Source organism: Alteromonas sp. KUL17 (genome assembly GCF_006538305.1).
GTDB classification, from domain to species: Bacteria; Pseudomonadota; Gammaproteobacteria; order Enterobacterales; family Alteromonadaceae; genus Alteromonas; species Alteromonas macleodii.
Genome location: NZ_BJKJ01000011.1, coordinates 1 through 115,343 on the forward strand (window position 1 = coordinate 1; position 115,343 = coordinate 115,343).

At 44.5% G+C, this 115,343-nt stretch carries 93 protein-coding genes, 1 tRNA gene, 1 pseudogene and 1 riboswitch (1 of these 96 running past the window's edge); of the genes and pseudogenes, 40 read left to right on the top strand and 55 right to left on the bottom strand.

Annotated features, from left to right (window positions below; genetic code table 11):
- Positions 1-42: 42 nt before the first annotated feature.
- From KUL49_RS11200 to KUL49_RS11210, 3 genes are all read right to left on the bottom strand, one after another.
- The gene (locus tag KUL49_RS11200) at positions 43-1,782 is read right to left on the bottom strand and encodes an AMP-binding protein (protein ID WP_131137317.1); all 1,740 of its coding nucleotides are present in this window, start codon (positions 1,780-1,782) and stop codon (positions 43-45) included.
- Between the two features lie 368 nt (positions 1,783-2,150).
- Positions 2,151-2,729, bottom strand: coding sequence for a hypothetical protein (locus tag KUL49_RS11205; protein ID WP_131137318.1), 579 nt, complete (start codon positions 2,727-2,729; stop codon positions 2,151-2,153).
- A 302-nt stretch (positions 2,730-3,031) separates the two neighbouring features.
- The gene (locus KUL49_RS11210) at positions 3,032-5,401 is read right to left on the bottom strand and encodes a DNA polymerase II (protein WP_181412771.1); all 2,370 of its coding nucleotides are present in this window, start codon (positions 5,399-5,401) and stop codon (positions 3,032-3,034) included.
- A gap of 301 nt (positions 5,402-5,702) precedes the next feature.
- Between KUL49_RS11210 and KUL49_RS11215 the strand changes: the two genes are divergently transcribed.
- Entirely contained in the window at positions 5,703-6,734 is a 1,032-nt protein-coding gene (locus KUL49_RS11215; protein ID WP_131137391.1) for an MBL fold metallo-hydrolase, read from the top strand.
- A 69-nt stretch (positions 6,735-6,803) separates the two neighbouring features.
- Here KUL49_RS11215 and KUL49_RS11220 read toward each other — a convergent pair whose 3' ends face one another.
- The 6 genes from KUL49_RS11220 to KUL49_RS11245 form a co-directional block, all read right to left on the bottom strand.
- Positions 6,804-8,132, bottom strand: a complete 1,329-nt coding sequence (locus KUL49_RS11220) for a sensor histidine kinase (RefSeq protein WP_131137319.1) — start codon at positions 8,130-8,132, stop codon at positions 6,804-6,806.
- Positions 8,132-8,716: a chemotaxis protein CheX gene (locus KUL49_RS11225; protein WP_014949492.1), complete on the bottom strand. Its 585-nt coding sequence runs from the start codon at positions 8,714-8,716 to the stop codon at positions 8,132-8,134. The genes KUL49_RS11220 and KUL49_RS11225 overlap by 1 nt, the downstream gene beginning before the upstream one ends.
- Positions 8,713-9,078, bottom strand: coding sequence for a response regulator (locus tag KUL49_RS11230; RefSeq protein ID WP_014949491.1), 366 nt, complete (start codon positions 9,076-9,078; stop codon positions 8,713-8,715). Before KUL49_RS11230 ends, KUL49_RS11225 begins: the two co-directional genes overlap by 4 nt.
- A 267-nt stretch (positions 9,079-9,345) precedes the next feature.
- A complete protein-coding gene (locus KUL49_RS11235) occupies positions 9,346-10,521 on the bottom strand; it encodes a histidinol-phosphate transaminase (protein WP_014949490.1) in 1,176 nt (391 codons plus the stop codon).
- A 19-nt stretch (positions 10,522-10,540) separates the two neighbouring features.
- Positions 10,541-11,362 carry a sulfite exporter TauE/SafE family protein gene (locus KUL49_RS11240; RefSeq protein ID WP_014949489.1) on the bottom strand — a complete coding sequence of 274 codons (822 nt, stop codon included), beginning with the start codon at positions 11,360-11,362 and terminating at the stop codon, positions 10,541-10,543.
- Between the two features lie 116 nt (positions 11,363-11,478).
- Positions 11,479-14,127 carry a TonB-dependent siderophore receptor gene (locus KUL49_RS11245; RefSeq protein ID WP_131137320.1) on the bottom strand — a complete coding sequence of 883 codons (2,649 nt, stop codon included), beginning with the start codon at positions 14,125-14,127 and terminating at the stop codon, positions 11,479-11,481.
- A 400-nt stretch (positions 14,128-14,527) separates the two neighbouring features.
- Between KUL49_RS11245 and KUL49_RS11250 the strand changes: the two genes are divergently transcribed.
- Entirely contained in the window at positions 14,528-15,508 is a 981-nt protein-coding gene (locus tag KUL49_RS11250; RefSeq protein WP_014977398.1) for a LysR family transcriptional regulator, read from the top strand.
- A gap of 80 nt (positions 15,509-15,588) precedes the next feature.
- Here the strand turns inward: KUL49_RS11250 and KUL49_RS11255 are convergent, their stop codons facing one another.
- Both KUL49_RS11255 and KUL49_RS11260 read right to left on the bottom strand, forming a co-directional pair.
- Positions 15,589-16,299 (bottom strand): endonuclease/exonuclease/phosphatase family protein, encoded by a 711-nt coding sequence (locus tag KUL49_RS11255; protein ID WP_165477901.1) that lies wholly within the window; start codon positions 16,297-16,299, stop codon positions 15,589-15,591.
- Positions 16,287-18,503 carry a VTT domain-containing protein gene (locus KUL49_RS11260; RefSeq protein ID WP_131137321.1) on the bottom strand — a complete coding sequence of 739 codons (2,217 nt, stop codon included), beginning with the start codon at positions 18,501-18,503 and terminating at the stop codon, positions 16,287-16,289. Before KUL49_RS11260 ends, KUL49_RS11255 begins: the two co-directional genes overlap by 13 nt.
- Before the next feature lie 253 nt (positions 18,504-18,756).
- Here KUL49_RS11260 and KUL49_RS11265 point away from each other — a divergent pair, with 253 nt between their 5' ends.
- Positions 18,757-20,499, top strand: coding sequence for a PAS domain S-box protein (locus KUL49_RS11265; protein WP_110288092.1), 1,743 nt, complete (start codon positions 18,757-18,759; stop codon positions 20,497-20,499).
- Between the two features lie 84 nt (positions 20,500-20,583).
- On the opposite strand, the gene KUL49_RS11270 is transcribed toward KUL49_RS11265, so the two are convergent.
- On the bottom strand, positions 20,584-21,180 hold the full coding sequence (locus KUL49_RS11270; RefSeq protein ID WP_014949483.1) for a porin family protein: 597 nt from the start codon (positions 21,178-21,180) through the stop codon (positions 20,584-20,586).
- Positions 21,181-21,694: 514 nt separating this feature from the next.
- Here KUL49_RS11270 and katG point away from each other — a divergent pair.
- Together katG and KUL49_RS11280 are read left to right on the top strand one after the other, a co-directional pair.
- Positions 21,695-23,995, top strand: a complete 2,301-nt coding sequence (gene katG, locus KUL49_RS11275; protein WP_131137322.1) for a catalase/peroxidase HPI — start codon at positions 21,695-21,697, stop codon at positions 23,993-23,995.
- A gap of 212 nt (positions 23,996-24,207) precedes the next feature.
- The gene (locus KUL49_RS11280) at positions 24,208-24,693 is read left to right on the top strand and encodes a hypothetical protein (RefSeq protein ID WP_131137323.1); all 486 of its coding nucleotides are present in this window, start codon (positions 24,208-24,210) and stop codon (positions 24,691-24,693) included.
- Between the two features lie 48 nt (positions 24,694-24,741).
- Here the strand turns inward: KUL49_RS11280 and KUL49_RS11285 are convergent, their stop codons facing one another.
- The gene (locus tag KUL49_RS11285; protein ID WP_131137324.1) at positions 24,742-26,067 is read right to left on the bottom strand and encodes a mechanosensitive ion channel family protein; all 1,326 of its coding nucleotides are present in this window, start codon (positions 26,065-26,067) and stop codon (positions 24,742-24,744) included.
- A gap of 720 nt (positions 26,068-26,787) precedes the next feature.
- Here KUL49_RS11285 and KUL49_RS11290 point away from each other — a divergent pair.
- Positions 26,788-28,239 carry a DEAD/DEAH box helicase gene (locus KUL49_RS11290; protein WP_131137325.1) on the top strand — a complete coding sequence of 484 codons (1,452 nt, stop codon included), beginning with the start codon at positions 26,788-26,790 and terminating at the stop codon, positions 28,237-28,239.
- A 180-nt stretch (positions 28,240-28,419) separates the two neighbouring features.
- On the opposite strand, the gene KUL49_RS11295 is transcribed toward KUL49_RS11290, so the two are convergent.
- The 4 genes from KUL49_RS11295 to KUL49_RS11305 all read right to left on the bottom strand — a co-directional run bounded on the left by KUL49_RS11295 (position 28,420) and on the right by KUL49_RS11305 (position 31,542).
- Positions 28,420-29,238 carry a thioredoxin family protein gene (locus KUL49_RS11295; RefSeq protein WP_131137326.1) on the bottom strand — a complete coding sequence of 273 codons (819 nt, stop codon included), beginning with the start codon at positions 29,236-29,238 and terminating at the stop codon, positions 28,420-28,422.
- 83 nt (positions 29,239-29,321) lie between these two features.
- Positions 29,322-29,960, bottom strand: a complete 639-nt coding sequence (locus KUL49_RS21145; RefSeq protein ID WP_242633807.1) for a sensor histidine kinase — start codon at positions 29,958-29,960, stop codon at positions 29,322-29,324.
- Positions 29,921-30,886, bottom strand: a complete 966-nt coding sequence (locus tag KUL49_RS21150) for an MASE1 domain-containing protein (RefSeq protein ID WP_242633808.1) — start codon at positions 30,884-30,886, stop codon at positions 29,921-29,923. The genes KUL49_RS21145 and KUL49_RS21150 overlap by 40 nt, the downstream gene beginning before the upstream one ends.
- Entirely contained in the window at positions 30,886-31,542 is a 657-nt protein-coding gene (locus tag KUL49_RS11305; protein ID WP_014977387.1) for a response regulator transcription factor, read from the bottom strand. The genes KUL49_RS21150 and KUL49_RS11305 overlap by 1 nt, the downstream gene beginning before the upstream one ends.
- A 275-nt stretch (positions 31,543-31,817) precedes the next feature.
- On the opposite strand from KUL49_RS11305, the gene dld reads away from it, so the two are divergent.
- Positions 31,818-33,551: a D-lactate dehydrogenase gene (gene dld, locus KUL49_RS11310; RefSeq protein WP_131137327.1), complete on the top strand. Its 1,734-nt coding sequence runs from the start codon at positions 31,818-31,820 to the stop codon at positions 33,549-33,551.
- 122 nt (positions 33,552-33,673) lie between these two features.
- Here the strand turns inward: dld and lldD are convergent, their stop codons facing one another.
- Entirely contained in the window at positions 33,674-34,807 is a 1,134-nt protein-coding gene (gene lldD / locus KUL49_RS11315; RefSeq protein WP_131137328.1) for an FMN-dependent L-lactate dehydrogenase LldD, read from the bottom strand.
- 103 nt (positions 34,808-34,910) lie between these two features.
- Between lldD and KUL49_RS11320 the strand changes: the two genes are divergently transcribed.
- Positions 34,911-35,810 (top strand): LysR family transcriptional regulator, encoded by a 900-nt coding sequence (locus KUL49_RS11320; RefSeq protein ID WP_131137329.1) that lies wholly within the window; start codon positions 34,911-34,913, stop codon positions 35,808-35,810.
- A 215-nt stretch (positions 35,811-36,025) separates the two neighbouring features.
- Entirely contained in the window at positions 36,026-38,056 is a 2,031-nt protein-coding gene (locus tag KUL49_RS11325) for a BCCT family transporter (protein WP_131137330.1), read from the top strand.
- 74 nt (positions 38,057-38,130) lie between these two features.
- Here KUL49_RS11325 and KUL49_RS11330 read toward each other — a convergent pair whose 3' ends face one another.
- The 4 genes from KUL49_RS11330 to KUL49_RS11345 all read right to left on the bottom strand — a co-directional run bounded on the left by KUL49_RS11330 (position 38,131) and on the right by KUL49_RS11345 (position 42,608).
- Positions 38,131-38,895, bottom strand: a complete 765-nt coding sequence (locus KUL49_RS11330) for a zinc-dependent metalloprotease family protein (protein WP_014950692.1) — start codon at positions 38,893-38,895, stop codon at positions 38,131-38,133.
- 70 nt (positions 38,896-38,965) lie between these two features.
- A complete protein-coding gene (locus tag KUL49_RS11335; protein ID WP_131137331.1) occupies positions 38,966-39,688 on the bottom strand; it encodes a hypothetical protein in 723 nt (240 codons plus the stop codon).
- Positions 39,689-40,218: 530 nt separating this feature from the next.
- Positions 40,219-41,094: a 3-hydroxyisobutyrate dehydrogenase gene (mmsB, locus tag KUL49_RS11340; protein WP_242633809.1), complete on the bottom strand. Its 876-nt coding sequence runs from the start codon at positions 41,092-41,094 to the stop codon at positions 40,219-40,221.
- Positions 41,095-41,108: 14 nt separating this feature from the next.
- Positions 41,109-42,608: a CoA-acylating methylmalonate-semialdehyde dehydrogenase gene (locus tag KUL49_RS11345; RefSeq protein WP_131137333.1), complete on the bottom strand. Its 1,500-nt coding sequence runs from the start codon at positions 42,606-42,608 to the stop codon at positions 41,109-41,111.
- Between the two features lie 98 nt (positions 42,609-42,706).
- Between KUL49_RS11345 and KUL49_RS11350 the strand changes: the two genes are divergently transcribed.
- Positions 42,707-43,591, top strand: a complete 885-nt coding sequence (locus KUL49_RS11350) for a LysR family transcriptional regulator (protein WP_014950688.1) — start codon at positions 42,707-42,709, stop codon at positions 43,589-43,591.
- A 266-nt stretch (positions 43,592-43,857) separates the two neighbouring features.
- Entirely contained in the window at positions 43,858-45,174 is a 1,317-nt protein-coding gene (locus KUL49_RS11355; protein WP_014950687.1) for a PAS domain-containing methyl-accepting chemotaxis protein, read from the top strand.
- A 105-nt stretch (positions 45,175-45,279) separates the two neighbouring features.
- On the opposite strand, the gene KUL49_RS11360 is transcribed toward KUL49_RS11355, so the two are convergent.
- On the bottom strand, positions 45,280-46,212 hold the full coding sequence (locus KUL49_RS11360) for an AEC family transporter (RefSeq protein ID WP_131137334.1): 933 nt from the start codon (positions 46,210-46,212) through the stop codon (positions 45,280-45,282).
- Positions 46,213-46,396: 184 nt separating this feature from the next.
- Here KUL49_RS11360 and KUL49_RS11365 point away from each other — a divergent pair, with 184 nt between their 5' ends.
- From KUL49_RS11365 to KUL49_RS11375, 3 genes are all read left to right on the top strand, one after another.
- Entirely contained in the window at positions 46,397-48,145 is a 1,749-nt protein-coding gene (locus KUL49_RS11365; RefSeq protein ID WP_131137335.1) for a diguanylate cyclase, read from the top strand.
- Between the two features lie 105 nt (positions 48,146-48,250).
- On the top strand, positions 48,251-49,369 hold the full coding sequence (locus tag KUL49_RS11370; RefSeq protein WP_131137336.1) for an adenosylhomocysteinase: 1,119 nt from the start codon (positions 48,251-48,253) through the stop codon (positions 49,367-49,369).
- A gap of 185 nt (positions 49,370-49,554) precedes the next feature.
- On the top strand, positions 49,555-50,760 hold the full coding sequence (locus KUL49_RS11375) for a Xaa-Pro peptidase family protein (RefSeq protein ID WP_131137337.1): 1,206 nt from the start codon (positions 49,555-49,557) through the stop codon (positions 50,758-50,760).
- Positions 50,761-50,786: 26 nt separating this feature from the next.
- Here the strand turns inward: KUL49_RS11375 and KUL49_RS11380 are convergent, their stop codons facing one another.
- Both KUL49_RS11380 and KUL49_RS11385 read right to left on the bottom strand, forming a co-directional pair.
- Positions 50,787-52,490 carry a YdiU family protein gene (locus tag KUL49_RS11380; RefSeq protein WP_131137338.1) on the bottom strand — a complete coding sequence of 568 codons (1,704 nt, stop codon included), beginning with the start codon at positions 52,488-52,490 and terminating at the stop codon, positions 50,787-50,789.
- A gap of 113 nt (positions 52,491-52,603) precedes the next feature.
- Positions 52,604-53,161 (bottom strand): DUF1439 domain-containing protein, encoded by a 558-nt coding sequence (locus tag KUL49_RS11385; RefSeq protein ID WP_131137339.1) that lies wholly within the window; start codon positions 53,159-53,161, stop codon positions 52,604-52,606.
- A 351-nt stretch (positions 53,162-53,512) separates the two neighbouring features.
- Positions 53,513-53,639, top strand: a riboswitch (yybP-ykoY riboswitch).
- A 53-nt stretch (positions 53,640-53,692) separates the two neighbouring features.
- Here KUL49_RS11385 and KUL49_RS11390 point away from each other — a divergent pair.
- From KUL49_RS11390 to KUL49_RS21160, 3 genes are all read left to right on the top strand, one after another.
- Positions 53,693-54,250 (top strand): manganese efflux pump MntP family protein, encoded by a 558-nt coding sequence (locus KUL49_RS11390; RefSeq protein ID WP_131137340.1) that lies wholly within the window; start codon positions 53,693-53,695, stop codon positions 54,248-54,250.
- 359 nt (positions 54,251-54,609) lie between these two features.
- Positions 54,610-56,454 (top strand): YCF48-related protein, encoded by a 1,845-nt coding sequence (locus tag KUL49_RS21155; protein WP_242633810.1) that lies wholly within the window; start codon positions 54,610-54,612, stop codon positions 56,452-56,454.
- Positions 56,455-56,606: 152 nt separating this feature from the next.
- Entirely contained in the window at positions 56,607-57,764 is a 1,158-nt protein-coding gene (locus KUL49_RS21160; RefSeq protein WP_242633811.1) for a hypothetical protein, read from the top strand.
- A 72-nt stretch (positions 57,765-57,836) separates the two neighbouring features.
- Here KUL49_RS21160 and KUL49_RS11400 read toward each other — a convergent pair whose 3' ends face one another.
- Genes KUL49_RS11400 through KUL49_RS11410 form a run of 3 tightly spaced genes read right to left on the bottom strand, consistent with a single transcriptional unit; the run spans position 57,837 to position 60,625 of the window.
- Positions 57,837-58,853, bottom strand: a complete 1,017-nt coding sequence (locus KUL49_RS11400; protein ID WP_131137341.1) for an ester cyclase — start codon at positions 58,851-58,853, stop codon at positions 57,837-57,839.
- A gap of 11 nt (positions 58,854-58,864) precedes the next feature.
- Positions 58,865-59,869, bottom strand: coding sequence for a cupin domain-containing protein (locus KUL49_RS11405; RefSeq protein ID WP_131137342.1), 1,005 nt, complete (start codon positions 59,867-59,869; stop codon positions 58,865-58,867).
- A gap of 15 nt (positions 59,870-59,884) precedes the next feature.
- Complete coding sequence (locus KUL49_RS11410; protein WP_131137343.1) at positions 59,885-60,625, bottom strand: SDR family NAD(P)-dependent oxidoreductase; 741 nt, start codon at positions 60,623-60,625, stop codon at positions 59,885-59,887.
- Between the two features lie 120 nt (positions 60,626-60,745).
- Between KUL49_RS11410 and hisD the strand changes: the two genes are divergently transcribed.
- The 8 genes from hisD to KUL49_RS11450 all read left to right on the top strand — a co-directional run bounded on the left by hisD (position 60,746) and on the right by KUL49_RS11450 (position 66,224).
- The gene (hisD, locus tag KUL49_RS11415; protein WP_131137344.1) at positions 60,746-62,023 is read left to right on the top strand and encodes a histidinol dehydrogenase; all 1,278 of its coding nucleotides are present in this window, start codon (positions 60,746-60,748) and stop codon (positions 62,021-62,023) included.
- Positions 62,024-63,046, top strand: a complete 1,023-nt coding sequence (locus KUL49_RS11420) for a LacI family DNA-binding transcriptional regulator (RefSeq protein ID WP_131137345.1) — start codon at positions 62,024-62,026, stop codon at positions 63,044-63,046.
- Positions 63,039-63,746, top strand: a complete 708-nt coding sequence (locus KUL49_RS11425) for an alpha/beta fold hydrolase (protein WP_131137346.1) — start codon at positions 63,039-63,041, stop codon at positions 63,744-63,746. Before KUL49_RS11420 ends, KUL49_RS11425 begins: the two co-directional genes overlap by 8 nt.
- Complete coding sequence (locus KUL49_RS11430) at positions 63,739-64,485, top strand: HpcH/HpaI aldolase/citrate lyase family protein (protein ID WP_131137347.1); 747 nt, start codon at positions 63,739-63,741, stop codon at positions 64,483-64,485. The genes KUL49_RS11425 and KUL49_RS11430 overlap by 8 nt, the downstream gene beginning before the upstream one ends.
- Before the next feature lie 161 nt (positions 64,486-64,646).
- Complete coding sequence (locus KUL49_RS11435; protein ID WP_131137348.1) at positions 64,647-64,871, top strand: DUF4177 domain-containing protein; 225 nt, start codon at positions 64,647-64,649, stop codon at positions 64,869-64,871.
- On the top strand, positions 64,864-65,088 hold the full coding sequence (gene yidD, locus KUL49_RS11440; protein WP_131137349.1) for a membrane protein insertion efficiency factor YidD: 225 nt from the start codon (positions 64,864-64,866) through the stop codon (positions 65,086-65,088). The genes KUL49_RS11435 and yidD overlap by 8 nt, the downstream gene beginning before the upstream one ends.
- Positions 65,089-65,092: 4 nt before the next feature.
- On the top strand, positions 65,093-65,488 hold the full coding sequence (locus KUL49_RS11445; RefSeq protein WP_131137350.1) for a TM2 domain-containing protein: 396 nt from the start codon (positions 65,093-65,095) through the stop codon (positions 65,486-65,488).
- Positions 65,442-66,224, top strand: a complete 783-nt coding sequence (locus KUL49_RS11450; RefSeq protein ID WP_131137351.1) for a M48 family metallopeptidase — start codon at positions 65,442-65,444, stop codon at positions 66,222-66,224. The genes KUL49_RS11445 and KUL49_RS11450 overlap by 47 nt, the downstream gene beginning before the upstream one ends.
- 323 nt (positions 66,225-66,547) lie before the next feature.
- Here KUL49_RS11450 and KUL49_RS11455 read toward each other — a convergent pair whose 3' ends face one another.
- Complete coding sequence (locus KUL49_RS11455) at positions 66,548-67,150, bottom strand: glutathione S-transferase family protein (protein WP_131137352.1); 603 nt, start codon at positions 67,148-67,150, stop codon at positions 66,548-66,550.
- 133 nt (positions 67,151-67,283) lie between these two features.
- On the opposite strand from KUL49_RS11455, the gene KUL49_RS11460 reads away from it, so the two are divergent.
- The 3 genes from KUL49_RS11460 (at position 67,284) to nadS (ending at position 68,968) form a co-directional block, all read left to right on the top strand.
- Positions 67,284-68,018: a YafY family protein gene (locus tag KUL49_RS11460; RefSeq protein ID WP_131137353.1), complete on the top strand. Its 735-nt coding sequence runs from the start codon at positions 67,284-67,286 to the stop codon at positions 68,016-68,018.
- 345 nt (positions 68,019-68,363) lie between these two features.
- Complete coding sequence (locus tag KUL49_RS11465; RefSeq protein WP_131137354.1) at positions 68,364-68,681, top strand: type II toxin-antitoxin system RelE/ParE family toxin; 318 nt, start codon at positions 68,364-68,366, stop codon at positions 68,679-68,681.
- The gene (gene nadS, locus KUL49_RS11470) at positions 68,678-68,968 is read left to right on the top strand and encodes a NadS family protein (protein ID WP_131137355.1); all 291 of its coding nucleotides are present in this window, start codon (positions 68,678-68,680) and stop codon (positions 68,966-68,968) included. Before KUL49_RS11465 ends, nadS begins: the two co-directional genes overlap by 4 nt.
- Positions 68,969-69,210: 242 nt before the next feature.
- Here nadS and KUL49_RS11475 read toward each other — a convergent pair whose 3' ends face one another.
- Genes KUL49_RS11475 through KUL49_RS11485 form a run of 3 tightly spaced genes read right to left on the bottom strand, consistent with a single transcriptional unit; the run spans position 69,211 to position 72,826 of the window.
- The gene (locus KUL49_RS11475) at positions 69,211-70,089 is read right to left on the bottom strand and encodes a nuclear transport factor 2 family protein (RefSeq protein ID WP_131137356.1); all 879 of its coding nucleotides are present in this window, start codon (positions 70,087-70,089) and stop codon (positions 69,211-69,213) included.
- A gap of 2 nt (positions 70,090-70,091) precedes the next feature.
- Positions 70,092-71,180, bottom strand: coding sequence for a nuclear transport factor 2 family protein (locus tag KUL49_RS11480; protein ID WP_131137357.1), 1,089 nt, complete (start codon positions 71,178-71,180; stop codon positions 70,092-70,094).
- Between the two features lie 32 nt (positions 71,181-71,212).
- Complete coding sequence (locus KUL49_RS11485; RefSeq protein WP_014950641.1) at positions 71,213-72,826, bottom strand: sodium:solute symporter; 1,614 nt, start codon at positions 72,824-72,826, stop codon at positions 71,213-71,215.
- A gap of 132 nt (positions 72,827-72,958) precedes the next feature.
- Between KUL49_RS11485 and KUL49_RS11490 the strand changes: the two genes are divergently transcribed.
- From KUL49_RS11490 to KUL49_RS11500, 3 genes are all read left to right on the top strand, one after another.
- Positions 72,959-73,957 (top strand): ester cyclase, encoded by a 999-nt coding sequence (locus tag KUL49_RS11490; RefSeq protein ID WP_131137358.1) that lies wholly within the window; start codon positions 72,959-72,961, stop codon positions 73,955-73,957.
- A gap of 546 nt (positions 73,958-74,503) precedes the next feature.
- Entirely contained in the window at positions 74,504-76,912 is a 2,409-nt protein-coding gene (locus KUL49_RS11495; RefSeq protein ID WP_014950639.1) for a TonB-dependent receptor, read from the top strand.
- A gap of 183 nt (positions 76,913-77,095) precedes the next feature.
- The gene (locus KUL49_RS11500; RefSeq protein ID WP_131137359.1) at positions 77,096-77,623 is read left to right on the top strand and encodes an ester cyclase; all 528 of its coding nucleotides are present in this window, start codon (positions 77,096-77,098) and stop codon (positions 77,621-77,623) included.
- Positions 77,624-77,679: 56 nt separating this feature from the next.
- Here the strand turns inward: KUL49_RS11500 and KUL49_RS11505 are convergent, their stop codons facing one another.
- Complete coding sequence (locus KUL49_RS11505) at positions 77,680-79,803, bottom strand: TonB-dependent siderophore receptor (RefSeq protein ID WP_131137360.1); 2,124 nt, start codon at positions 79,801-79,803, stop codon at positions 77,680-77,682.
- 303 nt (positions 79,804-80,106) lie between these two features.
- Here KUL49_RS11505 and KUL49_RS11510 point away from each other — a divergent pair, with 303 nt between their 5' ends.
- On the top strand, positions 80,107-81,993 hold the full coding sequence (locus KUL49_RS11510; protein WP_131137361.1) for a TonB-dependent siderophore receptor: 1,887 nt from the start codon (positions 80,107-80,109) through the stop codon (positions 81,991-81,993).
- Positions 81,994-82,003: 10 nt separating this feature from the next.
- Positions 82,004-82,447 carry a DUF6314 family protein gene (locus tag KUL49_RS11515; RefSeq protein WP_131137362.1) on the top strand — a complete coding sequence of 148 codons (444 nt, stop codon included), beginning with the start codon at positions 82,004-82,006 and terminating at the stop codon, positions 82,445-82,447.
- Positions 82,448-82,465: 18 nt separating this feature from the next.
- Here the strand turns inward: KUL49_RS11515 and KUL49_RS11520 are convergent, their stop codons facing one another.
- The 3 genes and pseudogenes from KUL49_RS11520 to KUL49_RS11530 form a co-directional block, all read right to left on the bottom strand.
- Entirely contained in the window at positions 82,466-83,329 is an 864-nt protein-coding gene (locus KUL49_RS11520) for a DMT family transporter (protein ID WP_131137363.1), read from the bottom strand.
- 71 nt (positions 83,330-83,400) lie between these two features.
- Positions 83,401-83,709 (bottom strand): annotated as a pseudogene (locus tag KUL49_RS11525) (aquaporin); the annotation flags it as partial.
- A gap of 93 nt (positions 83,710-83,802) precedes the next feature.
- On the bottom strand, positions 83,803-83,994 hold the full coding sequence (locus tag KUL49_RS11530) for a hypothetical protein (protein WP_131137364.1): 192 nt from the start codon (positions 83,992-83,994) through the stop codon (positions 83,803-83,805).
- Between the two features lie 279 nt (positions 83,995-84,273).
- On the opposite strand from KUL49_RS11530, the gene KUL49_RS11535 reads away from it, so the two are divergent.
- Together KUL49_RS11535 and KUL49_RS11540 are read left to right on the top strand one after the other, a co-directional pair.
- Positions 84,274-84,690: a Dabb family protein gene (locus tag KUL49_RS11535; protein WP_110288128.1), complete on the top strand. Its 417-nt coding sequence runs from the start codon at positions 84,274-84,276 to the stop codon at positions 84,688-84,690.
- A 159-nt stretch (positions 84,691-84,849) separates the two neighbouring features.
- A complete protein-coding gene (locus KUL49_RS11540; protein WP_131137365.1) occupies positions 84,850-85,182 on the top strand; it encodes a DUF1904 family protein in 333 nt (110 codons plus the stop codon).
- A 24-nt stretch (positions 85,183-85,206) separates the two neighbouring features.
- On the opposite strand, the gene KUL49_RS11545 is transcribed toward KUL49_RS11540, so the two are convergent.
- Positions 85,207-86,367, bottom strand: coding sequence for an AI-2E family transporter (locus KUL49_RS11545; protein ID WP_131137366.1), 1,161 nt, complete (start codon positions 86,365-86,367; stop codon positions 85,207-85,209).
- Positions 86,368-86,558: 191 nt separating this feature from the next.
- Between KUL49_RS11545 and KUL49_RS11550 the strand changes: the two genes are divergently transcribed.
- Positions 86,559-89,390, top strand: coding sequence for a PAS domain S-box protein (locus KUL49_RS11550; protein WP_131137367.1), 2,832 nt, complete (start codon positions 86,559-86,561; stop codon positions 89,388-89,390).
- Between the two features lie 236 nt (positions 89,391-89,626).
- A complete protein-coding gene (locus KUL49_RS11555) occupies positions 89,627-90,715 on the top strand; it encodes a Gfo/Idh/MocA family protein (RefSeq protein WP_131137368.1) in 1,089 nt (362 codons plus the stop codon).
- Between the two features lie 84 nt (positions 90,716-90,799).
- Here the strand turns inward: KUL49_RS11555 and KUL49_RS11560 are convergent, their stop codons facing one another.
- The 8 genes from KUL49_RS11560 to KUL49_RS11595 all read right to left on the bottom strand — a co-directional run bounded on the left by KUL49_RS11560 (position 90,800) and on the right by KUL49_RS11595 (position 100,636).
- On the bottom strand, positions 90,800-91,873 hold the full coding sequence (locus KUL49_RS11560) for an ADP-ribosylglycohydrolase family protein (RefSeq protein ID WP_131137369.1): 1,074 nt from the start codon (positions 91,871-91,873) through the stop codon (positions 90,800-90,802).
- 89 nt (positions 91,874-91,962) lie between these two features.
- Positions 91,963-92,751, bottom strand: coding sequence for a lipase (locus KUL49_RS11565; RefSeq protein WP_131137370.1), 789 nt, complete (start codon positions 92,749-92,751; stop codon positions 91,963-91,965).
- Between the two features lie 221 nt (positions 92,752-92,972).
- Positions 92,973-95,078, bottom strand: coding sequence for an ATP-dependent helicase (locus tag KUL49_RS11570; protein WP_131137371.1), 2,106 nt, complete (start codon positions 95,076-95,078; stop codon positions 92,973-92,975).
- A gap of 208 nt (positions 95,079-95,286) precedes the next feature.
- Positions 95,287-96,351, bottom strand: a complete 1,065-nt coding sequence (locus KUL49_RS11575; RefSeq protein WP_219995808.1) for a PD-(D/E)XK nuclease family protein — start codon at positions 96,349-96,351, stop codon at positions 95,287-95,289.
- A gap of 753 nt (positions 96,352-97,104) precedes the next feature.
- Positions 97,105-98,937: a DUF4105 domain-containing protein gene (locus tag KUL49_RS11580; RefSeq protein ID WP_242633812.1), complete on the bottom strand. Its 1,833-nt coding sequence runs from the start codon at positions 98,935-98,937 to the stop codon at positions 97,105-97,107.
- A 3-nt stretch (positions 98,938-98,940) separates the two neighbouring features.
- Positions 98,941-99,297 carry a hypothetical protein gene (locus KUL49_RS11585; RefSeq protein ID WP_039223413.1) on the bottom strand — a complete coding sequence of 119 codons (357 nt, stop codon included), beginning with the start codon at positions 99,295-99,297 and terminating at the stop codon, positions 98,941-98,943.
- A gap of 190 nt (positions 99,298-99,487) precedes the next feature.
- Entirely contained in the window at positions 99,488-100,030 is a 543-nt protein-coding gene (locus KUL49_RS11590; protein WP_131137373.1) for a redoxin domain-containing protein, read from the bottom strand.
- Between the two features lie 9 nt (positions 100,031-100,039).
- Positions 100,040-100,636 carry an NAD(P)H-dependent oxidoreductase gene (locus KUL49_RS11595; RefSeq protein WP_110288142.1) on the bottom strand — a complete coding sequence of 199 codons (597 nt, stop codon included), beginning with the start codon at positions 100,634-100,636 and terminating at the stop codon, positions 100,040-100,042.
- Positions 100,637-101,085: 449 nt separating this feature from the next.
- Here KUL49_RS11595 and KUL49_RS11600 point away from each other — a divergent pair, with 449 nt between their 5' ends.
- Positions 101,086-103,578: an AAA family ATPase gene (locus KUL49_RS11600; RefSeq protein ID WP_131137374.1), complete on the top strand. Its 2,493-nt coding sequence runs from the start codon at positions 101,086-101,088 to the stop codon at positions 103,576-103,578.
- Positions 103,565-104,845: an McrC family protein gene (locus KUL49_RS11605; protein ID WP_131137375.1), complete on the top strand. Its 1,281-nt coding sequence runs from the start codon at positions 103,565-103,567 to the stop codon at positions 104,843-104,845. The genes KUL49_RS11600 and KUL49_RS11605 overlap by 14 nt, the downstream gene beginning before the upstream one ends.
- 190 nt (positions 104,846-105,035) lie before the next feature.
- On the opposite strand, the gene KUL49_RS11610 is transcribed toward KUL49_RS11605, so the two are convergent.
- From KUL49_RS11610 to KUL49_RS11645, 8 genes are all read right to left on the bottom strand, one after another.
- Positions 105,036-105,122: transfer RNA gene (locus KUL49_RS11610), tRNA-Leu, on the bottom strand.
- 160 nt (positions 105,123-105,282) lie between these two features.
- On the bottom strand, positions 105,283-106,380 hold the full coding sequence (locus tag KUL49_RS11615; RefSeq protein ID WP_131137376.1) for a HupE/UreJ family protein: 1,098 nt from the start codon (positions 106,378-106,380) through the stop codon (positions 105,283-105,285).
- 28 nt (positions 106,381-106,408) lie between these two features.
- Positions 106,409-107,479, bottom strand: coding sequence for a hypothetical protein (locus KUL49_RS11620; RefSeq protein ID WP_131137377.1), 1,071 nt, complete (start codon positions 107,477-107,479; stop codon positions 106,409-106,411).
- 62 nt (positions 107,480-107,541) lie between these two features.
- Entirely contained in the window at positions 107,542-108,120 is a 579-nt protein-coding gene (locus tag KUL49_RS11625; RefSeq protein ID WP_069944845.1) for an Ig-like domain-containing protein, read from the bottom strand.
- Positions 108,121-108,131: 11 nt separating this feature from the next.
- Complete coding sequence (locus KUL49_RS11630; RefSeq protein WP_131137378.1) at positions 108,132-109,724, bottom strand: DUF4331 domain-containing protein; 1,593 nt, start codon at positions 109,722-109,724, stop codon at positions 108,132-108,134.
- A gap of 152 nt (positions 109,725-109,876) precedes the next feature.
- Positions 109,877-110,614 carry an anti-sigma factor domain-containing protein gene (locus KUL49_RS11635; protein WP_131137379.1) on the bottom strand — a complete coding sequence of 246 codons (738 nt, stop codon included), beginning with the start codon at positions 110,612-110,614 and terminating at the stop codon, positions 109,877-109,879.
- Positions 110,611-111,144, bottom strand: a complete 534-nt coding sequence (locus KUL49_RS11640; protein ID WP_131137380.1) for a sigma-70 family RNA polymerase sigma factor — start codon at positions 111,142-111,144, stop codon at positions 110,611-110,613. The genes KUL49_RS11635 and KUL49_RS11640 overlap by 4 nt, the downstream gene beginning before the upstream one ends.
- A 152-nt stretch (positions 111,145-111,296) precedes the next feature.
- Positions 111,297-113,372 carry a TonB-dependent receptor gene (locus KUL49_RS11645; RefSeq protein WP_131137394.1) on the bottom strand — a complete coding sequence of 692 codons (2,076 nt, stop codon included), beginning with the start codon at positions 113,370-113,372 and terminating at the stop codon, positions 111,297-111,299.
- A gap of 175 nt (positions 113,373-113,547) precedes the next feature.
- On the opposite strand from KUL49_RS11645, the gene KUL49_RS11650 reads away from it, so the two are divergent.
- The gene (locus KUL49_RS11650; protein WP_131137381.1) at positions 113,548-114,132 is read left to right on the top strand and encodes an RDD family protein; all 585 of its coding nucleotides are present in this window, start codon (positions 113,548-113,550) and stop codon (positions 114,130-114,132) included.
- Positions 114,133-114,235: 103 nt separating this feature from the next.
- Here the strand turns inward: KUL49_RS11650 and lptG are convergent, their stop codons facing one another.
- On the bottom strand, positions 114,236-115,297 hold the full coding sequence (lptG, locus tag KUL49_RS11655; protein ID WP_014977294.1) for an LPS export ABC transporter permease LptG: 1,062 nt from the start codon (positions 115,295-115,297) through the stop codon (positions 114,236-114,238).
- On the bottom strand, positions 115,298-115,343 hold the end of the coding sequence (gene lptF, locus KUL49_RS11660; protein WP_014950603.1) for an LPS export ABC transporter permease LptF. It continues 1,055 nt past the right edge of the window; only the last 46 of its 1,101 coding nucleotides appear in the window; its start codon lies beyond the right edge, outside the window — the gene reads right to left on this strand; the stop codon is at positions 115,298-115,300. It abuts the gene before it with no gap.

The following is a 115,343-nucleotide window of genomic DNA, read 5'->3' on the forward strand; positions in this document are numbered from 1 at the left end:
TTACGGCGGGTTTTTTGCGTTTGGAAAACAGAAATAATGGGGTTATGCTTCGGTTTGTAGGGCTTGCTTCTTCAGTGTTTCTATCATGTATTCGCGCATTTTAAACTTCTGAAGCTTCCCTGTTACCGTCATGGGGTACTCTTTAACTACGCTGATGTATTTGGGTACTTTAAAGTAGGCTAGTTTGGATTTAAGGTAGTCGCGTATCTGATCTTCGTCTATATGTCGATTTTCCTTTGCCTTAATCCATAGGCATACTTGCTCGCCATATTTGTTGTCAGGAATACCAAAGACAGCGGCGTCTGACACATCCGCATGCTGATATAAGACTTCTTCAATTTCTCTTGGATAAATGTTTTCGCCACCGCGAATAATCATGTCCTTTATCCTACCAACTATTGTGACATAGCCTTTTTCGTCCATTTCTCCGAGATCACCAGAATGGAGCCAACCTTCATCGTCTATGGTGGCTTTCGTCTTAACCTCATCACCCCAATAACCTTTCATAACACAGTAGCCTCTTGCACAAATCTCACCCGGTTCGCCAATAGGCACCGTATTGCCTTGGGGATCTATGATCTTCACTTCTGTATGGGGCATAGCGCGTCCTACGGTTTTGACCTGCTTTTCAAATGGCGAGTCAATGTCAGTAATATGATTGATAGGGCTACACTCTGTCTGACCATAACCTATGACGACTTCTGTCATATGAAATTCACTATGAACCTTTCGCATGAGCTCTTCTGGACAGGTACTACCTGCCATGACACCTGTCCTTAGTGTTGATAGATCAAAAGCTTTGAAGTTGGATAGTTCGAGTTCGGCAATAAACATGGTTGGTACGCCATGTAATCCCGTGCACTTTTCTTCTTCTACTGTACGGAGTGTTGTCTCAGGGTCGAATGACTCCCCGGGGAATACTGCGCATGCACCTGATGCTAAGCAAACTAAGTTGCCCAATACCATTCCAAAGCAGTGGTAAAGCGGAACGGGAATACAAAGTTTGTCTTTGTGTGTGAACCTCATTGCTTGTGATACTAATAGCCCATTATTTAGAATGTTTCGGTGCGTTAACGTTGCGCCTTTCGGATTTCCCGTCGTGCCAGAGGTAAACTGAATATTGATGTTATCATCCGCGCTAAGGTTCGATTCAACGGCCTCCAACTGAGATTTAAGCGCTTCCGTTGGTTCTATTTGTAATGCAGAAAAAGCCTGTAATCCTTCTACAGGCTTATCGCCAATAGTGTATACATATTTAAGTGAAGGCAACTTAGCAAGCGTTAGAGGACGCTTTGGTGTGTTCTTATCTTGGCTGTCGATTTCTGGCGCAAGCTCTTTCAACATGGCGACGTAATTTGACTGCTTGAATGACTGCGCCATGACTAAGTATTTTACGGCAACGTTATTAATGGCAAACGCTAATTCATCAGGACGATAAGCAGGGTTCAGGCATACCATGATCGCCCCGATTCGCGCAGTGGCCATCTGTACGATCGACCATTCGATATTGTTCGGAGACCATATACCCACACGGTCGCCAGGTTCTACACCGTTTGCAAGTAAGCCGCAAGCAACACGTTCTACTTCATACCAATACTGCTGATAGGTCCAGCTAACGTCTTGATGTTTTACAATAATCGCTGGGTTATCGCCATAATTGTCGACAACATTTTTGAAATACTGACCGATAGTGAGCGACGTCAGCTCAGCGTCATCAGAGCCAGTAAACTCACTTTTCTGAAGAGGGAGTAGTGAGTTCGGTGTAAATTTTGATTCCATCATATCTTGCCTCCATGCGCGTACGCATCTGATTTATATATAAATAATAGAGTTGGCTGTTTCGGCTTTTGGTTCCAAATAACCAATGGCAACAATTGCAGTAAATGCTGAATACGCAACGAATAAAACAAATAATTCAATCTTTATTAACAATATTGTTGCAAACGGGTTTTGTCGACAAGATGTTAGTCGTATATGGGGTTATTCAACGATGAATTTGTGTAACTCGTCGTACACGCTGAAAGGAGAACAATAACCAAAAGTGACAACGTATTTGATGTCTAAAGAAAATTTTCTCGACTTTAATGAAACAAAAAAGCCTCCGACGAAGGAGGCTTCCTAAAAATTTTTACTTTACGAGAGGTGAGCGTCTATTCAGACTCAATACCTTCGAAGTAGGCACGATATTCCATACGGGTAACGTAAGAATCGCCATTTTCGTCCATCATCTCAAAGTCACCTTCGACATGTGCAACCTTTAACTCCTCGGCTGTTAGCTTACCGTCGCTGTCTACATCGATTTCAGTAAACTTATTGTCTGCTGTGGCTGACATTTCAGTACGAAGCTCCTTATTCTTCTCTGATATCATTTCACCGTCTGCTTTAGAGAATAATTCAGGGTTGCCCTTTTCCGAGAGTAGAGCGTCATTGGTGCCTTCAGTTTTCGCCTGAGTAATGATGTCGTCGCTAAACATTGATGGTTTTTCATCAACAAACTTGTTGAATTCAACACGGCTAATCATGCTGTCACCATCGGTATCCATTTTTGCGAGAAGCTTACTGTCAATAACGCCAGAAGACTCTGAACCGACGATATAGCCGTTTCCATCCTTGTCCATTGCGTTAAATCCCATCGAGATCTTCTCTTCGTGGTGGCCTGCTACTGCTGAAGCAGATAGTGTTGCAGCAATAACAGCACTGGTAATCATACTTAGTTTTGTGATCTTCATAATCAAATTCCTTCTGGCTTTTACAGTGAACTCGGGCGTTCAATTGCCCTAACCACTAGGTCCACAGACCTCAACATAGGTGCAGATTGGAAGAAAGTTTCAATCTGACACCGCTAATGACTTACGTAATTCAATATTCATTGAATGTGCCAAATGCATAACTAACTGATTTAGTGAGGTAATAAAAATATAAGGCGAGGATTGCAATGCTATTGCTATGTTAAATTGTCGCAGTGTTTGCAAGATCTTCATACGTCAAACTTAAGCTGATCTCAGATATAGATAGAACCCCATTAATGAGATTAAAACAGTGAGAGTTGATCGTTCGCTATTGTCTCAAAATTCAGGCCGATAAGAGGCAAGATGCTATCGGCAATGGGCTGGATTTGCTTTTCAATATAGTGGTCATATTGAAGAGGAGCCGTTGCGGTCTCTACGGTTTGAGGGCCCTGTACTGTAATGACATAGGCAATGGTCGTATTAAACTGATAGCGAAGAGGCAATCCTTGTTCTTTATACTGCTCATCCGCTAAGCGCGCTGCTTTTACGTGGGGAGGCAGCGACTTTGAATACGACGATAAAGGCTTTCGAAGGCGCTTTTTATAGACCAAAGCGTGGTCCATTTCACCGGATTTTATCGCTGCTATCGTGCTATTTATGTAGTCTTCAACAGGCTGTCCAGTAAACACTTTTTTGTACAGCTCGTACTGGAAGGTTTTAGCTAGTACCGTCCAATCAGAGCGGACATTTTCTAAGCCTTTAAAGACAAGTTCACCGCCCTTCATTCCTGCGTAACGTTTTTTGCTGCCTTCGGAAGAGCCTCGGATCGTCGGCATAAAAAACGTAGAAAAGTGAGACTCAAACTCAATTTCTAAGTGGCATTCAATGTCGAACTCACTTTTTAGTAACTCAGTCCACTTTCGATTAATAATGCTAGCGAGCTCAAGTCCAGTTTCTGAGGGCGTACCCAGTGCATCATTCCCTTCTACATGAACAAATGTTGAGTCGGTATCGCCGTAAATAACCGTATAGCCCAGTTCTTCAATCCAACCCGCAGTGGTTTGCATGATCTCGTGACCCCTTAATGTGATTGAGCTAGCCAGGCGAGGATCGTAGAAGGGACAGCCGCCACTACCAAGGACACCATAGAAGGAGTTCATTAATATTTTGATGGCCTGAGAGCGCGGTGCGTCTTTCTGTTTTTTGGCTTCGTCGCGCTGAAGCCAAAGGTTTTCAATGATAGAAGGTAGAAAATGAGATTCGCGGCTAAATACTGCGCCTTTAAAACCTTCTATCGCCGTGTGGGGGGACTTAAGCCCTTCTGCAAGTCCAAACGGATCGATTTTAAATGTACGAATGATGGAAGGATACAGGCTCTTAAAATCGAGGACTAAAACGTCCTTGTATAAACCTGGCTGGGAACGCATGACATAACCACCCGGACTAGCCAAGCCTCCATTTTCAGGTCTTACCCCCGCGACATAAGACTTGCGGTGAAGCTTAGGCAAGTACACATTTAAAAACGCGGCCACTGACCCTCCGGGGCGACTCATATCTAGGCCGGTAAGAATACTGCGCAGCGCCAGAAAATCGATAAATTGGGTTTTATCCTGAATGCGGTTGACCAGTTCCGTATCTTTAAAGTTATAGTTAGCGAGTGCAACAGGGTCGCTATGATAAAGACGCTTTATCGCTTCAAGCTTGTCTGCAGCCTGAATAAGCTTATTTTCGCCAAGCAGTTCTTCAGATACGTGATCGAGCGAGAACGACTCGAATTGATAAGTCATTGTTTTTAGTGCTTCGATACCATCAATAACGCATCGTCCTGGCACATCAACGAGGGTTTGATCCTCCCACTGTCTTACAGAAGCCTCTCTGCCATGGCGGCCGATAGCATACTTTAGCGAGTTAGCCCTAGCGCGGCGTTCAAGTACCGCCATATCGAACTGTTTAACATTCCAGCCTAAAATGATATCTGGGTCGTAGGATGTAAGATAAGAAACAAATGCTTCAAGCAGTACTTTTTCTGATTCAACGGTAATGAGCTCGTACTCGCTGTCTTCTTGTCCCTGCAATGTTTGCCCAACAAAATGTGGTGGGCATAGTAGCAGCACAACGTTGAGTCCTTCACCGGCTAACGCAATGCTAAAGAGTTCTTCATGCTCATTGCATTCGATGTCTATGCTAAGTGATGTAAATGTGGTTCTGAATTGACAGGGTCTGATTTGCGCATTTTCTATAACGATCTGAGGCGTATCGTCGAAATCTTGCGGAGCCAGAAATTCCACCGCACCATACACAAAGCGCTCCATTAAGTAGCGATCGGCAACGCGAATATCGGCTTCGTACAATATAATACTGCTTTCCTGCGCATGCTGGCGAAGCTGATGCATATGTGATTCGGTTGCGGTTTTTACCGTCGCAACAGGAACTTGTTCCAGCGTGTAAAACCCGTCATCTGAAATACTGATCTTTGCTGAAATACGCTCGGCGATATTGCGTAAATCATTGGCGTGATCAACAGATACAAAGCAAGTGGGGTATTGGGGTGAAGAAATTAACCTAGCGGTGCTACTGGGCGTTTTTACCCATAGCTCAACATACACCTTGCCTCGCCGGGTAAACGTACTTTTATTGAGTATGAACCCTTGTTGTATTGTTGAGGCTGACATGAATCTGATTTACTAACCGGCTTTGTTGACGTTAATTTCTTTAAATAGCCTCATGGGCGTGTACGTTTTATAAACTCGCATTACCATTATCTGTTCAATAACTGGGGCAAAGGTGCAATAAAAATGCGCTACCACTGTGCACGAGAAATGGCAGTAGGCTTAGTATAACGTTTGTTATCACCTACTCCTATAGATCTCTATTCGACAGATATGTTTGTTTTTGTAAGCAGCGCGAGTTAAAACGAAAACGTACAGTCTTTGTGCACGTTAGACCATGCACGATAGAAAAGGTGAGGGCGATATGGAATATCTATTCGATAAACAGGTAGAGCCGGGCGAGCTAATAGAAGTGGCCGATGGTGTTCTTTGGCTAACAATGCCGCTTCCATTTGAACTTGACCACATAAATTTGTATCTGATCCGCGGTGAAGGCGGTTGGGTGGTCATTGATACTGGCATAGGAACGTCCACCACCAAAGCGCTGTGGGAGCGTATATTCAAGCAATTAGACGGGCCAATAGTTGGCGTTATTGTTACGCATTTACATCCTGATCATGTAGGGTTAGCGGGCTGGATAGCCGACACGTATAATGTTCCCTTTTATATGTCTCAAACTGAGTACTTTACTGCCAGAGCGTTTGCGGCAGGAAGAAATGGCGCAACTAACGAACGGGATGTGCAATATTACCAGCGAGCAGGTTTAGACGAATCCATGATCGCAAAGCTTACTTCTGGTGAAGGCAATGGCTACAGCAGCGTTGTTTCACCACTACCTATTAGCTACACACGTCTAAAGCATGGTATGACGCTGTCGCTTGGCGGTAACGAATGGCAGATCATCATTGGCCGCGGCCACTCTCCTGAGCATGCGTGCCTTTACAATAAGCAAAAAAATAGTCTCATATCAGGCGATCATATTTTGCCGATTATCACGCCAAACATTGGCGCCTACTCAACTGAGCCTGACGCCAACACCTTAGATGACTACCTTTCTACGCTGCCGCAATTCAAAAATTTGCCCAAAGATGCGACAGTATTACCTGCTCACAAGCTACCCTTTATCGGCCTGCATGAGCGAGTAGATTCGCTTATTGCTCATCATCACGAGCACCTAAAAGCACTGTTAAATGCTTGCGAGCAACCTCAAACGGTCGTAGAGCTATTACCGGTTATGTTTAAGCGCAAGCTCTCTAGTCGCAACATGGTGTTTGCAGTAGCAGAGTGTTTGTCTCACCTTAATTACTTGCTTAATGAAGGAGTCATTTCGCGGACGTTAAACAGCAAGGGTGTGTATACATTTAAAGCCTGTGAAGTAAAAAAGCTTGCTTGTTAGTTCAGTCAGAGGACATACAAACAGAGTGAGGATTAACAACGTCCTACTCTGTACTGGGCTATCTGTTTTCTAGGCCGTTTGAGAGTTTTCCGTTTCGTTTTCTTTATTCTCTTCATTATCTTCACTGGACGGGGGCTGTGCTGCAGGCTGTTTCGGAATGGTGATCTCTACCACGGTTCCTTTTGCCTCTTTGCTGCTAATAGATATTTTACCTTGATGTTGTTCGATGGCGGTGTAAGCCACAGAAAGGCCCAGCCCTTGGCCTTGCCCTTCAGGCTTTGTAGTAAAGAAGGGTTCAAAGACTCGCTTTAGATGTTTTGTAGGAATACCGCAACCCGAGTCCAGTATTTTGATGGTCACCAACGTAGGTGAATAGAGCACAGTGAGTTTAATGAAGCCCCTATCTTCTATGGCCTGCGCAGCATTTATCATGACGTTCATTAGCGCCTGTTTCAGCGGCCCAGGGTTTCCCATTACCTCCACTTTCTCTAATTCACATTCAAATTTATATTGGGGCGCGCTGTATTGGGCTGAAATAAGCGTGATCAGCTGGTGACACACGGCGCAGATATCTACTATCTGCACGCCTTCGGTAGTCTCCAGCGAAAAGTTCTTAAGGTTTTCGACGATGTCTTTTACGCGGGTAAGACCATCTGTAGACTCGGCAATTAGCTCAGTAATATCGTCCTTTAACAGGTCGTAGTGATTAGACTCAAACAGTGCGTCGACCTGCTCTTTAACTTCGTCGGTGAAGTGTTCGAGTTGCCCCTGAACACCTTCACAAATCGCAATAAGGTGAGTTGCGTATTGCTCAAGTGTATTGAGGTTAGCGCTCACAAAACCAATAGGGTTATTAATTTCGTGGGCGATCCCCGCCGCTAGCTGACCAGTAGAAGCCATTTTCTCTGCTTGAATAAGCTGGCTTTGTGCGGTATCGAGTTTGCGAATTAACTTTTTTTGCGCTTCGTGTTCTTTTTTCAGTGCTTCTGAAAGCTTTTGCTGGGCTCTAAAATAGCTAGCTTGGGCGGTCACATCTTGCAGAAAAATACACGCCAATTTTTGCCCTGTGTTTTTGTCTTTAATGGGCAAGATTTCCATGTTTTGATACATCTGTGTTTCTTCACCCGTTATAGGGCGAGAGCTCTTAAACGGAAAGATGTGGGGGCGTTGTTCCCAGTAGCTAAAGCTAGGATGCTGCAGTACAAAAACTGACTTTAGTCTGCGTTTTAGAAACTTACCTTGTCCTTGAAATAACTCAACAACTGGCGTTTCTTTATAGCAGTCGCGCATATTGTGAGGAAGTCGATCTAAAAAAAAGTCGTTTAGATAAACAACCTTAAAGCTCTCATCGACTATACCAATTCCGACAGGTAATTTACCTACCAGTTGTTCAAACATTATGCGAGTAACTCATCCAATGTGTCTTTCATGCGTGCAAGAGATTCATCGTCTAAGCAGAAAACAACGCGCATGCTAAACGACGAGATCGCGATAATAAACTGCACTTCCATCACTAAGCTGTGCTGCCATTGCAACTCATCGAAGTTCGCTTTATCGGGCAAGAATAACGTGGGCATGTTCAAGTTAGTGGTAAGCTCCAACTGGTCGGAAAGACCAGCCAAACACGCACCTGCCAAAATGTTACAAAGCTCCAAGATAATCTCTTGAATGTCTTCTTTGCTTAATGGTTCATCGTAATCCATTAACGTTGCGACCTCACTCAATCCAGCTTGAGATAGTACAGACATCACTTCGCCGTGTACGTCGCCTAAAAAAGACTGACGGGTATAGAAAGCGTCTTCGGTTTCAAATAAGAGACTGTAAAGCTGGGTGGGAGTAACCGCTGAGATTTTTGGGATAGAAATATCAATTTTGGTTTCAATTAACTGCGCAAGAGAGTTAGCCGCTTGCCCCATGGAAATATTTAGGAGTTCTTGAAGGGCATCTCTTTGCTCTTCGTCTAGTGGTAGTACAATGCTCATAGATACCCCAACTCAAACAACGACATTGCTAATTCTTCTTTATCAAGCGGTTTGCGTAAAAAGCGCTTTGCCCCCAGAGACATGACAATTTTCTGTTTTTCTGGCTGAAAGTCAGCGCTAATCACAATTACATTTGGGGCGTCGGGCCTTTGGTGCAAGAATTCCAACACACCAACGCCGTCAACTTCTGGCATGGTTAGGTCTAAAAGTACCAATGCAAATTCACTTTCTGACAGCGCATTTATGGCTTCTTGCCCGTTTGTTGCTTCGGTGATGTCATACTCTAAATCTTGCGGAAGTGAGCGAATCACACTACGCCTCGACAACTTAGAATCATCAGCTACTAATACAGAAATTGACATTTACAGCCTCCTAGAGCGGCATTTAATGCGATGCCTTTTTAGTAAAGTATGTGCAACTTTAGCGTTACTGCAACAATACCGTAAAAATTTTCCAATCAGCGTATTCTTTGAGCAGTGGCGCTTTAAAATGAGTATATGACAGAAGTGACTTTTATGCGTATTAGACTTTTAGTTGAAAATGACTAGGAGAGTAAACGAGGAAGTAGCAGAAAATTTAAGTCTATAAGTAGCGAGGTGTGCATCGGCCGACAATGCACACCCTTGCAGCTAAGTATTTTGCATAGTGTACATTTTTTCAAGTGCACTGGGCATGGCATCAACATAGCGTTTTACATCGCCAATTTTTCCCATACTTACGCGAGACCAGTTGTCGTACGTACGGTAGATTCCTCTAATCAGCACGTCCTGTTCAGCCATGGCTTGGCGGAAGTACTCTGCGTTGCCGTCACCTAAATTAACAAAAATAAAGTTAGTACTAGAAGGTAGTGCTGTCAATCCATTTGCTTTTACTGCGTCCATAACCATAGATTTACCTTCATAAATTTTCTCTTTAGAGAAAGTTAAAAAGGCATCGTCATTGTAGCTGGCGATAGCCGCGGCAAGGCCTGCTTGATTCAATGTATAGCCGCCCATGCCATAGCGATTGATCCACTCAGTGTTTTCCTCTGATGCGATTAAATAGCCCACGCGCATACCTGCTAAGCCATAAATCTTTGAGAAGGTTCTCGCTACAATGACATTATGACCTGCTTTAACGAGCGGAATCATTGAATGCTTAGGAGGCTCATCGATAAGCTCGTTATATGCCTCGTCGACCAACACCAGTGTTTTTTTAGATGCTTTTATGCAGAATTCGCGAAGCTTATTCGGATCGAGCACTTTTCCCGTTGGATTGTTCGGGTTACAAATGTGCACCATACCAATAGAGTCGTCTATTGCGGCGTACATGGCATCAAGGTCAATATCAAGCTCTGCCGTATTAGCAACTCTCACTATTTCTGGCGCACCTTGTTTTTCAGGTGCTTTAGACGTGGTGTCCCAAAAAAGGTCCGGGCCCAGAATTTTTCCGTTCTTGCTGGCCGCAAGGGCGGCGTAGGAAAGAATAGGGCTTGAACCGGCGCTCAAAGAAATGTGCTTTCGAGTAATGCCATAGCGCTCGGCAATCATATCCAATAGTGTCATAGCGGCGGGATAAGCATAGTAGGCTCCACCTTCCGCCGATGCTTTTGCGATAGCGTCTAGCGCTTTCGGGCTCGGCCCAAACGGGTTTTCATTGGCATTGAGCTTTGCAACCCCAGGCTTTGGTCCATACATAACAGACGATGGGGAAGCGCTTGCGCTAACAGATTGGGCGCTCACAAGGTGACTTATGCCACTCGCACCTATTGCTGACGCTGCAACTGTGCCACCAATAAACAAGCGTCTTGAACGGTTATAACTCACGGGTTTTCTCCTTCTTCTTTTAAATGGCTTTATAGAACATTGCGCTAGAAACAATGACGAGATAGATGCCAAATAAGCGCTTTAGCTTCTTTTCACTGAAGTTGTGCGCCATTTTGGCTCCGATTGGAGCGGTAAAGATTGCCCCAATACTGATAGCAATAAGCGCAGGTATATTGATGTAGCCAATAGTGCCTACCGGCAACGAGGCGGTTTCAGGGTGCTTCATAAACAAAAAGCCAATGGCACCCGGAAGCCCGATAAGAAAGCCGACGCCTGCGGCGGTCGCAACAGCCTGTTGAATGGTGCGCTGGCACATCACCATAGTGATTACTGTCGGCGTACCGCCGCCTATGCCAAGCAGAGCAGAGAAACCACCCAGAACAAACGCCAAAACCGCTTTGCCTATGCCTTTAGGCATATCGAAAACAAGCCCGGGTCTTACAACGAACTCAGGGAAAAGGAAGTATACGGAGTAAAGTAGAACACCAGCGGCGAACACGACCGTTAAACCATTGGCGCTGGAGTTGTTTGCGATGAGCAGCCCGCCACCAACGCCAAGAATAAGCCAAATACTCCACGAGCGAAGAATGTCAAAATCCACCGCACCTTTAGCGCGATGCGCCATCACTGACCGAGCGCTTGATACCACAATGGATGCCAATGATGTTCCGATGGCTACCTTAACGAGGGCTTCTGATGGAGGAGTAAAAAACGGAAAAACAGCGAGAAGAGCAGGCACGACAACAAACCCCCCGCCATTACCAAACAGACCTGCCGTGATACCTGCAATGGCACCAGTTATACACAAAGTAACTACAAACCACAGTAGCTCTATTTCCATTTGCTTTTTACTCCGCATGAAACAGCTTTAAACATGAATGACCTTTTAAGTTTTTCTTATATACAGTTAACTACATACACAAACACCGACTTATGTCGGTGTTTGCAAGGAGCCAGTTAAAAACGGGCTGCAAGTCGGGTGTAGTAATACCCTCCCTGCCAATCAACCACCGAGGCAGAGTCATAGACTTCACCGCAACAGGCGTCGCCGTTAGTACTTACATCTGGGTAATTGTCGAAGAGATTTCTTACCCCCACTGACAGGGTGAGGTTTTCGTTAATAAGATAGGAGCCCTCTATATCGAACATATATTCGTCACCAAAGGTTTGAATATTCGTGGCGTTTACCCCGTCATCGCTTCCCGCATTTTCGTATTCGCCAAAATAGCTAAGACGTGCAACGGCAGACCACACGTCGTAACTGTGGGTAACTGAGAAGACACCACGCATTTCGGGACGGCCATTTTCAAAGTCGAACTGATCCTCAGCGTTCAAGTATTCACTCGGATCAGAATCGAATTCTGTTTTGTTGTAATTCACAGAGCCGGTTAGCACGGTTGCGCCATACTTCGATTCCATCTTGTAAGTAGCAACAACGTCCACGCCCTCGGTTACGGTATCGAAAGCATTTTGGAAGAAGAACACACCACCAATGGACTCGGCGCCAGAAACATTGGCACCGGCTAGGGCTAGATAGTTTTGGTATGCGTCATAACCGTTTGCTTGAGGGTCGGTAACGACAGTGGTGGAAACTTCTCGGGTAGACACAGAGTAAAGGCGGTCTTCAAGCTTGATGTTGTAGTAATCAACAGTGAGCGTTAAATCGCCATAGTTCGCAGTCATGCCCAGCGTAAAGTTGGTCGATTTTTCGGGTGAAAGCTCGTTGGCACCAAGCGCCTGCGCTACTTCGCCGCCGGCTGGGAACAGACCTGTTGCTACTGGGAAGCCATCGGGCAGACGTGTAGATACGTTGGTCGTGCCTTGCTGACCTGGAGTAGGGGCTCTAAAGCCAGTGCCAAAAGACGACCTAAAGCCTACTTCGTCACTAAACTGATAGAACCCTGCAACTTTGTACACAACCTCTGAGCCAAAATCAGAATAGTCTTCATAACGCAGCGCAGCCTGAGCAAACAACTCGTCTGTAATGTCACCAGAGATATCCGTGTATACCGCATATGAGTCACGCTCGTATGAGCCCGAATAGTCTGGTGAATAGCCAGGGAAGCCGTTGGAGCCAACGCCTACAACGGTATAAACGGCGTCTACTCCAGCGAATCCATCATCTTCAACCCCATCGTCGTTACTGTCAGCACTGGTGTAGTTGGCACAATTCAGAGTTGAACCGTTAGCAATGACAGCAGCGCCCAGTGCCGTAGTGGTGTAGTCGTCGTTACAAAACTCCCAAGGGTCGGATGTGGCGTAAGAGCCTGCAAAATAGGAACTTAGCTCGCCTTCAGATATTTCGTATGACTCGTCTAAGTAACTTGCACCGAAGGCAAGAACATACTGGTTCAAGTCATAGGTGAAGTCAGCTTGAATCTGTGTTTCTTCGTTGGTTAAGTCACCCGGCTTAAATGAAGTAGGTGACTCGTTACCCAGTGACGGGTTAATGGTATTGGCTAGTGTGTAAGAGATTTCATTATTGCCGTAACGACCACTGATATCATAAGTAAGGTCGCCCGACATGCCCTTAATACCACCAACAAATGAGTAGTCAGTCACATCGCCGAAGAAACGAGGCGTGAAGCCACCGGGGAAGAACTCTAGCGGGTTCCAGATTGAACCGTCCTCAAGTCGAATGTCTTCAATGGTGCCATTGCCTGGATAGCGATAATAAAATGAACCGTCACCTTCACTTTCTGAATAGTTACCGAATGCGTAGAATTCAAGTTCACTGGATAGTGCGTAACCTGCGTTAAAGAAAACACGCGTCCCGCTTGTATTTGGTTGCCCCCATGGTTGGACTACGTCTGAACCATGAACGCTGTTGGCCATGGCCGTAGCATCAGCGATGTATTGATCTGACTGGTCATCCACACAAAACCATGGCTCACAATATTGCTCACCACGGAAGGTGGCTTCGCTGTCAGAGTATTCGGCTGAAATACTGAAAAAGCCATCGTCGCCTAACGCGAAACCTTTATTCCCAGTAACGGTAATTTGATCGCCATCTCCTTCGTAGTAGCTGCCATAGTCGGCAGTGAACGAGCCGCCTTCGGTGTTATTTTTTAATTGAAAGTTGATAACACCTGCAATGGCATCTGAGCCATATTGCGCAGCTGCACCGTCGCGCAACACTTCAACACTTTGAATTGCTGCGGTAGGAATAGTTGCTATGTCTGGCCCCTGTGTGCCAGAACCGCCAATTGAAACAAGTGCGGCCCTGTGACGACGTTTAGAGTTAACCAAAACAAGCGTTTTGTCGGTGGGCATACCTCGAAGCGTTGCTGGACGGATAAACGTTCCGCCGTCGGAAATCGGCTGACGGCCGACAGAGTAAGAGGGAACGAGTGTCATAAGGACATTGTTCATATCGGTAAACGCAACGGCTTCAACGTCTTCGGCGGTGAGTACATCAACCGGTACAGGAGAGCTGGTTACTGAACGCGGTGCACCGCGGGCACCAACAACGGCAATGCGTTCTAGGTCTTTGGCTTCTGTGGTTTCTTCAGTCACTTCTTGCGCCTGTACAAGCAATGAAGTAGTGAAAAGTGTTAATCCGGTAAGTGCGTAACGTACTGCAGTGTGGAGCTTTTTCTGTTTCATTTGTGTTCCCAATCGTGCTTATTGCTACTTAGTTTTGTGGGTGTGGATTATTAAAATCTGCACTCTTTTAGGCACGCACGAGCACTACTTTGATGCGAGAAGCATCTTGTTATTGTTGTCTAGCCACTCGTGTACAAGAACAAGGCTAAAAACTCTTTGGCTTTGCAGGAAGAAAGAAGATTATTCAGGGGTATAAGAAAAATATTGAGCCGTCTCACAGGGCGCTAATTTAATGCTATTAGACTTAAGTATGGGGGAAGACAAGATTTTCATGCCCCACTGCTTTTAGCCCATTTTTACATTTTTGCTTCATATAACTTAATGGAATGGCATATTCGTTGCTGCCGTTTTCATTAAACCGTTCCCGTTCTAGAACTCACCACCTTTGTAAGGAGGGCAAGTGCATTCAAAACAGCTGCATTATTTTGTTATGACTGTGCGTAAGGGTAGTATTGCTGCGGCAGCGAGAGCATTGGATATCGCTCAACCCGCCATTAGTCAGCAGTTAGCAAGTTTAGAAAGAGAGATGAAAGCGACGCTGCTTGAAAGAAGTTTTTCGGGAGTAAACCTAACATCGGCGGGCGAAGTTTTTTATAAACATGCATTAAAGCTGCTAACCGAAATAGACAACGTTAAGGCCGCATTGGAAGCCTTTCAAACTGGACAAAAGAAGGTAGTAAAAATAGGAATGCTACCGTCAATCGGCAATGTGCTTTCTTTACCGCTGCTCACGGAGATAACGGCGAACCATAAAGGGCTCAAAGTCGAAATCAGCACTGGACCGTCTTACACCATTAATGATTGGCTTGAGTCAAAGCAGGTGGATGTTGCGCTTACTTATCAGCAAGCTGTCGACCCTAAATTCATGCGAGTTACACCGCTAATTCAAGAAGATCTTCATTTGGTTTTTTCTGCCTCCTCATCGTGTGAACAATACGCCAAGCTTCGAGATAGAACGACGATCCGTTTTTGGGAAATCAGTGAATTACCTTTGCTGTCACCGGGTAACAAAGATGCATTGGGTCAACTAATTGCTGACTATGAAAAAGCGACGGGCGTTAGTTTGCAGCACGATTTGGCTTATTCTGGACAACTCATGACTGGCCTTAGGCAAGTTATGCAGGGAGAAGGCGTGATGATCCTTCCTACATCAGCTATTTTTCATTTAAAGGAGTCTGGTCTAGTTTCATCACTGAAAATAACACAGCCAGAAATGCAGCGTACTGTACTCGCTGCGACAAACAAAAGTGCCAAGACGCTACTAGATAGCAGTCCGATCATTGATATTCTCAGAAAAGTAGTGGCTCAAGAAAACGCACTGAAACACTGGTGCGGTACGTTAGAATTTGCCGCTTCATCGTTCATAGCGCAACCTGCATAGCACTGTGCCAATACAAGATGATGCTAAATCTCGCGTACGACGAGAATAATGCAACCCGTTAAGTGCAAAAGAGCACTGGGTTAGTCGTTCTGGGGCAGTTCAATATCAACAAGCACAGGTAAATGATCTGACAAGATTCGAGTTTTCGCATTTTTTAATTTTCTGCACGCTTTTACCTTGATGTCGTCAGACACCCATACTCTATCAAGTGCAAATACAGGAAAGTGGCTTGGAAATGTTGCCCCCACTTTTTGCTGTAATAGCAATTCGTTAAGTGCTTTAAACGCTTTTGAGAAAAACTGCCACTCGTTGAAATCACCGGCTAGAACTAGAGGGATTCGCTTCTCTTTCATCTTCAAAGAAAGGTGCTCATGAAGCAAAGAAAACTGTGAGCGACGTTCTAGCTTCTTAAGCCCCTTATGGGTATTCACCACCGTAAGGGGGGTCTTCTCTGTCTTGAGCTCTACAATCTGAACATTTCTAGGCTGTCGTCCGTTTTGGCTGACATCCAGTGTATCGTGCGCTAATACGTCAAAGCGAGTTAGGATGGCGTTGCCATACCAGCCATCAGATTCCCTAATGGCTGGTGATGGAATGAGCTTAAACGTGTTTTCAGCGCAGATATCTTTAACGTCCTGTGCTGTACTTCGCTCAGAGGGACGAGTATCCATTTCTTGCAGCAGCACCACGTCGGCGCCACTGTTTGCCAAGAATTGCCCTATGCGTTTGTAATCGTGCTTTTTGTCTCTACCTATTCCGCTGTGAATGTTGTAGGTCACTATGCGGCACATTTCTCTACCTCATCTTTGTCACTATTATCATTGGCAGTATCTTGATTCCCCGACTCCTTCCGAGCTTGGTAGTAGCGGGCAAATTTTTGCGAACCCCAAATCATAAGGCCCCATAAAACGATACCGCCAACTAAATAGCTAATGGTTTCCACAGAAGGGTTTTGCCAAATTTGTGCTATCGAATCACCCACAAGCCCTTTCGCAATCATGGGCGGGAACATGCCTAAAAATGTCCCTATTAAAAACTGAAAAATGCCAATAGATGAGATACCCGCTACCAAATTCACCAAACTAAAGGGCGCTACAGGCAACATTCGAATGGCCGCGACGCCAACGATACCGCTACGCTTTAGTTTTTCATCAACGGCAGCTACCTTTGGACCACCAATTTTTCTAAGCCCCGCGTTGCCTGATAGCTTGCCTATTCCAAACATGATTGCAGAGCTCATTAGTGCTCCCATGATGCCGTAGATGGGCCCCCATATAGGGCCAAAAATAGCAGCCACAGCAAGTGACAGTACAGTGACCGGGAAGAATAAAACGCCGCCGACCACATAAACCAGCAACACGGTAGGCAGAGCAAAGTAGGTTCCACGACTTTTCTCTAGAAAGGCGTTAATGCTGTCGGAACTTAACCATGGTATGGACTGGCTAGCCCAAAACATAAGCCCGCCAAGAACAGCAATGATGGCAAGACCAATCAAAATCATAATACTGCGACGTCTTGGGTTACGTGCAGGCATAGCAACTCCATCAAAAGTTGGCACCGAAATAAGGGGTTCTTCAGGGTCAGATAACGCTCTGAACACATTCTTAACGGATTGTTCGGTAAACACCTCATCGCGAACTTCGGTAAGTACGTAGCCGTGTGCTATCTGATCCTGCATTAATGCTTCAACCGGATATTCATTGTTGAATAACGCTGGCATTGCATCAATATCGCGTCCCGTGTGCTCTGCGAGTAAGTCGTTTCTCACTTGCTCAATACACGCCTGATTGTCTTTGGTGTTACCAAACAACACCGTGTCGATTTCGGTGTCTAGCGTCATTGAGCGATTACTCAAGTTTGATGACCCGATAACAAGGTATTTGTTATCAATGGTCATCACTTTGGAGTGGATGCGCTTGTATGCCTTGCGGCCTTGCATGTCTTCAATTGAAGAATAAGTCAGTTTTACTCGCTTAGGGTCAATCCCTTTTTCTAAAATTTCCTTGAATTCTATGCGGCTTGCCCAAAATGCTTCGCACTCAAACTTACCTTTTGGCTCGTAGGAACTTACGATAATGACCGAAAGATTAGGTTTCAGTTTGAGCTGCTTATTCAGCGCTTCAGCGATCTCCTGACGCGTTGTAAATTGATTCTCAATGTAGATTACAGACTCTGCTTCACCGATAAGATCAAGCAGCATATGACGTACCTCTTGAGCAGGCTCGACCTCATCCATAAATGGAATTGTTCTGGCAAGTGCACACTCTACGTCTTCAAAAAGGGGAGGATAATCTTGTGGCCAAGCATCAGGCAACGGGGCATTTTCATCAATGCGCGCGTCCTCGCGGATATCAATAGGTGAAGAGTCAGCAACACGCTGCCACCTCCATCGAACTAATTTTGAAAAGTCGGCTACTACAGGTCCACTTGATACCATTTGCACATCATGAAGAGGTCCATACTCCCCATCAGGCCCATCACGCTCTTCTGAAACTACGGGATGGTCACGAGTATCCCAGCGGTTAGTGGATACATCCATTCCACCTGAGAATACGAGTTCATCATCGATAACCACAATTTTTTGGTGCTGACTTCCGCCCATCGGAATCGTGTCATCGAGCTCGGTTTGCACATTGTCTGGAGTTTTTTCTTCCCACACTTCCTTTGCCCACATTTCGCGCTGCGCGAAAAAGGCTAGTGATGAGTCCCAACGTAGCAGGTAAATTTTAATGTCAGGATTTTGCTCAGCTTTCCACTTAAGTAAATCACTTATTACGCTCGGTGCTTCACTGTTCGCTTCGTCGTCGCCTCGCAGCAAGCGAATGCGGCTATCTATATCCCATCCCACAATGAAGATACTGTGCTTAGCTTTAACGATAGAGCTGTGCAAGGCTTTATAATAGTTTCCGCAATCTATCAAAGGTGTAGAAAAGCGAGCCTTGCTCTCTACCCAACAGTTTTGACCGGGTTGAAATACACTCTTTCCTGATTGCATGTGACGTTTCCTATTTATTCATTTTTCACTATTTGTATTCTGTTGCAGAATTTGTACCTCTATAAAACGTAAGAACGAGAAATATAAATAAATGATTTTTATAGATAATTAGAGTTTTTGAGCTCGTGTGTAAGATGTATCAGTTCGCAATGTGTAATATTTTCACTGTGAAACGAGTTTAATATTCACAGTTGGAAAAACAGGGAAAGATCTTCTATATAACTTAAAAAATTCAATGAGAAGGTCTAGATAAATGAAGTTTTTTTCAAAGGAAAATGCGGCGAAACAGGCGCTTGCTCAATCAATCTTGGCTGTAGTTACCATAGATGAAAAAAACAACATTACGTTTTACAACGATGCCGCTCAAAAGTTATGGGGCTATACGCCAAACGAGGTACTAGGCAAAAATATCAAACTATTGGTTCCCCACGAACACAAAGCAAATCACGACAATTACGTTAATTCTCATCGACAAACAAATGTTAATAAAATCGTTGGCAGCTCGCGAGAAGTCGAATTAGAAACAAAAAGTGGGGAGCGAATTTGGGTTCAGCTTGCTTTATCTCAGGTTATTGTTGCAGGAAAGAAGCACTACACCGCTTTCGTTCGAGACGTTACAGAAGAGCGAGAGTCTCGCGAAATAGTGGAGCAAACATTAGAGCAAGCGTTAGATGCTGTGGTGTGTATCGATGAAAACAACAACGTAACCTTGTTCAACGCATCCGCTGAGAAGCTATGGGGATACACAAGAGATGAAGTAATTGGCCAAAATGTGAAGATGTTAGTGCCTCAGGCGATTCAAGCGAACCACGATAACTATGTCAACGCAAATAGAGAAACAGGCCAAGACAAAATTGTCGGAACCAGCCGCGAAGTTAAAGTGGAGCGGAAAGACGGTAAAAGCCTGTGGGGCAGGCTGTCTTTGTCTAAAGTAAGGCTGGCTGACCGAACCCTCTACACAGCATTTATTAAAGATGTAACAGAAGAAGTAGAGCAGCGAGAGTTACAACGTATGCTTTCGCTGGTTGCCAACGAAACAGACAACGCCGTTATTATATCTGATGCAGATGGTCTCATAGAGTACGTTAATAACGGGTTTTACCGGTTGACGGGGTGGGAGCTGGACGAAGTAAAAGGTAAGAAACCTGGATCATTTTTACAAGGTGAGGAAACCGATCAACGTACTGTGGATGTGATACGACAAAAAATTAAAAACCGCGAAGCATTTTATGATGAAATTCTTAACTATAGAAAGGACGGTACACCTTACTGGACTTCACTATCAATAAACCCCGTTTTCAAAGAAGAAAAACTCGTTAACTTTATCGCGGTTCAGGCTGATATTACTCGTGTTAAGCAAATGGCTTTAGATTTTACTAACAAATTAAAAGCTATAGGCAGTGCACTTGTTCTTCTTGAAATGAAGCCTAATGGTGAAGTCGTTGAGGCAAACAAACTACTACGCGACACATTGAACGGGGTAATGAGCTCTGAATCATTTGCAGATGAGGTAATGAATAGTCTTTCTGCAGAGGACAAGTCTACTCTAGAGAGCGCTGGTTTTGTTTCAAAAATTACTGAGTTTCAAGTGGCTGGGCGTTATCTTGCCTTTGACGCGAGAATCAGCGCACTTAAGAACTTTAACGGGCAAGTAACACGTTATGTCTTTTTTGCCGTTAATATCACCTCTAGAAAACAAGCGGTTAACGATACTCAAGATTCTATGAAAGAGCTACTGGTTACCAGCCAGACTATAAGTAATATAGTGGGCACAATTAATTCTATTTCTGAGCAAACTAATTTGCTAGCGCTAAATGCAGCGATAGAAGCGGCACGAGCAGGTGAAATGGGAAGAGGGTTTGCGGTTGTGGCTGATGAAGTACGAACGTTAGCAGGTAACTCCCAGTCCTCATCCAATGAAATTGACAACTTAGTTAAAACGACAGTGTCAAAAATTGAGGAACTGGCGCAGCTCATCCAGAAAATAGACGGGTAGCAAAAAGTAAAAAGCCTTGGCTGTGTTGCCAAGGCTTTAGCATTCTCATTAAGTCACGTTGTTAAACGTGAGGCAACAAATGTCTTAGAAACGATACTCAACACCAATACTGGCTTGCTTGAGATCGGTTTCAAAATCGGTGTCGTCAATGTCATCAAACGCTTCGTCTGCATCAAGCTCTGTATCATAAACAGTGTACTCGGCGTTTACTAAAAAGTTACTAGTAATCGCGTAGCTTAGACCTGCGCCTACAAACAAGCTTTCGTCATCGTTATCACGTGAAACGCCAGCAAAGTTATACTCGGTTTCTGACCAAAGTTGACCTGCTTTCGCGTAGAGAGAAAAACGCTCTGTTAATGGAAGAATACCCTTGATCGCCGCTGTGTAGCCGTCTGTTTCAGCACCTGCAAGGTCGTTACCGTAATCACCAAAATCAATGTAACCACCTTCAATTGCAATCCACTCATTGAATTTATATCCAACAAGGCCTTGCCAAACATCTTTGTCATCGTCAAAGTCATCTTCACCTTCAACGCGTAGGTAACCGTAATTACCACCTACATAAAAACCACTGTCTTTTGCTTCAATTTGATTTGATTGAGCATGCGCACCGAATGAAGCCATAGCACTGATAGAGGCAACAGCTGCAAGTCCGGTAAGTGTCTTAAGTGTGTTTTTCATAAGTTCATCCTCATTACTTCTTTAACATTCCATCGACTTCTTATCTGAAGTTAATGCGTCTTTAATTGCATCATCTATGTATCAATTGCTGTGCCATGGTAGAAATTGCAGAAGGTATTTCAATTAGATGAAAACTTTACATAAACCGACACTTTTTAGTTGGTTATTTAGCCGCTTATAGAAAGTATGGAAAAGTTTCACTCTTCAAGAAGCGAAAAAATTTCCCAATCTCTGAAAGAGATTCACAGATCTAGCTCATTTTCCGCATTACATAGTTCTACTGAGCGACAGTCGTTTACGTTATAAAGTGAACTGGGTTTTTAAGGTATTGAAATTAATTAACTTTTCATTGATTGGATTTTCTAATCAGTTGAATTCATTTTATCAACTGTAAATATTCTCTAAGCCTGTCTATCTTTTAACTGCTTATGAGGTAAACAAAATGTTAACAAATTAGTGGTGTGATTCGCACTCACGCTTTGGTAACTACAACAAACTCAGACGGGAAAAGACCATGACTATAAACAGGTTTAAAAAAACCACATTATCAGTACTTGTTGCCCTATCGCTTGGTGCAACAGGGGCTATTGCCAACGATCAAATTAGTAAGCCTGCTGGTGCTAAAGGCACGGGCACTGCTAAAGCTTTTCAAGCGAAAAATAATCAATTTTGGTGGCCTGATCAGCTCGATCTCTCTCCGTTAAGAGATCACGATAATCGCTCAAACCCACTAGGTGATGATTTCAGTTATGCAAAGGCATTCGCTAAGCTAGATCTCGACCAAGTAAAAAAAGATGTTAATGAGCTACTCACTACTTCTCAAGATTGGTGGCCGGCCGACTTCGGAAATTATGGTCCTTTCTTCATTCGACTTTCATGGCACAGTGCAGGTACCTATCGTACGCTAGATGGTCGTGGCGGTGGTGACGGTGGTCAAATGCGTTTTGATCCGCTGAACAGCTGGCCAGACAACGGAAATCTTGATAAAGCGCGTCGCTTGCTTTGGCCTATTAAGCAAAAGTACGGTGAAAGTTTATCTTGGGGCGACTTAATGATCCTTGCGGGTACCGTAGGCATGGAAAACATGGGCTTTGACACCTATGGATTTGCGGGTGGTCGTACCGACGACTGGGAACCTGACATGGTTTATTGGGGCCCAGAAGTGGAAATGCTTGCGAGCGATCGTGAAGAGCGCGACGGTAAGCTTCAGCGCCCGTTGGGGGCAACGCACATGGGCTTGATCTATGTTAACCCTGAAGGCCCTAAAGGTGTGCCTGATCCGATGGGATCTGCGAAAAATATTCGCACTGCATTTGGCCGTATGGCGATGAATGATGAAGAGACCGTAGCGCTAATTGCGGGTGGTCATACATTTGGAAAAATGCACGGCGCACACAAGCCTGCTGATTGTTTAGAAGCTGAGCCAGGCGGTGCAGGCTTAGAAGAGCAGGGACTAGGTTGGAAGAACAATTGCGGTAAAGGCAATGCAGAAGACACAGTAACGAGCGGTTTGGAAGGTGCTTGGACACAACTACCTACTAAATGGACGAGCCTATATCTCCAAAACTTATTGGGCTTTGAGTGGAAGCAAACCCGCAGTCCTGCCGGCGCTATCCAGTGGATCCCTACCGATGAATCGCTTCATAAATCAGTACCAGATGCGCACGTAGAAGGTAAGAAAAATCCTCCTGTGATGACTACAGCTGACTTGGCGCTTAAGTATGATCCAGAGTATCGAAAAATTGCCGAGCGCTTCTTAGCGGATCCCAAAGAGTATCAAACGGCATTTGCTAAAGCGTGGTTCAAGCTAACTCACCGCGATATGGGTCCAAAGGCACGTTACTTAGGTAACGATATCCCAGAAGAGAACTTCATCTGGCAAGATCCAGTGCCTAAAGCTGACTATAAAGCGATCTCTGATAAAGACGTTAAGAAGCTTAAAGCTGACATCTTAGACAGTGGCTTAACCGTTCAGCAACTTGTGAAAACGGCATGGGCGGCAGCATCTAGCTTCAGAGCATCTGATTTACGCGGTGGAGCGAACGGTGCTCGGATTGCCCTTGAACCGCAAATGAATTGGGAAGCCAACGAGCCTGCAACCGTTCAAGCCGTTGTTTCTAAGCTTAAAGAGATGCAAGAAGACTACAATTCACGCATGTTTTCTAAGAAGAAAGTATCTCTTGCTGACCTCATTGTGATTGGCGGCGCGGCAGCAATTGAAAAAGCAGCGGCAGATGCTGGCGTCAAGGTTACTGTGCCAGTGGTTCCGGGTCGAACTGATGCTACGCAAGAGCAAACAGACGTTAATTCGTTTTCATTGTTAGAGCCAACAGCCGATGCGTTTAGAAACTATTACAACGCAGAAGCTAGCTATCGTTCGCCAACCGACATGCTGGTAGATAAAGCCGATCAGCTTAATCTAACGGTACCAGAGATGACTGTTTTGCTTGGTGGTTTGCGTTCATTGGGAGCAAATACAGGTGGCACTAGCCACGGTGTATTTACTGACAAAGTAGGCACGCTTAACAACGATTTCTTCGTAACGCTTCTTGATATGGGCGTTAAGTGGAGAAAAACAGATAACCCGTCGGTATATGAAGGTGTAAACAGAACTACTGGTGAAGTTATGTATACAGGTACGCCTGTAGACCTGGTCTTTGGATCAAACAGTGAGCTGCGTGCAGTGGCCGAAGTTTATGCCTACGACAACGCGAAAAGCCGTTTTGTTAAAGACTTCGTCGACGCTTGGACCAAAGTGATGACGCTAGACCGTTTCGATTTACGTCACGACCTAAACGCCAGCTTGGGTAAATAGATGCGATATAACTACTATCGCGAATTAGCTTAACAACTAATTCTCAATAGACATAAAAACTAAAAGGGCGCTTCCGCGCCCTTTTTAATTGATTTCTATAAGTTGTGTTGTGAATTCTTGATGTGATTAAAACGACCGCGAGACCATCGCAAACCCATCTTTAATTCGATACACTGAACCTTTATTTTTCGCTTCTACAGACAATTACCACAATGGCTAGTCTTCAACGAACGTTGGTCAATTTAGAAATGCTAAGCGACGATATTAATGCACTTCACGTCGACGCACTTAATACGCACGCCCACATTAAGCTTTTACACAATGTGTTGAGTGAGCTAGAGAACGCCGAGCAATTTGTTGCCTTAGAAACAGAGGCCAGTTTTCAAAAGTCGTTATCTGGCTCACTGTTTGAGAACATATTTGAGCGAAAGCGCATGGTGGGTGTTTACATAAAGCTGGTGGGCTATGTTATTACAGCGTGGGAAGCGACCAATAAAGCGAATGCAATCATCAGTGAAAACTTCGATTCAAGTGCCGATAAGCGATTGGAGTTACTGCAGGTAAAAGCAATAAAAGCCAAATCTCAATTAAAAACTGTAGCGTCAGCGATGGGCAAAGAAGACTATGCAAAGTTTGTCCAGACGTTAGGTCTGTCTGCCCAAGAGTGGCAATGGGATACGCTTCGCGCTAGGTTTTAGCCAGCGCGAAGGTATGACTGAAAGCGCTCATGTCATGAGCGAGTTTAGCTACGGTGTGGTATTTCGAATACCAATGCCTTGTTCGTTGATAACCCTTACTTCACGTTGAGGGAACGGTATTTCAATGTTGTGCTCGCGTAATGTTTCAAACACAGTAAGCAGCAAATCACCACCCACGCGGTTTTTACCATCGTCCACCCCTTCCATCCAAAACTCAACGAACATGTTGACGCCAGAGTCGCCAAAGCTATCTATTTCACAGTCAGGCAGCTCTTCAAATGGAACATCATCGCCACTGATCACCTGCGGGTGTTCCGATACCGCCTCTTTAATAATCTCTACCATCGCGCGGATATCAGTTTTATAGGCGACAGAAAAGTCGATGCGGTAACGTTGTTTCTGGTTTTTGTGTGTCCAGTTTATTAGCAAGGAGCTGATAAACTTTTCGTTAGGCACCAGTACATCTTTACCGTCATATGTCTCTAATACGGCATAGCGCATTTTAAATTCTCTGACGATACCTTTCTGCCCGTCTTCTAATTCAACGTAATCGCCTACGGTCAACGATTTATCCAATAGAATAATGATGCCCGAAATGAAGTTTGATGCGATGGACTGCAGACCTAAGCCTAAACCCACACCTACTGCACCACCGAACACGGCTAATGCGGTAAGATTAATTCCCATGACGTTAAGCAATAAAAGAAACACCACACAGAACAGGGCAACTTCAAACAGCTTTGCGAACACTTCTTTGGTAGAAACGTCGAGCGACTTATGGTTTCGAATAATATCTTGACCAATGGCGTTCGAGCTACGGCCTAGCCAGAACAGCAAGCCACCAAACAATAGCACCCTTGTTACGCCATACGCTGAAATTTCAACATTGCCGACTGATATTGCCATTGACTCCAATGCTGAAGTTATCAGTGGAAGCACGCCAACTAAGTGTAAAAATAGGATAGGTAAACCCACCCATCGCATAAACGCTGCAATGGTGTTGTTTTCGACAAAACCAGTAATCAAGGAATTAACAAACAGCATTAGTGCTACAACAACGGCTATTTCCAATAGCCATGCATCAAACTGAAATTGCGCCCCCAACACGGTAGTAAGCTTTAGCATACTGATGGTGATAAGCGGGAATAGTGCCTCACCCAGATTGTATAAAAAGCCGTGCATAGTATGTGCGCCTTGCTGCGGCTTTTCTCGGGTAAACTTAAATGGCTTTTTTACTTGTCGTGCAAGCAAAAATGCAATGCAATAAATAATTGCGATTGTTGTAAGCTGGATAACAAAGCTATCAGACATCACCGATGCTTTGACTAAAGCCAACTTTTCCTCAAAGTGCTGGGTTAAACTATCAACATTCATGTTTTCTACTTCACTTGTTTGCCACACTGCAGCAGAGTGGATGTAATTTGAGCGTGGAATAACTGCGCGCTTTTTATCTGTTATAACAAATATGGTAAAGCTTTTTATCTATCCAACAGAAATTGGCTATCAAGTTGTCTTTAATTTCAAAGGTTTTTAGGTGTTTTTACGTAGAAGAGCCCTGTTTAACTTGTTTTTTAACGCACACTTTTAAAAGCGAAATCTCTTAAGGTATTGATAAATAAAATTAAACTCTGTTACTTGATAAGTTTACGTTTCTAGGTCGCAAAATTCGTATTAAATAGATATTTATCGTTTTAGATAAAAATATAAATATAACAATATCTCTCCTAAAAATGAGGGAAGACGGTACGGTTCAAGACCATTCCCTTAGTGCGAAAAGCCGATGAAACTTCCCTTGCTGTTATGCTATGTAAATCGGAACTTATTAAGTTAAACGTCAGACAGGCTTAACTAGATTTTGAACAAAAAATGCGCTGGTGGCTTTCGGCTTTTAGTGGTAGACTCCGCGCGCAATTTGTAAGAGTAAACACCTACGTTCTTTTCTTGATGTCAAACACCAATAAGCCAAGTTGGCAATGGCGTATCTCTTTAGGTTTTCCCAGTAATCTATAACCCCCACGGTTAGCAATAAAGCACTAACGCTTATACCTTTGCGGTATGCAATTTTTTATAAATACCTATGACAGGAGTTTATTAATGTCATTTACCCAATTAGGGCTCGCTGAACCCTTGTTAAAAGCTATTGAAAAACGAGGATTTAGTACACCATCACCAATCCAGGAAAAAGCAATACCAGAAGTATTGCAAGGAAAGGATGTGTTGGCAGCTGCGCAAACGGGAACAGGGAAAACTGCAGGATTTGGACTTCCTATTTTACAAAGGTTGATGGAAGGACAACCTGTATCTGGCAACAATGTTCGGGCACTTATCTTGACACCCACGCGAGAACTTGCTGCTCAGGTAGAAGAGAGCATCAGAGCGTTCAGCGAGTTTTTGCCGTTAAAAACTGCCGTGGTATTTGGTGGTGTAGGGATTAATCCTCAAATGATGAAGCTGCGTAAAGGTGTGGATGTGTTAATTGCTACGCCTGGACGATTGCTTGACCTCTACCAGCAAAACGCTGTTAAGTTTTCTCAGCTTGAAGTGTTGGTATTGGATGAAGCCGACAGAATGCTTGATATGGGCTTTATTCACGACATTAAGAGAGTATTAAAGCTATTGCCACAAGAGCGCCAAAGCTTACTGTTTTCAGCCACGTTTTCTGATGAAATCACTGCGCTGGCGAAAACAATAACGCGCAACCCTGTGAGTATTTCAACCGCGCCAGCCAATACCACGGTAGAAGCGGTTCAGCAGCACTTAGTGACCATTGATAAATCTAAAAAGACGACCGCGCTTATTTGTCTGATCAAACAGCAGAAGTGGGAGCAGGTGTTAGTATTTAGCCGCACGAAACACGGCGCTAACCGTATTGCAGAAAAGCTAACTCGGTCAAAAATTCCAAGTGCCGCGATTCACGGTAATAAAAGCCAAGGAGCGAGAACTAAAGCGCTTGCTGACTTTAAAAATGGCGCAATTAAAGTGCTGGTAGCCACCGATATCGCTGCACGCGGCATCGACATTAGTGAATTGCCTATCGTTGTAAACCTAGACTTACCCAATACGGCAGCTGATTATGTTCACCGAATTGGTCGTACAGGACGCGCAGGCGCTAGTGGACAGGCGTGGTCATTTGTATGTGCTGAAGAACTGCAAAACCTGAAAGATATTGAGACACTGATTCAAAAGCTGCTTCCTCGTGAAACGTTGGAAGGTTTCGAGCCTCAGCAAGCCGTGCCTGTTACCACGCTGTCTAAGCCTAAAAAGCCCAAGAAACCGAAAAAGCCGAAAGCACCACAAGGTGAGAGCGGCAGCGAAGGTAAACGAAGTGGCGAGAATAAAAAGTCGGGTCAACGTCAAGGCAACCGTAGCGGAAATGGTAATCCGCGCACAGGTAAACCGGATTCGCGCAACAATAGCGGTGGAAAGCCTGCAGGTCGAAGACGCTCAGGAAGTGAAGGAAGTGCCGCTAAACGACCAGCTAAGCGCAGAAGTAATCCGTCAAATAGCACCACTAATAATACGGCGTCAAACAGGGCAAAAGCGTAAACAGTTGAACTGCGCTTCATAAAACCGAGTTTATTAAAAAAGGGCCGTTGGAAAGGCCCTTTTTAATGTCCGTATTCTTTGTCACAGTCCTTTAACTTAGCCCGCTAGGCTTGCAGGACTGTTTCGCGATTAAAAGGCTTCCATTTAGACCAAAATTCGTACACCAAAGGTCAACAGGCCCTAATTATGTTCCCACGAAAACGGATTGTAGTGTCGCAATGCTGGCGTGGTGTTGACTCCGTTGCCATTCTCAGAATCTAACGTAAGCTCGGCGCGCTTTATCAGCGTTTTTTGCAGTTCAGTGCGAAACCCTTTAGTCTCTTTCCATAGCTCGTTAAGCCCTTGTGGGGTATTACCTTGTAAATCTAGCGCAAGTAGCGGACCGAGTTTGTCATAAGCGCTTTGTAATCTGAGTGCCTGCTCTTTATTGTAAGCTTCTTCTTCATTTGTCGCTTCCCAGTTAATAAACGGGGCTTTTTGCGCAGTTGTCATTGCAGGAAAGCGAGAGAAATACTGAATGTACTCCGATAAGGGGATGCTGTCAGCGCGCCCCCATATATCCATTGACGTTCTGTTTAACAATGCGCTGGTTTTAGGTTCAACCACCATTACTGTTGGTGTGGCGTAATAAATGGGGTAGTCAAATCGCTCGGTTATATTTCTTCTGTCTTCAAGTGTTCCTACATCAACAAATACGGTTTCATAATGAGCGCGTAGAATCAGGTCCATTTCCTTTGTCGCAAAACGCTCAGCTAAGCCAGTACTGTCGTGGCACCACTGAGCACCCAGTACAACCAAAAGTAATTTGCTTTGTTCCACAGCTCGCTGCTGTGCATTGACCACATCCTGATAGGGTGATGCAGACGGAGCGTAAGTGTAAGGACTTTCACTTTGAGTACTTACACAGCCATTTAACGTGGTGAAAGTGGCAATTAGGACAGCAATGTTCAGGCACTGTCTAAAAAAGCGGGCTCGGCGAGTAATGAAATTTTTTTGCATACGGATATCAAAATAGTAGTTAAATCAACAGCAATGTAGCATAAAAAGGATGCAGCGACGCATCTAAAACGCAGTAGAGTAACTTAAGCACTGTAGGGCAAAGTCAGGCAAACTCGGGTGCCTGATGGTTTGTTCTGGTAAATATCAAACTCACCATTTATCAACTTTGCGCGTTCTCTCATCGACAGCAGGCCGAGTGTGGGTTCAGCGTTTGCTAGTTGGGCAATATGCTCAGGGATGCCGCCGCCGTCGTCAGTAACGATAAACACGGCACTGTGTTGCGCATAGTTGATATCAATGCTGAGCGACGTCGCATTGGCATATTTTATACTGTTTGTCACCGCTTCCTGCACAATGCGATAGATGTGTATTTTCTGGCCTGAATCGAACGGTACTGGCGTGCCGCTAACGTTAAACGAATAGTTTATGTTTGCGCGCTTGAGCGTGGTAATAATCTCTGAACGTTGGATCACGCTTTCAATGGCAAGAGTATCAATACCGGACGGACGTAATCCCCCTAAGCTTTTCTTCATTGCGTGGTATAGAGCATCTATCTTATTGAGCATCATGTCGTTGTCGCTTTCTCTGCTATCTAGCGACAGTTGAAGTTTCAAATCGACTATGCGGTGACCAAAGTCGTCGTGTAAATCCCGTGATAAGCGCTTTCGTTCATCTTCTTGCACTACCACCAATTGACTGGCCAGTGCCTGAGCGCTTTGCACCGATACTTCGAGATCCTCGTTTTCTTCGCAAGCTTCACATTCAACAAGGTAGATTGGTTAATTGACGCACCTAAAATGAGGCAACTTGTACATGATGCTAAGATGTAAAACTGATGCTCAATGGGAGGAAGTGCGCTCTGGCTTGCCACCACGAACGCAGTAATACCTATGAGTAAACACGAAAACGCACTGCCAACTATGTCATAGCGATACGATAAAAACAGCGCGGGGAAAACCGCTAGATACTTAACCTGATAGCTGATGTTAATTTGTTGGGAGTAGGCATAGCTGCTCAGCATCAGCAAAACCAGCCAAGCGATTGTTGTAAGGTACAGTACTAAGTGACTCTTAGGGATAGATGGCCGTTTATATAATGCGAAAAGAAAAGGACAAAGAACAACAATTCCTACAAAGTCACCTAATGAAAAATCAAACAAAATAGAAAGAAAAACCTCTATGCCTGTTTGCAGTTCAATAGCCCTTCTGCCCAAAAATACCGCCCCAAGAGCAACACTTATAAGAACACCAAAAGCCAACGTGGCAAGGGTGCTGGAAACATTGTCTATATAAGGTGCGCTAAAGCGACGTCTGAATAAATAAACGCAGGTGCAAATTACCGCAGGTGACAGCACTAAATGGACTAAGTACCAACCTATGGTTCCACTTAAAAACGCCGTGTTGTCGAGAATGCCACCGGGGTGAAATAAAATGAAGTGGGTTGATTTTTCTGCGATGAGTAGCAGTGGCCAGCTGTAAATTGGCAGTAGTAAAAACGCCGCCAGGCGAACACCAGCAGGCAAATACCAGCTCACCGTACCTGAAATAATTTCAAATTGGGTGCTGAACAACCACACGCCGTGAAATAGCGCGGTATAACCTAATCCCATTAGTAAATAGGTAACGTTGAAATACCGCGTTAAATTCATCAATTTGCTTTGACTAGCGTATCGTCGTAGATAACGTCAGAAACGTCCAGGTACCCAGTTTCTAATGCAATTCTAAGTAAACCAAATTGGGAGGTTACATTGAGTTTCTTGTAAATATTAGTTCTATGAACCATCACTGTTTTCGGGGCAGTATCTATGTAGTAAGCAATCTGTTTTGGCTGGAATCCTTTTGCTAACAGTAAGAAAATTTCCTTTTCCCTTTCAGTAAGGATAGAGGTTAGCTGTTTATCACCGAAAGCTAACTTTTTACTAATATCTGTGCTTAGATAATTCTCGTCTTTTTCTAGAGACTCCAACGCGTCCATTAACTCTTTGGTGGCGGCATTCTTTGTAACGTAGCCATCGGCGCCGAGTTCAAGCGCTTTACTAATATAGCCTACATGATCATACATGCTCAGCATTAAGCACTTTATAAACGGCGCGTCTTTCTTGATTTTTATTAGCGTGTCGAAACCACTTTCCTGTGCTAACGAGATATCTAGAATGGCAACGTCAATATCGTCTAACGTAGCGAAGGAGGGAAGCGCATCCAGAGAGCTTACTGCGTAAGAAACATGCCAGCCATACTCTTGCTCGATGAGTGTTTTAATGCCATCCCTTACAATTTCGTGATCGTCAATAATGAGTATGTGCATGAAAAAACTTTTTGTTTCTTAAGGCATCAAGTTTACGTTGTCTTTGGCCTATATGGAATAAGCCGATGGCTTAGAGTTGGGACATATTTGTTGAAATACGACGGTTAATATCGTTTTGTAGTGTGCTAAAAATAGCCGATTTATAAACGTTTAGTAAATTAAATATAAGTAAATTATCTCGATAAAAGCGGCTTGCCCCCTTTGTTAATAATGGTGTTAGTGTATAGTTCAACACCAAGTCATTCCTTCCATTATTTCAATACACAGAGAGAACCATGACCGTAAACGTTGACACTCAGTCTTTGATTGCATCAATGCGCGATGTTGTAGGGCAGGCCTATTTGTTAACTGATAAAGCGAAGAAGCAGCCTTACACTAAAGGGTTTCGTTTTGGTGCGGGCGAAGCGCTTGCGGTAGTGCGCCCAGGAACGCTTGTCGAAATTTGGCGTGTGCTTAAGCTGTGTGTTGAAGCCGACGTTGCGGTTATTATGCAGGCGGCCAATACAGGGTTAACGGGGGGCTCTACGCCAGATGGTAAAGATTACGACAGGCCTCTCGTTATTATCAGTACTATGCGTATTGATGATATTCAGTTAGTTGACAACGGAAAGCAGATCGTTGGCTTAGCGGGGAGCACCTTGTTTGGATTGGAAGAGACGCTTGCGCCTTATGGTCGCGAACCTCACTCTGTGATTGGTTCTTCATGTATTGGCGCATCGATCGTGGGGGGAATATGTAACAATTCAGGTGGTGCTTTGGTCAAGCGAGGCCCTGCCTATACTGAATTAGCGCTTTTTGCCCAAATCGACGCTAATGGCAATCTATCTTTGGTAAACAATCTGGGGATTAACCTAGGTAGTGAGCCAGAAGAAATTCTGAATAATCTTGAGAACAAACGTTACAAAGAAGCTGACGTTCAGCACCCTGACGCTCGTGCATCAGACAACGAGTATGATGAACGAGTTCGAGACGTTGATTCAGACACACCTTCGCGCTTCAACAATGACGGCAGAAGACTTCATGAAGCTTCAGGCTGTGCGGGTAAGCTTGCCGTGTTCGCAGTGAGGCTAGACACCTTTCCTATTCCTGAGAAGAAGCAGGTATTCTATGTGGGGTCTAATGACGCCGCCGTGTTTACCCAAGTGCGTCGCGACATACTCTCTACTTTCAAGAACTTGCCTGACTCGGGTGAGTACCTTCACCGTGACTGCTACGACGTATCAAAGAAATACGGTAAAGATATGTTTATCGTTATCAGCAAGCTTGGCGCCAAATTTATTCCTAAGCTGTTTGCATTTAAGCGCAAATTTGACGCATTTACTGACAAGCTGGGCTTCTTACCCAACAAAATGTCAGATCGCGTTATGCAGTATATGAGCTACGTTTTTCCTAACCACTTGCCTAAGCGAATGGAAGAGTACAGAGACAAGTATCAGCATCATTGGATATTGGAGATGAGCAACGACGGGGTAGATGAGGCCAAAGCCTACCTTGATGCTTTCTTTAAAACCAATGAAGGTAGTTATTTTGAGTGTACAGAAGAAGAAGCTGACAAGGCTATTTTGCATCGCTTTGTTGCTGGTGGCGCGATAGGTCGTTACCACGTGATGCACAGCAAAGACGTGGGCGCTATGATGACCATCGATGTTGCACTTCGCCGCAACGATCCCGACTGGTTTGAAGTGCTGCCTAAAGAAATAGACGACCAGATAGACACAAAACTGTATTACGGCCATTTATTCTGCCACGTAATGCACCAGAATTACGTGTTGAAAAAAGGAGCGGATGCCAAATTGTTAAAGGGTAAAATTCTGGAAACGTTCGATGCGAGAAGCGCTGAATACCCAGCAGAGCACAATGTGGGACACGAGTACTTTGCAAAAGATGCGCTGAAAAACTTTTACCGAGAATTAGACCCAACCAATAGTTTTAACCCGGGAATAGGCAAAACCACCAAACTTAAAAACTGGGCTGAGCATGATGGAAGTTGTTGTGGTGGGCATCATTAAGCGCAAATAACACTTCCAGCCACTTGTGCATTGATAAAAGAGCCGTAAAAAATGAAGTGACCCCCAATAGTTGGACTATCCAATTACTGGGGGGCTTTTTAGTGGCCTTGGTGCCAGCGATACTAAGAAGCGAGAGAGTCGAGGTTAAGTTCACTGACTGATTTTGCACCACATAGTGTCATCGCGACATGCATTTCCTGTTTGTACAGATCGAGTAAGTTCTCTACCCCTTGTTTGCCTTCAGCAGCAAGTGCATAAATAAAAGAGCGCCCTATTAAAGTACAATCGGCACCTAGTGCCAGCATTCTCACCACGTCCAAGCCGTTACGAATACCTGAGTCTACGAAAATACTTAGATCGCCTTTCACCGCACTAGCAATCGCTGGAAGAGCCTTAGCGGTAGAAAGCACGCCATCTAGCTGACGACCGCCGTGATTGGATACTACAATGCCCTCTGCGCCAAAACTCAGGGCATCTTTGGCATCTTGTTCAGTTAAAATGCCTTTGATAATCATTGGGCCGTCCCAAAACTCTCTGATCCATTCTAAGTCTTTCCAACTGATAGACGGATCGAAATTGGCGCCCAACCAGCCAATATAGTCTTCCAACTGGGTCGGTTCGCCACGATAAGTAGAAATATTGCCAAGATCATGAGGCTTACCGAATACGCCTACATCAAATGCCCAACGAGGATGAGTCATCGCTTGCAGTACGCGACGGCTTGCAGCAAATGGCCCACTCATACCGGAGTGTTTATCGCGATAGCGAGCCCCTGGTACAGGCATATCTACGGTAAAAACCAACGTTGTTACACCCGCTGCTTTGGCGCGCTCCAGAACATTCTTCATAAAGCCGCGATCGCGAAGCACATAGAGCTGAAACCACATTGGACGTTCAATGGCTGGTGCGACTTCTTCAATAGGACATACTGACACCGTCGACATGGTAAACGGGATGCCTTTGTTTGCTGCCGCTTTAGCAGCTTGCACTTCGCCACGTCGCGCATACATTCCGGTTAATCCCACGGGAGCAAGGGCAATAGGTAAAGCCAATTGTTCACCAAAGACCGTTGTAGAAAGGTCAAGCGACGACATATTTCTCAGCACTTGCTGCTTTAATGCAATGTCAGCCAAGTCAGCTTCATTGCGTTTAAGTGTATGCTCTCGATAGGCACCACCATCAATGTAGTGAAATAGGAACGGCGGTAATATTTTTTGCGCAGCGCGTCGATAATCAGTCGGCGATGAAATAATCATGTCTTTAATCGATTGTAATTAACTTGATAAAAATATAACGTTTCTCGCCTTAGGGATATACGGCAACAATGAAATTTATCTTTTCCAAAAGTGAAGTAATAACGTGAGAGCAGACGATTTAATTCTCTTTGCACAAATTGCGGAGATGGGCAGTTTTAGCAAAGTAGCAGAGGCGAACAACATTACCAACTCGGTAGTCAGTAAGCGAATAGCAAAGCTTGAAAAAGAGCTGGGAACGCAGCTTTTGTATCGCACTACTCGCAAACTCACGCTTACCGAAGCGGGTCAAGCTTTGAAGCAAGGCGCCATGAATGTAAAGGCGTCCACGCAGGAAGCTATCGACACAATTTCTGGATACAGTGAACAAATATCCGGACACATTAAGATGTCGGTTCCAACGATTTCGGGCGATTTACTGTTAGCCGATGCGGTAGCTGAGTTTTGTACACTTCATCCAGGGTTAAGCGTTGATATGTCTCTGGATAATCGATTTGTAAATTTAGTCGAGGAAGGGTTTGATCTTGTTATTCGAACGGGATATTTGGAAGACTCAAGTCTGATCGCACGGCACTTTTTAGATTCCCATTGGGTGGTTTGCACATCGCCGGATTACATTAGACGAAAGGGCAGGCCCAAAGCACCTGAGGATTTGAGCTTTCACAACTGTTTGTTGTATTCCTACCACACATCCGGCGCAAGGGAGTGGGAGTTTACGTCGTCTCAAGGCAGTTACACCATCACCGTAGATGGCGCATTTTCAAGTGACAATGCAGGTGCGCTTCGCAAAGCAGCTCTTGCTGGTAGAGGTATTGCCTACGTACCTAAATGTTTGGTATTCGAAGATTTATGTAATGGAACACTGGTCGATTTGTTTCCAGAGCGGGTAGGTAAGGTGTTAGGCGTTTATGCCGTTTACCCTTACAGCCGCCAACCATCTCGAAAAATTAGGCTGTTAATTGAACATATCAGGCAGCGCTATTTATCTATGTCTGATTATTTTTGATACGCCAGAGGCAATCACGCCCGTTAATCTCTTTTTTCAGAGCAGGTCCTTGCCCCTTAGAGCGCCTTATTTAATTGAAATCACGGTCTGTAGCGCCAAGAAAAGAATATATCTGGGTAATTATCTGAACCAAAGCAAATCCTCACTAGTAGAAAAAAGCAGCTTTTAAGTTTTCGCAGGGTTTCAACTTACCTGTCAGTGAAAAGGGATTTGCTATGAAAGGCCAAGTAAACAACTCCACCATTCTTCTTCCTGTATTTCTCCCCGCCGTCGTCATTATTTTGCTTCTGGTGATCGGAACCATCAGCAATCCCGAACTTGCCGGCGAGGCCTTCGACAATACATTGGCATGGATTACAGAAACCTTTGGTTGGTTTTACATGTTGTCGGTCGCTATCTTTTTGGTATTCATTGTATCGGTAGCATCATCTAGCTGGGGAAACATAAAGTTGGGGCCCGATCATGCAGAGCCTCAATATAGCTTTCCCGAATGGTTTTCTATGTTGTTCTCAGCAGGCTACGGCGTAGCGCTGCTCTACTTTGGCGTAGCAGAGCCTGTTCTACACTATTCTTCACCGCCTGCAGGAGCAGCTGAAACTGTTGATGCGGCGAAACAAGCCATGCAAATCGCATTTTTTCATTGGGGCTTTCACATCTGGGCGATCTACGGGCTAGTCGGTTTAGTTCTTGCCTATTTTGCTTTTCGACATGGCTTGCCGTTATCTATACGTTCAGCTTTGTATCCGCTGATAGGGGATAAAATTTATGGCCCTATAGGTCACGCGGTAGATGTATTCGCCATTCTCGGTACATTATTTGGTATTGCCACTACGCTCGGGCTATCCGTTACACAGATCAATGCGGGGTTAAATTATCTTTCCGGCGATATCCCCATTGATATCATGGTGCAGGTAGGCACCATTGCTATCGTAACCATTGCCGCAACAATATCGGTTATCGCGGGAATGGATAAAGGCATTAAAAGGTTATCAATTCTTAATATGGTTCTGGCTGTATCGCTTATGAGTACCGTTTTTATCTTCGGAGAAACGGTTCATATTTTAGAAACCTTTTTACAGAACACAGGAAGTTATATCAACGGCATCATTGAACGTACCTTTAATCTTCAGGCCTACAGTCGCAGTGATTGGATTGGGAACTGGACGCTGTTTATTTTTGGCTGGACCATCGCTTGGGCGCCGTTTGTAGGCATGTTTATCGCCAAAATAAGTCGAGGCAGAACCATTAGGCAGTTTGTTTTTGGTGTAATGCTTGTGCCTACCATGTTCACCTTCCTTTGGTTTTCCGTGTTTGGCGACACCGCGCTAAATGCCATTATGAACCAAGGTGTTACTACACTCATTAGCGATGTGCAGGAAAACGAAGCTGTTGCCTTATTTAAGCTCTATGACTTGCTACCTGGCGCGTCAATCATGTCAGGCTTGACCGTGTTATTGATTATTACGTTCTTCGTGACGTCATCAGATTCTGGGTCGCTGGTTATCGATTCTCTTGCTTCTGGTGGTAAAGAAGAAAGCCCGGTTTGGCAGCGTATCTTCTGGGCGTGTTTGGAAGGAACCGTTGCAGCAGTGTTGCTTTTGGCTGGTGGACTGAATGCCCTGCAAACGATGACCATTGCGAGCGCATTACCATTCGCCTTCATTATGCTAGCGTCTGCAGCAGGCCTATGGCGTGCGCTTGTCATTGAAGGCTACCGAAACAACAGTTTGAAGGCGAATACGCTTAATAGAAACCACGGTCGCTCGACTAGCCTAAAAGGCCGACTCGCAGCAATGGTCGATTACCCCAGCCGAAATGAGGTGCATGAGTTTATTGATAAAACTGTGATTGCAGCGATGAAAGACGTACAAGCTGCTTTGAAAGCGAGAGCGTGGGAGGCGTTCGTTAAGCTTGATGAGGAAACGGGAAGGGCCACCTTCACTGTTGAGCGTCACGATCACATGGATTTTATCTACGATATTCGTATGACTGAATATTTAGTGCCAGGGTTTAGCTACGCAGAGCTGCGTTCAGAAGAAGATGAGTCGGAAAAATATTTTCGCGCTGAAGTATTCCTTCGCCGCGGAGGGCAAGCTTACGATATTTACGGATATGACAAAGAGAGTATTACTAAGGACATCTTAGATCAGTTCGAACGTTATCTTCACTTCCTCGATACCAGCCCAGGCGAACTGCCATGGGAAATGGATGCGTATGATGACATGTTGACGCAGCCTAAAGAGTAAACAATCTGCAGGGGCTTAGGTTGAAGGGAAAGCAAGGCTGCTTTCCCTTATTTATCCCCTAATTAATTACTTACTTAGAAGTAGTTAGCAATTTGGTTAATAACCGCATTTACTGCGCGGTAAGCATTAGATTCGTTTTCAACGCCACAGGCTTGGCCATTACAGCCTGACCAGTAAGGGTCAGAGAAATAGTCTAGCTGGGTGGCACTACCGAACGCCTGAGGATAGGCCATGATAGTTGAGAAGTTATTATCAACGCCGTGACCGATACCATCATTATATACACCGCCTACTGAACCTTGGCGAACAGAGTGGCCTAAGCCCATGTTGTGACCGAGTTCATGAACAAATGTGGACAGACCGCAATCAACGGCGCTGATGCTGTACATGCGGCTTTGCGAGCTAGAGTACAGTGTACCGTTGTTGCCTTGACCTACCCAGCCAATGCCGCACACGTAACCCACTAGCTGACCGCCTTCATAAATGTTTTCACGATTACCTAAAAGCACAACCATGTCTGCGCCGTTTGAAGATCGTGCGTTTTGCACACCACTGCTATCAGTTAACAAGTCTAGCGCACTTTCGGTAGGTTGAAGGTCGCTAGATGTAGCAGCAGAAGACTGAGCGCCCACTAAACGCAACTGTAAATCTACCGCATTATTTTGATAAACACGGTTGGCGTGTGAGATGTATTGGTTAATTTTAGTGTCGATATTAGACACATTATTTGCAGCAGGTTGGGTGTAAAGCACCATTACATCGATGGTGGCTGCTGTTACTGATGTTGCACAAAGCAGTGAAACTGCCATTGCCGTTAAACACTTAAATGTGTGTTTCATTTTTATTTCCTTCTTGTTGTTTTATTTGAGCTTGTTGAATTTCCTGTGAAGCTCAACAGGCACTAGGGGATTAGTTTTGACCGAGATCGAAGACTTCTTCAGCGTTGTCGTCGCTAAGCGGGCGTTTGCTGTCGGGTTCACGTTCGATGTGGTTTTGCATCATTGAAGACTTTGGTGCGATCCACGCGTATTTATCATTGCCTTCAAGCACGAACACGTCGCGAGGCGTGGCTAAGTTTCCGTAGGTGGCGTTTTCGCCAAGCGTTATAACGGCGGCGTAGAGAGAGCCCGCACCTGGGATGTGGGCCTCTACGGTACGATCGCCGTTTGGATGAGTGACAACGTGGTCAACTTCACCGGTGTAACTGCCACCGAACTGTGGGATGTATAAATCGAGATACTCGCCAACTTCTACCGTCATTAATTCTTCACGATCAAGCTCAATGTAAGCTTCATCGGTTACGTCAGCGGGAATATAGCCTTCTGCTTCAAGTACCTTTTTGCCATCTTCTGATGTTGTCCAGACGATGGTGTCTTTCTCTGATTTACCGTTAGTAGTAGTTGTAGCCTGAGCTTTTAGCTCGGCTTCATTTTTGGGTTTGAAGTTATCGACACCGGTCGATAACACTTTGCCGTTTCGTTGCTTAGTAACAGTGCTTTCATTACCAACAGATTTTGTTTCATTTTGGGCTGCTGTTACCTCTTTTTTGTCCGAGGGAGAATTATCGACAAAGGCGAAAATACAACCAATAGCTACAATTGCCGTCGAAGCGGCAACAATACGCTTTTTCATAGTGTGTTCCTTTTATTTTTACTTACTGAATTTAGGAAATTGAACGTTAGAAATTAGCGACACTCTGCTTCTCAAAGCGCGCTCTAAGTGAGCGATATAGAGAACCAATGTGTTTAGTGAAATTGCTTAGTGAATTAAGTAAGTCATTAAAACGTATAACATTTTCACGGTTATAAAAGTATCGCTTTGCATAAGGGTGTATAAAATTTAGCCCTTTAATGCAGTGTAAATTTCTTAGGCTAAATACGGGACTGCAAGATGTAGACCGAACGCCGAATTGGCTCGTTTTGACCATGTGAGTGAGAACGAATAGCCACCTAAAAATGGCTTCTGGATGATGAAAAGGGAACACCAAATAACAAAGGAACAATTCCGCTTGGTAAAGGAGCTAGCGAGGTAGCAACAGCGCAAAAACAAGCGGGATAAGTAGGGAAAAGATAAAAAAAGAGCGAGTAAAATCCTTTACTCGCTCAGTAAGAAGGCCACCTCTTCTGAGGGAAAGTAGCCGTCGGAGAACTGTTGGTTTTCTCTTACGCTAATCGGTTGATTATTGAAGAGAAATCCATGCCTGCATTGCCTTCTTCGCAATGCATTTCAAACCACTTTGCAGCAAGCTCACCCATAGGTACCTGCGCATTTACACCCTTCGCGCCCTGCATGGCCAGCCCCAAGTCTTTGAGCATAAGCGCCGAAGCGAAACCGCCGGCAAAATCGTTATCAGCAGGGCTTTGTGGCCCTACACCTTTTACAGGGCAGTAGGTGGTCATTGACCATGTCTGTCCCGAGGCATTTGACGCGATATCAAAGAACACTTGCGCATCTAAGCCAAGTTTTTTTGCCAGCTGGAAGCTTTCACACGTCGCAATCATGGTCGCGCCAAGTAACATGTTGTTACAAATCTTTGCTGCTTGTCCCGCGCCATGGCCGCCCGCATGGACGATTTTTTTGCCCATTGCGCTAAGCACACCATGGGCTTTGTCAAAGGCATCAGCGTCGCCACCCACCATAAACGTGAGTGTGCCGCCCGCAGCCGCTGCAACACCACCAGAAACCGGCGCATCCAGCATTTTAAGGCCTTTTTTCTCTGCCAATTCTGACACACTCTTCGCCGTTTCTACGTCGATGGTGGAGCAATCAATAAGCAAGGTGCCTTCGCGGACAGAAGCCAAGATCTGATTTGAATAGATATCTTTTACGTGCTTGCCTGCTGGTAACATAGTGATAACGATGTCGGCCTCAGCAGCAGCTTGCTCGGTACTTTGCGCAATAGTGCAGCCTGCTTCTTTGGCTTTGGCCAGTGCCGCTTCGCTTAAGTCAAAAGCCAATACGTCGTAATCGTTCTTAACTAGGTTATCTGCCATCCCTGAGCCCATATTACCTAGGCCAATAAATGCAACTGTGGTCATAATAGTCTCCTCACTTAGCCCATGGTTGGAATAACAAAGGCGTTGTCGTTCGTATCTGAGCCATCAGGCCAGCGCTGCGTAATGGTCTTAACCTTGGTCCAGAATTTCACCCCTTCCATACCGTGCTGGTTGGTATCACCAAATGCAGAGCGCTTCCAGCCCCCAAAGGTGTGGTAAGCAACTGGCACAGGAATAGGCACGTTAATCCCAACCATGCCCACGTTTACACGTTGCGCAAATTCGCGCGCTGCATGGCCATTACGGGTGTACATAGCAACGCCATTACCGTATTGGTGGTCGCTTGCTAAGTTAACTGCTTCGTTGAAATCTTTCGCGCGTACCATTTGCAGTACTGGACCAAAAATCTCTTCTTGGTATGAACGCATGTCTTTGGTCACGTGGTCAAAGAACGTTGGGCCGATGAAGTAGCCTTGACTGTCGTCTGGGATTTGACTGGTTCTGCCGTCGTAAACAAGCTCAGCACCTTCTTCTATGCAAAGGTCGATATAGCCTTCAACGCGCTCTTTGTGAGCAGCAGTAACCACAGGGCCATAATGAGCGTTAGGATCTTCACTATGACTTACCAAAATGTCTTTAATAGCCGGAATAAGCTTGGCTTTCAGTTTCTCAGCGGTTTCATCGCCCACCGGAACGACAACCGGTAGCGCCATACAGCGTTCACCGGCACTGCCGTATGCAGCACCAACTAAGTCGGTTACCACCTGATCTAGATCTGCATCAGGCATTACAATGCCATGGTTTTTCGCGCCGCCCATGGCTTGAACGCGCTTACCAGCACGAGCGCCACGCTCGTACACGTAATTAGCGATATCAGAAGAGCCTACAAAGCTCACCGCCTTAATAGTTTGATGATCTAAAATACCATCAACCACTTCTTTGTTACCGTGTACAACGTTAAGTACACCTGCAGGAAGGCCTGCTTCAATCATAAGCTTTGCCAGTTCAACAGGTACTGACGGATCGCGCTCTGATGGCTTTAAAATGAACGCGTTACCGCAGGCAATTGCCACACCGAACATCCACATTGGGATCATGGCCGGGAAGTTAAATGGCGTAATACCTGCCACTACACCAAGTGCTTGGCGCATGGAGTACACATCGATTCCTGGGCCAGCTCCTTCGGTATACTCACCTTTTTGCGCATGAGGGATACCACAGGCAAACTCGATAACTTCAAGGCCACGCTGAATATCACCTTGCGCATCAACCAACACTTTACCGTGCTCGCTTGATAATAGTGCCGCTAAGCGATCGCGGTTTGCTTCAACTAACTCTTTAAACTTGAACATAACACGAGCGCGTCGTTGAGGATTTGTTGCTGCCCACTCAACCTGTGCAGCTTGGGCTGTTTCAATTGCATAGGCCAAAGTTGAAGTGTTAGCCAAACTTACTTCAGCCTGAACTTCACCTGTGTTGGGCGCAAATACCGACGCGGTATTTTCGCTGCTATCCTCAAAATCTTTACCTGCAATAAAGTGAACAATCTTTCTCATGACGTAGCTCCTGTAATTTTTAACAATATTGAAACCTTGTGTTTGCAAAGACAATACATATACTTGCAGTATGGTGCTGTAAAAATGCAGGTTTTTAAGTGAATTGGGACGACATGCGTTTATTTCTTGGTTTGGCAAGAAATGGTCGTGTAGCTATTGCAGCTAAAGGCTTGAAGGTAGACCCTACGACATTAATTCGTCGTGTAAAAAAACTGGAGGACTCATTAAATTGCAAGTTGTTCGAGCTAACTAAAAAGGGGTATGTGCTTACCACCCATGGCAGTGAGCTAGTTACGTATATTGAAAAAGCAGAGCATTACTTTCTAGAGGCACAAAATGAATTAGGTGATGAACGCTCGCATTTGGCAGGTACGATCAGAGTGAGTGTTTCTGAAGGTTTCGGTAGCTGGTTTTTGGCGCCTTTACTACCCGATTTTAAAAAGCAGTATCCGGGGATCAGTATTGAGCTTGTGGCAACCAGCGGCTTTTTAAACCTGAACAAACGAGAAGCCGATATGGCTATCTTGTTAGAAAAGCCCAGTAAAGGCTTGCTGGTTACACAAAAATTAACTGACTATAACCTTTATCTTTATACCCACCAGTCCCTTATCAGCGACAACGAACCACGAACATTACAAGAGCTCACCGCCTTCAATTTAGTGAGTTACGTGCCCGATTTGGTGTATGCGCCTCAATTAAAGTTCATTGAAGAGACTGCTTTGTCACAATTGAGTGCCCTTCGCAGCACCAGTATTAATGCGCAGTATCAAATGCTTGTAAATGGTGCAGGGGTGGGCATTTTGCCTAAATTTATGGCTGAAACTCAGCCAGGCTTAGTTCGACTCATTGAAAACGAGATTCACATTAAGCGTACATTCTGGCTGGCCACACACAAAGAAACTCATTCTCAAGCACGCTTTCAGGTATTTACAAAATGGCTTACAGATAAAGTTACACAATACCATTCAAAATTTCTCGACTAAAAAATTAGACGTTTATCTACTGTCTTTTGCAGGGTAAATATGTAAAAAATAGCGTAGCAGCGTCGAAAAACTCGCCACGCATTAATACAAGTGGCTGAATGTAGTCTAGGCTTTAATAAATTAGGCCGACACGTCCTAGTTAAAAAGACATTGTCTAGCGAACCGTTTGCTAAACCTTGTGTAGATTAATCAAATTATCGTTAAGGCAAGGTTAGTTACTGCCGATAAACGGCATATTACTGTAATTCTCTGTCAGGGAAGGCCCTATGTTCAATAAACACTTAGTGAAAGAAAACGAAGCGCTTCGCGAGGAGCTACATATACTCAAGCAAGTGCGAGATGGCTTGCGCGAAGAAATGATCTTTCTGAATCTTAATGAGCGTGGTGAAATTGAAGCCGTCAACGAGATGTTCGAGAAAGAGCTAGGTTACTCACTCTCTCAAGTGAAAGGGCATCGCTTCTTTGAATTTGTTCCCGAGATTGCCAGAAACACGCCTCACTTTAAAAAGCTGAAAGATTCTATCGAGCAGCGTGTTCATTACTGGGGGGCGATTGAGTTTCTTCGTGAAAATGGTGAAGAAGCGTGGTTAAGGGGCGTAGTTGAACCTATTTTTGATGGAAAAGGGAATATTCACAAATTCTCAGTCAACCTCAACGACCTCACGCGCACTATAGCCAACTCGAAAGAACACGAAGATTTGGTGGCCGCATTACATAAGTCAAATGCAGCGATTGAATTCGATTTAAACGGCAATATTCAAGACGCAAACGAAGCTTTCCTAAAAACCGTTAAGTACAGCCTTAATGACATTAAAGGTCAGCATCATAGAATCTTCTGTGATACCGAGTATGCGAATTCCCGCGAATATAAAACGTTTTGGGAACGACTTGCTCAGGGTGAATTCGTCGCAGGAAGATTTGAACGCTTCGACGCTCACGGCAACACTATTTGGCTGGAAGCCACCTATAACCCGATTTGTGATTCTCACGGTCGTATGTATAAAGTGGTTAAGCTGGCTACTGATATTACTGAGCAAGTGGCACGAGAAAATGCCGTGTCCAGTGCTGCTGATATCGCCTACCGTTCTTCAAACACAACGGATCAAATCGCCACGCGAGGAAAGGAAGTCATTAGCGAACTGCTTTCTGAAATGTCTTCGCTGTCGCAGCAAATGGATAGGGCAAAAGAGGGGATTAATGCGTTGGATGCTCAGTCTCAACAAATTGCCACTATTATCGGAAGTATCAGTGCTATTGCGGAACAAACCAACTTGCTTGCTCTAAATGCTGCGATTGAGGCGGCACGTGCTGGCGATCAGGGACGAGGTTTCGCTGTAGTTGCTGACGAGGTGCGTCAGTTAGCATCGCGTACAACCGAAGCCACAGAAGAAATCATCAATGTGGTTAAACACAACCAGACATTGGCCACCGACGCAGTAAATTTGGTTAATGAAGGTGATGAAAAGGCGCAATCAGGGCTCAACTATGCCAGAGAGGCGGGTGAAGTTATCGAACAAATTCAAGACGGTGCAAAAGAAGTCGTTGATGCAGTAGGCCAATTCAGCAGTCGACTGGGAAGCTAGTCACTATACCTGCGGTATCACGCCGCGATTACGAACATTTTAACTCTCGCTGAGTGGGTAATTATCTATGCGGACTGGTATAATATTTCTGCGACTATATAGCCATTATAAAAGCTTCAACTTACTTAATATTCCAAAGGCGAGGGCGGTAATAGGCAGAGATGCCAATGTGCTCACTGCGATGATACTTGCCGCCAAACGATAATCACCGCCTAAGTTTCTAACCATGACATAGCTTGCTGCAGCAGTAGGTGAAATGGCGAGAAGAAGAACAATGCCCAGTTCCATACCTCTAAATCCAAAAGCATAGGCAAACGCGACTAATATGGTGGGATAAACCACGCATTTACTGGTTGTGCTAAGCACAATGTTAAACCAGTCACTGGAGAATGAGCGGAACTGTAGGGAAGCACCGGTACAAATAAGTGCAAGTGGCAGTGTTAGCTGCGCAAAGTATTCACCGGTTTTTATCAAGGTGGTGGGCAATTGCAATTCGAAGTAAGAGAAGGGGAGCGCTGCCGCGATAGAAAGAATTAGCGGGTTTTTCGCCATGCCAGTAACTTGACCCAACAAAGAACGCGACGTGCCTTGATAAAAATTAAGAACAAAGACAGACAATACGTTAAATAATATAGTAATACACCCCATATAGACCGAGGCTACAGCAAGCCCTTCTTGCCCATAGGTATTGGCACAATAAGCAAGGCCAATAATGCCCATATTGGCTCTGAAACCGCCTTGTACAACCACACCTCTGGCTTTGTACGGATGTACGGTCAGATGAGAGGTAATCATCAGAGCGGCAAAAACAATGAGCGTGCCCATAACCCCAACGCCTATCAGTGATAGGTTGGCGGCTTTAGAAAAGTCTGCTCGCGCTATCGATAAAAATAACAGCGCAGGGAGCGCAACGTTAAATACCAGTTTAGATCCAGCTTCTATAAACCCTTCATTGAGCCATTTAATGCGAAAAAATAGCCATCCCATTAACAGAAGGATCAAAACAGGAATCAGCGTGCTGGTAATAAAACTAAGCATAAAAGATACGTAAGCCTTTACATGTGGAAACGAAACAACATAAAAACGCATTTGTAGAATATTGATGAATTTAACCTATTCACAAACGGTTTTGATAAGCGTAACTTAATATTTATATAAGAAAGGGTTGCCGATACAAAAGCTAGCCCTGTGTTCAAAAGCCCCTATTCAAAAGAATTGATGTATGAAAGCACTTCTTTTATTTATTGGTTTTGTAATAGTTAATTGCTTGTGGGGCGGGCTCTCTCACGCTTACGCTAAAAGTACTGCGTCTTTAGATAAAATGCAGTTAGTTAACGACAAGCTGTGGATGTATTACGAGGAAGGTAGTCAGCTTATTGCTGAAGACATCCTGACTAAATATCAGCAGAATACACTTATAAAAAATACTAAAGGGCGCGTTAGTTATGGGTTCACTGGTAACACGGTTTGGGGTGTGTTGGCTGTTGAATTAGATACATATGGTGTTCTTGTTACTCGTATTGCTAAAAATAGCCCAATAAACGTACCTTTTCTTCTTCTGAAAATAGAAATAGATAATGCGTGGCTAGACGATATCGACCTCTATTTTTTCGAAAACGGTCAAAGAAAGCGTCATGTAAAACTTGGTGATAATCAGGTGCATAGTGCTCGCTTTGACGACGCAAGAATGCCTTCCGTATTCTATCGATTTACCCAACCTGAAACGCTGGTGGTTTTTAGATTTTCCTCTGAAGATCCTATGACGATCCCCATATATGTAGGACCCCCAGTAGTTGCCAAAAACAAGACAACGGAAAATGCGTATTTTTATGGCGCGTTGTACGGCGCACTCGTTATTTTATTGGTCTACAACTTGGTTCTATACTCCTATCTTAAAGAACGGCGCTACCTGCTTTATTCCTTATACCTTCTCTCGTTTTTACTATTTAACTTCACATATACCGGTCATGGTTTCTGGTGGCTTTGGTCAGAATCGATATTCCTTCAACAGTGGCTTTTGCCCGCACTAATGTTTTTGTATTTGTTCAGTGCGGTAAGATTCACCATCGAGTTTCTTAATACCCAACTCTATCTACCAAAGCTCTATCGGTGTAGGAAGTATATCTATGGCGCATTGGGCGCACTCGCTGTCATCATTGTGTTGATTGGAAGTCGCTCTTTCGCGGTGATGTCGCAGCTTGCCGTTTTAACAACAATCGCGATTTGGATGTTGTTGATAGGAATTTTTGCCTACCGTAATGGCGACACATTAGCTAAATTTTTCCTTCCAGCCATTTTATGCGGAACCGGCGGTGCGATGGTGTCGAGTCTAGCCACATGGGGGCTTATTCCATACTCGAAATGGGCATTTAGAGGCATTGAAATCGGTATGGTGTTGGAAATGTCTTTGCTATCTATCTCACTGGCATTTAACTACAAACAAGTACAGCAAGCGCGCAGAAACGCCGAGCGTGATGCAAGGCTCGATCCACTTACGTCGCTTTATAATCGGCGAGCTTTTGAAGACTTGGTTTATCCTATTTGGGAGATGGGAAAGCGCAGTAATAAGTTCATGTCGGTTATGCTCATTGATATTGATTGGTTTAAAGGTATCAACGATAAATATGGTCACGACATGGGTGACAAGGTGCTGAAAAAAGTCGCTGAAGAAATTAAAGGGCAAGTTAGGGGCTCTGACATTACCTTTCGCTGGGGCGGCGAAGAGTTTTTGGTATTTTTGCCCAATACTCGGGTGCCTTACGCCAAGCAAATTGCCGAGAATCTCCGCGTACACCTTTTCACCCACGACATCAACAAATTCATACGAGTGACAGTAAGTATAGGTGTGGCAGGAACCTCGCCAGGCGAAGAGGATGTCAATGTTCTCATTAAACAGTCAGACCAAGCCTTGTACCTAGCGAAAGCAAAAGGTCGAAACAAAGTGGTGGTTTGGGAGGAAGATTCAGAATAAGAGAAAATAACCAATAGGAGAAATAAAGGGAAGTATCTAGCTGATTTATAAATACAGCATTCTCACGTATGATTCTGCTTTTCATTTTCTCAGAGTATCCTTTTCATGTACCAAGATTTTCAAGCAGAGTTGGCGTGGGCTAGCCTTCATATGCCGCGCACTCGTAATGCCATTGCATCACTTCCCGATCTGTCGAACGTTAAACTTGCTTGCAACATGCATTTAGATTTGAAAATGGCGCCTTTGGTTGAAGGGCTACTTTCACGAGGATGCGACATTTTTCTTACCACGTGTAACCCCACTACAGTGCAAGATGACGTGGTGTCTTATCTTGTTGATAAAGGCGCAACGGCCCATGCATGGCGTGATATGAGCGAGGCTGACTGGTCTGAGTCATTCGATAAAGCGCTGGCGTGGCAGCCTACCCATTTGTGTGAAATGGGCGCTGATCTGACAACTCGACTTCACGAAAATATAAAAGCAAATAAACCAGTACCGAGCATTGTATCGGGGTTAGAAGCAACGGGCTCTGGCATTAACCGTTTAAATGGTATGGCGCCAAACTATCCAATATTTAACTGGGATGATTTACCAGTAAAAGAAGGGCTTCACAACAGGCACATGGTGGGTTTAAGCGCATGGCAAACCTTCTTCCAAACCACTCATCTAACTCTGCACGAAAAAGTAGTGGTTGTTATTGGTTATGGTTTGGTAGGGCAGGGCGTTGCTGCCTCAGCAAAGGCGTTCGGGGCACAGGTTCAAGTAGCAGAACTTGATCCAGCAAGAGCGCTTCAGGCGAAATACGACGGCTGGCCAGTGGTTGATTTAAATGAGGCCGCTAGCCAGGCTGATGTTATTGCCACTGCAACTGGCGCGTATGGCGTGGTGAATTCGAGTCATCTAGACAACATGAAAGACGGAACGTTTATTTTAAACGTAGGCCATGTAGCCCAAGAAATTGATGTGCCTTACCTTAAAAACAATGCTACTCACAGTGAGCCAATGCCTTATGTAAATGCCTATAAACTGGGCGATAAAACACTGTATCTTCTAGCCGATGGCTCTATGTTTAACTTAACTGCGGGCTATGGTGACAGCATTAATGCCTTTGACGTAACTTTGGCTGTCATGGCTGCGGGCATCGGCTTTATCGTGAATGAAGGTGCAAAAAGCGAAAAAGGCTTGTACTTGTTACCAGAGGCTGCGTGGAAAAGTGCGCTTTAAAGCGCTGCGAATCATAAGAGAGTGTTTATCTTTAAGTACGCAGTACAAAAGGTCCAGCCAGCTCTGCTTATCTCGACATTCCTATTGAATGTTGTACAGTGAGCCCGTTTTAATAAATTCATAGTTAAGGCGGGCTGATAAGCACTTCAATAGACAATCAGCCTTGCGCCAGTGTAGGGAAAAAAATGGGCAAAATAATAGGCACAAAAACACCACAACAGGCTTTAGATAGCCTCGTCAACATGACAGGCGACCTTCGCCCCATAGAACTCTCTGAATACAACGCCCGTATTGCCAAGGCGCAGCATTATATGCAGGAAAATGGCATTGGTGCGCTCTACTTAAACGCTGGTACTAACTTAGCGTATTTTACAGGTATGCAGTGGTACGCCAGTGAGCGTTTAGTCGGTGCGCTCTTGCCTGCAAAAGGTGACCTTGTATATCTAGCTCCTACCTTTGAAATCGACTCTTTAAACGAACGTAAATTAGTGGAAGGCGACATAATTGGCTGGCAAGAGCACGAGAGCCCATATGCGCTTGTCATAGCTATGCTAGATAAACTAAACACCGCTGGTGGCGATAAGCTGGGTGTGGATGAGTCGACCCAGTTTTTTATCGTAGATGGTTTGAACAAGATGCTTGGCCAATCTTGGCAAATTATCAATGGTGCAGAGGTAACAGCACACTGTCGCATGCACAAATCTGAAAGTGAACTCGCGCTTATTCAACGCGCTATGGACATGACCCTAGCTGTGCACAAAGCGACTGCCAGTATGCTTTATGAAGGTATTACCACGACAGAAGTTGAAGCATTTATTAACGATGCACATAAGAAAGTGGGGGCCGCTGGTAACTATTTTTGCATTGTACTTTTTGGAAAAGCCACCTCGTTTCCCCACGGCGTTAAAGACCCTCAAGTACTAAAGAAGAACGACTTAGTATTGATTGATACTGGCTGTAAGGTGCATGGCTACCTCTCTGATATCACGAGAACCTATTGTTTTGGTGAGCCAACCGATAAGCAACGAGCATTATGGGAAAGCGAAAAGCGCGCGCAGCTTGCCGCATTTAACGCTGCAAAAGTTGGTGTTCCCTGTGGCGATGTGGATAAAGCCGCGCGAGACAGCTTAGCTAAAGATGGCTTAGGACCAGACTATAACTTACCAGGTTTGCCCCATCGAACCGGCCACGGCATAGGCATGGATATTCACGAATGGCCGTATTTGGTAAAAGACAATCCTCACCCGCTAGCATCTGGTATGTGTTTTAGTAACGAACCTATGATCGTAGTACCAAACGAGTTCGGTATTCGCTTAGAAGATCACTTTTATATGACCGAAGATGGCCCTGTGTGGTTTACTGAGCCTAGCGAATCGATTGACTCTTTATAAGTAAACTAAAATTAAGCTGCTCTTTCTTACGAAGAGCAGCTGTAGTGCGCGACTCCGCCTGCACTGAAAAATTCAAGTGGGCGCAGCTGGTAGTGCTTATTCTCTACCTCTTTTGATTGCTCATCATAAGGCGCAGTAAGTATCTTCTGAAGTTCGTGAATTGGCATAAAGTCACCTTTTTCTGCGGCTTTATAGGCAGGCACAATAAGCCATTCGCGCCATGTGAATTTAGGGTTTGCTTTGCGCATATTCTCTGCGGTAGCAGCAATAGCGTTTTTAACATCACCTTGTGTTTCGGCGTCCTTTTCAATGCGCTCAAGCCACGTTTGTAGCCATGTTTCCCATTCTGTCATGACCTCTGCTTTAGGCGGGTAGTAAAAGCTTTTCGTCAAGCTCGCCATATCTTCAGGCATTGACGATAGCTCTCGGAAAAACAGATTGTAGTCCACGCCTGTGCGCAGCATTAATTGCAGCAGCTTAATCAGCAAGTCGTGGTTGTAGCTGGCAATGCCAAGCTTTGTTGCCCACATACTCTCCATGGCGCGTTCCATCACGCCAGAAAAACCGTCGTTGATCTCGTTAAGCTTAGAGAGCTGTTCACTGTTGCCTTCAAGTAGCGGCATCAGTGAGCGACAGAACATATCAAAGTTCTTTTGCGCAGCAATGGGCTGGTTTAAAAACGAGAAGTGACGACCGCCGCCTGTCCAAGGTTGGTAGTCTGCTTCAAAAAACTCACAAAAGCCGAATGGCCCATAATCCAGCGTAAAACCTCCTGCGGCGCAGTTATCGCTATTAAAATTGCCCTGGCAATAACCGACGCGAACCCAACCAGAAACAAGACGCGTTAGCCGTTCTCGAAATAGTACAGCCAGCTTTACCACTTGCTCTTCAAACGGCGTGGTTGTGTCAATATCACTTGAGTACTCTCGCTCAATAAGGTGCTTAACAATGGCTTCTAGTTCGTTTAACGCTTCGCTGTGTTCGTTGCAGCGAGCTCGCCTAGCAAAAAGCTCTATTTGGCCTACGCGCAAAAAGGAGGGCGCCACGCGGGTGGATATGGCCGTTATATTTTCTACCATCACTTCAGGTTCATAGGAATGAGACCCTTCGCGATACCACGGCCTGTCTACCGTGTCTGATTCAGACATAAACAAGCTCAGCGAACGTGAGGTCGGAATGCCAAGCGCATGCATGTGTTCTTGCACTAAAAATTCGCGCACGCTTGAGCGCAATACGGCGCGCCCGTCTGCGCCGCGACAATAAGGCGTGCGACCAGCACCTTTTAACTGCATTTCCCAACGCTTGCCGTTTAATACCGCTTCAACAATAGAGATTGCGCGGCCATCACCGTAGCCGTTACCTGTTCTAAACGGGCACTGCTGTGTGTATTCCGTACCGTAAATAGAAAGTGCGTAGCCGGTTGCCCAGCCGAAGGGCTTCATTGGAGCAGGTACATCCGACATGTCCCCTGAGAACAACTGAGTGAAATCTTTAGATGTTGCCAAGCTATCGTCTAAGCCTAATTCGGCAAACAGCGTTTCGCTATGAGCAACGTACGTCGGTGCAGTTAATGGGGTCGGAGTAACTGGCACATAGTGACCTGAGAACACTTGGCGCGGGTCATGGTCGTCACCATCGCACGTCGACTGCGGGTCTGGGGTAAGGGTATTCAGCAAAGAGTAATCTACGTGCTTTGCGAATTCATCTAGTGTTTTGATACGTTCTGTCACTATGCCTGCCTATTTCACTGAATGGGAAAATCTGTTTGCGAGCATCGAGGCTCAGGTTACTTTTGCACCTTTAACCATTAACAATCTCGACACTTCATACGTTTTTTCAATGATTATTGTTTAGGTCGAAGTGCAAGCTGCCCTTGCTCTACAGTTAGCTGTAAAGGTACCGTTGAAAGCATGCTTACTGCTTTGTTCGCAGGGTCTAAGCGATAAACGGGGTTAGTGGCTAGATAGCCGTTGATGAGCTGCATGAATTCGCCACTTACAGGGGCTAAATTACCCTTAAAGCCGCCAGCATCAATTGTGCTATCAAGTAGAGACAATGAGCGCACAAAAATCGCTTTTTCTTCACTGTCGTAATAAGGCGTGCCTTCCAAAGCTAGACTTACTTTTGCAGGGTAGTTCAACCCAAATGCACTAATACGCGCCGTGGCAATAGCGCCTAGCTGAACCACGTCTCTGCCACCTGGGCCTATGGTTGCTGTCATATCTTCCACGTCTAAATAAAGAGGAATACCAGCAAGTGACGTTTGCTTTTGCAACTTACTCACTTGGCTATCAAGTACTTGTTCTAACTCGGCATTAGATACAGTGTAAACCGCCAGTTGAGAGAGAGTAGCGCAGCCTGCAAGAATGGCAACGAAGGCAATGGAAAGTAGAATTCTCATAAAAAAGTCTCTTTTAGCAATGAGTTGTCGAATTACACAGTGCGAGCCAGAAATACTGGCGCTGCAACAACGAAGTGCCTCTATTGTACGGGCTGAGGGAAGGGATGAACAATGAAATCGTTGACTCGCTAAGACAACGGCTTATTCAGGGAGTCCATGAGTAGGAGAGAGGTGCGAAGCGTAACGCTGAAAAAATACTTTCTTGCCGACAACTTAATAAAGTTGAGTAGTATGACTACTGGTGGAATATGTGCAATCGAAAGAGCGTGAACATGCCGTCATTTATATCTCAAGTTGGGCAGTTTGTCGCAATCAACTTGATTAGTTTATAGCGGCTGTATTACTGTAGGGCCCTCAGTTGGGGAGTAGCCTGTTTCCGTTTCAAATGGAAAAGTTTGTATCAACATAATTGGTCACATTACCATGGTACAAACACCTCTTGGTTGGCGAGACCATCGATAAGTCCACGCTTAAAGGTCAGGCGTGCGGATTTGTCGTGGACTCAATTAGCCTGACCGGAGTTCTAAAACTATGAGTATCTTCGCTCTTATCTTGCTAGCCTTTGCTATGTCAACAGATGCGTTTGCCGCAGCGATAGGCAAAGGTGTCAAAATCAATCGCCCTCGTCTAAGTTTTGCTCTCAAAATTGGCCTTTTGTTCGGACTCATAGAGGCAACAACCCCATTTATAGGCTGGTTCATTGGTCGCGCGGCGTCTTCATACGTTGAAGCATGGGATCATTGGATTGCGCTAATCATTCTTTCTGGTTTAGGTATTCATATGGTACTCGAGAGCCTGAAACCCGCAGAGGAAGAGTCGACGTCTCAAAAACAATCCTTTATTTTGTTGTGTATTACTGCGTTAGGCACGAGCATCGACGCAATGGCAGTGGGTGCAAGTCTCGCGCTAATTGACGTGAACATTGCTATTGCTGCGACGTTAATTGGGATAGCCACTTTTTCTATGGTAACTATTGGCATTATGTTGGACAGTGTTATGGGAACACTGATAGGTAAGCGAGCAGAGACATTTGGTGGCATTGTGCTTGTTTCGGTTGGTACTTGGATCTTTGTGAGTCACACACTCTAGTCATAAAAGAGGAAGGACAGTCATTTATCTTCAAGTTGTGATTGTAGAAATTTCTTGTGCGGTATTTAATCGCAAATGCGTAAATACTGTCGTGTTAAATTTCATAGGTTGTTGATATCGTTATGTTCAGGGGGAATCAGCGCTCTCCTTTTGAGACAGCCCGTTTCCTTATTCCATCAACTGTGGTTATTTTCTAACTGCGCCTTCATGAAGGAAATGACATTGAATATTTCGTCAATATCGTCAGCGCTTTAAGTGATTGAAGAATACGCCTTACAAAACTTTTGCCATAACGCCCTCAACAACGCAGTATAAGACATTCTTCTTATTAAAAATAAAAACACTACAAGGCACTTTCTATGGTTTCACAGAGACTGGTTTCTGGGAAAATGGTGGCAGCTTTTGCTATTTGCGTAAGCGCGCTTTCTAGTTTCTCGCATTCTGCATTCGCGCTTGAAGATACCGTTAATCCTGAGCTTTTCGATAAAATGGAGTATCGCTTTATTGGGCCTTATCGCGGTGGGCGCTCGGTAGCGGTTACTGGAGTTGAAGGTAATACCAACCTTTATTTTATGGGCACCGCAGGTGGCGGTGTTTGGAAAACCGAAAACGCGGGTTTATCGTGGAAAGCCATATCCGACAAAACATTTAAAGTAGGTAGTATTGGCGCTATCGCGGTTGCTCCTTCAGATCCTAACGTTATTTACGTAGGTACTGGTGAAGGCCCTATTCGAGGTGTAACCACTAGTCACGGAAAAGGTGTTTATAAATCAACAGACGGCGGTGAAACCTGGAAGCTGGTGGGTTTAGATAAACGCGGTCAAATCCCCAAAATTCGTATACACCCCACCAATCCCGATATAGCTTGGGCTGCAGTACAGGGCAATATTTGGGGGCCTAATGAAGCGCGCGGTATATTCAAAACGATAGACGGCGGTGAAACATGGCAGCATGTGTTAAAAGTGAACGCCGATACCGGCGCCGCTGACTTAGCAATCGACCCATCTAACCCCAGAATTCTGTATGCCAGTATGTGGCATCACGGCAGAACGCCTTGGTTTATTAAATCAGGCGGTGAGGGTGGTGGCCTTTATAAGTCAACAGACGGTGGTGAAAGCTGGGACAAGTTAGAAAAAGGGCTCCCTAAGCTTATCGGTAAAGTCGGTGTAGATATTGCCGCGTCTAACCCGAAGCGCCTGTATGCCATTGTCGAGGCTGAAGAAGGCGGCGTATATCGCAGTGACGATGCGGGTAAGTCGTGGTCGCTAATGAACGGTGACAATATTCTTAAAGCTCGTGCGTGGTACTACAACCACATCAAAGTTGACCCAAACGACGAAAACACCCTTTATGTAATGAATGTGCAGCTGCACAAATCTATTGATGGCGGCAAAACCTTCGAGACGGTTTCGTTACCCCATGGCGATACCCACGATATGTGGATAAACCCTGAAAATAGCTTAAACATGATCAACGCTAATGACGGTGGCGCAACCGTTACTTTTGACGGCGGTGAATCGTGGTCAAGCATTTACAACCAGCCAACGGCGCAGTTTTATCGCGTTATTACCGACAATTTAAACCCTTACTATGTTTATGGCGGGCAGCAAGATAACTCAACCATGGCAACGCCTTCTCAAACCTGGGGGGACGGCATGGGAATAGAAGATCAGTTTGCCGTGGGTGGTGGTGAAAGCGCGCATATTGCGTTTAACCCTGCCGATCCAACCCTGATCTACGCCACTACCATCAATGGAACGTTAACAGAGTACAACCGCGATACTGGGCTAACGCGGCCCATTATGCCTTACCCTGAATATGTGTTTGGCAGAAACGCACGTGATCAAAAGTACCGCACCAACTGGAATGCCCCTGTGGTAGTGTCAAAGCATGATCCTGACACCGTGTACTATGGCACGCAGATGATCTTAAAAACCACAGATCGCGGTGTGAACTGGCAGGAAATAAGCCCAGACTTAACCCGTAACGAGCCAGAAAAGCAGGGGCTGAATGGCGGTCCTATAACGAACGAGCAAGCTGGTGCTGAATACTACAATACGGTTTTCTATATTGCCGAATCGGCAGTTAACAAAGGCGAGCTTTGGGTTGGAGCCGATGACGGTAAGCTGCATATAACCCGTGATGAGGGCAAAAACTGGAAAGATGTTACGCCTCATAAAAAGAAGCGCAGGTCAATGCTATAGAACTTAGCCCTCACGCACAAGGCAGAGCTTACGTTGCGGTAGCAGGCTATAAATTAAATGATTACACGCCTTACATTTACAAAACCGACAACTACGGCAAGCGCTGGAAGCGTATTGACGAAGGCCTACCAGAGGACGCCTTTGTTCGCGTAGTGCGTGAAGATACAGAGCGCGAAGGTATGCTGTTCGCGGGTACAGAAAGCGGTATGTTTATTAGTTTCGACGACGGTAAACACTGGCAAGAATTAGACTTAAACCTGCCGCCTGTGGCGATTACCGATATGCAGGTTAAAGGTGATGATCTGGTCATTGCAACCCAAGGGCGAGGCTTTTGGATATTAGATGACATGAGTCCGCTACGTGAAGTGCACAAGTCGCTAGATGGCGAAGCGCTGTTTCAGTTTGAGCCCGTAGATGGCATTCGCTTGCTATCTGGCGGTGGCATGACTGACCAGCCTCAAGCGAAAAACCCACCACGTGGCGCTACCTTCCGTTATTACCTGAAAGACGCGTTAGAAGAAGAGCAAACGCTACGCATTGATATATTTAATGCCGATAACGAGCTTGTTCGCACACTGTCATCTGCACCTAGTGCATTTGAGAAGTGCGCGAAGGGGAACGAAGACGTTCGCAGCCCTGTTAAATTCAAACACCCTGCAACAAAAGCGGGTTACAACGAATTTGTATGGGATCTTCGACGTGAGCCGTTGAACTGCATCGAGAATGTAAAACTGTTTGGTGGTTGGAACGGCGCCCGAGTTATGCCTGGAGACTACAAAGCGAAAATCACAGTGGGTGAACAGGCACAAACCCGCGCGTTTAAAGTACTTCCAGACCCAAGAGAAGAAGCAGATAAAGCGCAACTTCAAGTGGTTGAAAAGAGCATTCAGGCTACAGAAACTTTACTCAATGATTTGTTTGCTCACCTGCAAAAAGCCCGTGATGTTAGAGCGCAATTAAACGGTGTGTCTGAAGATAACGTAATGCTGGCAAGCGATGTGTCAGCTTCAATCGAGCGCATTGTTAGTGCAATCGACGACTGGGAAGCGTTGGTTATTCAGCCCAAACATCAAACTTTTGAGGACGACATTAACTGGCCGAATATGCTCGACAGACAAGTACGTTTCTTGATGGATAACTTCGACAGAACGGGCGCGCCTGCACAAGCTGGTGCACTAAAACGGTTGGAAGACTTAGAGTCAAAGTGGCAGCAGTATAAAGTGCAGCTAGAAACCTTGTTTGGTGAAGAAGTGAAGCCATTGAACGAAAAGCTCTCAAAGCAAGGCGCGTTTGATTTAGAGAGTTTATAGGATTGAGGTAACCATAAAAAAGCCCCGTATTACGTAGTAGTAATACGGGGCAAAAAGCATCTTTAACGGGAGTTATCGATACTTGTTACGGGTCAACTGTTTAACTCGGGCGAATACATCAACACCAAGTTGACGGTAAACGTGAAGTAAGTCTATTAGCACCCAGTTCTCGCGTATCATGCCGTTCTCATTGCGCCAAAAATCTAAGCTGCGCATGGTGATAGACTTATCGTTTGGCACGATACCAAGCCAGCCATCGCCTGAAATAGTCATGCTCATGCCAGGCCAGCCAGTGAACCCCACATAATTGTTTTCGGAGAACAAATGGCCGTTTGCGGGGTCCCCCACGCGGTTAGGCATCCCGTTTAAAAACGCTTCCTGATGGGTATTGCGAAAGCCTTGGATACCGCGTCCGGTACCAATACCAGATGGGCCATACCAGTTTGATTTAGGATGCCAGTATTTGTCTAGATTCATGGCAGCAACACCGCCTTCGGCGAATTTTCCTAAACTATTTAGCATATCAAGTACAAGCTGATGGCTCTGTGCGGTAAGCGACTTGTCTTCTTCAAACAAGTGTATTCCGTCTTGGGTTGTTGGCCCCGGCACATGCCACTCGGTACCTAAGCTTGGACTAAACGGCCAGCACTTTGCCTGCATCATGACTTCAGGCAAGTCCCAAATGGCTTGAACTTCCACTATGGTGTCGCCTTCAAAACGATAAAATTCATGAAAGCGCATATGAATTTGATCGCCAGTCGCAGGGATGTCTAACCAAGGCTTTTCAAGACGCCCAGTGTAATAACCACAGCAACCTAACCAGCGCAATTGTTTGTCGTCCTCGCCAACCATAATTATGGTATCGCGGCGCTCAAGATCGGGGACAGACTCCAGCAGTGGCGCATACACCTTATCTAACATTTCGCGGTGGCCTGTCATGTCATCAAAAGGCACACAAAACTTAATGTCGGCATCCTGTGAAAAAAGGGTATCGCCCAGCGTTTTTAGTTTTTCGAGGTCAAAGTCGTACTGTGCTTCTCGAAAAGGAAGAAAGGCTTTTTTCAGTGCTATATTTGAAAAAGTAGACATCGCATTTGGCTCTAATCAATAAATTCTGGGGCTTTGGCTGTGTCACCACGTCGGGTCACATAAATTAATGCTACCTCATCACCTTGCTGCGCAAAACTGCGAGCTGCGCCAATAGGTGTGGTAAATGTATCGCCTTTATTAAGAATGAGCGCTTCGCCGTCAACAAGCATTTTAATGCAGCCGTCTTGCACATATACTACTTCTTCCTCGAAGCGTTTGTGCGCAGTAATAAAAGCACCCGGCTTGAATTTAAGGGCGCGAACGCAGAATCCATGAGACCAGTTTAGCTTTGTTTCACCAAGCTTTTCATCGGCACTTGCAGGGCCGATAAGCGGTGCTTCCAAAACTTCTGTTCCTTGGGTTAATGCCGTGTTGTTGCTAAACGGGAAATCAGCTAAACGCACCACGCACTGCTCTAACGCTTCATCATCGATTACGCGGTGTTGCGCTATTTGTTCTGCCGATGTTTTTGGCATAGGCGCAACGCCTTCAGGAATTTTTTGTCCCAGAGTAGTATCAACTAAACCACCGTTTTCGAGCAAGACAAGCCCGTAGTCGCTGGCCATATCAAAAACTTGAGGAGCCCAAAGTACACGACCTGGATCGTCTTGTCCCAATACTGCGTAAAGGTATCCCGTGCCGTCGCCTACATTTTCAAAACCGCGAAACAAATCCATAGGAATAGAAATAATGTCGCCTTCTTCCATACGCACTACGGCATCGTTGCCTTCAACGCCAGTAGTAAAGTGCCAGCTACCTTGAGACACAACAAATACCTCTTCGGTTAGGTGGCTATGCTGCGAGTTAAGGCAGCCGGGAGGTTGACGAGCTCCGCCAATATTAAAGCCGTGCGGAATAGCAATGTGAACATGCTGGTCAGGGTTTTCGGCGACACCTGGGCCAATTATGGTGAAGTTCTCTTTTTGATCACTGCCTGGCGAGCGCGTATCGATAAACGCGTTGCGGCATGGGATTAATTCTTCATAGCGGACTAAACGCTCGGATAATACTGACACAGTGATACCTCGTATTTAATGGGCGGTCCAACCGCCATCGACTTTAAGACAACTACCCGTGGTGGTCATAGACAATTCACTAAGTAGAAATATGCACGCGTTAGCAACGTCTTCGACGCTGCCTAAGCGTTGTAAGGGAATGTTGTTCATCACCATTTCAGCAAACGCTGGTTCTTGAAGCATCGGCTCAGTCATTGGTGTTTTAATAAATGTTGGCGCTACGCTATTGACGCGAATATTATTCGGCGCCAGTTCCACAGCCATGGCTTTCGTTAAGCCTTCAATTGCGTGCTTGCTTAAGCAATAAAGCGTGCGGCCAGGAGAGCCCACAAAGCCCATTTGTGATGACATGTGAACAATGGATGGAGCCTGACTTTTAAGCATTGGCGTAATGGCAGCCTGCGCAACTTTGTATGCAGAGCGAATATTCAAACTCAAAATATCGTCAATATTCTCATCGCTCTGCTCTTGCATCGGCGCAACGCGGTTCGTTCCGGCGTTATTGATTAACCCATGGAGGAGGGGAAGTGCTTGGATCTTTTCATAAAGCGCCTTTTCTTGAACATCTCCCACCCAAAAGCTAAGCCTTTCTGAACTCTCATTCTTAAGTGCCACAAGGTCACTCTCGGTACGCGCCACAGCAATAACATTTGCACCACATGCGTCAGCCAATAAAGCACACGCTTTACCAATGCCTTTACCCGCACCTGTAACCAAAATTGCCTTGTCTTTTAATAGGTCATGAGAGAAAGCCACATGTCACCTCAAAATAATAATTGCATTCGAAGTCATTCTTATGTAATTTTTGGTGAAGATCAAGATAAATATTTGTTCGATTAATGTAACATCTCATTCACCTTTGTAGAGGAATAGACCGTGATCAAGTACTTGAAGCAAGGCAAGCAGGCTGAAGAAAAAGCAGTTGATAATCAGAAAGTTAAAGAGATAGTTGAAAATATAATTAGCGATATTGAAAGACGTGGAGACGAAGCTGTTTCGCAATATTCTGGTCAGTTTGATAAATGGACTCCGGAGTCTTTTAGGTTGAGTCGTGAAGAAATTGACGCATGTTATGAGCAGTTAACCGAACAAGAGATTAGCGATATCAAATGGGCGCAGGAACAAGTTCGAAACTTTGCGACCATTCAGCGTGAGTCAATGAAAGACGTTGAAGTTGAAACGCTGCCCGGTGTAGTGCTTGGCCACAAAAATATTCCTGTAGATAGTGTGGGTTGTTATGTACCCGGTGGTAAGTATCCGCTGGTGGCTTCAGCACACATGAGCATTGTTACGGCAAAGGTGGCTGGTGTGAAACGGGTTATTGCTGCTACTCCTCCGTTTCAGGGTAAACCCGCACCAGCGGTAATTGTAGCCATGGACTTAGCCGGTGCTGATGAAATATATACCTTTGGTGGTGTACAGGCGATTGCCGCTATGGCTGTGGGCACTGATACTATTGAACCGGTAAGTATGATTGTTGGGCCGGGCAATGCCTTTGTGGCCGAAGCAAAACGCCAATTGTTCGGGCGCATCGGTATTGATCTTTTTGCGGGTCCAACAGAAACGTTAGTCATTGCTGACGACAGTGTTGATGGCGAATTATGTGCGGCGGATTTGCTAGGGCAGGCTGAGCATGGGCTTAATTCTCCGGCCGTGTTGCTTACCAACAGCGAGCAACTGGGTAAAGATACCATGGCCGAAGTAGAGCGCCAGTTAACTATTTTACCTACTGCAGATGTGGCCTCTGTCGCATGGCGAGATTACGGTGAAGTCATTGTATGCGACACCTATGATGAAATGTTAGAGGTCGCTAACGACCTAGCATTTGAGCACGTTCAAATTATGACGAAAGACGTGCCGTACTTTCAAAAGAACATGCGTAACTTCGGTGCACTGTTTTTAGGCCCTGAAACCAATGTGTCTTACGGCGACAAATGTATTGGTACAAACCACACTCTACCCACGAAGGGCGCAGGTCGTTATACTGGGGGTCTATGGGTTGGTAAATTCTTAAAAACCTGTACATACCAGCGCGTTACGGAAGAAGCCTCAGTGATGGTTGGCGAGTATTGTTCACGTTTATGTGCGATTGAAGGTTTTGCAGGTCACAAAGAACAGGCTGACATTCGATTACGTCGTTACGGAAAAAAATAATTGAATAAAAAAAATAGGGTGACGTCATATGACGTTGCCCATGCAGCAGGAGTCTCTCAGTCGGCAGTGTCGCGGGTATATCGCCCGGGCGTTAGCGTATCTAAGAAAACCCGTGAAAAAGTGCTAAAAGCCGCAGAGGAGTTAGGTTACAAACCTAACGCCATTGCACGCATGTTGATAAACCAAAGCACGGGCATGATTGCGGTAATTATTTCATCGCGAGCTAATGTGAACTTCCCCGAAGTGTTGGCACAGCTAAATAAACACATTGCTGAGAAAAACAAGCGGGTGCTGTTATTCACACTTGATGACGCAGAGCAGCTAGAAACGGTTATTGAGCAAATATTAGCGTACCAGGTCGACGGCGTAGTTGCGCTTACAGCGCACTTCGAACCCGACAGTGTCACGCAGTTTGCTAAACACAATATTCCAGTGGTGTTGTATAACCGTGAGCTTCCTGATCACAGTGTAAGCTCGGTATGTTGTAACCATGACCAAGGCCTTCGCATGTTGGTGGATATTCTAGTTAGCCATCATCATCAGCACTTCTTAATTATGGCTGGCCCAAAAGATTCTGATGTGGCCCGCGCAAGGTTAAGTGGTGCAAGGAATGCCTTACTATCTCATGGATTTACCGACACTAACGTGGTTTATGGCGACTACAGCTATGACTCGGCGAGAGAGTGCTTAAGTGCTTATGCCGAAAAAAATGCGCTTCCTACTGCAATTATTTGTGCCAACGACACAATGGCAATTGGTGCCATTGACGAAATACGGGAAAACCTGAATTTACGGGTACCTGAAGATATTTCAGTTGTTGGGTTTGATGGTATCAGTGCTTCTTCATGGCACAGCTACCAGCTGACGACCGTAAGTCAGCCAACCTATTTTATGACAAAAGCAGCAGTAGAAACCCTGGTTAACTTAATTGAGAGCCCTGATATACCGCCAGAGACACGTTACTGGCCGGGCAAGCTCATTGAAGGAAACTCAGTGGCCGCTGCGCCAAGAGATAATGAGTAAACTATTATTTATACCCGGAACCCTTTGTAACGGAAACGTTTTTACCAGCCAAATAACGACCTTAACCAATGCTGGTCATCAGTGCATTACCTTAGAGTATGACCAGCATGACAACCTGAGCGATGTTGCCAGTCACGCGTTACGCCTTTTTGATGAAGGCGAGCCATTCAGCATTTGCGCCTTTTCAATGGGCGGTATGGTGGCGTTTGAACTTTTAGCGCGCGTTCCCGAGCGAATTGAAAAAATAGCATTGCTAGACAGCAATGCACATGCAGACAAACCTCAAGGGCGATTAGCCAGAAGCGAGCATCTAAACTATGCCGTTTCGCATGGTTTAGACACGCTTATTCACGATCAGTTTAGCAATGTATATCTACATAAACCCAATGAAGCATTAATGAAACTAATTGCTCAGATGGCGCAGGATACGGGAATTGAGCGTTATAAAGCCCAGCTCGAAATTCTTGCAACACGCCCGGACGCTAGCGAACTGTTAGCTAATTGCGCACATCCAATGCTGATAATTGGCGGTTGCAACGATGTGCTTTGCCCGCCATCAGAGCAGCAAAGAATGCATAACCTGGCCGCAAATAGCGAATTGGTGCTGGTTGAAGACGCGGGGCATTTCGCAATGCTTGAGCAAAGCGCACAAGTGAACCTGCATTTGTATAACTTTTTCGGAGGTGCAGCACATGCTTAAACAAGCGCTTAAAAACAAGCAAAGTCTTTTGGGTACGTTCATAAAAACGCCCCATTACAATGTAATTGAAGTATTGGCGCACGCTAGCATGGATGTATTGTGTTTAGATGCTGAGCATGCACCATTTTCAAGACAGGATTTAGACACCTGCATTCTTGCGGCAAGGGCAGGGAACATGCCTGTTCTAGTAAGAACACCAAACGATGCCCCAGAAACACTGCTAAATGTGCTGGATATGGGCGCAGACGGTGTGGTTGTGCCACATGTGAAAACGGCGGAACAGTTAAGTGCTATCGTCAGACATTGCCACTACGGTGCAGGCGGAAGAGGCTATGCAGGTTCAAGCCGATTTGCAGGCTACACAACAAAGCCACTGAGTGAAAATTTAGAGGCGGGCAAAAACGTTAGTATTGTTGCCCAGCTTGAAGATTTAGACGCAATTGACAACATAGAAGCCATTGCACACGTTGACGGTGTCGATTGCTTGTTTATAGGTCGAATGGATTTAACCGTAGCACTTGGCGAAACCAGTGCAGACGCCCCAAAAGTTAAACAAGCGGTTGAGCACTTAGTTGAAGTAAGCCACAGGGCAGGAAAGGCTACGGGTATGTTCGTGGGTAATTTAGAAGAGCTGGCCTACTGGAAAGAAAAAGGTGTTTCTCTATTCTTATTAGGTTCTGACCACGGTTTTATGTTAAGTGGCGCCAAAGCACTGCGCGAGACGTTTGATAAGGCGTAAAAATACGAGCGTATACCTTTTTATCAAGCGAGAGCGCATTATGAAGACCAAAATAAGTCAATCCACAAATATTTAGCTCGGAAGATATTTAACTATTGCCGCTCTATTTCGATTGTTATATGGTAATTCTTTGTTAATTATAAAAATTCAGGGAAGATGTTATGACTCAATATGATGAATACAAAGTAACTCACGTGGTAGAAGGCGGTTGTGGAACACTATTACTTGGTTCCAGCGGATTGCCTCTCAAAAAGCTTGAAGCAACGCTTAATATGGAAGCGCAAGATGGCTGGCAGCTTGTTTTCCAAGTTATCGAAAATAAACGATTTTTGTTATTCTGGAGCCGAGAAGCTGTTATTTTAACTCTCGGCCGTAAACGTGTTTAAACGCGTCGCACTTTCAGCCATTCGCCGATACCAAGCGAATGGCGGTTCCCAAGCTCATTTCAATATAAGCTGCAACTTTACTCCAACGTGTTCCGAATACACGCACCAAGCAATTGAAAAGTACGGTGTAATGAAAGGCATTTATCTCGGTTGTTCTCGTATCCGACGGTGTAATGATCCTGATTGTATTACGGTAAAACCAGATCCGTTAAGGTAACGTCATGGACGATTTAGCATTCAGAGAGCAAGAAGAAACACTTAGAAGCAAGGCTGCACAACTTAGTCCTGAATTAAGAAAGCAGTATTATCAGCTTGAAGATCAACTGGTCAAAGATCCGGACACTTACGCTGTACTTAACTATTTTTTTGCAGCTGGTTTGCATCATTTCTATCTGGGCAAAGTTGCTCGCGGTGTCGTGAATTTAGTATTAATGCTAATTGGTCTTGCACTAATTCCCTATCATGGTTGGGTATTGATAATTTTCGTATGCGTTGTTGAATTACCTCAATTATTTAATAGCCAAAAGATAGTTAGGCAATACAACATTGATGTGATGCGAGAAATATTAGATGAGCTCAACAATTCAAAGCAGAATCAAACAATCTCAGACGACTAAACGAGCACAATGGTTTTTAATTTTCTCGGCCACAATAATCATTGTGTTGCTTAGTGGATATCAGTTTTACACCAAAGGTGTGCCCTATTTTTCGGAAAAAATATCCGAGTCGTTACCCGATCAGATCTACCAAGTTATTGACGAAAGTAGCTTACAAGAATTAGATAACTCAGAGTTCAAAGCTTCTCAAATAAGCCTATCAGAGCAAGAAGAAATACGGGCTCTCTTCAAATCATTACTCAAGGAAGACACGCACGGCAATCGAGATTACAAGCTTGAATTCAGACAGTGGGGTGGAAAAGCAAATGCCATGGCGTTGGCAAACGGCACAATTATTATTACTGACAGTATGGTGACTCTTTCTGAAAATCCGCAAGAACTGCGCGCAGTCATGCTTCATGAAATTGGTCACGTCAGACATAACCATGTTATGGAGTCTCTGGTGGGTTCTTCAATTGTTTTCGTTAGCTTGACTATAGTATTTGGCGATGTCTCTGCGGTTTCAGACATAATAATGCAGGGAGCAATACTTGGGCTAAATCAAGGTTACTCTCAGCAAGCCGAATTTGAAGCCGATTTTTATGCTAACGAAAAAATGAATGAAGTGTATGGTGATAGTTCAGGAATGATTAGCATTTTTGAGAAGTTAGCTGCTGAGACAGACGACCAGCACAGTTGGTTGAGTTCACACCCAAGTTTTGAAAAACGGATAGAGAAAATCAAGCAGCCGGATTGATTCGAGACTAATTCACTTTAACTCAGATTATTTGCACATGCTGTCTTCACCTTGTATTACACACTTCCGGTGAAAGCTAAATTAAATCTGGCGGTCTGTTGTGTACGTTAAGCTGCTGTTTAAGTATGCAACTCCAAACGGCAGGATTGAGTAAATTATGGTCAGTCGAGCCATCTCAATCTTAAGTCGCTTTGAATAGCTAGCTCTAGATATGACGATGGCTATTTTTGGTTTATAGCGAGAATTTCACGCGCATACTTCAAGCTCAAATGCGCGCGAGGTTCTCCCATCGAAACATGGTAATTGTCTATACTAAGACGTTACTATGGCATCGGTTGATCAAAATACTTATGAGTTTCTCTATATGCAGGCCTTTGTTGGATTCTAGAAATATATGCAGCTACCTTAGGTGATGGGGCAAGCATTCGAAAAGTAACCATAGAATCTAGCAATCCGCCGAAAACGATGTCTGCGGTTGTAAATTCATCTCCTAAAGCCCAACGACTTTCGGGAGTCATCGCTTCGATAGTCGCTAATACTCGCGTTTTATCACCCCATCCAGCTGTTGCTGAATTAGGGTGCTCGATGTTTGAAGCCGCCAAGGTTAATGCCGGCTCAATGGTATTTCCAGCGATGAGTAGGTATCGGTAATAATTCGCTCTTTGATCAGACTCGATAGCAGGGGCGAGTTTTTTATCCAAATATTTGTCAGAAAGATACGCACATATCGCAGCTGTTTCTGTAACAACTATTTTGCCATCTACTAGTGTTGGCAATTTACCCATCGGATTGATAGTTTGCAGCTCGCGCAATTCAGGTGAATCTTCAGAAAAATTAATGTTTATTTGTTCATGTTGTACGTCTAGCTCTTTTAACATCCAATCAGTTGTAACTGATCTACTCATTGAATTGTAATAGTGCTTCATCTAGTAATGTTCCCTTGTGGATAAGCTCAATTGTCAAAATACGGGGTAATGGGGTAAGTGCTTCTGAAAGTTACACTCTAGCCGCTGTTCTGAAGTATATTTGTAAATATGTCACTCACTGGCACATTAAATTATGGCGAAGACAAATTTTAAAGATCGTGTTGCAAGGCGAAGTCGGCTGCTTGGGCTTCTTCGTTCTGAACAATACTGGACAACGTCAGATTTACGAGAACACTTAGATGTTAGTCAACGAACCTTGATGCGTGAATTGGTAAGCTTAAAAGAAGAGGGATACCCCATCGAGTCAGATAGAGGTCGGGGCGGAGGTGTTCGTTTAGTAGGTCGGTGGGGTATTGAGCGGCTTATGTTAAGCCATAAGGAGGTGATAGAACTATTACTGGCACTCTCAATAATTGAATCACTAAATTTACCCTTCATGACAAACAATTTGGAAGTAATCAAGCAGAAGTTATATCAAGCGTTTCCTGAAAATCAGCGTTTTAGAGTAAGCAGAATTCGAAAACGGATATTTGTAAGCACGAATGTTAAGAGCACAGCGCCATATCAAGCATCAGATACTCACATTGATATATCACAGACTATATGTGAATCCTTTCTTGAGCAACGTTGTTTGAATATTAATTATTCTTCGGAAAACAAGAGATGCTCTTCCAGAACAATTGAGTCTCACTATCTTATGCTTGCCTGGCCTGTTTGGTACATTGTTGCATGGGATCACCTTAGAAATGCACCTAGAATCTTTCGTATAGATAGGATACAAAGCGCTGAAATAGCGTCAAAGAGTTTTAAACTTCGACCGGAATTAATCGCGAACGACCCCTATACCCACCATTTCTCATCAATCTAATCTGTTGTAATGTATTGAATAAATGTCTGCTAATGGCGCAACTAGGAAGTTTAATGCCTAAATTTTAAACTTCCGCTCCTTGTCTATTTCAGAATCTATATGAATGCTCTTAGGCGGGAAGAAATAAAAACGAAACTGAACGATACTCAAGTTCTGCTGTGAGCCTAAGAGATTTCACCAATTTTGATTGATACATTAGATGCTTACAATGATGCCTAGAAAGTTAAGGATATTATCCATACTTCTACGAAATGCGATTTGTTATTTTTGGGGGAAAGGTCAGCTGAGTTTTAAATATTCGCATACGCCATTGGCGTATTTTGGTGTTAGTGTTATAGTTAACGAATGGTAATTATTGAAACACCTATATTCACCAAGCTCATAAAAGAGCTGATGAATGATGATGAATACAAAGACTTGCAGGAAGCACTTGTTAGCAGGCCAGATAGAGGCTCATTAATTAAAAATAGTGGTGGCCTTAGAAAGGTACGCTGGGCGCTGGCAGGAAGGGGTAAAAGTGGTGGAGCTAGAGTTATCTATTATTGGATGACCGACAACGACCAACTTTATATGTTGTTGGCATACCCAAAAAATGTGCAGGATAATTTGACAGATACGCAGCTTAAAACGCTGAAGAAGATCGTAGAGAGGTGGTCAGAATGAATGATGACATGTTTGAACAATTGATAGAGAGTGTGTCTCAGGCAGACGATATCATCAAAGGTAAGGCAAAGCCTTCCCGTACAACTGAATTTGCTGAGCCTCAAGTAAAAGCCATTCGCGCAAAAACGGGGTTAACACAAACCCGTTTTGCTGACGTTTTGGGGGTGAGCAAACGCACACTAGAGAATTGGGAACAAGGCCGACGCCATCCAACAGGTCCTGCTCGTGCTTTGCTTAAGATCTTAGATGCTGATCCTAAGCACGCCTTGGAAGCACTTAATCACTAGATAGCCAATATTAACCGCATGATAATGCGTTCGGCAATGCATTTAGGAGTTACGACGAATATCCGCTCCTTGCCTACAGCTGCCCCTTAAAACTAAAGCATCCACAAAAAAACTAACCCCTCAACCTCTAATCACCACTAATAGAAAGCCAAAAAAAACGCCTCTACACACGGAGAGGCGCAAAATTCTAACGTATCAAATTTTAGTGACTGGAAGCTGATACGTTAGCTTAAAAAGGGTGATTAGAATGGAAGGGGAGCACCAAAGCGTTTTTCAAACGCGATAGAATCAACTACCCAGTACTCAGTAGTAATCTTATTCTCTTTAAACGTAAGCATGGTTGCGATGGGCAGGCGCACGCGTGTTAGACCGTTATCAGTCTTCAGGTCTGCATCTATTCTCCATTTAACTAGCGCGTTACTTTCACTAGCTATTACTTGCTCAAGCTGGCAATAACGGCGGTGTAATTTTCCCTCAAGTTGAGTCAGCCAAGACGAGACTGAAGGGGAACCTTCTTTGTTTAACACTTGGCTATTTACGCTAATTTGGGTAGCGTCACTGTATAGTTCTTTGATGCCAGCCGTGTCGAAGCCTTGCCACACTTGCCACCATTGCGACAGTAGCGCCTTGCTCTTATCGCTAGTGTTACTTGCAACCACATCGTTAATGCCCGCATGGGTTGTCTTAAGATGAAGTTGAGGGTCAAATTCGCTCAGCTGTAATGGGTCTGGCTCCGGCCAAAAAGGTAGCGACATCGAGTTGTCATAGCCAGGGGCTTCTTTTGTATTGTAGTGTGCCGCTAGTGAAGCACTGTCTACCCATTGAAGCAATTGCTTGATAGCGCCATTGCGATGTTCGCATTGTGCAATAAAGTATGTGGTGGTCGATGCTGATGAAAGACAAAATACGCCTGCTTCAACATCACCACTTTGCACCTTCGCGCATAATTCAACGGTCTCAAAATGCGTTGTAATATCAAGCCAATTAGCCATTAAACCCCGTTGCTGAATTGGCCCGTAGTGCAGTCTTTCTCCTAAAAACCAGCGGCTTGAATGAAGCAAGGCAGCGGTAAGTGTTTGTGTGTCTTGTTTTTCTAGCAACTGCTGAATTGTGCTTAACATGCTTATGCCTCCGTCGCTTGTGGTAGTTTGCGCATAAGGTTTGCCAACGCTGCTACTTCGTCAAACACCGTAAACTCCTTGGCTATTACACCGTCTTCAATCTCAAAGTGAGTTGCCCCTAAAATGTAATGGGGTTGCTGATTAAACTGCGCATATTTGCTTTGTGTAGCATTGTAATGACCCGCCAGGCCCCACCTAAGCGCAATGTTCACGCGATTGTCGTCGTAATGGGTAACGCAAATGTGATCTACTACCATGTTGGCGTCTGGGCAACTGGCCAGGTACTTAATGAACATGCCGCCAATAGCTGCATTGCCAGTGGCTTGGCGTCCGCCCGGCCACTGCACTGACGCATTAGGTTTATAAAAGTCAGAGAGCTTATTGAACATGCGCTTATTGAAGATTTGGTCGGCCCATGATTTGGCAAAGTCGCCCCACGGCTTGTCTTGCTCTGGCAATGCTTCCCAGCGCGATGCCTCGTTAGCACATGTTCGCGCATACTCTTCATTTAGCCATTGGGTAAACGTGCTCGAAACAGGAAACTTGGCTTGAAACGCTGCAGCATCGTCTAGCTCAATACCAAGCTGAGCGATAAGAAAGCTATTGTCTCGCATTAGCCATTCGTAAAAAATCTTATTGTCTCTGCACATGCAGTCTGCAATGGTGGTTACACGCCCGGTTTTGCCTGTTGGCGCGCCAAATTCAGAGGGGCCTTTATTGGTCATAATACTGGTGATACGGTGCGACGAATAATACACATCGTTGGCTTCTTCACGGTAAATAACGTCTTCACCTATAAGCGACCTGTCAGGGAAGGCGGCAATGGTTTTTAACGTATTTTGAACCACCACATCAACACTGTCAGCATAACCGCCAAGCGTATGTACCGGGCAGTAGTCAGCATAATAATCGTAGCAAGCGCCAATATTTTTCTGCTCCCAAATACGATGGGTTACGCGCAAAATATAGTCTGCTAAGTCGACAAACTCTTCATCGAAACCCGCTAAGGTTTGCGTTTTACTTCGGGCAGGGTCCAGCATGTCATGCAGAGGCTGCCAATACACCGTTTTTGCTATGGATGTTTCGCTCATAGAATCTCCCTCAAAAGCGCTGAGTTTGGCTTTTAAAACATAAATTGAATTGAAAATAAGAACACGAGTGTGAGTAAGAAGAACCCAAACAATATGTAGTTGATTGGGTCTACGCGGCCGGGTACGCGATACCATCCTTGCTCTTTCTCATCGAGACCTTCGCGCGCGAAGTGTTGCTGCTGCCCTTTAATGGTATAAGCGTTGTATTCGGTTTGAACGCCATCGATAAGGCGACTAGCAATCATAGACACCACAATGTTGGCACTTGCACCTATGATGCAGTACCAAGGCCACGCGATATCTGTATTTAAGGCCACTAAAGTCACAACAATAAAGCCGCTCAATGTGCCAATGATCAGGCCATTTTCGGTTGTTTGCTTAGAGAAGAACCCTAAGAAGAACATGCCCATTTGCGCACCTACAAAATAGGAGCCTACTTTAGACAAAATTTCTAAAATTGAGCCTTCGCTGAATAGGTGGTAGCCAATTGCTGGAAAAATAATAAGTACAGCGAAGAACAAGGTGAAAATACGTGAAGCCTTAAGGTAATGGGCGTCCGACGCGTCTTTCTTGAAGTATTTGATGTAGAAATCGATAGTTGCCACTGTCGATAGCGAGTTAAATGAGGAATCTAGGCTAGACATGGAAGCGGCCATAACCGCGGCTGCAATAATGCCCATTAAACCCGGCAAGCCGTAATCGGTTGCGAACTGCAAAATGATTGTGTTGCTGTTTTCGAAGGTTTTGCCTTGATAAAAGTCGTAGAACAACACGCCAAGTACAATGAAGAAGAAGTAGATGAAGAACGCGCAGAAACCCATTAATAAATAAGATTTTTTGGCGTCACCAATATTCTTGGCAGCCAGCGTTCGCTGCACCATCATTTGGTTGGTGCCGTAAACGGTGATGTGGTACAGCGTCATAGCAATAATGCCGCTCCACACTGTAGTTTCTTCAGTAAAGTCGAAGTCCCAATTAAGTGGGTTTAATTTACCCTGAGCTTTAAGCTCGCTCATTGATGAAGATAGCGTAGTGTCGCCGCTTTCAAGCAGGGCGTACATAATGATGCCCGCGCCCACAAATAAGATCACTGACTGAATAACGTCAGTCCAAATTACGGCAGTAATGCCGCCCATCATGGTGTAGATAAGCGCTATGGCAGTAACTATAACGATAGACCACACTACAGGTACGCCAGTAATGAACGACAACACAAGAGAGGTAGCATAAAGAATAGCTGCTGAGCTCATGATTTGGCTTAGCATAAAAATGCTGGATACCATGGCGCGGGCACGCTTGCCGAAACGCCGTTCTTGGTAATCGTAAATGGACGCGACACCCGCGTTATAGAAGAATGGGAAAAAGAATATGATTACAGCCATGATGACGAGAGGGTAGTTCAAATGAAGTGCTATAACGGATAGCCCCTCTGAATAAGCCCAGGCTGGTGCCCCAAGAAACGTCATGGCGCTAACGTAAGTGGCAATAACCGAAATACCTATTGCCCACCACGGAGTTTGTTTTTGACCGAGATAAAAATCGTCGGAATTTTTTATATTTTTACCAATCACCAAACCTAGCAACAGGTTCGCAATGATGTACCCGCCTAAGATAGACCAGTTTAAAACGCCAAAATTTTCAGTCATATTCTTTACTCTGCCTGCTTAATAAGCGCGCTTTCTATTTACAATAATATTCAACCTAATACATAATGACTTCGAAGTCATTAATTATTTCAGGCCAGTATTAACAATTTTTTAAACAAAGAGGCGTAAGTCATGAGTTTTAATAGCGAAAAAGCCGTTGTCAGATCCTATCAAGCCGCTTTTGACAAAGGTGAGGCAAGTGATGTTAAAGGCGTAGTGAAATCGTATGTTGATGAAAATGCAAAGATTTATGCCTGCTATCCGTTTGATAAATGTTCGACTCCAGCAGAATTAGTGAAAGAGTTGTGGGAGCCGTTAAAACAGAGTTTTACGCGTATGAAGCGCCGTGAGGACGTATTCATGGCGGGAGATAACAGCGCCGGCGAAGGCAAGTGGGTTATGTCGATGGGTCACTTTGCTGGACTGTTCGACAAGCCATTTCTTGGCATTAGAAGTACGGGCAAACTGGCTTTTTTACGGTATGCCGAGTTTTTTGAAGTACGTGAAGATAAGATAGTTAGCCACGCTATTTTCTTCGACTTAATTGCACTAATGCAGCAAGTTGGGCTTAATCCTTTGCCCGTAGAAACAGGCCATACGTTTGTTTATCCAGGGCCATGTGATCACAACGGTTTATTGTTTGAAGAGCAAGATCCTAAGGAGTCTAAAAAGACCATTGAGCTGGTTGAGGAAATGGTAAGAGACCTAGATTCTTTAAATAAATCGGGTAACGACAACTGTCCTCCAGAGCTTCTCGCCAAATGCTGGAGTGAAGATATGGTGTGGTATGGCCCAGCGGGAATAGGGGCTACATTTACTATCGAGCGTTACCAGCAGCAACATCAATTTCCTTTTCGTAAAGGTTTGAAAGATAAAGTGTTTAATGGTCATGTGGCGCGCTTTAGTGAAGGCAATTTTGCTTGTTTCTTTGGTTGGCCGAACCTATCGAATACGGCCGGGGGAGGCTTGTTCGGCATGCCTGCTTCGGGTATACGTGCCGACATGCGAGTGGTCGATGTGTACTATCGCAAAGGGGATAAATTACTGGAAAACTGGGTGTTGATGGATGTGCCTTATTGGTTAAAACAGCAAGGGTTAGATATCTTATCGCGCACTACCACCTACAGTTAATCGAACAATACCAAAGGCTTTATACCTGAAAATGGTGTACTGACTGACGTCATTTTCCCTCGAAGCTACCTAGCAAAACGTCCGTTTTTGCTAGGTGGGCTTTCTGATAACCCAAGCTATCTCAAGTGCACTTTCTTACCTTTTTTCACTAATGCTTAACTCATGCATCAGCATTCGGTTTCTATCCATTCGAGTGCCATTTTTCTATGCAGATCCTACCAGTCATTTTTGGCTTGAAGTCTATATTTATACTTCGAAATCTTATTTTTGCTGTCATTGTTAAAGCTCATTGTTTATAAATAAAGCCTTTTATTACATGTGTTTATTTGTTCTCAATGTATTTAAACAAAAAATTAAAATTCATGAATTAACAATCTTTGAACATTTTTATTGACTTCGAAGTAAATAGAGTTGTATGTTTGTTTAGACCAAGAATTAAACAACCTAGTATGATGTTGTCACAGGCAGGGTCATCAAAGGCTTGATAAACGCAGGGCACTAACAGGTTACTGCAGATAAGGTTTTATTAATCCGGGAACTATCACGATGAAGCAAGACCAACGAAAGTACCATACAACATACCTCTCCCGCGCTATTCAAAGTGCACTTCTAATCAGCGTTAGTTTTTGCGCTAGCGCCCAACAAGAAACCCCTGACAGCGAAGCTAAAGCAGCGGGCGTTGAACGTATTGAAGTAACAGCAAACCGACAATCTCAAGATTTGCAGGAAGTATCGTCTTCTGTGAGCGCGTTAGGTGCAGATGATATTTTGCGTAACGGCATTGAAAATATTAGTGGTCTTGAAAACGTTGTTCCCGGATTAAGAATAGGCAGCTCAGGTGGTGAAGTTCGTCCCGCTATGCGTGGTGCTCGTACCAACGAAGTTGGCGTGGCCGGTACAGGTATTGCTGAACAAGTTGTTGGTATTTTCCAGGATGGTATTTATGTGCCAACGACCACCGGTGGCTTAGGGGCTTACGTTGATATTGAGCGCATTGAAGTACTGCGCGGGCCGCAGGGAACACTGTATGGAAGAAATACATTTGCAGGTAGTATCAACGTTATCTCAAAGCAGCCTGAACTTGGCTATACCAGTGGTTCTGTGAAACTTACTCATGGTAGCTATGACCGTTCGGCCTATGAAGCTATTTTAAACCTGCCGCTAAGTGATAAGGCCGCTACGCGCTTTGTCATGAGCCACGACCGTCATGACGGCATGATCGAAAACCATTTCTTGCCGGGCTCGTCAGACGATTTACGTGAAAAGAACCAATTCTACTTACGTAACACGACTAAATACGAATTCTCAGACGATGTTACTGCATTGCTTCGCCTTGATTATAGTAAGAAAGACGCAAACTCAGAAGCGATTTGGGGTTACCAACAAATTGCGGGTTATCAAATTTCTGAAACCTCACCGGGGTCGGGCGTTTACAACCCTATTGCTACGGTAACACCTGGCCACATTTATCAGCCTGCTGATGCTGAGCGAGATGATGAAGGCCCATACGATGTATACAGAAATGCGGTGTCTTTCGATAACCAAGAAGCATGGTCGGCAACCTTGACCCTCGACTGGGCGATGGACTGGGCAAACGCAAAGTGGACCACCAATTATTCTGAACTGTCAGGCGAGCAATTCTACGATAACGACTACAGCGATGGTGGCTTAGACTTTGTTGGTGGCTTTGGACGTCAGGACGATCAAAAAGCGTTTTCTACCGAACTACAGTTGTCGTCTGTTGAAAGCGATAGCCCGTTTTCTTGGATAGCAGGCGTTTATTTGTTCTCGCAAGAAGCGGATTGGGAATGGCTGTGGCGTGAGGATACAACCGGTAACGGTGAGCCAGATTCTATTACGGTTCCTTCGTGGGGAAATCCAAATCACGATCCGCATGAAGTCGACTCTGTAGCCGTATTTGGCCAAGCTCGTTATCAACTTAACGACAGCAACCGCTTGTTGGTTGGCCTTCGCTACAACAAAGACGAAAAGACATTTACAGGCGATTCAATTCCCGATTGGGACGACTCAGCGGTATTGTGGAAATTAGCTTACGAGCTAGATGTTGCAAAAGACATGATGGTTTATGCCAGTGCAGCAACAGGTTATCGTACTGGTGGTGCTAACGACGCGAGGGTGGTAGCGCGTGGTGCCGATCCGCTATACGACAATGAAGAAGTTATTTCTTACGAAATTGGTTTGAAGAGCTTTTTATTCGATAACACCGTTCGGTTTAACGTTTCTGCTTTTGCAAACCAATACGATGACGTGAAAGCGCAGCTGTTTGCAGTATCGTGTAACGACACAACAACTGACTTAACCGTGGCACAGTGCGTTTCTACTGGCGTTAGTACAACCTTTGAATACTATGAAAACGGTGGTCAGGTTGACACCTACGGGTTAGAAGCTGATTTGGAATGGCGCCCACTAAGCGAGTTAACGTTAAATGCAACCTTGGCGCTTCTTAACGCCGAGTTCGCTGACGACTTTGCTGTAGGTAATTCTCAACTTCAGCCGCTACTTGGGTTAGGCAATGTTGATGGCCGTCAGGATATAAACGATCCAAATAGCCAGTTTAGCTTTGCGGGTTACTCTCCAGCTATGTCGCCAGATTATACGCTGGGCCTAAGCGCAAGGTATGAGTACTCATTGCCAAATGGCGGTTACTTAACGCCTTATCTTCATGTGAACTTTGTTGACGATCACTACGCGTTTGATATCAATATTCCTGAAACAAAAGTAGATGCTCACGCCATGGTAACGGCTCGCATCTCTTGGGAAGTAAATGAAAACTTAAACGTCGATTTCTTTGCAAATAACCTGACGGATGAAGAAGTGCTTACTCGTGCAGTGGTTCAGTCTCAAGTGCTTAATGGGCTGCCTATCAACTCCATTCAGGCAAACTGGAATAACCCGCGTACATACGGCGTAAGCTTACAGTACAAGTTCGACTAACACGTGCAGCGCAGTGCGCTATTTTAAACGCTGAGCAAACTGGGCAATCACTAGGGTGATGAGCCCAGTTTTGGTTCTTAGCGCTAAATATCTACTTTACGCTCTGTTTCAAAACCCCAATTACGCATTCTTTAAACAGAGCTTTTAATATGCAGTACTCAACACTTTTTTGGGAGATATGAGATGAAAGGTTCACGTCCAGAACAAGGCATTCTTACAAAAGACAACGACTTGTCAAAAACGCAGGAAACCATTGATACCATTGACGCTATGGTCGATGGATTAAATGGTCATGATATCGACAATATGGGCCGTTTCTTCAGCGAGAACTTTCGCTGGATGGGCAATGCAGGTTGCGGTTTCAAACAAGGGTTAAAAGAGTTTCAAGACAACTGGCAGCGACCGTTTCAGGCTGCGTTTTCTGATAAAGTTTGTATAGATGAAGCTCGCGTCACACAAGGTGAGTGGTGCGCTGCGTTTGGTCGCCAAGAAGCGGTTCACACTGGAACCTTTATGGGAATAGAGCCTACCGGTAAAAGAGTTGAAATTCGCTATATGGATTTTTGGAAAGTGGTAGACGGTAAAATTGTAGATAATTGGGTTAACGTTGACTTCCCCTACATTATGCAGCAGCTAGGTGTAGACCCGTTCAACGGACACGGGTGGGAAAACCGTGACTCAGGGAAAATGCCAGTGCAAAACGGCGAATAGAAATGTATACCAAACAAGCCGGAACATCGAAGCCACCGGCTTGTTTGATTTTATTACTAGAACTGGTACTTAACGCTTACTGTGTAGTTAGTCGGAGAGCCCGGCATGGTCCAAAGCTGATGGTATGAGTTCTCAAAATAATCTCTGTCGAACAGATTATTCACGTCAAATCTCATAGAAAGTGCATCGCTGATATTCACCGACCCTGCTAAGTTCACAAGGGTATAAGACGGCAAAATGAATGTTGGATCGGTGGTTTGTCCTAAGCGATCGCCCACGTAACGCATGGTCACACCAAAGAACGCTTCTTTTTCAAATACGCTGGTGAAATGGTTAAGCGAGATATACCCCGAATGCTTGGCAATATTGATTAATCGCGACCCTTTTGGAATAGGCACGCCCCAATCCAAGTTATTGACTTCGTTAGCGGTTTTAGCATTTATGTATGCGTATGCCATATCAAGGCGAATGTCTGAAGTAAGGTCAGTGGTTAACTGAAATTCTACCCCTTGGCTTTCAACTTCACCGAGCGTAGCTGAAAAGCCAGTGTTAGGTTCAGCGGTAAGCATGTTGGTCTTTTCAGCATCGAAAATAGCGACGCTACCAGAAAACATATCAGCAATGTTTTCCCACTTAGCTCCTACCTCAAAAGAGGTGGTCTCTTCAGGGTCAAACGCGTTGCGGTCAGAGTCAAGTCCGGGGTTGGGTCTGAAACCTTCTGCATAACTAGTGTAAAGGCTTACAGAATCATTGATTTCATAGACGAAACCAAAGCGTGGCGTCACTTCCGTTTGGTCTTGTTCTTGCCCTTCATTGCTTAACTTATTAAGAATGTCTTGCTCGAATTTGTCCACGCGAAAGCCAACTAAAAGCTTGGTTGCTTCGCTAAGCTCTATAACATCTTGTGCGTAGAAACCTAGCCCTTTTTGCTTTTCAGCCGTGAGTGTAGTGGGCGTAACGTCAGGTCTGAAAATAGTGTAGTCTGGATTTTCAGGGTCGATGCTATAAGTGGTATCATCCGCCCCCCACGCAGTGCGCCAACGACGATAGTCTGTATCGATGTGGTAGTTGTAATAGTCCAAACCAAACAAGACATTATTTACGAAGCCTGCCACGTCTACCACGCCACTTAATTCAAAGCGTAGTGATAAGTCTTGCGCTTGATAGTCACGGGTTCTGCGTTGCCTTGAAAGTATAGATGGATCGGTATACAAAAGCTGACGGCCTTCTGACAGTTCAGTATCTGAAGACTGCCCTTCAAAAGAAGAGTCTCTGTAGGCGAAGCCACTGAGTAAATGCCAGTTGTGATTCAACTCGTGATTTAACACTAGCTGATGTCCGAAGGCTTTAACTTCATGGGCTCCGTCTCTAACATCACCATAAAAGTCTTCGGCATCTACGGCGTCAAAGTCGTTATTTAATATGAACACACCGCGATCAAGCGGCTTTTCCTGATCCAGTATTTCCATCTGATAGCTTAAGCTGGTGTGATCAGAAATGTTCCAAATGAATGAAGGGTTAAGGTTCAAATTCTTGAAAAACACGTTATCGCGATAAGTATCAGAGTCTTCGTATGAACCGTTAACGCGATACGCCATGTCTGAATTAATGCCGTTCGTGTAATCGAACTCTACTTGTTTTTTATCAAAATTACCTACGGTACCCTGGATGTAGCCTTGCTCTTCGAACTGAGGTTTTTTGGTAATAACGTTAATGGTACCGCCAGGTTCACCTTGACCATATAAGGCTGATCCCGGACCCTTCATTACTTCTATAGTTTGAACGTTAACCGTGCTTCTATTACCGCTATAGCCACGCACGTTGAAGCCGTTTATTAAATAACCCGATGGGTTATTTTCATCGCCAGAAAAACCTCGGATCGCAAAGCTATCGAACATGCCGCCAGAGTTGTTTTGTCTAACAATGGTGGGCGCAAAATCTAGCGCATCGATGAAACGCGTGATCCCTTCATTCGCTAAGGTATCAGCAGTAATTCGGTCGATTGCTTGTGGGGTGTCGATTAGCGGTACATTACCACGGTATGGCTGAAAGTGTCTTTTTACCTCAATGTGTTCAAGTTCATCATGAGCACCTTGAAGGGAGCTTTCATCACTTTGCGCAGCGGCGCTTACTGATAATGCAACTAAAGAAAATATAAATGGTGTTTTAAGATCAAGCATAAGCAAGGTATTACGTGTCTTTGGCAGGTTTTGTAGAGGTCGCGAATGTTATGTTATCTCGTTTCTTTTAGCAAGGAAGGTAAGCAGACAATAAGGTGAGATTGATGATTATTGCGGGCTGCTACAGATACATACAGTCTGTTTATATTGATAAATAGAAATGTGCAGAGCTGTAAGTAAAAATAAACTTACTGGTCTAAACTCACCTGCGCAGCGTTTTCCTCGGTCTGCTAATGCTATACACTTCGCGTTTTTATTACTCTTGCCTGCAGGCTGAACCTAAATTTTTAACTAGGACACTGAATGCGTCACACAATCCTATCTTTGCTCTTTTGTACTTTACCTTTTACCGCCATGGCCGCTGAAAGTGTTGATTCATCAAACGCTAACTCTGGCGTGGACAGCAACGAAAAAGGCGTAGAAAAAATTACGATTGAAGGGGCAGCGACGGCGAACAACAAGCCGGTAGGGACGTTTAATTCACCTATATCTAACTTAGAGTACGATCCGCGAGTCGATTTGCAATCAAGGAACATGGCAGAAGCGCAGGCTGACGTGACTATTCGCGGCGGTATATTCGAAAACACGGGTTTTCGCATAGGAAGCGCAACGCTTATCGACCCGCAAACGGGGCACTATTTTGCTGAAATTCCGATTGCGCCAGAAATGTTGACGAAGCCGAGTATTTCCACAGGGGTCGATAACGCGCTTTACGGTGTAAATAGCTCTGTAGGTACGGTGTCTTACGGCTGGCGTCCCATCCAAACAGCAGGCAGTGTGTCAGTGGGAGTAGGTAATAACAACTTCAATTTGCAGCGTGTACACGGTGCAGTAAAGCACGCGCTTAGTGATTTACCTGGTTGGTCTGTTGGGGTTGAAGGGGAGTATTCTCGCTCTGAAAGTGATGGCACTATTGCTAATGGCGATCATAATTTCGAACGCGCGTCAGGGCGTATTCAGCTGGCAAGTGATGACTCACAAACCGACGTGTTTTATGGCTTTCAGCAAAAGTTTTTTGGCTGGCCTAACTTGTACACGCCTTTTAACGTAAACGAAACAGAAGACATTCAAACCCGTTTGGTCATGCTAAATCACAAACAGCGCTACGGCGAAGAGAGCATGAAAAATACCTTTGAAGTTTCTGCTTACTACAGAGAGAATGACGACCGTTACGTATTCTCACGTGAAAATCCTGAAGCGTTTCAGGCGTTTCATGAAACCCAAGTGAAGTCATTGGCATTTTCCGGTACTCATAATGTTTCGCAAGAATTCGGTATTAACTACACAGCACAGCTTACTGCAGACGACATCACATCAACCACGCTAGAGAACAATTTCACCTCTCGCGACTACTACAAAATAAGCGTAGTGCCCGAGTATCGAACTCAGTTGAACAGCAATGAATTGCTTACCGTTCGTTTAGGTGGGGCGTTTGACGATACAAATCGCGACGACGACAGACTGTCTTTTGTGGGCGATATTAGTTGGCTTACCCAAGCAGGGAGCAATGCCTCGCGTACACTCTATCTTTCGTATGCAGAGGCGACGCAGGTGGCTGGCTACACTGCTGTAGGCGGCAGCACCACAAGCGGTCTGTTTAGAAGTAACAATCAGTTACAGCGAGAAGTCAGCAAAAACCTAGAGTTTGGGGCGTCATTTGATAAAACGTCTTTCAAAGTTGATACCGCTGTATTCTATCGCTGGGATAACGAGCTGACAGATTGGACGTATAGCTTCGATGCTACTTCAGCTCGCAGTGCAAACCCGGTCGACATCGAAACCCTAGGTGTTGAGGTGATTGCCATTAAACGCTTGGAAAGCGCAGATGTGGTGGCCAGCTACACCTATTTAGATAAGTCTGAAGACTATCGAATTGATGAGGTAGACGCGAGCTTTTACGCGCTTAACTATCCGCCGCATCGCGCCACCCTTGGGGTGGTGTGGTTTGCAACCGATACGGTTGAAGTGCGCATTGACAACGAGTGGCGGAAACAAGAAACCAATGCGCTTAGAAACAGCGATGACTCTGCGTTTTTCTCACATGTCACTTTCACATATTCACCTGCTCAGATTGAAGGGTTAAGTCTGGTATTGGCAGTCGATAACTTGTGGGATGAGCGCTTTGAAGAAATCCCAGGAACGCCGGGTCGCGGCGACCAATATTCTGCCACTGTTACCTATTTTTGGTAAGGACGGCGCAATGACAGTTAATTCTCCTCATACCTTGGACGATTTTGCTGGACGATGGACGCTAACGCGCAAAATCATCCAGCGAAATGGCGATGTATTTACCTTTTCTGGCGAGGCTGAATTTAGCTGGCTGGAAGGCTGCGTACAAAAAGAAAAAAGCGGCTTGGCGTATTACGAAAAAGGCGAAGTAACTGCGCCTAACGAAAGCGTAATGCCCGCAGAACGTCGGTATTTCTGGCAGCAGCCTCAAACTGGTTTATTTGAAGTGTTGTTCGATGATGAACGTTATTTTCATTCTTTCAGTGCGACCAACCCAAACGCTGAGCACTTATGTGGCGACGATAATTACGTGGTGCGCTATGACTTCACAGCGTGGCCTGTGTGGCGCTCTACGTGGCAGGTCATTGGGCCGCGCAAAGACTACACCATGGAGAGTGAGTATAGTCCTGCGTAGCTTTGGCCTTTTTGAGGCTTATAACTGTTTCTGCTTCTTAGCGTGTTGATGGGACATCCAAAGTGCAATAGCAATGATGGTACCGCCAAGAAGCAGGCGAGAAAAGTCGGTGTCTTTTTGCCAAAGCAGTAAATTAACCACAAGCCCCGCTGGAATAAGTGCGTTATTCATAATAGCTAACGTACCACCAGAAACGGCCAGCGCCCCCTGGTTCCAAAAGTAGTATCCAAGCCCTGATGCCACAATACCCAACCACAGTAGCACTCCCCATTGCTCGGTATTTTGCGGTAGTTGACTTGGGTTGCCGAAAAGGAAAAAAGCGGGCAAGGCTACAACTAACGCGCCTAAATAAAACCACGCGAATACGTTGTGATAGGGTACTTGGGCTGTAAAAGTCGAGGTCAGCTTTTTATAACCCACTTGTCCTAGTGCAAAGGAAAGATTGGCACCCTGAACAATGGCAAAACCAAACCAGTAGTTATCAGTCACGCCATCAAAGCGAATTATGGCTGCACCTGCGGTGGCAATAAGTGCGCACAATAAATAAAACGGGGTAAACCGCTTAAACAGGGCGTCGTTCAAAATGGCGACATAAAGCGGCGTAAAAATGGTGAAAAGCAACACTTCTGGCACGCTTAAAAACAAAAATGCGTGGTAGAAGAAAATATACATTAACCCTAACTGCACAGCACCTAAACTGGCCAGAATCACCTTTTGTTTAAGGCTCAATAATGCCGGCCTAAGGAAAGGAAGGAAGACCAGTGTGGCGAGCACAATGCGTGTCAAAACAGCAAAATAACTGTCTACTGAGCCAGCCAAAAACTCGCCTATGAGCGAAAAGGAAAATGCCCACAGGACAGTAACTGCTATTAAATAAAACACACGCTATGCTTCTTTGTAAGTTCAACCGCGGCGTAAAATAGGCCATCGCCGCTCGTATATCAATAGTTAGCTTACCCTCTATCGACACACGCTTCAGAAGTTTGTGTAACAGCGGAAGTTTCGCAATCGTTTGGAATAGTGCAGGCGCGACTTTCTGGTGAAAGGGAATGACCTATTAATACAGGGTACAGCCAAGCGCCAAAGCATGCTCCACATATAGGCGCTACAATAGGCACAATAAAGTAGGGAATGTCTTTCGCCCCATCAAGCGCATACTTCCATCCCGCAATATGGGAAAAAAGCTTAGGACCAAAATCGCGAGCTGGGTTCATGGCAAAACCGGTCAACGGCCCTAAAGAAGAGCCAATGACAGCAAAAACGAATATTTATCGTTCTTGGTGTTGATACTGGTATTCAGCTTGGTATAGCAGCACCGCTGTTACCTCAGAGCGGTGATACTAAAAAGGCCAGTCTTAGTGGAATACGGATAGCTCAGTACTGAGGCTAGCATTCTTGTTGTCGCTATCGCCTTTTAACTCTCCAGCTTCTTCAACCAGTGCTGTCATGGCGTCAATAATATCGAGGAAGCTTGCTAGCTGCTCTGGCGTTAGACCATTAGATAAGTTTTCAATTTTATTGATAAGCTGTTTGGTAGGTAAGCGCATAGCGTCAAAATCTCGTTGTTTACATGTTTAAAATTCAGTTTCTTTAGGTATCTTTCAAGTTGCTTGCCAACATGCAGAATATTAAATTCCTGGCGCTTTCTTGCCTTGCTAATTGAGTCCAGATCTATTTCGCAGTGAAAGACAGAGCTCACAAGTGTGTGTTTACGCGAAGATGAACGGGTTCTTATTGCTTCAATTGAGATCCAATGTCATTGTAGAAACATCAGCATGTTCAATGTTTATGACAGAAATCTACAGCTAAGGTAAGCAGGGTCTATTATGGCAGATACAAAAAGACGACAATTTTTAGCAACCGCAGGAGCGTTTGCTTCGCTATCTGCATTGCCCGCTATGGCGCATTCGTCCCGCACCACAAACGCTGAGTTACCACCTATCCTTCATATGGTTTACTTCTGGCTGAAAGATCCAACGTCAACAGAAGATAAGCAAAAGCTCATTGCTGGTTTGCAATCGTTGCGCGCTATCCCACAAGTTCACTCGCTTCACATTGGTGTGCCTGCCAATACACTAAAGCGTGACGTGATAGATAACTCGTTTGACGTGTCTGAACTTATGCTATTTGAAAGCGTTGAAGCGCAAGATGAGTACCAGCTTCATCCTATTCACAAAAAGTTTGTGGAAGAGTGTTCTCATTTATGGCGTGAAGTGGTGGTGCGAGATTCTGTTTCGGTATAATTCTTAATTTGCCGTGAGAACGTTATACCCTTTTACCGAATAGTATGGCATTCATCGCGTACTAAAGGCTAGTCCTCAGTCTAGACGCTATTAAAGCGTGGTATGATGCCGCTTAGAAAATTCCGGTACACAAACTAAAGAGCTATTAAAGGACAAAATATGCCGCACATTCGCGTAAGAGGTATCGAGCAATCAGCGTTAGAAGAGGTTGCAGGTTCTATCGTTGAACAGTTTGCCAAACTGACCGACACCCCTAACGATCATTTCACAGTAGAGCACATTGCGAGCCAGTTCATTGTGGCCGGTGGAGCCTCTTCGGCTTATCCGTTTATAGAAGTTTTGTGGTTTGATCGCGGGCAGGATGTTAAAACTGCAGTGGCTCACGTTATCGATACTGCGCTTCGCCCCTTCGTAGGAGAGGATAAGGACATCACCGTTTTATTTGAAGATCTCAACGGCAACGATTATTACGAGAATCGCGAACATTTCTAGCTTGAAGGGGCGCAGAGAGTGAAATTATTTTGACTCGAGAAGTCTTATCCAGTGATCAAATACGCCCAGATTTTCGAGAATGATCTTAAAACACATTAGAATAGGCACGGCGAGTAAAACGCCTACCACACCCCATAGCCAACCCGTTATTGCTATCCAAATTATGATTATTAACGGGTTAAGCTGCATACTTCTTCCTAGCACCGCAGGCGTGATGAGCTGTGATTCAATGATATTCAATACTAAAAACAGACCCGCTGGCAGAAACGCACTGCTGGTAAGTCCAAACTGCACAAGCCCAACTACCAGCAATACCACGCAGCTCGCCACACCACCCAAGTAAGGGACAAAGTTCATCAGCGCAACCAGCGCTCCCCAAAGTAACGCATCGTCTATTCCTAAATAGTAAAACACGCCAGCTGTAGCTAACCCTAAGCAAGAGTTTATGATGCTGATGGTGACGATATACGAAGACAGCTCCCGTTGAATTTGATCTACCAACACCAGCGTTCGTCGCTTGTTGGTAACAATAGGGAAGTCTCTTACAAAAACATTGAATAGGTTGGGGCCAAAAACCAACAAGAAGAAAATTAAAACGATACAGGCGAGCACCTGTGCCAGTAAAAATGGCGCGTTACTGAAGAGTGTGAGCCCAATATCTATTCCGCTTTGTTTAATTTTGTCCGTCACAGAGTTTGTATTGTCTTGTGATGGAGAAAGTTCAGGTGTCTTCTCATCGTCACCAAACCAGCTAAAGAATGAACGTTCTTTTTCAACGGGTTCAGCTGGAGGCGTTGCATAAGCGTCGATGTTGCTGCTTATCTCTTCAATTTCTTTGGATATCTCGGCAGCAATTTTGGGGAGAGATTGCATCCAGCGTTCTGCCGGCTCAGCCAGCTCTATACCTAAAAATGTAAACGGCGCGACCAGCAAAATAATCAGGGCTCCTGCTGACAGTGTGCGAGGTATGAATAACTTGCGTGCGAATGCAACAAGAGGGCTCAAAAGCAAAGCTACAAAGGCGGAAAAGAAAAGAGGAACAAGTAAAGACTTGGCAAGGTACAACGTATAAATGACAGCAAAAATCACAAGAATATTTAGCAGTCTGGTTTGTTGGGCTATTTTGGGGAACTTCCCAGCATACTTCCCGTTCCCTTTATCTTGATTCGAGCCAGCGTTGTCCATGTCTTAGCCTTGGTAGAAAGTGATCTTGGTAGAGCTTTTACTTGTAACAGCGTAAGTGTTACGAAAATTTAATCATTTAAGTTCACTTACCGCACCTCTAGAGAAGTCGCTTTGTACTGCTTAACGTAAATCGTTAGCTAAATAGTGATTTCTACTTTAGTATAATTTTTTCTACATTATTTGAGCGAATTATGTCTGAGCCAATAAGTAAGGCTTCATCTTCTTTTACCGACGACATCCCCTTTCAAGCTCTTATAGAAAATATAACTGATGCGGTGATATTTGCCGATGTTAAAGGCAACGTTATTTACGCTAACCATCAGGCCCGTTCCATCTGTGGATTAGACAAATCTGATCTCTTTGACAGCTCGGTGTTTAGTTTGTTTCCTCAGTCGCAAGTACCGAATATTACTCAACAGTTTGAACTGGCAATAAAACAGGAACCCGGTAAAACAACGGAAATTCGGTTTGGTATTGACCACGCCTGGTTCAAACTCACCATTTTCCCCGTTGCGGCGGGTGTAGTGGGGTTTTCGTTTCATGACTTCTCTATGAAGCGCAGGCTACAGATCATTTCTCAGTCTCAAAGAGATGCCATGAGACTCGCATTATCTGGCGCTACACTAGAAGATGTGTTGACCGTTTTAGTCAATGCAGTAGAAAAGGTGACAGATTTTCAAGCTGTAAGTGGAATATCCTTGGTATCTGAAGATGGGTTATCACTCATTAGCGCGGCTGCACCGTCGATGCCAAAAGAAACTAGGCAGTACTTCAAGAATATTACAATTGATGAACTAACGCCGTTAGGAAAGTGTTGTCAAACTCGTGATGTGGTGAATATTCACATCAACGCCCAAACTGATTCGAGTGATTTTAGTCTCTCCACTCAGGCATTAGGACTTCAATCATTTTGGTGTCGTCCCATTTTATCTGCAGAAAGTCGCACGGTATTGGGCACTTTCTGTTTATTTCATCGCGAGCGATTTACCCCATTACCCGATGACATTGACGTAATTAATGCACTGTCTAAAACCGCTGCAATCATTATTGAGCGCAACAACGAAAATCGCGCCCGACGGGTTGCGGAGTCGGCGTTACTAGAGAACATTGAGTCTTTTAATAAACAGCGCAGGCTTTACGAAACGGCTCTGTCGAATACGCCCGATTTGCTTTATATCTTTGACCTTGAGGGGCATTTTACGTATGCCAACGACGCGTTACTGCAAATGTGGGGGCTGAGTTGGGACGAAGCGATTGGCAAAACATGTTTAGAGCTTGGGTACGAACCTTGGCATGCAGATATGCACATGAAGGAGATTCGTCAGGTAATTGAAACAAAGCAACCAATTCGTAGTGATGTTCCTTTTACCGGTACTCATGGTCGCCGTATATATGACTACATATTTGTTCCTGTTATTGGTGAAGACGGAAACGTTGAAGCCATTGCTGGTTCGACGCGAGATGTTACTGAGCGTAAACACGCTGAAGAAATGGCTAAGCGAGCAGAGTCTCGCAGACGCTTAGCACTGGAAGCATCACACAGCTTTGGTATTTGGGATTGGGATATTAAGCAAAACTTGTTCACGGCAGATGAGCGTTTGGGAGAACTCTTTAACCTCAGTAGCGATGAGGCTGAAAACGGTGTAGCCATTGAAGTGCCCAAACAATATATCCACCCAGACGATTTAGCAGCGTGTGAGGCTGCTATTTGTGAAAGTATTAATAACCGCACCCCATTTGATGAAGAATACCGTATCTTACAAAAAGACGGCACTGTCCGCTGGGCTTCATTTAGAGGACGAGTCATTTATAACAGCTCTGGTGAGCCGGAACGTTTTCCGGGAGTAGGTGTAGACACCACGAGAGAACGAAATGCGATAGACGCGCTTCAAGAGGCCGATCGCCGTAAAGATGAGTTCCTTGCTACGTTGGCACATGAATTACGTAATCCGCTTGCACCAATTCGCAATGCGTTGGAAATTCTGCAGTCAGACGACTACAGCCAAAATCAGAAGAGCGAGGCATTCGGTCGAGTCGAACGACAAGTAACGCAAATGATACGGCTTGTTGATGACCTTATGGATGTGTCACGAATTACCCGAGGAAAAATTCGAATTCATCGCAAACCTGTGAACTTGTGTGAGATTCTGGGTACGGCGATTGAGACTATTCAGCCCCTGATTGATGAAAAACAGCATACGCTGCTGGTGGAAAAAGTAGCAGAGCCGGTTTGGGTAAACGGAGACCTTATCCGGTTGTCGCAGATTTTCTCGAATATTATCAACAATGCTGCAAAGTACACTCCACCGGGTGGCAATATCGAGGTCTGTATTAGTACTTGCGACGGTAAGGTAACCATTGCAGTTAAAGACAATGGAGAGGGCATTCCAGCAGACAAGCTAAAATCGGTTTTCGATATGTTTACTCAGGTAGATGGTGCCCTTGAACGTTCTCAAGGCGGGTTGGGGATTGGCCTTACTCTAGTGAAGAAACTCACTGAATTGCATGATGGAACGGTAAATGTGCAAAGCGATGGCGTTGATAAAGGCACAACGTTTATCGTTACCTTACCCGTTTTAAGTAAAGTACCCAAATTAGCCAGTAAACCGGAAAAGGCCCATGACGTGGTAGGCGCTACCGCTGAAAAGCTCAACGTTTTAATTGCCGATGATAATCAAGATGCCGCTATTACCATGGGATGGATTTTGGAGGCAAAAGGGTGTCAGGTTCAAGTAGTGGAAGATGGGCCATCTGCATTAAAGGCTGTCGCGTCTTTCACGCCCGATTTAGTGTTGCTGGATATCGGCATGCCGCGTATGAATGGTTACGAATTATGTACGGCACTTCGTCAAAATCGCGCGTTAGCTGACGCAGTATTTGTGGCGCAAACGGGGTGGGGACAACCATCGCACATCCAGCGTTCGAAAGAAGCTGGATTTGACCATCACCTTGTTAAACCTTTGGATTTGAGCGACCTTGAACCTATCGTGGCAGAAGCTTGGCGGGCAAAGCGCAAACAGTAAATTATGCTGTCGATAAAAGTGGGCTGCTTTTCTTCTGATTTTGTCGTAAATCGTTTCGCGTTACCAAACGGTACGATGTGCCATAGAGCTTCAAAGCTTATTGGTTGTCAGCTATAAACCTTCAATGGTGTTACTGGTAACACATTCGATAATATCGCAACGGTATTGTGATCTTTCTGAGTAAGAAAGGTACTACTAAAACCATGCACGGATTAATTTCTTAATGGAGAGTACTAATGCCCCGCATTACTCGTCGTCACTTTCTTCAATTGGCAGGTTCAGGTTTGCTGGTTGCGCACAGTCCTTATTTAATGGCAAAGCCTTCGAAAAAGAAAATAGGCGTGGCGCTATTAGGGTTGGGCAACTACAGCACAAATTTACTCGCTCCTGCCTTACAGGACACTAAACACTGCGAATTACGGGGGATAATTACGGGGAGCGAGAGTAAGATCCCGCAATGGCAGCAAAAGTACGGCATTAAAGACAGTAATGTGTACACGTACAGCACCATGGCAGATATTGCGAATAATGACGATATTGATGTTATTTACGTTGTAACGCCTACTGGCACACACAAGGATTTTGCGATACAAGCCGCAAATACCGGAAAGCATGTGTGGTGTGAAAAGCCAATGGCCATGGATAGCGAGGAATGCCAAGCTATCATAGATGCGTGTGACAAAAATGGCGTGCAGTTGTCGATAGGCTATCGCATGCAGCACGAACCCAATACCCGCACTTTTCATCAGTATCTTGAAACTAAGCCGTATGGAAACTTGACCGCGGTATCGAGCTTCGCTGGTTATGCAGGACAAGGAAGAGCGCCTGACAACTGGCGAATGAAAAAGCACATGGGGGGCGGTGCACTCTATGATATGGGCGTTTACGCGATAAACGGCGCGCGCTTTTTAACGGGCCGTGAGCCATTAGCGGTAACGGGAAGCCATCCACCACAGCGCTTTCCAGAGACGTTTACTGAGGTTGATGAAACGACCTTGTTTACGATGGATTTTGGCGACGGACTAGTGGCCGATTGCGGTACCAGTGTAGTGAAAGGGTTTAACCATTTTAAAGCTGATTGTGAAACGGGCTGGTATCAACTTAAACCCATGCAGAGCTACAGCGGGGTAACGGGCACCACGTCTGATGGAAAAACGCTGGCTCCTATAAACGGTATGCAGCAAACGCTGCAAATGGATAACGATGCACTGGCCATATTAAATGGACGACAACCTATGGTGACTGGCAATGAAGGTCTGGCCGATATCCGCATTGTGAACGCTATATTTAAGGCGGCGAAGACAGGGGAAACGGTAGCGTTATAAGGCGCTTTTGCGCGAATACGCTACCGGACAGTGAATGCCATTTGCTCATTTTGCGACTGGGTCTACCAGGCTTTTGTGTATTAGCTACCGTTCATCAAGAAGGTTAATCAGCGCATCTAAGTCCTTTTTGTCAGCTAATTCACTAAACCATTGGGACATTTCTGTCGCCTGAATTAGCCCCATTATGGCCCCCAATACAAAACCGCGGTGCACGTTGTCGCCCCCCACGTTGGTGTTCGCAATCAACGCCTTCTTAGGCGTATCAGCATAACGGTAAGCGAAGTACAAAACGGCGGGCCACGCGTCTGAGATATAACACGCTGGCGAATACATACGCCCAACAATCTCGATATCGCTTTTGTTTTTTGCCGCTATCGCAGCCAAATTCATGTGCGCAGATTTACGGGCAATATCTTCTAAAATGGCCTTGGGTGATTCACCTTCGCGATGCACTAATTTGTAGATTAACTCAACATAGAAATCGCACACCGATGCTAAAGACTCATCCGGGTGAGTTAAATAAAGGTGACTACGACACAGGCGTTTGATGTCCTCAAGGGCTGTGCTTTTGCTTGCTTCTACTATCGCTAGAGGTGTTACCGACACAAAAGCGCCTATTGAAGCCGTATCATGTGTAACCGCCCCACATTTGTGTACTGGTGTACCTTGTTCCAAGTTCGCAAAAAAACCTCTGTGATAAGACTCAGCGTATGTGTCAGGATGTTTAGGTTCATCAGCGCGCATAAAGCTAATATATTGAGTTAAAAACTCGTTTTCGTCATACCCTTTAAGTGCGCATGATAAAACGATACGCGCGCAATGTGCATTGAGTGTATTTTCTCCCGCTTTCATACCATGATGGTAATGAATGTTGTCCTTGCCCCAATACTGCCTTTTACCTTTGAGAATAACGTCGCCCACTATCTCTTTTTGATTTGCAGATGCCTTATTCGCGCGCCCACCTTGCTGCGTGGAATGTAGCGACATTATTGAAGACGGATGAAATGATGGCGCATCCTCAAATTGCTCTATCCCTAACGGAAATGCCTTATAAATATCTGCTGGGTTGTAATACCAATGTACCGGCATAGCCAACGCGTCGCCGATAAACGCGTTCTTGAGTGCCGCTTTTGCTCGTTTGATTGACAGTGAAGACATTTCTTTAAGCCTACCTCTTACGCAGTACTGTGCGGGATTGAATAATCAAGTACCTTTAAATTACGCACTGTAGGTCGAAAATGATCGTTCTAATGCTCATCGAAAAGCGACTTGTTGCGGATATATTTTCGCATGTAGTGATAGGTAATTGGGCGTAACAACCAGCTATGAAGCGACATCAAAAAGCGTTTATGGGTAGGCGTGTTTTCGTAAATTTTATCATCGTGCAGCCACAGCATCTTGCCAACGTGCCAGAAGTAAAAAGGGAAGGGCGGCATAAAGGTTATTACATCTAAATCGCAGCAAATGCGATACGTTCTATGGTGTAGCGTGTAGTGCTTATACCAAGAGCGCGTACCCACTGCGGGTTGTCCGAAAGTCACTACCCTTTTTACTGACTTTGCGTATAAACGCTCAAAGTAATCAGCCATTAATACCGCTACTGCGCCGCCGGACGAATGGCCAATGAATGTAAAGCGCTTGCCTTGCTGCCTAAGTGGTTCAAGCACTTTTACAAGTAGCTCTCTAAGTGGTAATGCTTCATTGGATGTCTTAGTGCTGGAATACATAGGTTGAGCCAATAGCCGCGCAAACCCCCAGTGGACCCAGAATTTTCTGTTTAACTGATTGAGTTTGTTTGGGATGAAGAATAAATTCGCTAGCCAATCTCTTACCCCCAATGATCCGCGAAAAACGATAATGACCTCTTTTTTATTCTCGACCCACAAAATTCTTACGCTCATTCTTCCGTACTTATCGACTAGCTGGCGTTCATAAAAAGGATCTAAGATTTTTTGGTATTGCTCGTTGGCATCAGGGTAGGCGAGTTGGCAGAGAATGGCATATCTTTCATATTGATAGCGTTTCAATTTCTTCATGAAAACTCGTATTGGAGCATTTAGCGTTTTTGAAGCTGAGCCGTTGAAGACTCTTTCACTGGATATTTCACGCTACAGGGAGTTTATTTCAGTGTTATGACGGGGCGCGTCATTTTTCTTTAAATGTCCGTACTCTTTATTGTGTCACTTTGATGTAGAACCACTCTACCTGCGGTAACACGCCTTGATTATGAACATTTTAACTCTCGCTGAGGGGAGAGTTATCTATGCGGACTGGTATTGTTCCACATCCCAAGAATATTTTTCTTTATATCGGCTATAGCACCTTTGGCAATTTTCTTTTCACTGGCTGAAGCAGTGCGCTTAGGGTAAGCAATGGGTTCCATGCAAGCGCAAACAGCATCGGTAAAGAAACGGCTCTTGGCACCGTATACATGCTTGTCACCAAACTTTTGTTGCTCTGGCACCCAATATTTCAGAGGCTGAATCAAGCTTAGTTCATCTTTCGCTCGTGTTATGGCTACGTAAAGCAAACGTCGCTCTTCTTCGAGAGCACGTTTATCACCCGCTGCGTACTCGTTGGGAAAATTGCCATCGGCAACATTCAGTACGAACACATGCTTCCACTCTTGCCCTTTAGCGCTATGCACCGTCGACAAGATAAGAAAGTCGTCATCAAGCAAAGGTTTGCCCGCCAGATCACCTGTGCTCTGCGGTGGATCTAGTGTGAGTTCAGTTAAAAATCGCTCTCTCGATGAATACTGCCCAGAGATCATTGTGAGCTGTTCAATATCGCCGAAACGTGTGAAATGATCGTTATAATTAGCTTCCAATAAATCTTTGTAAAACGCTGCGATGGCGCTTGTTTGCTCGGTCCATGGAATGTTGTTGTGGTGCACGTTATCTAGCAAATCAACAAGAGAAAGAAATGAAGGCTTCGCGGACTCTAAAAGTGCGAAGCTACGCAATTTACCCAATGCAAAGTCGTGCTTTTCTAAATCGTTAAACACTCTCTCAGCTATCTTTGGACCTATGCCGGGCAATAACTTAAGCACTCGAAAGGCTGATATTTTATGTTTAGGGTTATCTGCCCAACGTAAAATGCAAAGCATGTCTTTTACGTGAGAAGCCTCTAGGAATTTAAGGCCACCGTGTTTAACGAAAGGGATATTACGTCGAGTAAGTTCAAGCTCTAGACGATCGCTGTGATAACTTGAACGAAACAACACCGCCTGCTGTTTTAAATCAATCCCTTCTTCACGAGCTGCTAAAACTCGCTCAACAATATACTCTGCTTGGAACATGTCGTTTTCAACGGTTACCCACTTAGGCATAGGGCCGTTGTTACGCTCGCTGAACAACGATACCTTATAGCCTTCATCCCTTTGGGAAAGCAAAGTATTAGACAAGTTTAGAATGTTCGGGTGAGATCGATAATTTTGTTGTAGCGTTATCACTTTGCCAGGCAAGGAAAATGCGTCGGGGAAGTTAAGGATATTGTCCACCGTGGCCGAGCGAAATGAATAAATTGATTGGGCGTCATCGCCTACAACGGTAAGACCTTCACCAGTAGGGAAGAAACCTTTTAGAATGCCAGCTTGAAGTACGTTGGTATCCTGATATTCGTCTACCAACACATTGTCGAATTGCTCTCTTACTTTTTGAGCAATAGCGTCGACCTGCGCCATGTGAAAACAGTAAAGCAGTAAGTCGTCATAGTCTAAACTCACTTGTTCAATTTTAGTTTTCGCGTAGTGAGCAAACAGCGTGTTCAGCTCTTCTTCCCACTCGCTACAATAGGGGAAATGAGCATCGAGTATGTCGATAAGCGGTGCTTGCGCGTTCACGCAACGAGAGTAAATGTCTAAACACGTTTTCTTTTTAGGAAAGCGCCGATTGACACCGCTGAAGCCAAGTTCGTGGCGAAGCAAATCAAGCATATCCGCGCTGTCGTTACGATCCATAACCGTAAAGTCGGGATCTAAACCGATGAGTGAAGCGTGCTCTCGTAGCAGTCGCGATGCGATTGAATGAAAAGTGCCCATCCAAGGAAGTGTGACCGGATGATACGCCTTTTGTTTCTCACGCAACGTTCGCTCTATTATGCGGTTCGCCCGTGAACTTAATTCCGACGAAGCCCTTCGCGCAAACGTCATCAATAAAATTCGTTCTGGCGCAACACCATGCAATATTAGCTGTGCTGTTTTGTGAGCGAGAGTGTTAGTTTTACCTGTGCCAGCGCCTGCAATAATTAACAGCGGGTGGTGCGTTTCATCGCGCAGCTCCGTTTCGCCCGCTCCTACGGAACTCAACCCGTAGTTCACGGCTTCTTGCTGCTGCGGGTTTAATTCAGAATGAGAGAGCATAAAAAATCCTATTGAAGAGCACTTCAATAGGATAAATTAATGCACTGTATATTTAAACAGTTTTGTGTGGTGTTTAATTTTCTACCTCTGGAATTTATGACGCTCTTTCGGGTTTCACATTTCATCCATTAATACTTTAGCTTTTGAAGCCTTGTCAGGAACGCAGGCCTATAGGCCTGCTTTAGTATCTGTTTTCAAAAAGTAGACATCATCCGTCTTTACTTTTACTCAATTCTGCAAGGAAAGGTTGGAAATTCGGACAAGATAGAAGCAACTCCTGTAATAAACTAATTGAACGAATAAATTCATTAAGCTGCTCTGGAGAATCATGTAACTCAGAGAAAAATGCATCCATGCGCATCAAAACAGCGAAAGGGTGATAAAGGTTTACTTCGGCATTTGTATCAGCGCTCAAATTATCAATCACTTTCCACTTATTATCATGGGGCGAATAACTAACGTTCGATGCATTTAACTCGTTAATTCTTTCTGCGATCTCGCTTCTAAGCCCTTTAAAAGTAGTGCTTGATTGGAGCGAGTTATGTAACGATTTTTGAAAGTCGAAGATTAATCCGACGTGCATGTGTTTGCCCGTTATGTGTTCAAATTTATGGTCAGCACCATCAGCCAAAAAGCCGCAGAAAATACCTGGCTTCCAATCAAGCTTCTGCTCATTTCCAAAACTACAAAACTCTATTCCAATTCGACGCTCAACAGTGGAAAGTCGATCTTTTACAGTAGGTGCCAAAAATTGGGCTAGAGGCCAAAGGATATGTTCAAGAGAGGCTTGCTTGATAAGCGAGCGCATTTGTTCTTCTAGCTGTTTAGCTTCAAGGTAATGCGTAATAGCCAATTGATTGATAGGAGATATCTTACCCAATCCCTCTGCTTGAAGAAGTCCTTTGAAGGACTCCAAGTACCATTTGGCTGTTTCATTTTTTAAAGGCTTAATTTTACCCAATAGTTCGTGAATATCATGCCAACAAATAGCGCAGTCGGGGTTTTGTTTATGTTGATACTCTCGTGCAGTTATAAGAACAACGTGATGATAATTGAAATGTTCTTCAGCATAGGCTCTGTAATTATCGAGCTGAGAGTAACTCAATTCAGAATAGACTTTATGCTCGAAAACTATTACTACGTCGTCCCACTTAACAAGCATGTCAGGAAACTTTCCGTCGAAATTTGCTTGAGTTGTGACCTCATAGTTATTGGTATTGAACGCTTTTGGGAGCGCTGATTTTGAATTAATCTCTTCTAAGAGAGCTATCATAACCTCGCTGCTATTTTTCAATAAGTGCGCAAATGCCTCTGTTAAAAAGTTCTCTAATGGATCTGATTTATCTCTAGGTCGATACTTTCTTAAATTTACGAGTAGGTTGTCTTCCATGCTCTGGGCTCTTCCACATTATTTATTTAATTATCAAGTAACTCACAGAAAGCACCATTTTCATAAGTGCTTTCACCTCGCTCGCGAATACTTATTGCAACCTAGCGATAAGAGTTAATGTATCCGGTAAATTGATTATGCGTTTGAAAGGTGAGATAAAAGTCATTAGTAAGCGATTCAAAAGACCGCATAGTGAGTATCTCTTTTCCATTTACATTTTTCGTCCTGTAATGAAAAAGTGTCGATAATGAGTTTTCTACTGCACTTATTTTTAATAATAGTGCTATCAGCAAAAATTTTAAACGTAGCACATCTCTTCTCAAAGAGAACTCGTCCACGAGGGAACATCTGATACTCGGAATTCATAAGTGTAGGAAATTCTGGAAGGTAAGCTTTCTCGGTTTCCCAAACACTTATATGGCTAAAACATGTGTCGGCAATACCCAGACTACTGTACTTTGCTTTCGACAATAATATAGACCTAGATATTAGCCTTTCATGGTAAATCCAAAAGATACCAATACGTGAATTCGATGCTGTCATTTAAGTTGTCTTAATTTAGTTTTACACCCCACTGACACTTTTCATTTTTAGAACCCTCTTTAGATGTTACGTTTCGAAAGCCCCAAAAAAATGTTAAAACCGATACCCCAACATAAAAGCTGCGCTAGATTCATATTCATCGGCAACTTTCTGTATATTAACTTCAAAATCTAACGCGATGTTTTCAAAACCATATTGGTGCAAGCTAAACGATGCTGCATCGATTGGATCATCACTTCCATATTGGTTGTAGGTCCTACTTAAGTTAACTGCCAACTTACTATTCAGTTTTGTATATGCGTATAGCCCAACAACGGGTTTGGCGTACACAAATGCTTCGTGCTTGTTAGCGCCAGCACCCACAATGATGTCGCTATACACCCCTAAACCTTGCATTACTTCACGTGTTAAGCCTAAACCAAACTCTGATTGAACAATGAGTTTGCGTTTTCGCTCGCCGGTTAGCACGCGATTTATTCCAATGTTAAATGATGATGACCAGTTGCTTATATTTTGTGTAACAGGTACCCGCGATACCATTTGGTAAAGCATGGCCTTGTCCACATAGATATCACCTAAGTTGTTTTGTTCTAAGCCAACTCTGAATTCAACGTCGGCCAAGATAAGCTCGGTTTCACCAATCATGCTCCTGTTGTCGTCGGCTAGCCTTCTTGCAACAGGAAAGGCACGAATTGACATGAATGAACGGCTGTCTTGATGAGTGAAGCCGGCAGCAACATAACCTTCCTGCTGGCGAGAGGAAGGAACAGGGAATTCAGATACGTCTAAAGAAAGGTGCTTATATTTAACATCAAACGATGCAATTTCAGCTGAGTTCTTTTGATATTGCTGTTCTGAAATTGTTTGTGCTGACCTAAAGTACTGATTAAGCGCTAGTGCATATTTGGTTTCAACAAACGAAAGTGATAATGAATCTAGCTGAGCGCGAGCTAAATGCGAAGATATGTCAGACGCGCGTTTACTACCAATACTTTCTTCTAACGTCGTTATTTCCCACTTGTTTGAAGGTACGAATTGGGTTGATGCAACAAGAGAGTTTGCTTGTGCAAATTTAACAACATCTAGAGGAGTCAGCCAGCTTGCAACCTGATTTAGATGAGCAGGACGAGCAATATTTACCAACAACTGAGTAACGGTGGCACAGTTGAATATATGAAAAAAATAAGCGGGGCTCTGCTGTCCCAATTCCCATATGTAGTCTTGCATAAAGTGGCGCTGTTGCTCGTTGAAATCTAGCGTGTATCGCCAAATGTTTCTTTGCTCTTCATAGAGGTAAAACTGCTCAAATTCTTGGTAAGGAGCAACCTTAAATACGCCTTCTTTTCCAGTCATCAATGTTTCGTACATGATGTGAGGAACGTTTAAAGAGTCTAATTCTGTAAAAAACGTAATACCGTGCTTAACGGGAATGCCTTTATCGTTAGTTCCATCAAGACGAAGCATAATATGCCCCATCATAGAGCTCGCAGATGTAACATTTTCTGAGGCGTAAATTAGCTTGATACTATCGGCCGGAACACTTTCAACAAATTTGCGATATTCTGCGCAGTGCTCGGCAGGGGTAATAGATGCAAATTCGGGTATGTAGCGCTTGAGCAGCCGTAAACGGGCAGGGTAGTTGCAAATGTTTTGGGTATTACGCTGAAAAAGGTCAACGGTAGCTTGCGCTTCGGCCAACGGGCTGACGAACGACTTTGATATATAAATAGAGGTGTCTTTAGTTATTGGCTTCCCATTTTTTAGTTGTAACAATAGGTGCCACGATGGGTCGTTAGCTATTTGCTGTAACGTTGCGCTATCAACTTTTGAGTAGCTAGTTTGAGTAACGTCACTGGCCGTGGAATTAGCTGCGAAAATCAAAAAAAAGGAAGCAAGAATGCTTCCTTTTAGAATTCGTGTAAACATATCTTATTTACAAGGTACGCTTACTGAATCTTGGTATTTCCACATTTTGTCTGAGCCGTAATCGGTAGACGAACCGAATACACCGCCACTAATAATGTTGATGAAAAACGCAGATTCGACTTCTTTGTTCAAGTTAACGTCGGTACATTTTGCATCGTCAGCAACTAGCACTTTATCTTTGTTCTCTTTCTTAACAGTAACTACACCAGGCACTGTTTGAGACATGCCATCAACAGTAACTGTAGTCGTTTCACCGCTAGTTGTTGTAACGTTTATCTTGTGTGTTTCTTCGGTAAGAATGGTGGCACAACCTGAGGTAAGAATAAGGCTTGCAGCAGCTAGTCCAATTATTTTTTTCATTATATTTCCCTTTCTGATTTTGAATGTCGAATTTTCGACGAGCGTTAATATAATGTTTACGCTATAAAAATCAAATAAAGATTGTTTCTAAATTGGTCTGCTGGTGGGAAAGGGTAAATATAAGTAAGCGTATGCGCCGAGATAATAAAGTTAGTGCCAAGTAGCCCTGACACTAACTTCATAAGTGCGCTTATTTGTGCATACCGCGAATAGGGTAGTTGTTATCAGGATTACGAATCCAGCCCAAACCACTTACTAATGTCTCTAACTCAGGTCTAACAAATGGGTTGTTAGAAATATCAGCGACGTGCACACTACCTTCATTGTTCACAACAAACAGCGCGGGTTCAGAAAACGGGTGATCAGTTTCTTGAGGCGACCTCGGATCAGAGATATAAACGCCTAATTCCTCCATTTGCTCCACCGTTAAGCCGTACGCAATAGGAAAGTTAATGTCCAACCTAGGCAGGTGACTTTCCAGCTGCGCTTTACTGTCGCCAGACACTGCAATAAGGTCTACGCCAGTTTCGGCAAGATGACCCCTAACACTTTCAAGTTGATTGAGGTATCGAGTGCAAAGTGGGCAATGTTGCCCTCGGTAAATTACCACCATTTTCCAGTCAAGACCGTTCTCAGGTGTCGCTAACTTTTTAGTGTCGCCATTTAACAGCTTTGCCGAAATATCTGGAAAAGCAGAACCCGCATGTAACTTATTGGTGTATTCAGTACTCATGATAATTCCTTAAAAATGCTTGTGAATGTGAGCTTCAAAACGTTTGAAATCGTTTTCCACATCGGCGTTTTTCATCACGTCAAAGCTAGCGAAAGTTTCCATTGGCTTCATGCCAAAGAACTTAAAATTCATATGCATTGGAAACAGTAAATCGTCTACAGATTTACCTTCAAAAAACTCTTCGCTGTCATTGAATGACTCTTCTGGTGCATTGAAGGTTAAAGACATCATGTATTTAACGTTGGTAAGCGTACCGCCTGTGCCGTAGTTTTTCTTCGGTGATTCGGCAACGCGGCCATCGCCAGCACATAAGGCGCCACCCATACCCGCAGTGTAAACTTCATCCATGTACTTTTTGAATGACCATGGCACACCCATCCAATTGATTGGTGCCTGTAGAAGAACGATGTCAGCCCACTGATGATGAGCCAACTGTTCTTCAACGTTGTGCTCTTCGGCCATTGTCACTACGCGAGTGTTATAGCCTTTAGCTTCAAGCAGCGTTACCGCTTTATCGACGAAAGACGCGTTTAGCTTGCCTTCCGAAAAAGGGTAATACTGGTGTGCATTAATAATTAGTACATTGCCGGTTTTTGTCGTAGTCATCTCAAAACTCCAAAAAAATTGAATAAAGCTTATTGCTTACTAGTGGTTTATTTTAGTGACCTTTAAACTTTAAACAACTAGTGGTGTTTTGGTAACTATGTTGGGGACTAGCGGAATATTGTACAAATTTACATTGAATCAATTGGTTAAGTGATTAAAGAAAGTGAGTTGCCTTTATAGTACTACTGCGTTAAATAACAAAGAGTCATTCGTTTAAGGAGATTGAGGGCCTTTAAGGGTGACCATAAGACGGGATCCTTTAGCCATAGAAGAGAGAGCCGAAAAAGTTCTAGAACAACGCTTTAAAGAATGGGAAGCTGGATATAAGAAATGCGGCTGTATATAGATTAAAAAGTAGCTTGCAATAGAATAAGCTGAAAGCACTGCATTGCTATGTTCAAAGAAACGAAGTTAGTATGTTGCAATTAAAATAGGGACTTTTCTCAGTAATGGAAATTTCATTAGAAGAACAAAAAAGCCTACTAAACCAATTCCTCGAGCGCTGGCCAGTTGAAAAGATTAACCAGTTGACGTTAGAAGAATATATTGATGTAGATAATTATGACACTTTTGCCTATTGGTTAGAGCATAAAACGCGTGAATTAGGATCGATCAGAGGAGGTGATGCTTCTAAATTTGGAATTTATAAGCGAAAACAACCGCCCAAAGGTAACAGGAAGCACATCTCTCATGGAGAGCTTTATTCTTGGGTTAGCCGGTTTGGTAATTCAGAAGAAGACGCTTTTGAAAACGTAAAAGCTAAATTAATCGATATTATTCGACTAGTAGGGGCTGATGATCTTGAAGGTATTGATAATATTGATTTGGGGGATACACTCAAATGGAAAGTTGCTTTTCTTTATCAAAATCAGGGAACCCCAGCCCTTTTAAATATATTCAAACTTGAATCGTTACGACAGATAAGTAATAAACCCAAAGCAACTTTTCCAGAAGCATATCGATTACTGATGGCCGAGCGTGGAAGCAAAAACGTTATCGAATATGGCTTTGACGTGTATAAGCAGCATAAAGCAATGTTACTCCTTGACGATGATGATGACGTTGATGACGAAAAGCATTATCAAACAAGTAAATCTTCCGCAGCGCTTAATACAATTCTTTATGGGCCACCAGGAACGGGAAAAACTTATTCCACAATAAGCAAAGCAATTGAGATCATTGAACCAAAGTTCTGGGCCACAAATATAAAAAACAGAGCTGCTTTAAAACAGCGATTTGATGAGCTTGTAAAATCTAATCGAATAAATTTTGTTACTTTTCACCAGAGCTTTAGCTACGAAGATTTTGTTGAAGGCATCAAAGCTAATACCGATGAAAATGGCAAAATAAGCTATGACATAGAAGAAGGTATTTTTAAGCAAATGTGCGATGCTGCGTCGTCGCGTGTTGTGACTGAAGAGAGTGATCTCTCTATCGATGTCTCAAGTCGGAACGTTTGGAAAATGTCCTTAGGCAACACCCAAGGTGAGGATGCATATGTTTATGATCATTGTATTGAACATAATTATATCGCTTTAGGTTATGGCGGTACGATAGACTTTTCGGGAGCAGATTCCAGAAAAGAGATTACTAAACTATACCGTGATGCTGGCTTTACGATAGAAAACGAAAGCTACGATTACAACGTAACTTCTATCAACTACTTTAAAAACCATATGAATGTTGGCGATTTAGTCATTGTTTCAGATGGAAACCAAAAGTTTAGAGCCATAGCTGAAGTGACTAGTGAATATTACTTCGAAGAAAATGAAACTGGTCACTATTGCCAGCTAAGAAAAGTTCGATGGTTAAAAGTTTATTCCCCGTCTCTACCAACAAGTGAGCTATTTAGTAAAAATCTTTCGCAGCAAACTATTTATAGTTTAAAGCCACCAACTCTGGATTTAACAAAACTACAGGCTTTACTGACCGGGGGCGAAGCAAAAGGTAGTTTAGCGGTTGGATCGAACATCTCTGGGTACGCAGTTACGTCGATAAGTAGTGAAGTCATTGAGTTTAAGAAACCTAATGGCTCTCGGTTACCGTTACCAATGAGTATTATTAATGAGCTCGTTGACTTGGTGAAAAATGGTAAAAGTACTACTGAAGACATAAAAAATAAGACGTTATTCGACAAAGTAGAAACGAACTTAGAGAAATACCTAGTTAATGGTTACAGCACTTTATTGGCTCAACTAGTTGCTTACATTATTGATAATGGACTTTCTTTTGGTGATCGGGTGTCCAGTGACAATAGGGTACTGATTATCGACGAAATTAATCGAGGGAATATAGCCAACATTTTTGGTGAGCTAATTACTTTGATTGAGCCGAGTAAAAGAGCAGGTGAACTAGATGCTTTATCCGTGACTCTTCCGTATACCAAAAAGCCATTTAGTGTGCCTTCAAACCTCTATCTACTTGGAACAATGAATACTGCTGATAAGTCGTTAGCTCAGGTAGACATTGCGCTTCGGCGGCGGTTTGAATTTGTTGAAATGATGCCTGACTATGAGGTACTCAAATCAATCCCCAAAATTCAGGGAATTGATATTTCGCGCCTAGCTAAAGCAATTAATCAACGAATCGAATTGTTGTTCGATCGAGAGCACACCATAGGCCACAGTTTTTTTCTTCCTCTTATTACTGAGCCGACTATTGAGAAGTTAGGGGAAATATTTGAACTTCAAATCTTGCCGCTATTGGAAGAGTATTTCTTTGAAGACTGGGAACGGGTTGGACAAGTTTTAGGGGATCATCTCAAAGACCCAAGTAATAAGGCTGAAAAAGACCATAGATTCATTATCGAGAAATATTCTACAAGTGAAATTGCAGAACTAATGGGAAGTGAGTGGGAGCCCAATGGAGTGCAGGCGTTTGTAAGAAATGATTATGCTTTGACCAATCCAGATGCCTATATAGCGTGTTATGAACCACGTTAAATCTTTTGTTCAGGTTAAGGAATATGGATTACTGGTAGAAGCCGGTAACAACGCTATACCTGATCATGCAGAAGTATCGACTTCGGCGTTTAATTGGTTGATGAGTAACGGCTTAAGCATAGCTGGTAGAGAGCTTGTTCGTGTAAAGCGAATGGGTAAGAAGCTCGCGTTGCAAGTTGTTAACTTTGTTGGTGTACTTGACACTCCGTGCGGTACACGTATAGAGATTCTGCCGAAAATCTACAGTGACCAAACGTCAATGGAGGCCTCAAGAAAAACGCTACTGAAAATGTTAGCAGTTGTTGAAAACTTAAAGCTAGAGCAATTCAATAATGCTCATCTTCAAGTAGTAAATCAGCCATTAATTGAAGTGCTGATTTCACAGTTTTTGTCACAAGTTTCTCTTCTACTAAAAAAAGGTCTGCGTAGTGAATATCAACGCGTTGATGCTCAAAGAAGTTTTCTGAAAGGACGGTTGAACACAGTCAAACAGATGCGACAACGGCCCGGAAGAGATCATATCTTTCAAATTTCCTACGATACTTTTTCTGTTAATAGAGCTGAAAACAGGCTTATTTTGTCTGCTGTTTATATTGTTTCGAGATGGACAAGAAGTTCACAAAATCAGCGTCTTGCGAGAGAACTTATCTTTGCCTTTGATGGTGTTAATAAATCAAATAACCACAATGAAGATTTTAAGCGTTGGTCGACGGACAGAAATCTAATTCACTATCGAAATTTAGAATCCTGGTGCAAATTAATACTTTTCAACGAGTCTCCGCTTACCATGTCGGGCAATACGGAGGGGGTATCATTTTTGTTTCCTATGGAAGTCTTGTTTGAGCGATATGTAGAGAAGAAACTAAGCAAATTATTACCGAGTCGGTTCTCAGTAAAAGGCCAAATAAAAGGAGAGTCACTCACAAGCCATAATGGACAGAATTGGTTCAACTTGCGCCCAGATATCGCTATTTATGACAATGGTGAGATAGCTGTTATTGCTGATACTAAGTGGAAGATAATTAACGAAAATCTTAATACATCGAAAGACAAATATTATCTAGCACAATCAGATATGTATCAGTTATTCGCTTACGGTGAGAAGTATCTCAAAGGGCAGGGCTCTCTAGTGCTTATTTATCCTAAAAATGAAAATTTTCTTGAATCTCTTCCATCATTTGAATTTAAACCAGGTTTACTTTTACACGTAGTCCCTTACGATCTAGACAAAGATGAGCTCCGAATAAACGCGCCTATACTTTTTTAACGACATTTCGATAACAAGTAGCGTAAAAAATCGTGAGACATGAATCGCTAACTAAAGAATAACTATGCTAATAGAGGGAACTGCACCGGAGTAGTAGTTGTTCAAATATGCTACGTAGCAAAAACTTTCTTCCAGACGCAAAAAAACCGACTTTCGTCGGTTTCAGTATCTACTTCTGTAAAGAAGAAGATGGTACCAGTGGGCGGACTTGAACCGCCACGCTATCGCTAGCAACGGATTTTGAATCCGTCATGTCTACCAATTCCATCACACTGGCATTGTGTATGGTTATCAACGTGGTGTTGATGCATGGCATTATAGCGATGCGGCGCGCCTATACAACAACTTTTTAAGCTTTTTGTGATTAAGTGCCGAAAGATTGTTCAAAAGCGTATTTTGCTTTATCTATTTCTTATTAATCAACAGAACGCACACTTTTACCAACGCTGAAGCGTCCAATTAATCGCTACTACCGCGATTACTGACGACGCAATTGGCATTATGGCTTTTGAATATAACCTTACGTTTCTAAGTAAGATAAGTAAGGGCAATAGCAGCGTAACTATGGCAAGTTGACCCAGCTCTACCCCTATATTAAAAGCGAATACATTCATTACCAAGCTGCCCGACTGGGCGTTAAGGTCGCCAAACACACTCGCAAATCCCATTCCATGAAGTAGGCCGAACCCAAAGGTAATAAATCCTAAACGCATGATGATTGGGTACACATTGTTAAGCGCAGTTATAGCCGCTGATATAGCAATGCCTAGCTCAACAATACGGCTATCTAGCGTAATAAAATCCAGTGCTGTGGCAGTTAATGTAATCGAGTGCGCTAACGTAAACGTGCTTACCAATATCACCGTGCTTTTTATAATGTGCCTTTTGCTTTGCTCTTTCACCCAGCTCTTATTTTCCCTGTAAAGATTAACGGTGAGCAACGTAGCAACCAAAAACAGTATATGGTCTAGTCCAATGAAAATGTGCCAAATTCCCTGATAAACCATCTCCCCAAACTGCGAAATCCAGCTGTTTCCTGTAGCAGAAGCAGTGATAAAAGAGCGTTCATCGCTTAGTACATAAACACTTGTGTGATCGTTTAATGTTACCGTTGTGAGTAGCTTGTGGGTGGGAAAATCGCTAACTATGCCAGTGTATTGTATCGATACTTCGTTTACATATACGCAGTTTACCGACAGCGGGTATACCAGTAATGACTCTGCAGATATATCTCGCATAGAAGGGGGAGCAATACTAACCGTACATCGCGTTTCGCTATCTCGAATCACTAGGTGGTTTTGGATATAGTCGTTCGCCATGGTGTGGTTTCTGTTGACTTCACCCCAGGTCAAGTTACCGTCATTATTACTATCTAGCCCTGCTGCTTGCCCTATATCTTCAGGCTTTAGCAAGAGCTCGCCAGACAAAGTGTTATTTGAATCGTTTTTAAGCGTTAAGTAGCCGTTACTCAGTTCGTGTGAATGCGTGAAAACGCTGAAGGCGGCGAAGATGAAAAATGTGATAAATTTAATCATGACTCGTTTACTGAAGGGGGGGAGAACATTAAGCATTGGTCGATACTTCATTAGCCTGTCGAGCGCGCTCTAGGAGGTTTCTGTCATCTAATGACTGTGCGTATTGCCAGTTAATTTCGGCAAATTTAAGCGCCAGTGGGTAATTGGGCTCAATCTCTAAAAAGTAAGTGGCGACCTGTGCGGCGTGAGAACTGTCTTCTCGCCACACTCGAATTTCCATGTTCTTAGCAAGTTGAGTTTGTACTTCAGAGCGCACAATACCTTGCGCTCGTTCCGCAATTGCCCATTTAAGTAGCAAGCCATCGTCGGCTGTCAATATATCGGGTACGGAGTTGCTAAACCCAGAACTCACTGCCTTATAGTTATTCAACGCAAAATGTGCGTCGGCCCAAACTAACGTTGCGCTTATAGGTAGCTTTTCGAATTCTGTTTGTGACAAGTGCTCAAGCGCGGCTTCAGCGTTACCAAGTTGAAGCGACATGTCTGCAAGTACTTCATAAAACCACTGGCGCTCCGCAGGCCTCACTGTACTCGTGTAGGTCTCAAAAGCACTAAGCTTTTTCAAAAATTTTACGTCTTTATTTTGTGAAAAATCAGCGTTAACCATACACGTGAAAGCGATTAAAAAACTTGTTTGCCCTACCAGCTTTTCACAGTTTTCTTTCGCCTTTTTAGCGTTACCTTGCTGAACGTTTATATCTGCCAACAATAACTGTGCAGCTGGAGAGCGAAAGCGGGCTATTTGATTGAGATGTTGCTTGGCTTGTTCGAACTTATGAATGCCTTGAAGTAGTCGAGCTTCTAAAACAACTAAACGCTCTTTTTGACCTGCGTTCAACGAATCGAATTTTTGTCGCATTATGTTCGTGAACCTAACAATACGCTCTCTCTCATCACCTTTTGCTTGAAGGTATCTACTTGAAGTTAAAATTTTTTCCGCTTCGTCGATACTTGCTATGGATAGCTGCCTAGGCTGCCACGTTGCGATGACGGTATCATAATTGAGTTTTTCAGACTGAGCAGATACCGAACAGACTGTTAGCGCTGACAATACGCTCATTATAGGGAGTATGAGAGTACTGCTTCTCATCAACTTCATCAGAACTTCCTTTAAAAAAGCCGTCCCTGGCCTTACGGTTGACACTGGGTACTGAACGTTCGTTATTGACCAATCAATAAATCATCGAACGTGGTGTCGTCAGCATCTTGGGTGAACTCGCGCCCGTTAATTGGCAGCGGTTCATCGGTCGGTGCTTGATTAAAGGCATCACGGGTATAGCTAGAGAACGATACCTGCTGAGCCTCAATCGTAACGCTTACGGTGGCCGTAACTTCTGGATTTACGCCGTCAGAAACGGTGAATGTGAAGCTATCGCTACCTGTTACCTGAGCGTTAGGTGTGTAGGTAAAGCTGCCATCAGCATTAACTTCTGCATTACCTAACGTACCGTTTTCACCAAGCCCGAAGGTAAGTGCATCACCATCGGCATCGGTTGCTGTCAACGTGCCATCAAACGCAATATCTGCTTGCGTCGTTAGCATTTCATCAACGGCTACGGGCGCTGCATTTTCTTCTGGCGCTTGATAATCGTTATCGTCATCACTATCGAAACATCCAGTTAGCGCTAGCACCAATCCAGAAATGACCCACAACTTATGTTTCTGCAAAGGGGCTTGAGCCGACTTCACAAACGCGGGTGCATTTGGATTCTTGTTAAATAACCTAATCTTCATAGACATGATGGATCTCCTTATTCAGAGCCAGCAAGTGGTGTTTTTAGGTAAGGAAACGATGAATCAATCATGCTTGCATCTACAGGTGCACCATCAGTGAAAGGTACATTACCTACGCTGGCGTCCTCTGGTGTACAAAGGCCAAGGTCTGTATCTTCACCTGCTACCGGGATGGGATAGCACAAGCGGCCCATGACTACGCGAAGGGCAATATCAACCACGTCATCACCTGGGCGGCGACCGTTAGGGAAACCCGCTAAGTCATCGCCTGCCACACCAAATGCTGACTGTGATTCGGCTGGTGTTGCTGGGATCCCTGTGTTTAGGCGCAGCATTTCTGATGCTGTTACAGTTACTTGCTGGTTAACGCCTGGGAAACCTGTAAGGAACGCTGTTACTAAGTCCATACGCGGGAAGTTAGTCGGCGCAAGGGTCTCAATATCCGTACCCAGCGTAGTATTCACTGCATCTTTAAACAGAATGTTCAGTAGTTCTGGCAAAGAAGGGTGGGTTACATAATCAGCGAATTGACCGTCTGCACTTGGATGAGAAGTAGAGAATTTGTCTTTATCGCCAATACCGATAACAAGCTCATTTACTAGCGGGCTACCTAAACGAGACACTTGAGTCATCGCACCACCATTAGTCTCAGGTTTCGCAAAAGTAGCATCTGGGTTTAGGATACGCGCTTGCGGCAAGCTTGCCGTGGTCCAGCTACCAATTACGCCATTACCTTCACCGGTAACACACGCCTTGGGTACTTCAATAGATAACGCTGTCACGTTTTTATCGGCTAAGTCATCATTCATGGCACTTTGCGTTATACCGCCAGGAAAACCTTCACCATCGCCTGCGCCCGGTGCGCTGTCGCCCTCAACAGGTACATAATTTACCAAGTCGAATGTTTTGCCTAAGTTAACAACGAAGGGGTCTTTACGCTGACCAACAAACACTTTGGCCATGTCATCGCATCCAGGGATACTGAACGAATAAATGAAGCTTTCAGCATAACGTGCGTATTCCGCTTCACTGGTAAAGGTTTTATTACCAATGTAATCAAGCGGCTTTTTAAACATATCGCCCATGGCGGGAGTAAGAGTAGTGCGCGTGCCTGTCTGCATGTCGCCACTCACCATAGTAAGGCTGTACATTTCCGAGAAGTTTGCTGCGCTTGAATCGTCTGCGCTGATACCGCCTACATTTTTAAGCGGTACTTTCACCATTTTCTGTTCGCCTTCAGGGCCTATAGGCAAGGCGATACCTTCGTTATCGGCAGCAAGCATATTGTTAAACTTAAAAACAAAGCTTAAGTCTTCAACCGCGTCGCCATCACTATCAATATGAATCGCGTAGTGTGCATTCGGGTCCATTGCAAAGTAGTTAGGGCCACCATAGGCATCTTGCAGTGGAATATAGTTTGCTATGAAAGTCACATAATCTTCACGGCCTTGTTCATAGCTATTGAAAGCATAAAAGTCGGTGCTATCTAACGCTGGGTGGCGAGTGATATTAGGTGCTTCTCGGTGACTTGACGCTATTGCGCCAGCAGTTACGGCTGCACATGTCACGGCGACAGCCAGTGACAAAGTTTTGCGTTTGAATTGGATCATGTCGAGTCTCTCTGTTTTTTATGAGTTCAAGAGACCAAACGACTGAGGTTTCACCTTAGATGCAAAAATATTTAAAAAATTAAAATAAAGTTTTTATAAAAAGTAAAAGGCCACGTTTCGTGGCCGTTTAGTGTGCTGCTTTGTGCGTAAAATTACACTGAAACAATCGGCGCTATATATAGCACTTCCGTCGGTGCGCCCGTTACCGAGCCGCCTGGTGCTTCTAAGCTCACTGCTAACGCCGCGATACTTTGATCTAGCAAGATATCTGGTGTCGCGCGCGTGTCGCCATTAACTTCAGGCATCAAGCCGAGAGAAATTGGTGCTTCGCCGTTTGCCGGCACCATCCAAAGCTCATAGTCTTTGTCTGCTAACGCCACAAATGCATCGGTGACCTTAACATTCATTGTCGTGTCAGATACTTCTATTACCCACAATGGCGTGTTATCAGCATTATTGACCACGGCAATATGGGAAACCTCTGGGGTAGGCACAGGTTGCATGACGAAAAGCAATACGGCTAACACCATTGCAGCTGCGGTGGATATGAACGATAAGTTCTTCCAGCGCTTCTGCTTTTCTTTTTCAAGATCAACTACATTGTCTCTACTTGGTTTTGTGTTAGTCGTTTGATCGACAAACTCTGTATCATTGGCCGCCTTGTGGCCAAGCTTCACTTGTATGCTCTCCCACACGCTGTCAGGTGGTGTCACCGGAGGCAAGGTTTCAGCAAATCCCGTTAGGTATTGCTCCCATTGTGAGGTTGCATCGCTAACAGCCTGATACTGCATCATTAACTTTTGATAGCGAGTGCGCGCTTTTCCTCGTAGCGTTCCAACTACATATTCTGCGGCGAGGGCATTTAATCGCTCTTCTTTTAAATAATTCATAGTGATAGGCACCTCTGCAAGCTTTGCAAGCCTCGTCTTATCCAGCTTTTAATAGTTCCAAGTGGTGATGCCAAGTGAGTAACGACCTCTTGATGCGACATACCATTCACATAGGCTAAATGGATAGCCTGGCGCTGTGGGCCGTCTAACTCATCTAAACAAGAGGCTAGCTTAGCCTGCTCCGCGCCAAGTTTTATTGTTTGTGCGCTCTCGACATCTGAAGGTGCGTCATCGTTTAATTCAACTTCATTTCTTACGTTGTGGTAGCGAATCAAATCAAGCGCGCGATAACGAGCGATACTAACCATCCATGTGAGGACGGTGCCCTTGCCTCGCTGGTAGTTACCAGCGTTGTGCCAAATTTTTATGTAGGCATCTTGGGTAGCTTCATCTGCAAGTTCAGGGCGCTTCAAAAGCCTTAAAGCAGCAGCGTAGAGCTGTGGACTGGTTATCTTATAAAGCTCTGCGAACGCTTTTTTGTCGCCGTCTGCGGTTTTACACAGCAGAGGAAACAGAGTTTCGTGTTCCATTGTTGCTCCTATTTTTATCGTTGTAGTGCGGCCATTTGTTTATTGCTCTAACTATTTGGCGGCTACTTCTTAAAGTAGCATGATTTATATACAACTGCCTGAATGGTTACCTAATCAATAGACAGACCCCCAAGCAGTAAAGCGTTTATGTATTAATACTTTATTGAAAAGGTAAGGCGCACATTTCTCGGCTCGACAGGGTGATAATGTAAATCCTCAACCCCTTCCTCTGACTCACCAGGAAGTCTAGATGCGTAAAAGTAATCTATATCGTGATCGTCACTGTCTAAGGCGTTGAGCATCTCTAATGTTATGTCCCATGTTGGCTGGCGATAGGCAACTTGAGCATTAATTAAGAATGTGGATGGCGGTGAAATTTCATCGAAACTTTCTACTGTGCGAGAGCTTAGGTAGCGGCCTCGTAGAGTATAGCTGAACCCTAGTTGATTACTTCTTTGATAGTAGGTCAGTCCTGCACTCACCACACGTGGCACGGTGCCATCAATGTGACGGCCTTCGCCTTCAACGCTGTCGCTAAATCGTGCCTTGGTCCACGCAGCTTCAATGTCTGTTGTTAAGTGATGGCTTATCCAGTAGTAGGCACTCACTTCAATGCCGTGTCTCTCGGAGGGGCGACTGGCTTCAGTAAAGCCTGCATCACCAACGTACACCAGCTCGCTATCAAGTTCTAAGCGCCACAGGGCAGCAGACAGGTTATAGGTTTTATTATCGGTATAGTTAACGCCCGCTTCATAGCCAAGGCTCTTTACCAATAAGGGAGCTGCTTCGGTAGCGTCACCACTTACCGGGTCTATGCTAATTGTTGCTCCTCGCGCATCGTTAGAGTGAAAGCCCTGCCCAATGTTGGCAAATGCGGTGAGTTGGTCTGATACACTGTACTTCAAGCCTGCTTTAAGAGTAAATAAACCGTCGCTTTCGCTCCCTGAATTGGCCCCAAGACTGCTGGTAACGTCCACATCTAAGTAATCGTATCGACCACCTAATGACAGGCTTAGTGCGTCGCTTAATACGATGTTTGATTGAGCAAAAAGTGCATAGCTGTTGCTGTTAATCTCGTCTTCTCGGATAGTGCCAAAGCGAGTTAAGTTTTGGGTGCGATACAAACCCACGTTTTCAATATCGTCGAAACGCCACTGGCCGCCTAAGGTAATACTGCTTCCATCCGTAAGCGCCAAGGGAAGGGTAGTGAATATTTCACCACCGTAAATTTTTCGGTCGTCGGCCTGTTCGAATTCATCGCCAGTCGTAGGGTTATCAAGGAAGTAAGTAAAATTTGAAAAAAGGCTTAGCGTTGTATCTATGGCATACAGTGAGGCATTCCATGTATCACTCGTATAGTTTGCGGAGAGACTATAGCGAGACGAATCACCGCCAACTTGGGTGTCGATAGAGCCAAGACGGTCTATTAAGCCGCTTTCAATAGCGCGCTCAGGTACCTGGTCAGCACCGTTCCAGCTATTATCGTATGCCATTCCTGTAATGGCGAGTTGACCGTCTAACAAAGGCGTAATATAACGAATATGAGCGTTTTTCTTTTTTACATCTTCGTCAACGTCAGTCCACGGGCCGTCATAGGTTTGATATTCCAGCGCTGTAACAACGCGGCTCTCTCCTGCTTCAAAGTGATTTAATGCAACAGCGCGCTTGAACCCATATTCTCCTAAGCCTAAGAACAACTGGTTTTGCTCAAGTGAATCTCTCAAATTGAAGAACGCCCCGCCAGCGCTAGAGAAATCGCCGATGTTGGCATAATAGGTGCCTTTGAAGTAGCTTAGATTGTCGACAAATTCGGGGATAATAAAGTTAAGGTCACTGTAGCCTTGGCCATGTCCGTGGCTTCGCATGTTCACCGGCATACCGTCTACACTCACCGTAAAATCCGTGCCATGATCGAGGTTAAAACCGCGCAGGAAGTACTGGTTGGCTTTTCCCGAACCGCTGTGTTGGGTCACCATCATGCCAGGGATGAATTCGAGTATTTCACCGGCGCGCAACATTGGGCGTTCAATCAAGGTGTCACCAGACACCCATCCCTGAGAAGCCGAGATAAACTCTCCGTCTTTTACAGATGAGTCACCACGTACTCGAATATGCTCAATATCACCTTCGGGGTCGTCTAACGCCATTGCAGCGCCCATACCAAGCGAAAATGAGCTAGCGATAAGTGTTGTTATCAGAATTTTTGCTGTCACCGTATTTACGTCCATTATCCGTTTGTAATACCAATAACGATTAATGGTGGTTAATGGATGCAAAAAGGTGGAAATCATTTTTCTTTGCTTATTGCACTATTAAATGCCGTTAAGTAAGGCTTATGTTGTTTAAGCGATGTGGCGCTTGTGTCAAAATAAACGCTGTTGTTAATGAAGCGAAGAGAAGCCCGTGGCGAGACACGACAGAAAAGCCAAGAAGAAGTCCTCATCATCAAATCACTTAAAGGCGAAGGATGATAAAAACGCGCCCAACTCAGAATCAGACAGTTCATCGCTTGAGCGGGCGGGGTTTGTGCGACGATTGTTGGCAATGATTTACGATACACTAGTAGCCACTGCCGTAGGGATGTGTGCGGCCATGGTCATGATCGTAACGCTGGTGGTTATGCTGAAAAATGGCGCGCTTGACCTACAAGGCTATGCTGAACCTGCCGATCTGATTCAGGCCTCTTTTGTTTATAAGCTGCTTATTCAAACGTGGGTGGGCTTGTGGATAGCTGGGTTTTTCTTGTGGTTCTGGCGCAGGGGCGGGCAAACCCTAGGCATGCGTGCATGGCGTTTGCGAATTTACAGCACGGTTGAAGAGCCAATGACCTGGCCTCGCTTGTTCATTCGCCTAATAGCATCGTTAGGTGGTCTAGGTACCTTACTTGTTCTATTTGATTTTAAAAATAAACAATCACTGCAAGACCGACTGGCAAAAACCGAAGTGCTGAAATTGACCAAAGAAGCGAACGACCACAAGAGCTGGTAAAGATGCCTTGTAAGGCGCTAAAAAAATCACAAAAAAAAGAGGCTGTATGGCCTCTTTTTTTATTAGTTTTGACTATTGAATTAGATGAATGCTGATAGCTTGATCAACGCCTCAACATTACCCCTGCAATGGCCGCAAACAGTAAGCTAGGCAGTAAGGCGCCAAGGAATGGTGGCAGCTGATAGACTAAACTCACTGGCCCAAATACTTCGTTAAGAATAAAGAAACCGAAGCCTGTCAGTACGCCCATGATCACGCGAGCGCCCATTGTAACGCTACGCAGCGGGCCAAAGATGAACGACAATGCCATTAACAGCATTACGCCTACCGAAATAGGTTGGAATACCTTGCGCCACAAGGCGAGTTGATAACGAGAAGGGTCTTGATCGTTATTTTCTAGGTAGTTCACGTAATCCAGCAGCCCAGTAATAGATAAAGCCTCTGGCTTAACCGCAACAATGCCTAATTTGTCTGGTGTCAGTGTTGAATTCCAACGCATGCGGTTATTTTCATCTACCGTAACATTCGTTTCAGTAAACTTGGTTACTTCAACGTCGCTTAGCCACCAACCGTCGCCGTCGAAGGCCCCATTTTTAGCGTGAGTAATGCTCTCTAGCGACAAGTCAGGGTTAAAGCTAAATATGCTCACATCTTTGAGAGAGTCTTGGCTTAACACCTGACCTATGCTTACAAATCGGTCGCCATCTTTTGCCCACACCAGCTTATCGGAAGAAAATAAACTACCGCCTGAAATGGCTTCAGTTCTTATCTGTTTTGCCTTGGTTTCACTGTACGGGGTTACCCACTCGCCAACGGCCATCACTAATAAGATCATTACAAGGGTCGACTTCATGGCTGAGTTTATGATGTTCCAGCGGCTCATACCTGCGGCCTGCATCACTACCAATTCGCTATTGCTAGCCAGTACGCCCATACCAATAAGGCCGCCTAACAAGGTTGCCATAGGGAAGAACTGCTCTAAGTCGCGAGGCAAGCTTAGCAATACGTAGATAAAAGCGACCAGCATGTCATAGTCGCCTTCGCCAATTTTTCGCAGCTGTTCTACAAATTTAATAAGCGCGCTTAAGCCAATAAGTACACTAAGCGTAACGGTAATAGTGCCTAACAGCGTGCGGGCGATATATAAATCGAGGATCTTAAACATCTACTTTTTCCCCAATATCCAAGCGCGAAGCTCAGTGCCGGTTTTT

Coding starts and splice junctions, on each gene's coding strand:
- KUL49_RS11200 (WP_131137317.1), bottom strand. CDS start 1,782: ATGATGGAATCAAAATTTACACCGAACTCACTACTCCCTCTTCAGAAA.
- KUL49_RS11490 (WP_131137358.1), top strand. CDS start 72,959: ATGAGTTTTAATAGCGAAAAAGCCGTTGTCAGATCCTATCAAGCCGCT.
- KUL49_RS11465 (WP_131137354.1), top strand. CDS start 68,364: ATGGTAATTATTGAAACACCTATATTCACCAAGCTCATAAAAGAGCTG.
- KUL49_RS11370 (WP_131137336.1), top strand. CDS start 48,251: ATGTACCAAGATTTTCAAGCAGAGTTGGCGTGGGCTAGCCTTCATATG.
- KUL49_RS11620 (WP_131137377.1), bottom strand. CDS start 107,479: ATGAAGTTGATGAGAAGCAGTACTCTCATACTCCCTATAATGAGCGTA.
- KUL49_RS11240 (WP_014949489.1), bottom strand. CDS start 11,362: ATGGAAATAGAGCTACTGTGGTTTGTAGTTACTTTGTGTATAACTGGT.
- KUL49_RS11335 (WP_131137331.1), bottom strand. CDS start 39,688: ATGAAAAAGCGTATTGTTGCCGCTTCGACGGCAATTGTAGCTATTGGT.
- KUL49_RS11605 (WP_131137375.1), top strand. CDS start 103,565: ATGAACCACGTTAAATCTTTTGTTCAGGTTAAGGAATATGGATTACTG.
- KUL49_RS11575 (WP_219995808.1), bottom strand. CDS start 96,351: ATGATAGCTCTCTTAGAAGAGATTAATTCAAAATCAGCGCTCCCAAAA.
- KUL49_RS11545 (WP_131137366.1), bottom strand. CDS start 86,367: ATGGACAACGCTGGCTCGAATCAAGATAAAGGGAACGGGAAGTATGCT.
- KUL49_RS11570 (WP_131137371.1), bottom strand. CDS start 95,078: ATGCTCTCTCATTCTGAATTAAACCCGCAGCAGCAAGAAGCCGTGAAC.
- KUL49_RS11600 (WP_131137374.1), top strand. CDS start 101,086: ATGGAAATTTCATTAGAAGAACAAAAAAGCCTACTAAACCAATTCCTC.
- KUL49_RS11385 (WP_131137339.1), bottom strand. CDS start 53,161: ATGAGAATTCTACTTTCCATTGCCTTCGTTGCCATTCTTGCAGGCTGC.
- lptG (WP_014977294.1), bottom strand. CDS start 115,297: ATGTTTAAGATCCTCGATTTATATATCGCCCGCACGCTGTTAGGCACT.
- KUL49_RS11585 (WP_039223413.1), bottom strand. CDS start 99,297: ATGAAAAAAATAATTGGACTAGCTGCTGCAAGCCTTATTCTTACCTCA.
- KUL49_RS11360 (WP_131137334.1), bottom strand. CDS start 46,212: ATGCTTAGTTTTATTACCAGCACGCTGATTCCTGTTTTGATCCTTCTG.
- lldD (WP_131137328.1), bottom strand. CDS start 34,807: ATGATTATTTCATCGCCGACTGATTATCGACGCGCTGCGCAAAAAATA.
- KUL49_RS11450 (WP_131137351.1), top strand. CDS start 65,442: ATGAGCTCAACAATTCAAAGCAGAATCAAACAATCTCAGACGACTAAA.
- KUL49_RS11270 (WP_014949483.1), bottom strand. CDS start 21,180: ATGAAAAACACACTTAAGACACTTACCGGACTTGCAGCTGTTGCCTCT.
- KUL49_RS11355 (WP_014950687.1), top strand. CDS start 43,858: ATGTTCAATAAACACTTAGTGAAAGAAAACGAAGCGCTTCGCGAGGAG.
- KUL49_RS11280 (WP_131137323.1), top strand. CDS start 24,208: ATGGCTAGTCTTCAACGAACGTTGGTCAATTTAGAAATGCTAAGCGAC.
- KUL49_RS11305 (WP_014977387.1), bottom strand. CDS start 31,542: ATGCACATACTCATTATTGACGATCACGAAATTGTAAGGGATGGCATT.
- KUL49_RS11445 (WP_131137350.1), top strand. CDS start 65,093: ATGGACGATTTAGCATTCAGAGAGCAAGAAGAAACACTTAGAAGCAAG.
- KUL49_RS11400 (WP_131137341.1), bottom strand. CDS start 58,853: ATGTCTACTTTTTCAAATATAGCACTGAAAAAAGCCTTTCTTCCTTTT.
- KUL49_RS11345 (WP_131137333.1), bottom strand. CDS start 42,608: ATGAGAAAGATTGTTCACTTTATTGCAGGTAAAGATTTTGAGGATAGC.
- KUL49_RS11435 (WP_131137348.1), top strand. CDS start 64,647: ATGACTCAATATGATGAATACAAAGTAACTCACGTGGTAGAAGGCGGT.
- KUL49_RS11265 (WP_110288092.1), top strand. CDS start 18,757: ATGAAGTTTTTTTCAAAGGAAAATGCGGCGAAACAGGCGCTTGCTCAA.
- KUL49_RS11635 (WP_131137379.1), bottom strand. CDS start 110,614: ATGAATTATTTAAAAGAAGAGCGATTAAATGCCCTCGCCGCAGAATAT.
- KUL49_RS11255 (WP_165477901.1), bottom strand. CDS start 16,299: ATGTGCCGCATAGTGACCTACAACATTCACAGCGGAATAGGTAGAGAC.
- KUL49_RS11530 (WP_131137364.1), bottom strand. CDS start 83,994: ATGCGCTTACCTACCAAACAGCTTATCAATAAAATTGAAAACTTATCT.
- KUL49_RS11390 (WP_131137340.1), top strand. CDS start 53,693: ATGAGTATCTTCGCTCTTATCTTGCTAGCCTTTGCTATGTCAACAGAT.
- KUL49_RS11455 (WP_131137352.1), bottom strand. CDS start 67,150: ATGAAGCACTATTACAATTCAATGAGTAGATCAGTTACAACTGATTGG.
- KUL49_RS11205 (WP_131137318.1), bottom strand. CDS start 2,729: ATGAAGATCACAAAACTAAGTATGATTACCAGTGCTGTTATTGCTGCA.
- KUL49_RS11210 (WP_181412771.1), bottom strand. CDS start 5,401: ATGTCAGCCTCAACAATACAACAAGGGTTCATACTCAATAAAAGTACG.
- KUL49_RS11225 (WP_014949492.1), bottom strand. CDS start 8,716: ATGAGCATTGTACTACCACTAGACGAAGAGCAAAGAGATGCCCTTCAA.
- KUL49_RS11260 (WP_131137321.1), bottom strand. CDS start 18,503: ATGCAATCAGGAAAGAGTGTATTTCAACCCGGTCAAAACTGTTGGGTA.
- KUL49_RS11460 (WP_131137353.1), top strand. CDS start 67,284: ATGGCGAAGACAAATTTTAAAGATCGTGTTGCAAGGCGAAGTCGGCTG.
- KUL49_RS11485 (WP_014950641.1), bottom strand. CDS start 72,826: ATGACTGAAAATTTTGGCGTTTTAAACTGGTCTATCTTAGGCGGGTAC.
- KUL49_RS11630 (WP_131137378.1), bottom strand. CDS start 109,724: ATGATCCAATTCAAACGCAAAACTTTGTCACTGGCTGTCGCCGTGACA.
- KUL49_RS11510 (WP_131137361.1), top strand. CDS start 80,107: ATGCGTCACACAATCCTATCTTTGCTCTTTTGTACTTTACCTTTTACC.
- KUL49_RS21155 (WP_242633810.1), top strand. CDS start 54,610: ATGGTTTCACAGAGACTGGTTTCTGGGAAAATGGTGGCAGCTTTTGCT.
- KUL49_RS11535 (WP_110288128.1), top strand. CDS start 84,274: ATGGCAGATACAAAAAGACGACAATTTTTAGCAACCGCAGGAGCGTTT.
- KUL49_RS11580 (WP_242633812.1), bottom strand. CDS start 98,937: ATGTTTACACGAATTCTAAAAGGAAGCATTCTTGCTTCCTTTTTTTTG.
- katG (WP_131137322.1), top strand. CDS start 21,695: ATGACTATAAACAGGTTTAAAAAAACCACATTATCAGTACTTGTTGCC.
- KUL49_RS11365 (WP_131137335.1), top strand. CDS start 46,397: ATGAAAGCACTTCTTTTATTTATTGGTTTTGTAATAGTTAATTGCTTG.
- KUL49_RS11475 (WP_131137356.1), bottom strand. CDS start 70,089: ATGTTAAGCACAATTCAGCAGTTGCTAGAAAAACAAGACACACAAACA.
- KUL49_RS11220 (WP_131137319.1), bottom strand. CDS start 8,132: ATGTTTGAACAACTGGTAGGTAAATTACCTGTCGGAATTGGTATAGTC.
- KUL49_RS11480 (WP_131137357.1), bottom strand. CDS start 71,180: ATGAGCGAAACATCCATAGCAAAAACGGTGTATTGGCAGCCTCTGCAT.
- KUL49_RS11645 (WP_131137394.1), bottom strand. CDS start 113,372: ATGGACGTAAATACGGTGACAGCAAAAATTCTGATAACAACACTTATC.
- KUL49_RS11330 (WP_014950692.1), bottom strand. CDS start 38,895: ATGAAACACACATTTAAGTGTTTAACGGCAATGGCAGTTTCACTGCTT.
- KUL49_RS11215 (WP_131137391.1), top strand. CDS start 5,703: ATGGAATATCTATTCGATAAACAGGTAGAGCCGGGCGAGCTAATAGAA.
- KUL49_RS11615 (WP_131137376.1), bottom strand. CDS start 106,380: ATGATTAAATTTATCACATTTTTCATCTTCGCCGCCTTCAGCGTTTTC.
- KUL49_RS11425 (WP_131137346.1), top strand. CDS start 63,039: ATGAGTAAACTATTATTTATACCCGGAACCCTTTGTAACGGAAACGTT.
- KUL49_RS11500 (WP_131137359.1), top strand. CDS start 77,096: ATGAAAGGTTCACGTCCAGAACAAGGCATTCTTACAAAAGACAACGAC.
- KUL49_RS11290 (WP_131137325.1), top strand. CDS start 26,788: ATGTCATTTACCCAATTAGGGCTCGCTGAACCCTTGTTAAAAGCTATT.
- KUL49_RS11560 (WP_131137369.1), bottom strand. CDS start 91,873: ATGTCTTCACTGTCAATCAAACGAGCAAAAGCGGCACTCAAGAACGCG.
- dld (WP_131137327.1), top strand. CDS start 31,818: ATGACCGTAAACGTTGACACTCAGTCTTTGATTGCATCAATGCGCGAT.
- KUL49_RS11285 (WP_131137324.1), bottom strand. CDS start 26,067: ATGAATGTTGATAGTTTAACCCAGCACTTTGAGGAAAAGTTGGCTTTA.
- KUL49_RS11590 (WP_131137373.1), bottom strand. CDS start 100,030: ATGAGTACTGAATACACCAATAAGTTACATGCGGGTTCTGCTTTTCCA.
- KUL49_RS11540 (WP_131137365.1), top strand. CDS start 84,850: ATGCCGCACATTCGCGTAAGAGGTATCGAGCAATCAGCGTTAGAAGAG.
- KUL49_RS11515 (WP_131137362.1), top strand. CDS start 82,004: ATGACAGTTAATTCTCCTCATACCTTGGACGATTTTGCTGGACGATGG.
- KUL49_RS11430 (WP_131137347.1), top strand. CDS start 63,739: ATGCTTAAACAAGCGCTTAAAAACAAGCAAAGTCTTTTGGGTACGTTC.
- KUL49_RS11495 (WP_014950639.1), top strand. CDS start 74,504: ATGAAGCAAGACCAACGAAAGTACCATACAACATACCTCTCCCGCGCT.
- KUL49_RS11505 (WP_131137360.1), bottom strand. CDS start 79,803: ATGCTTGATCTTAAAACACCATTTATATTTTCTTTAGTTGCATTATCA.
- KUL49_RS11325 (WP_131137330.1), top strand. CDS start 36,026: ATGAAAGGCCAAGTAAACAACTCCACCATTCTTCTTCCTGTATTTCTC.
- KUL49_RS11595 (WP_110288142.1), bottom strand. CDS start 100,636: ATGACTACGACAAAAACCGGCAATGTACTAATTATTAATGCACACCAG.
- KUL49_RS11555 (WP_131137368.1), top strand. CDS start 89,627: ATGCCCCGCATTACTCGTCGTCACTTTCTTCAATTGGCAGGTTCAGGT.
- KUL49_RS11375 (WP_131137337.1), top strand. CDS start 49,555: ATGGGCAAAATAATAGGCACAAAAACACCACAACAGGCTTTAGATAGC.
- nadS (WP_131137355.1), top strand. CDS start 68,678: ATGAATGATGACATGTTTGAACAATTGATAGAGAGTGTGTCTCAGGCA.
- KUL49_RS11565 (WP_131137370.1), bottom strand. CDS start 92,751: ATGAAGAAATTGAAACGCTATCAATATGAAAGATATGCCATTCTCTGC.
- KUL49_RS21150 (WP_242633808.1), bottom strand. CDS start 30,886: ATGAATTTAACGCGGTATTTCAACGTTACCTATTTACTAATGGGATTA.
- mmsB (WP_242633809.1), bottom strand. CDS start 41,094: ATGACCACAGTTGCATTTATTGGCCTAGGTAATATGGGCTCAGGGATG.
- KUL49_RS11245 (WP_131137320.1), bottom strand. CDS start 14,127: ATGAAACAGAAAAAGCTCCACACTGCAGTACGTTACGCACTTACCGGA.
- KUL49_RS11230 (WP_014949491.1), bottom strand. CDS start 9,078: ATGTCAATTTCTGTATTAGTAGCTGATGATTCTAAGTTGTCGAGGCGT.
- KUL49_RS11295 (WP_131137326.1), bottom strand. CDS start 29,238: ATGCAAAAAAATTTCATTACTCGCCGAGCCCGCTTTTTTAGACAGTGC.
- KUL49_RS11550 (WP_131137367.1), top strand. CDS start 86,559: ATGTCTGAGCCAATAAGTAAGGCTTCATCTTCTTTTACCGACGACATC.
- KUL49_RS11625 (WP_069944845.1), bottom strand. CDS start 108,120: ATGTCTATGAAGATTAGGTTATTTAACAAGAATCCAAATGCACCCGCG.
- KUL49_RS11640 (WP_131137380.1), bottom strand. CDS start 111,144: ATGGAACACGAAACTCTGTTTCCTCTGCTGTGTAAAACCGCAGACGGC.